Source organism: Streptomyces sp. NPDC037389, assembly GCF_040636475.1.
In the GTDB taxonomy this organism is placed as follows: Bacteria; Actinomycetota; Actinomycetes; order Streptomycetales; family Streptomycetaceae; genus Streptomyces; species Streptomyces hesseae.
This window is the reverse complement of record NZ_JBEZUS010000002.1, coordinates 56111-169695: the sequence shown is the minus strand read 5'-3', so window position 1 is coordinate 169695 and position 113585 is coordinate 56111. Positions and strand designations below refer to the sequence as shown.

Below are 113585 nucleotides of genomic sequence, written 5' to 3'. Positions count from 1 at the left end.
CCGTGAACACCGTGCTGGTGGCGCTGGCACAGGTCCCGGTCAACTCCTGGACGTCCAAGTGGCGGCGCACCCGCGTCGCCGCGATGGGCGGAGTGGTCTTCGCCGCGGCCTTCCTGGGCTTCGCGGCGCTGTCCGCCCTGGACGGCGGTGTCGTCCTGGTGTCCGGGCTGATGCTGACCACCGTGCTCTACACCGGAGGCGAGCTGCTCCACAGCCCGTCCTCCGGCGCCCTGTCCACCGATGCCGCGCCGGACGCCCTGCGGGGCCGTTACCTGGCCGTCTACTACCTGTCCTGGTCGGTCGCCAAGGCGGCCGCCCCGGCCCTGTTCACCACCCTGCTGGCCGTCTCCGCGCAACTGACCTGGCTGCTGCTCGCCGGCGGGGTGCTGATCGGCAGCCTCGCCATGCTGCGGCTGGAGCCGCGGCTGCCCGCCCACGCGGTCCGGCCCGCCCCCGAGCCCGGGAACGCGGAGCCGGGGAGCACCGGGCCAAAGGGCGCGGAGCCGGCCGGGGAGCCCGCGGGGACGGCGTCCGGCGCGGCCGCATCGCCCACCCGTCGTACCAGGAGGAGTTGAGTTCCATGCCCACCGAGCCCGGACTGCTGCGGACCCTGCGCGAGGACCTCGACGTCGTCGTCGAGCGCGATCCGTCCATCCGCAACCGCCGGGAGGGCGCACTGCACGCGGCGCTGCCCGCGCTGTGGGCCCACCGGGTCGCCCACCGGCTCCACCGGCGCGGCCTGCGCCTGGCCGCCCGGCTCGTCGCCCACGGCGCACGCCGGCACACCGGGGTGGAGATCCACCCCGGTGCGGTCCTCGGCCGCCGGGTCTTCATCGACCACGGCTGCGGCGTCGTCATCGGCGAGACCGCCGTCATCGGCGACGACGTGACCATCTTCCACCAGGTCACCCTGGGGGCCGTCGGCTGGTGGAACGACAACGACCGCCCCGAGGGCGAGCGCCGCCACCCCGTCGTCGGCGACGGCGTCATCCTCGGCGCCAACGCCACCGTGCTCGGCCCGGTGACCGTCGGCGACGGCGCGCTGATCGGCGCGATGGCCACGGTCACCAAGGACATTCCGGCCGACGCCCGCGTCTACGCGCCCCCCTCCGTGATCCGCACCCCGGGCGGCGAGGTCACCCCGGCCACCGACCCCGTACGCCTGCTCGCCTCGGCCGGCTCCTGGTGAACCGCGCCGCCGACCCCCCACCCACCATGCTTCGAGTAGGAGACCCACCCATGGCCGCTGCCGCCACCGCACATCCCGGCCCCGTCACCACCGGCACCCGCCGCATCGCCGACGGCCTGGAGGACCTCATCGGGGGCACCCCCCTGGTCAGGCTGTACCCGGAGGGCGCGGACCCGTCCGTCGAGGTCCTCGCCAAGCTGGAGTCCGTCAACCCCTTCTCCAGCAGCAAGGACCGGCCCGCGCTGCGTATGATCCTCGGCGCCGAGGAGCGCGGCGACCTCGTCCCGGGCGGCACGGTCGTGGAGTCCACCTCCGGCAACACCGGCATCGCGCTGGCCGCCCTCGCCGCCGCCCGCGGCTACCGCTGCGTCGTCGTCCTGCCCGACAGCGCCACCCCCGAACGCGTGGGCCTGCTGAAGGCGCTGGGCGCCGAGGTCGTGCAGACGCCCAGCGAGGACGGCTTCCCCGGCGCCATCGCCAAGGCCGAGGAGATCCACGCGCAAACGCCCGGCTCCTGGTACTCCCGCCAGCACGAGAACGACGACAACGTCCTGGCCCACTACGAGAGCACCGGCCCGGAGATCTGGGCCGACACCGCCGGGAAGGTGGACGTGCTGATCGCCGGCGTCGGCACCGGCGGCACCATCACCGGCTGCGCCCGCTACCTCAAGGAGCGCAACCCGGACATCGAGGTCGTCGCCGTGGAGCCGGAGGGCTCGCCCGTCCTCTCCCGGGGCTTCGGCGGCCAGCACCGCATCCCCGGCCTCAACGGCGGCTTCGTCGCCCCCACCACCGACGAGTCGCTCATCGACCATGTGCTGACCTGTAGCGACGACGACGCGCTGGCCGCCGCGCGGGCCCTGGCCACCCGGCAGGGCCTCTTCGTCGGCGTCTCCTCCGGCGCCGCCGTGGACGCCGCCGCCCGGCTGGCCCGGCTCCCCAAGTACGCGGGGAAGACCATCGTCACCGTGCTGCCCGACACCGGCGAGCGCTACGTCAGCCTCTGGAACGAGTCCTGAAAGCCCCCCCGTCCGCCCATCACGAGGTGACCGTATGACCGCCCTGGTCCTGCACCGCGGATCGTTCCGCGCCAACCCCTACGAGCGCTGGATGGAGGGCTACGACGCGGACGTCGTCGTCCTCGCCTCCAGCGAACAACTCGACGTGCACGGTGAGGAACTGCCGACCGCCGCGCCCTTCGCCCACGCCGAGGCGCTGCCCGGCTACGACACCAGCCCCCGCGTCGCCGAACGGGCCGCCGAGCTCATCGAGCGGTACGGCGTGACCGACATCGTCGCCTGCCAGGAGAACGACCTGGAGCGCGCCGCCCGGCTGCGCGTGCGCTACGGCCTGCCCGGCCCGCGCCCCGAGGACGTCGTGCCCTACCGCGACAAGTGGGAGATGAAGCGCGCCGCCGTCCGCGCCGGCATCCCCGTCGCCGGCCACGCGCTCCTGACCGCCCCCCAGGACCTCACGGACTTCGTCGCCGCCCACGGCCTGCCCGTGGTGGTCAAGCCCCGGCGCGGCGCCGGCTCCATCGACCTGGCCGTGCTGCGCACGGAGGCAGCGGTCGCCGACTGGCTCGCCGGGGACCACCTCGCCGCACCGGACGAGGAGCCCTCCTGGCTGGTGGAGGCGTTCGTCGAGGGCGGGATGTGCCACATCGACGGCGTGGTCCTCGACGGCCGGGTCGTCACCATGTGGCCCTCGCGCTACACCTACGTCCTGGCCGACTACACCGACCGCGAGGGGCGCATGGACATCGCCCTGGACGCCGACGACCCGCTGCGCCACCGGCTGATGGCCTTCGGCGAGCGGCTGCTGAAGGAGTTCGGCGGCAGCGACCACTTCGCCTTCCACATCGAGGTGTTCCACACCCCGGACGACGAGCTGGTGCTGTGCGAGGCCGCCTGCCGCGCCGGCGGCGCGGGCGTCCGGGACGTCCACCGCGCGATGTTCGGCTTCGACCCCGCCGAGCCGCCCGTACGCCGCCAGCTGGGGCTCCCGTTCGGGTACGAGGGGGGCGGGCGGCCGGAGCGCATCGGCGGTCAGCTGCTCTTCACGCGGCGGCCCGGCACGGTCCACCGGATGCCCGATCCGGAGGGAATGCCCGAAGGGGTGGTCAAGCACCAGTACTTCGCGGCGCCGGGGGACCGGATGGAGGAGGCCTGGCACTCCGGGGACTTCCTGGCCGCCTTCGTGGTGGCGGGCGTGGACCGCGCGGAGTGCGAAGCGCGGATCCGGGCGCTGGAGGAGTGGTTCCTCGCGGGGCTCGACATCCGCTGAGCGGGCGGGACGCGGGCAGGACGCGGCCGGGCGACGGGACCGGGCGGCGGGACCGGGCGGCGGGACCGGGCGACGGCCGGCCGGGGCCGCGCGGCGGCTCAGGCCGACCGGACGACGGCCAGCGGCCGGTCCGTGCGCGCGGCGGCCGCGTCGGCCAGCCGGCTGTAGGCGAAGGCGGCGGAGACCAGCGTCATGTGGTGGTGCCAGCCGGGGAAGGACCGGCCCTCGAAGTCCCGCAGCCCGAAGTCGTCCTCCAGGATCCGCAGGGCGCCGGCCGTACGGGCGTGGTGCCCGGTGAGGGCGATGAGCTCCTCGGCGGAGTGCCGGGTGAGGTTGGTGATCCACACGGGTTCGTCGGCCTGCCGGCCGGGGACCCGGCGCGCGAACGCCCGGAAGACCGGGGGCGTCGCGTCCGTGCCCGTCCGGGTGCCGGGCCGCTCCGGCAGCCGGACCAGCGTGTTGAGCAGCCGCCGGGGCTGTCCGCCCGGGACCGGGCCGGGGGTGCCCAGGAGGGCGGGGACCTCGCCGAAGCCGTCGCCCTGGTAGACCAGCCTCCGCACCGGGACGGGCGTGTCGTGGTCCTCGCCGCGCGAGCGGCCGCCGGGCAGCACGGCCAGGGAGGCGGGCACGGCGACGACGAAGTCGCAGCCGGTGCGGCCGAGTCCGCGGATCAGCGAGCCCGCCTCCGTGCAGGAGGTCATGTCGGCGACGACGGGCAGCGGAGTGGCGGTGGTCCGGGAGTGCAGCGTGTGGACCAGGTCGAGCACCTGCGCCGAAGCGGGGCGGTCGCCCACGCTGGACTCGGGTATGCGGGCCCGCTCGCGCAGGGTGTCGTCGTCGGTCCAGCGGGAGGGCAGCAGGATCCGCCAGCCGAGCGGCACCGGCTCGGTCTCGGTGGACAGGAAGATCCCCACGCCCACCTGGCAGTTGACCGTGCGGCCCGAGGCCGGGTCGAAGCGGCGGTGGACGCCCACCGAGCTCTCGCCCCGCTTGGGCATGACCACCGTGCCGATCGTCCAGGCCCGGGGGACCGCCCGCCGCAGGGTCCAGTGCGCGAGCGAGCGCAGGGCCGGGCCCCAGTCCCACGGGCTGGCGTTGACGAACTGGTGCAGCGACTGCGAGGCGGTGGGCGAGGCGGAGACGGCGGCCGCCAGGCGGCGGACCGTCTTCTTGCCCGGGGTGGAGAGCAGCCCCTCCAGATAGGCGTGGGCCCAGCGCCGCTGGTCGGCGCGGGGCAGGTAGCCGAAGACCTCTTCGGCGAAGGAGACGAGTGGAGCGGTGCCCGGGGTGAACGGGCGGGTCGAATGGTGCACAGCCATCGCACGGTCCCTTCTGACGCGGACGGTATGGCGCCGGCCGCGAACGAAAGAATAGAGAACGATCGCTTTGTTTTCAAAACCCCCGGGCATGTGACCTTGGAAACCCATGGAGGGTGCCGACCCTGTCGATCATGGCCGTAAGGTGATTGAACGCCGGTCGCCCACCGGCAAGTTGAAGCCGTCGTTCCGCCATGGCGCGGTCCCATGGCCTATGGCAGTGAACGTCTGGAGGGATCATGGCCATGCAGGAGCGCGCCGTACGGACCCGTTCGGCGCTCGTCCGGGCCGCGGCCCGCGCCTTCGACCGCAACGGCTACGAGGGCACGTCCCTGTCCCAGATCCGCGCGGCGGCCGAGATGTCCATGGGGGCGCTGACCTTCCACTTCGCCACCAAGGGCGAACTCGCCGACGCCGTGCTGGACGAGGGGTGGCTCCTGACGGAGGCCCGGGTGCGCGATGCCCTGACGCCGGACGGCGACCCGGTGGACGGCCTGGTGGCGCTCACCCTGGCGCTCGCCGCGCTGATGGAGGAGGAGCCGCTGGTCCGCTCGGCGGCCCGGCTCACCCGGGAGCGCGCCGGGGGCCGGGCCTGGACCTCCGCGTGGCTGCCGGCCGTGCACGAGCTGATCGAGCGCGCCCGGTCGGCCGGCGCGCTGCCCCCGGTGGCGCGCCCCGAGGTGGTCGCCGACCTGGTCAGCCATCTGATCGTGGGCGCGGAGGCGCAGATACGGGCCTCCGCCGCCGACGCCGGGCGCCCGGCGGTGGACGTCGGCGGGCAGCTCGCCCGGATCTGGGACCTGGTGCTCCTCCCGGTCCGCGGCTGACCGGCGGGGCCGCGCGTCCGCAGCCCACGAGTGCCGGTGCGGCCCCGTCAGGGGCGCGGGGAACTGCGCGATCGGCCACCGACGGCCCGCAGTCGACGCGCGGCCCCGGGGGTCCGGGCGAAGCGCGGCACTCCCTCTGCGGGCGCGTCGTGGCGTGTCGCGCAGTTCCCCGCGCCCCTGACGGGGCGCCGTGGTGGCCGCGTGACGAAGATCCGCCGGACACGGCCTAGCCCTGGCCTAGCCCGCCGGCGCCAGGTGCCGCCGGTACCAGGGCGCCGCCGCCTCCAGCCGGGCGAGGACGCCCGGCCCCGGCGGGCAGCCGGCCGCCCGCCACACCTCCGCGCTCGCGTACCAGTGGTCGCGGGCGAGCAGGGCGAACTGACGCTCACTCATCCGTCCGGGGTTGCCGCGCAGGCTCTCCAGGCAGCGCGCCCACGGCCAGTCGGCCCCGGCGCGCGGCAGTACGGCGTGCTCGGCGAGCGCGTCCATCAGGTCGCCGTTGCGCACCGGGTCCGGGTGGCTGGCGTGGTGGACGCCCGCCGGCACGGCGCGCGGGCCGCACGCCAGCTCCGCGACGAGCCGCGCCAGATCGGTGACGTCCACGGCCGACAGCAGGCCGCGCCCGCCGTCCCAGCGCGCGGGCACCCGGCGCAGCAGCTCGGCCAGGGCCGGCACCACCCAGCGGTCGCCCGCGCCCAGCACCAGCCCCGGGCGCAGGACCGCGGCCCCGCACTCGAGCATCGGGGCCTCGCCCGCCAGGCGGGTGCGGCTCGCGGGCGAGGCGGGCGCGGGCCGGATCGCGTCGACGTCCGGCCCGGTGTGCGGCCCGGGGCCGTAGACGGCGGCGGTCGACAGGGCGACGACGCGGGGCACCGCCGCCCGGCGGGCCTCGGCGGCCAGCGCGACGGCGCCCCGGTGGTTGACCGCCTCGCACAGGCTCTCGTCCGAGGAGACGCAGGAGGCCAGGTGGAGCAGGGCGTCGGCCCCCTCGCACAGTCCCCGCAGCGAGCCGGGGTCGGTCAGGTCGCCGGGAACCCACTCCACGAGCGGGTCGCCGTCCGGGCGGGGGTGGCGCGTCAGCGCGCGTACGCGCACGCCCCGTCGGCCGAGTTCGCGCAGCGCGGCGGAGCCGATGAACCCCGTGGCGCCGGTGAGGGCTATCAGCGGCCCGCTCACCGGCGGCCCTTCCCGGCCGGGCCCGGGACGGTGACCAGCCGTGCGCGGGTCTCCGGCGTGGCGACGCCGGGCAGCAGGTAGCGCCACAGCAGGGCCACTCGCTCGGGCAGGTCGGCGCGGTTGGTGGAGACCTGGGAGAAGAGCTGGGTGCCGGTGTAGCAGCTCACCAGGACCCAGGCCAGCTCCCGTTCGTCCACGTCGGGGAGGAGCTCGCCCTCGTCCCGGGCGGCGACCAGCTCCTCGTGGAAGCGGGCGGCCCAGTCCTGGTAGGCGGTGTCGTCCCGGACGCCGAACTCGCCCTGCTCGACGGCGAGCCGGACGCCGGCGCGCAGCAGCACATTGGTCTGGAGCTCGGTCGCCAGGTGGAGGGTGATGTCGATCAGGTGCTGGAGGCCGGCCTCGCCCTCGGGCATCACGATGCCCTCGCCCTGCTCGTTCATGACCGCCCGGGCGAGGTCCTCCTTGGACTTGAAGTGGAAGTACATCGCGCCCTGGGTGGCGTCCGCCCGCTTGATGATCTTGCTGACGCTGGCGCCGCTGAACCCGAACTCGTCGAAGACCTCCGCGGCCGCGTGAAGGATGGCGGCGCGGGTCCTCACCGCGCGGTCCTGCCTGGGCCTCGCCATGAGGTAACCACCTGTCATCTATCGACAAACAAAACGAACACCCTTTATCTTACGGCTCCAGCGTCAGAAACAGAGCAGCAGCGTCAGAGCGTCCGGGAAGTCGGTCATGCACCATCTCGTTCAGCAAGCACCCGTTTCGATCACCACCACCGTCATGCCGCACGGCCTCGGCACCTGTGTGCCCCGGCAGTACGTCCACAAGGCGGCCCTGGCCGAGGTCCTCCTCACCGGCTGGGAGCGCGTCGCCGACGACACCTTCACGATCGGCGCCCAGTGGCCGCGGACCCACGGCTTCTACACCCCGGTCGACGGCCACTACGACCCGCTCCTCTTCGCCGAGACCGTACGGCAGGCCATCCCCCTGCTGTCCCACCTGGCTTATGACACCCCGTTCGGCCACCACCTGATCTGGGACCACTTCCGCTACGAGCTCCACCCGGCCGCGACGGCCGTGGCCGCCACCCCCGCCGAGCTGGAGCTGCGGATCGCGTGCAGTGACGTCAAGCGCCGTCAGGGCCGGCTCTCCGCCCTGGTGATGGACGTCACCGCGCTGCGCGACGGCGTCCCGCTGGGCACCGCCCGGGCCCGTTTCACCAGCCACGCCCCGGCCGTCTACCGACGGCTGCGCGGCGAGTACGGCGACCCCTCCGTCGTCTCCCGGGCCGTACCGCTGGCCCCGCCCCTGGCCCCGGGGCGCGTCGGCCGCGACCGCTTCCACGACGTGGTCCTCTCGCCCACCGACGCCGACGGCCTCTGGCAGCTGCGCGTGGACCCCAGCCACCCGGTGCTCTTCGACCACCCGGTCGACCACGCCCCCGGCATGCTGCTGCTCGAAGCCGCCCGCCAGGCCGCGCTCGCCGCCACGGGCCCCGACCACGGGGCCGTCCTGGGCCTTACGTCCGTCTTCAGCCAGTACGTGGAGTTCGACAGCCCCTGCTGGATAGAGGCGACCGTCCTCCCCGAGGAGGACGGCTCCCTCACCCGCACCCGGGTCACGGCACGCCAGAACGACCGCGAGGCGTTCTCCGCGGTCGTCATCAGCACGGCCGGAGCCTGAGGAACGGTCCCGTACGGGCGGGCGCGAACCGCCCGTACGGGACCGGGCCCGTGGCGCGGTCAGCCCGCGGGCACCGCCTCGGGGACCGCGCCGCCCCGGGTGCGCAGGCCCGCGGCGTAGCGGCGCAGCAGCAGGGCCGCGGTCGTGGCGAGGCCCGCCAGCAGCCCGAGCCAGAGGCCGAGGGTGCGCAGGTCCGCCGCGTATCCGAGGAGGAGCGAGGCGGGCAGCCCGACGAGCCAGTAGCCGACGAGCGTCGCGCGGAAGCCGCCCTTGGTGTCGTCCAGACCCCGCAGCAGGCCGACGCCGATGTTCTGCGCGCAGTCGAAGAACTGGAGGACGGCGACGACCGCGAGCAGTCCGGTGGCGATGGACAGGGCGTCGCCGTCCCCCGCCGCGCCGGAGTCGAGGAACGGGCGCAGGACCGGGCCGGGGAATGCCAGGTAGCAGAGGCCGACGACCGTCATGACGGCGGCGGCGCAGGCCAGCGCGGTGTTCTTCAGGCGCCGCGCCGCGGCGAGGTCCCCCAGGGCCAGTTCACGGCTGACATTGATCGAGGCGGCGTGGGAGAGCCCCACGGCCACCTGGAAGACGATGTAGACGAGCTGGTTGACGGCCGTGTGGGCGGCGAGCGCGGCACTGCCGAAGGAACCGGCCATCAGCGCGGTCAGCGAGAAGAACCCCGCCTCCGAGCCGTAGGTGGCCGCGATCGGCACGCCCAGCCCGATCAGCCGCCGCACGGTGGCACGGTCGGCGCTCAGCAGAGAGAGGCTCAGGCGCGGGCCGAGCACCGGGTCCCGGCGCGTCGAGGCGTACAGGGCCAGGAAGGACAGCAGGTACACCAGTGACGTCGCCACGCCGATGCCGGTCAGGCCCAGCCGGGGCAGACCCCAGGTGCCGTGGACGAACACCCAGTTGAGGCCCGCGTTGACGGCCACGGACGCCAGGGTGATCCGCAGCAGCGCCTGCGGCCGGCGCATGCCGACGGTGAACTGGCGCACCGCCTGGAACCACAGGCACGGCAGCAGCCCCGGCGCGAGGGCCACCAGCATCGAACGGGCCCGGTGGGCGACGTCCGCGTCCTGGCCCAGCAGGGACAGGCACTGGCCGATGGCGACCATGAGGACGGCCCCGGCGACGCCGGCGAGCGTCGCCACCGCGAGCCCGGCCCGGGCGACGGCGGTCACCTCGTCGTCCGGCCCCGGGGAGCCGGGCTCCTCGGGGGATCCGGGCTTTCCCGGGGACGCCTCGGCGCGCGCGGCCGCCGCGGCGACCCGGTTGCCGACGGAGGTCACCAGGCCCACGCCCATGGTGCGCAACTGGTTGAAGACGACGACGGCCAGGCCGCCCGCCGCCAGTTCCCCGGTGCCGAGCAGGCCCATCATCACGGTGTCGGTCGTGGTGAGCGCGACCTGGGCGAGCTGGGTGAGGACGAGCGGGACGGCGAGGACGGCCAGGGCCCGGCCGTCGCGCAGCAGCCGGAGCGGGGCGGCGGGCATCGCGGGCATCAGCGACCGCGCAGGGTGGCGAGGAGGTCGCCGATCTCGCGTTCCACGACCGGGTCGAGGAGGTCGCGGGCGGCCATCCAGTCGTCGTCGAAGACGGTGTCCAGGTACTTCTCGCCGCCGTCGTTGATCAGCGCGACCATTGTGCTGCCCGGTGGCAGCGAGGGCAGCAGCCGTAGCGCCTCGTGGACGACGCCGCCGGCGGAGCCGCCGATGAGCAGGCCGGTGCGGGCCACCGCGCGGCAGGTGGCGAACGCCTCGACGTCACCGACCTTGACGCCCTCGTCGATGAGCGAGAAGTCGACCAGCGCGCCGATCCCGGCGCCCTCGGGCGTGCCGGTGCCCGACTGGTAGTAGTCGTGCGCGGGCCCGCCGAAGGCGACGGACCCCTTGGGCTCCACCCCGACCGTCCGCACCTCCGGGACGAGCCGGCGCAGCTCGCGGGCGGTGCCGCACAGGGCCCCGCCGGTGCCGACGGCGGCGACGAGGACGTCCACGCGGCCGTCGAGGGCGTCGTGGAGCTCATGGGCGACGGCCGCGTAACCGACGCCGTTGCTGGGGTTGTTGTGCTGCTCGGTGAAGATCGTGTTGTCCTGCCCCCGGGCGAGGCTTTCGGCGAGCTCCTCCCGGGCGGCGGTGGCCAGGTCGTCCGTGCCGTCGTCGGTGACGTACACGAGCTCGGTGCCCAGCGCGCGCATCGCGCGCAGCTTGTCGGCGCAGGCGTGGTTGTCGACGACGGCGGTGAAGGCGTAGCCGCGCTCGGCGGCCATGACGGCCAGTCCGAGGCCGGTGTTGCCGGAGGTCGACTCGACGATACGGCCGCCCGGGCGCAGTTCGCCACGGGCCTCGGCGTCCAGCACCATCCGGCGGGCCATCCGGATCTTGGCGGTGCCCATGGGGTTGAACATCTCCAGCTTCAGTAGCAGCCGGCTGCCGTCTCCGGTGCGGCAGAGCTCCAGGAGCGGGGTGTGGCCGATGAGTTCGGAGACACGGGTGACCACGGCGGGCCGGGCGGGCGCGGCGGACGGGGGAACCGGCGCGGGGCGGGCGGTGAGTGCCGCGTTCATGGGATCAGGGGCTCCTGTGTGGTGAGGGGCTTCACGGGGGTGAGGGTCAGGAGTGGCGGTCCAGGCGCCAGCGCGGCCGCCCCGTCAGACGGTCGAGGACGACCTTGGGGGGCAGTGGGAGGTCGTGGAAGGGGGATTCGTTGGAGTCCATCTGATAGCCGGCCGTATTGGGGTAGACCAGCAGATCGCCCTCCCGGGGCCGGGCGGGCAGCGGCACCTTGCGCCAGGTGACCATGTCGGACTCCAGGCACGTCGCGCCGCCCACGCAGGCCGCGACGACGGCGGGGCCCTCGGCGGGACCGGACGCCGTGAGGAGCACGGGATCCGGCAGGTATTCGCTGTCGAACCACTGTTCCGACAGGCTGAGGCTGCTGCCGTCCACGGTCAGGACGGCGTAGCCGTCCCGTTCCTTGACGCCCTGGACCCGGAAGACGGTCGAGCCCGCCCGGTCCAGCAGGGCGCGGCCCGGCTCCAGCATCAGGGTGACGCCCGCGGCCCGGAGCAGCCGGGCGAGGCTGGTGGAGTGCCCCTCGGGGGTGGTGGCCAGGACGGCCCGCAGGACGTCCGCGCCGGCCAGCGGGGAGTGGTACGGGTAGAAGTCGCCCGCCGTGAACGACTTGCCCCCGTGGTAGTGCTCGGGCCGCTGCTCGGCGAGGAAGCCGTGCCAGTCGTCGGCTGCGGCGTAGTCGACGGCGAAGCCGCCGCCGATGCTGATCCGGTCGGCGCGCAGGCCCATGGCCCGTGCCGCCCGGCACTCGTCGACGAGCCGGCCGGTCAGGTCGGCGCGGGGCCGCAGGGCGTACCCGGACAGATGGAAGCTGAAGCCCTCCATGCTCACGGCCGGGCCGGCCGCCGCGCAGCGGCGCAGGGCGGCGGCCGTCTCCTCGTCGTCGAGCCCGAAGCGGCTGTGCGGCTGGTCCGGCGGCAGCCGGCGCAGCAGCACCCGCGCCGGGCGGGCCGTCCCGCCGGTCAGCGCCAGGATCCGGTCCAGCTCGGCGGGGGAGTCGACGGCGATCAGCGCGCCCTGGAGCACGGCGACGCGCAGCAACTGCTCGTGCTTGGCGGGGCCGGTGACCGTGATGTCCTCGCCGCGCACACCGTGGGCGAGGGCCTCGCGCAGCTCACCGGCGGAGGCGACGTCCACGCCCGCGCCCGTCGCCGCGCAGCGCTCGATCCACACGGCCGCCTTGTTGGCCTTCTTCGCGTAGTACACCCGGCCCGCCACGCCTGCCTCGGCGAGGGCGGCGCGGAAGGCGGCGAGGTTGGTGTCGAAGCGGTCGGGGAGCAGGAAGTGGAACGGCCCGTCGAAGGCGTAGGAGAGCTCTTGCAGCAGCCCGCTCGTGAGGACCGCCGAGGCCCGGGCGTCCGGGTGGGCGGGCAGCGGCGGGGCGGCGGCCGTGCCGGTGGTCGTCACTGCCACAGCGGCACCCGCGTTCCCAGGCCCTGGGTGAGGGCGAGTTGGGCGAAGCGGTGGCCGAGCGCGATGTCGGTGACGACCAGACCGCTGTTATAGGCGAAGATCCGCTGGTCCGGTGCGGTGCGCCCGGGGGCGTCCCCGGCGAGGACGGCGGGGAACTCGGCGTCGACGGCTGGCAGTTCGCCATCGGCACCGGCCATGTCGGTGCCGGTGACGCGCATCTGGGCCTCGCTGGTGGCCACGACGCGGTCGGCCTCGTGCAGCGTGGACGGTGCCAGGCCGTGGCCGACGAGGACGGCCAGCGCGCCGGGCCGCAGCCAGGACGCCTCCACGGCGGCGGGGGTGTGGGGCCCGGCGGTGGCGACGACGACGTCGGCGGCCCCGGCGGCCTCCCGAAGATCGGTGACGATCTCCACGTCCCGGCCGGGGAAGTGGGCGCGCAACTGGCGGCGGACGGCGGTGATCCCGTCGGGGTGGGTGCCGTGGAGCATCAGCCGCTCCAGGTCCGGCAGCGCCGTCAGCAGGAACGGCAGGGCCAGCCGGCCCTGGGTGCCGGTGCCGATGACCAGCGCGGCGCGCGCCCCGGGCGGCGCGCACTCGCGGGCCAGCAGCGCGGAGACGGCGGGGGTGCGCAGGGCGCCGATCCGGCCGCAGTCCATCATCGCCAGGGGCAGCCCGGTGACGTCGTCGTAGAGGGTGAGGGTGGTGTAGTAGTGCTGCTCGTCGCGGGGGCTGTGCAGGCCGTGCTTGTACGAGGTCTTGACGGCGACGACGTCGCGGGAGCCGTCGCGGCCGAGCATCGCGTACGCGACGGAGTGGCCGTCGCCGGGCTTGACGGTGAGCTTGCGGGGGTTGTCGGAGCGGCCGGCGGCCAGGGTGCGGTAGGCGTTCTCCACGGTGGCGAGGACGTCGGCGGGGGCGATGTCGATGCCCGCCACGTCGCTGGTGGACAGGACGGTCAGGGTCCTGTCGTCGCGTATTCGGGCGGAGTCGTGGCCCCGGTCGGCGGGGGCGGTGTCTGTCATGGGGGTCCCTTCGTGTCCGTACGGGGTCGGGCCGGGTCGGGCCTGGTCAGGCGGCGTGGGCTTCGAGGGCGGCCTGTCCGTAGCCGTGCTCGGCGGCCTCGGCGGCGGGGCGGGTGCGGCGGCCGGGGACGCGGACCGAGGCGCGCTTGAGCCAGCGGTCGGTCCCGTCGTAGCGGGCGGTGAAGGGCACCCGGCCGTGGACGACGAGGTCGTTGTCGACGACGAGGACGTCGCCGGGGGAGAGGCTCACGGCCACGGAGACGCGGGCGAGTTCCTCCTCCAGCCGCCGGTAGGCGGCCCGGTACTCGGGGCCGGCGTCCGCCAGTGGGGTGTAGGCCGGGTCGAAGCGCAGGGTGAGGCCGTCCGGGGAGCGCCACAGGGCGGGGACGCGCGGCGGCTCCCCGGCGAAGCCCTGGGCCTCGGAGTAGGCGTCGTCGGGCAGGATCGGCAGCGCGGGGCGGGTCAGCTCCTCGACGGTGGCGTCGTCGAGGCGCACCCGGCGGACGCTGGCCGCGGTGGTGGCGATGGCGTCGTGGTTGCGCATGCAGGTGAGCATCAGCAGATGGGCGCGGCCGGGGTGGAAGGCGTCCTCGGTGTGCGGGCTGAGGAGCACGCTGCTGCTGGCGCCGGTCTGCTCCCGCTCGTGCCCGGGGGCCGGGACGATGTTGTGGACGAAGCGGCCCTCCTGCTGGCCCTCCCAGGCGATGGGGTCGCCCATGACGGTGGCCAGCAGGAGCAGGGCTATGTCGTGGTGGGCGCCGGAGTCGCCGGCGGTGCGCCAGCTTCCCGGCGTGTCGCCGATGCGGGCGTCGTCGACGCGCAGGCCGCGCAGGACGAACAGGCCGGCGTCGGTGTCCACGGGCCGGCACTGCCGCCGGACGGCGGGGCCGAGGGCGGCGGCGGACTCCCGGACTCGCCGCAGGAGTCCGGGGGAGGTGGCGGAGGTGCCGAAGGAGGTGAGGATCTCCTCGGCGGCGCGGTGCAGTTCATCGACCGAGGCGTCGTCGAGCAGGCGGACGGGGGCGTGGACGGGTGCGGTTCCCGTGCTCATGGCGCGATCTTCCGTTCCGTAGCGGGGTGTGCAGTCCGAAGGGGCGACGCGGGCATACGGGCATGGCACGGCGGCGGGCCGCGCTGCGGGCAGGGGTGGGGAGGTGGCGGAGGGGGTGTGGCCGCCGGCCCGTGGCGTCGGGGGCTGGCCAGAAACGTACCGCTAGAAGTTAGGTAAGGCAAACCTAACTCACGGGTTACCCGCTTGGTCCGTTTTCGGGCGATGGGCCCGTAAATCAAGGGGGTTGGCTGGCGCCCTGGCCGGAATCCATGCATAGGTCAGCCGGGTTTGCGGCGACGGTCGCAGTTAGGGTAGGCAAGCCTAAGTAGCTCGGAAGTGACCCCCATCTGCCGGATCGAGGACGACGTGGACTTCACCAGGCGCCAGATGCTGCTGGCCGGAGCCGCCATAGGCTCGGCCGCACTGCTCACCGCCTGCCAGGGTGGCGGCGGTACGGCCCCCTCGAACACCGGAAACCAGCCGCGCCCCGGAGGCACCCTGCGCGTCGGCGCGCTGGGCCGGACGTCCGCCATCACCCGCGATCCGCACGGCAATCAGGGCAACGAGAGCGACTATCTCGTCATCGCCCTCGTGTACGACACGCTCACCGCCCCCGGCGCGAAGGCCAACACGGCCGGGCGCCTCGCCGCCTCCTGGACCCCCTCCGACGATCTGAGGACCTGGCGCTTCACCCTCGCCAAGGGGGCCGTCTTCCACGACGGCACGCCCGTCACCGCCGACGACGTCGTCTGGTCCCTGCGCCGGCTCCGCAACACCCCCGCCGGCGCCGCCCGGCTGCCCGGCATCAAGGCCGACGACATCACGGCCGACGGCAAGGACACCGTCGTCCTCGTCTCCGACTACGCCAACGCCGAACTCCCGCTGCTCACCCGGCTCTCCACCTTCGTCCTCAAGAAGGACACCGCCGACAAGGACCTGCCCAAGGCGCCCGGCACCGGACCGTTCAAGCTCGACTGGTACCGCAACGGCAACGCCCGCCTCGTGCGCAACGACCACTGGCACGGCGGGAAGGTCCTCCTCGACGCCATCGAAGTCACCATGTTCGAAAGCCCCCAGGCCATGGCCAACGCCCTGCTGGCGGGCCAGATCGACCTCGCCTCCAACGCCGGCGCCGTCGCCGGCCGCACGGCCGCCGCCCGCAAGGACGTCCAGGTCATCCGCCGGCCCCAGGACATGGCCATGCCCATCGTCATGCGCACCTCCGAGGGCAGCCCCTTCGCCGACCCGAGGGTCCGCGAGGCGTTCAAGCTCGTCGTGGACCGCCCGGCCATGGTCAAACAGGTGCTCTCCGGCTACGGCACCGTCGCCAACGACATCCTCGGCACCGCCGACCCCGCCTACGCCAAGGACATCCCCCGGCGCGCCCGCGACCTGGACAAGGCCAAGCGGCTCCTGAAGGAGGCGAACTTCGACCTCGGGAAGACCTACGACCTCGTCACCACCGAGGACATCGCCGGCCTCGCCGAGTCCGCCACCCTCTTCGCCGCCCAGGCCCGCGAGGCCGGGATCAAGGTCGATGTCGTCAAACAGGAGTCCGGCACCTTCTACGACAGGACCTGGCTCAAGGGCGACTTCTACACCAACTACTGGGGCACCAACGACTCCGTCGTCTTCTTCGCCTCCAAGACCCTCGTCACCGGCGCCGGACAGAACGAGGCGAACTTCTCCGACAAGGACTTCGACGCCTCCTACCGCGACGTCCTCGGCACCAAGGACACCGCCGAGCGCGCCCGCAAGCTGCGCGAGCTCCAGCGGATCGAGCACGAACGCTCCGGCTATCTGCTGTGGGGCATGGCCGACGGCATCGACCTGGCCGCCGCCAAGGTCCGCGGCCTGCCCACGCTCCCGGGCTACGGGCGCGTCCAGCTCGAGAACGCCTGGCTCGCCCGGTGACCTCCGGCACAGCGCGGGCCGCCACGCTCCTGGGCCGGCGACTCCTGCTGCTCGTCGCCCTCCTCGCCGTCGTCTTCGCGGCGATCGAACTACTGCCGGGCGACGCCGCCTCCGCCACCTCCGACCGAGGCGAGGGCGCCGCCGGCGTCGCGGCGCGACGGCACCTGCTGGGCCTGGACCGGCCCCTCCCCGAACGCTTCTGGGACTGGATCACCGCCCTGCCCGCCGGCGACCTCGGCACCTCCGCGCGCGGACAGCACGTCACCGACCTGCTCGCCGCGCCCTTCCCCAACACCCTGCTGCTGGGCGGCACCGCGTTCGTCCTCACGGTCCTGCTGTCGCTGGCCCTCGGCTGCTGGGCCGCCGCCCGGCCCGGCGGACCCGTCGACCGGATCGTCGACGTCACCGCCACCGCCGCCTTCGCCCTCCCCGAATTCGTCGTCTCCGTCTGCCTGTTGCTCGTGCTCTCGCTGTGGACCGGCTGGCTCCCCGCCGCCACCCTCACCGGCGCCGACGGCGGCCCCGCCGACTGGACGATGCTCGTCATGCCCGTCCTCGCCCTCGCCCTGCCCCAGACCGGCTGGAACACCCGAGTCGTCCGCGCCGCCCTCGCCGACCAGGCCGCGACCCCCCATGTGGAGGCCGCCGTCCTCGACGGGCTGCCCGCCCACCGGGTGCTGCTGCGCCACGCGCTCCCGGGCGCCCTGCCCGCCGTCGCCACCGGCTTCGCCACCTCCACCGGCATGCTGCTCGGCGGGGCCGTCGTCGTCGAGACCCTCTTCAACTACCCGGGCATCGGCACCGTCCTGGCCGGAGCCGTCGCCGACCGCGACACGCCCGTCATCGCCGGGGTCGTCGCCTGCGCCGCGGCCGTCATCACCGTGGTGCTCCTCCTCGCCGACGTCGTCCGCGCCCGCACGGTAGGAGCCCACCCATGAGCGCCCTCGTCCTCTTCGGCCGGGGCCGGCGCGGCCTGTGCGCAGCCGCCCCCGCCGTGGGCATCGTCGTCGGCCTGCTGGCGCTGACCGGCCCGCTGCTGGCCCCGCACCCCCTCGACACCCCCGTCACCGCCCCCTACGCCGGACCCGGCGACGGCGCGGTCCTCGGCGGGGACCAACTCGGCCGGGACGTCCTCAGCCGGCTGCTGCACGGCGGCGACGCGCTGATCGCCGGCGCGCTCGTGGTGGCCGTGGTCGTCACCTGCCTGGCGTCCGTCCTGGGCTGCGTCGCCGTGCTCGCCCCTCGGCTGGGCAGGCTCATCGAACGCACCGCGGACCTGGTCATCCTCGTGCCGCCGGTGCTGGGCTTCATGCTCCTCGCGCTCGCCTGGCCCGGCGGCCGGCGCCTGGCCGTCACGGCAGCCGCCGTCATCCTGGGCACCCCCTACGCCGTACGCGTCGTCGCCGCGGCGGCCGCGCCCCTGGCCGGCGCCGGATTCGTCGAGGCCGCCGTCGCGGGCGGCGAACGGCTGTGGCGCGTCGCGCTCCGCGAGATCCTGCCCAATCTGCGCGCCACGGTCCTGGCCCTGTTCGGGCTGCGGTTCGTCGAGGCGGTCTATGTCATCTCGATGGCGGGCTTCCTCCAGCTGGGGCCGCAGCCACCCGAGGCCGACTGGGCCCTGATGATCCGGGAGAACGCCCCCGGCATCCTCCTCAACCCCTGGTCGGTGGTGGCCCCCGCCGCCGCGATCGCCGCCCTGGCCATCGCCACCAACCTCGCCGCGAACACCCTCGCCCCACGGACGCGCGGTGGCGCGGCACCGCGGGGAGGCGATGCACGATGACGACGACGCCTCGACGCGGGGCGGGCCACGGCGACCCCGCCCCGGAGCGCACCGGGCTCGTCCGCGACGTCGCCGAGTCCACTCCGGGCGCCGCGGATTCCGCCGCGGTCGCGACTGGTTCGGCTCCGGATGCCCGGGGCGCCGTCGGCTCCGTCCCGGCCTCCACGGATTCCGCCCCGGACGGCGCCGAATCCGCCGCGGACACCGCGGACGGTACGGCCCCCGGCCCGGGCGCCGGCGACGCCCCGGTCGTCGCCGACGTCGCCGGACTCGAAGTCCGCATCCCCGACGGCCCCGTACTGCTCGCCCCCGCCGGGCTCACGCTGCGCCGGGGGCGGATCACCGTCCTGACCGGGCCCTCCGGTTCCGGCAAGACGACGCTGCTCCGCGCCGTACTCGGTGACCTGCCCCCAGGAGCGCGCGTGACCCGGGGGAGCGTACGTGTCCTGGGCCAGGACGTGTTCGCCCTGACGCCAGCGCGGCTGCGCGAACTGCGGCGTCACCGCCTCGCGTTCGTCGGCCAGGACCCCGGCTCCGGGCTCAACCCCCGGATGCGGGTCCGCGACCTCGTCGCCGAGCTCGCCACCGGCGCGAGCCCGGCCGACGTGAGGAAACTGCTGGCGGAATGCCGGCTGTCCGTCGACGACGGGCTTCCCGACCGCCGGCCCGCCGCCCTCTCCGGCGGCCAGCAGCGCCGCGTCGCCCTCGCCCGTGCCCTGGCCCGTACCCCCGACGTCCTGCTCCTGGACGAACCCACCGCGGGGCTCGACCCCGCGCTCCGCGACGAGATCGCCGACCTCCTGCGACACGTCGCCACCGACCGCCACATCGCCGTCGCCCTCGCCTGCCACGACCCCGAACTCGCCGCACGCTGCGCCGACGACGTCGTCGACCTCGGCACGAACACGCTGGGGGCCGCGCCCCCGCGCGGGCCGGTGCGCCGGCCCGCGCCCCAGGCCGCGCCCGGGTCCGGCGGCCCGCTGCCCACGCCTCCGCCCCGGCCCGGCGGCGAGCCTTCCGCACCCCGCACCGGCCTCGTCGCCCGCGGCGTCCGCGTGACCTTCGCCGCCCCCGCCCCCGTGCCCACCCCCACACGCGGCAGCGCGACAACGCACCGACACGCTCTGGACGGCGTGGACTTCGCTGTCGCACCCGGCACCGTCGCCGCCATCGTCGGCCCCTCCGGGTCCGGCAAGACCACCCTGCTGCGGGTCCTCGCCGGCCTGCGGCCCGCCGACGACGGCGAGCTCACCCTCGACGGCGCGCCGTTGCCCACCCGTGTCCGCGCGCGCGGTCGCGACGAGCGGCGCCGGATCCAGCTCGTGCCGCAGAACCCGCTCGGGGCCCTCAACCCCGCCCGTACCATCGGTGCTTCGCTCGCCCGCCCGTTGCGGTTGCACCGGATCGTCCCCCGCGAAAAGACCGCGGAGCGCGTGGCCGAGCTCCTGCGGGACGTCGGCCTGCCGCCCGAGTACGCGCGCCGTCACCCCCACGAGCTCTCCGGCGGGCAGCGTCAGCGCGCCTCCATCGCCCGTGCCCTGGCCCCGCGCCCCGACGTGCTGCTCTGCGACGAGGTCACCTCGGCCCTGGACCCCGCCACGGCCGTCGCGGTCATGGAGTTGCTCGCCCGGCTCAGGGCCGAGCGCGGGCTGGCCCTCGCCCTCGTCAGCCACGAGCCGCACCTCGTCGCCGCGTACGCCGACACCGTCCTCTTCCTGGCGGAAGGCCGCGTCGCGCCGCCGGATTGACAGACGGTAACCGGGAGGGGAGTCTAGCCCGCACTGATCAGTTACTGACTGGTCGGTCAGTAGGAAAAGGCCCCCCTTCACACCCTTTTTGGAGTACTTGTGGCACAGGTGCGAGAACGAGGCGCGCGGTACGGAAAGGCGCTCGCGGCGCTCGGCGCGGCCTCGGTGCTGACGGCCGGCGCGGCCGTAGTGGCCGGCCCCGCGGCGGCGGCCGCCCCGGCCGGTCAGGCCGACAGTGCGCGCTATGTCGCGCTCGGCGACTCGTACACCTCGGGCCCCGGCATACCCGAGCAGACCGGCGGGGACTGCGCGCGCTCCAGCGTCAACTACCCCTCGCTGACCGCCGCCAAGCTGGGCCAGAAGTCCTTCAAGGACGTCAGCTGCAGCGGTGCGAAGACCGACGACATGTGGAACACCCAGGCGGGCTCGGCCGGGCCCCAGCTGGACGCCCTCGGCAAGCAGACCCGCCTCGTGACCGTCGGCATCGGCGGCAACGACATCGGCTTCGGGACCATCATCGGCAGCTGCGCCGTGCTGTCCGCGACCGACCCCACCGGCGCCCCGTGCAAGAAGCAGTACACCGCCGCCGACGGCTCCGACGTGCTCGCCCAGCGGATCAACGACGCCGCACCGAAGATCGCCAAGGTACTGAAGGCCGTTCACGAGCGCGCCCCGTACGCCAGGGTCGCGCTCGTCGGCTACCCGTCGATCATGCCGGACAACGGTACGAGCTGCTTCCCGTCCGTGCCGATCGCCGCCGGTGACGCCCCCTACCTGCGGGACACCGAGAAGCGTCTGAACACGATGCTCCAGCAGCAGGCGCGCGCGGCGCACGTCCGCTACGTCGACACCTACGGCACGACCGTCGGCCACGACGTGTGCACCCCGGCGGCGGACCGCTGGGTCGAGGGCGTCCAGCCCGAGAGCCCGGCCGCGCCGTTCCACCCCAACGCCAAGGGCGAGGCGGCCATGGCCGGCGCGGTGTACGCGGGGGTCCGCGGCTGAGCGGGCTTGCCGAAGTGCGGTGCGGGTACGCGTCCTGAAGGGGCGCGGGGAACCGCGCGACCAGCCTCCACCGGCCCGCAGGCGACGCGCTCCACTTCCCGCGGAGCGCTTGGCCGGCCTTCGGGGGCGCGGTCGGTAGGGTCACGCACGCCGGTGGCACGCCGTACGCGCCCGGCCGCGCGCCCTGACACCGGGCGCTCCGACCGGACTCCGTCGCACCGGACGTCGTACCGCGCGCCGTCGTACCGGGCTCCACAGCGCCCGGCGGCCACCCCCGGCGCCGCGACGACCGCGCCCGTAACCGCACCCGCACCCGCCTGACGGCACATCACGGGCCGGGTTCGGCCGGGGTCCAGCCCCGGCCGGGCCCGCTCCCGCGGCCGTGCCCGGCCGGGGCGAGTGCCCTGTCGGCGGGCGGGCTCCGCGAGTAGGCTCCGGGGCCCGTTCGTCCGTCACGGAGGCACTCATGGCCCTCGCCAGACCGAACCCCCGCCGGAGCCTGCCCGTCCTCGCGGCCACGGCCGCCCTCGTCGCCGGGGCGCTGGCGGCGCCCGCCGCGGCCGCCGGGCCCGCCGGCGAGGCCACCCGCACCCCCGCCAAGTCCCCCGTGGCCGTCGGCTACGGCGGTGCCGTGGCCAGCGTCGACGCCGACGCCTCCGCCGCGGGCGTGGAGGTGCTGCGCAAGGGCGGCAACGCCGTGGACGCGGCGGTGGCCACGGCCGCCGCCCTCGGCGTCACCGAGCCCTACTCCGCCGGCATCGGCGGAGGCGGCTATTTCGTCTACTACGACGCCAAGTCCCGCAAGGTCTCCACCATCGACGGCCGCGAGCGCGCCCCGCTCAGCGCGACCAAGGACCTCTTCATCGAGAAGGGCGGCCCGCTGCCCTTCGCCGACGCCGTCACCAGCGGCCTGAGCGTCGGCGCCCCCGGCACCCCCGCCACCTGGGACACGGCCCTGCGCTCCTGGGGAAGCCGTAGCCTCGGCCAGGTCCTGGCGCCCGCCCGGCGGCTGGCCCGCGACGGCTTCACCGTCGACGAGACCTTCCACAAGCAGACCGCCGACAACTACGACCGCTTCAAGGACTTCCCCGCCACCGCCAAGATCTTCCTGCCCGGCGGCAAGCCCCCGGCCGTCGGCTCGACGCTGCGCAACCCCGACCTCGCCCGCACCTACGGCCTGCTGTCCGACCAGGGCGTGGCCGCCCTCTACCGGGGCGCGCTGGGCCGGGACCTGGTCCGGACCGTGCGCAAGCCGCCCGTCGACCCGGCCTCCGGACGCGTCGCCCGGCCCGGCGATCTGACGGAGCGGGACCTCCGCGCGTACGGCGTGCGCAAGCAGGACCCCACCCACACCTCCTACCGAGGCCTGGACGTCTACAGCATCGCCCCCTCCTCCTCCGGCGGGACGACCGTCGGCGAGGCCCTCAACATCCTGGAGAACTCCGAGCTGAAACGGCTGGACCAGCAGGCCTATCTCCACCGCTACATCGAGGCCAGCCGGATCGCCTTCGCCGACCGCAACCGCTGGGTCGGCGACCCAGCCTTCGAGTCCGTGCCTGTCCAGGGTCTGCTCTCCCAGCGCTTCGCCGACTCGCGCGCCTGCCTGATCAAGGACGACGCCGTGCTCACCAGCCCGCTGGCGCCCGGCGACCCGCGCCGCCCGGGCTCGCGCTGCGCGACGGGCGGCCGGGCCGCCCCCACCCCGTACGAGGGGGAGAACACCTCCCATCTGACGGTCGCCGACAAGTGGGGCAACGTCGTCGCGTACACCCTGACGCTGGAGCAGACCGGCGGCAGCGGCATCACCGTGCCGGGGCGCGGCTTCCTGCTGAACAACGAGCTGACCGACTTCTCCTTCACCCCCGTCAGCCCGGGCGTCCACGACCCCAACCTGCCCGGCCCGGGCAAGCGCCCGCGCTCGTCCCTGTCGCCCACGATCGTCCTGGAACACGGCAGGCCCGCCTTCGCCCTCGGTTCGCCCGGCGGCGCCACCATCATCACGACCGTGCTCCAGACGCTCCTCAACCACGTGGACCGCGGCATGCCGCTGGGCGACGCCATCGCCGCGCCCCGCGCCAGTCAGCGCAACACGGCGGCCACCGAGCTGGAGCCGGGGCTGTGGAGCAGCCCGCTGCGCGGCCGGCTGGAGGCCAAGGGCCATGTGTTCAAGCTCAATCCGGAGATCGGCGCGGCCACCGGCGTCCAGCGGCTGCCCGACGGGCGCTGGCTGGCCGCGGCCGAGAAGAGCCGGCGCGGGGGCGGCTCGGCGATGGTGGTGAGGCCCGGGGGGAAGCCGCCGGTGCGCTGACGGCCCCTCCGCGCGCGGGGGCCGCGCGTTCCCGCGCCGGAACGGGGCGGATTGGGGCGGCCGCCGCCGGGCCACGATCACTGATGTCATGAGTGGGCGGCGGCGGTTGACACGGGTCCTGGCGGTACTGATCGGCGCGTTCGCGGTGTGGCTGTCGGCAGCCGGCACCGCGGACGCGGCCCCGGCGGAACGAACATCGGCGAAAGAGGCTCCGACCTGCCGGGTCGGCGCCTATCTCAGCGACCTCTACGACCTGGACCCCGCCAAGAACGCCTTCTCGGCGCGCCTGACGGTCTGGAGCGTCTGCCCGAAGCGCGAGCTGGACCCGCTGCCCGACGTGGCGTTCAGCAATTCCAGTGACGCCGAGAAGAGCGAGCCCTCGGTGACGCGGGAAGCCGGCATGTTCCGGGACCTGGTGCGGATCCAGGGCGTCTTCCGGCAGGACTGGGACCTGCGCGCGTTCCCCTACGACCGGCACCGGATCACGATCAACATCACGTCCCGCAAGACGATCGACAAGTTCCGCTTCACCCCCGACAACGAGGACTCGGGCGCGAACGAGGGGCTCGCCCCCAACGGCTGGAAGCTCACCGGATTCCATCTGGCCTCGGTCGAGCAGCACTTCCCGACGAACTTCGGCGACGTCACGCTCCCCCGGGGGAAGGGCAGCACCCGCAGCAGGCTGGTCGTCGAGATGGGCCTGGCGCGTGACGACCCCACGGCCTTCTGGCGGCTGACCGGGCCGCTCTACCTCATGGTGCTCCTCGCCACCGCCGCCTTCCTGCTGCCCACGCACGGCAATGAGCTGGGCATGGCCGAGCGGCTGGACTCGATGCAGAGCCGGCTGGCCCTGCTGGGCGGCGGACTCTTCGTGGTGATGCTGAACCTCCAGCAGGTGAGCACGGTCGTCACGAGCACGGTCGGGCTGACGCTCATCGACGGGCTGCATCTGCTGACGCTCGTCTATGTGCTGCTGGCGGTGCTGGCCACCGTGCTGTCCTGGCGCTGGACGGTCCGGGGCGGCGACCCGGCGCGGGCGGAGCGGATCCACCACCGCTGCGCCTGGATCGGGCTCGCCACGTACGCCCTCGTCGCCGCCGCGCTGGTGGTGTACGCCGCCGGTCTGGCGTAGGCCGGCGACCGGTACGGGTCAGCGGCCCAGCAGCGCGAGGATGTTGTCCGTGGTGTCCGTCTCGGCCAGGCGCGGGAGGACCTTCTCGACGGAGAGGCGGTGCACCTCGGGGTCCGGGTCGGTGACGGCGTCCGTCGCGACGGTCACGTGGTAGCCGTGCTCGTGGGCCGCGCGGGCGGTGGACTCGACGCCCGCGCCCGTCGCGATGCCCGCCAGCACGACCTGGGTGACGCCCCTGCGGCGCAGCTGGAGGTCCAGGTCGGTGGCGTGGAAGGCGCCCCAGGTGTGCTTGGTGACCACGATGTCGGTGTGCTGGCGGCCGAGCTCCGGCACCGGCTCGGCGAAGTCGGCCGGGGGCAGGCCGGAGCGCGGCGGGGCCTCGGAGCGCCCGGGCGCGGCGCCGACGACACGTACCAGGACGACCGGCAGCCCGCGCTCGCGGAAGGCGGCGGCGAGGCGGGCGCCGCGCTCGACGACGGCGTCGGCCGGGGGAGCGGGGTGGGTGGTGGGCAGGGCGACGATGCCCTTCTGGAGGTCGACGAGGACGAGGGCGGTCGCCGGGTCGAGGGTGGTGGCTGTCATGCGGCCACCCTAAGAGAAAGACAGGTAAACTTGCAAGGATGCCTTTCTGAAATGCGTGGACACGGGACATGCGCGATGGTCTTGCCACGGGGAGTGACGGGACCTACGGTCGCATGCACACGCGGATCTTTCGCGTACGCAGCCTGTTCGAAGCCCCGGCTGAGGAGCAGCTCATGGCCAACGTTGTCCGTGCGGCACTGGTCCAGGCGACCTGGACCGGCGATACCGAGTCGATGATCGCCAAGCACGAGGAGCACGCCCGCGCCGCCGCCGCGCAGGGCGCCAAGGTGATCGGTTTTCAGGAAGTCTTCAACGCCCCCTACTTCTGCCAGGTGCAGGAGAGCGAGCACTACCGCTGGGCCGAGCCGGTCCCGGACGGCCCGACCGTCCGCCGGATGAGCGACCTCGCCCGCGAGACCGGCATGGTGATCGTCGTGCCGGTCTTCGAGGCCGAGCGGTCCGGTTTCTACTACAACACCGCCGCCGTCATCGACGCCGACGGCACGTATCTCGGCAAGTACCGCAAGCACCACATCCCCCAGCTCAAGGGGTTCTGGGAGAAGTACTACTTCCGGCCCGGCAATCTCGGCTGGCCCGTCTTCGACACGGCCGTCGGCCGGATCGGCGTCTACATCTGCTACGACCGGCACTTCCCCGAGGGCTGGCGCGCCCTGGGCCTCGCGGGCGCGCAGCTCGTCTACAACCCCTCGGCCACCTCACGGGGCCTGTCCTCCCACCTGTGGCGGCTGGAACAGCCCGCGGCCGCCGTCGCCAACGAGTACTTCGTCGCCGCGATCAACCGCGTGGGCCAGGAGGAGTACGGGGACAACGACTTCTACGGCACCTCCTACTTCGTCGACCCGCGCGGGCAGTTCGTCGGCGAGCCGGCCAGCGACACCAAGGAGGAACTGCTCGTCCGCGACCTCGACTTCGACGTGATCGACGAGGTGCGCCGGCAGTGGGCGTTCTACCGGGACCGCCGCCCCGACGCCTACGACGGGCTGGTGCGGCCATGAGCCCCGCCGCCCCGCTCCACGACCGGCACCGGGCCGTGATGCCCTCCTGGCTCGCCCTCTACTACAGCGAGCCGCTGGAGCTCACCCACGGCGAGGGCCGGCACGTCTGGGACGCCTCCGGAAAGCGGTACCTCGACTTCTTCGGCGGCATCCTCACCACGATGACCGCCCACGCCCTCCCCGAGGTCACCAAGGCCGTCGGCGAGCAGGCCGGCCGCATCCTCCACACCTCCACCCTCTACCTCGACCGGCACATGGTCGAGCTCGCCGAGCGCGTCGCGAGCCTGTCCGGCATCCCCGACGCCCGGGTCTTCTTCACCACCTCCGGCACCGAGGCCAACGACGCCGCGCTCCTGCTGGCCACCACCTACCGCGGGTCCAACCAGATCCTGGCGATGCGCAACAGCTACCACGGCCGTTCCTTCTCCACGGTCGGCATCACCGGGAACACCAGCTGGTCGCCCACCAGCCTCTCGCCCCTCCAGACGCTCTACGTGCACGGCGGCGTCCGCGGCCGCGGGCCGTACGCCCACCTGAGCGACGGGCAGTTCATTGAGGCGTGCGTGGCGGACCTGGAGGACGTGCTGGGCCAGGCGCACGGCACCGTCGCCGCGCTGATCGCCGAGCCCGTCCAGGGCGTCGGCGGCTTCACAGCGCCGCCCGACGGGCTCTACGCCGCCTTCCGCGAGGTCCTCAAGCGGCACGGCATCCTGTGGATCACCGACGAGGTGCAGACCGGCTGGGGCCGCACCGGCGACCACTTCTGGGGCTGGCAGGCCCACGCCGCGAGCGGCCCGCCCGACCTGCTCACCTTCGCCAAGGGCATCGGCAACGGCATGTCCATCGGCGGCGTCGTCGCCCGCGCCGACGTCATGAACTGCCTCGGCGCCAACTCCATCTCCACCTTCGGCGGCAGCCCCGTCACCATGGCCGCCGGCCTCGCCAACCTCACCTATCTGATCGAGCACGACCTCCAGGGCAACGCCCGCCGCGTCGGCGGCCTCCTCCTGGAGCGGCTGCGCGCCATCGGCGCGGGCCTGCCGATCGTCCACGAGGTGCGCGGGCGAGGGCTGATGGCCGGCGTCGAGCTCGTCGGACGCGACGGCTCACCGTCCCCGAACGCCGCCGCCCGCACCCTCGAACACGCCCGGGAGCGGGGCCTGCTGATCGGCAAGGGCGGCCGCGAGGGCAACGTCCTGCGCATCGCCCCGCCCATGACGCTCACCGTCGCGGAGGCCGAGGAGGGCGCCGCGATCCTCGAAGAGGCGCTGAGGCGCGCCCAGCAGGACCTCGCCGCCGAGGAGGGCCCATGACCACCACGCTCATCAGCGGCGGACTCGTCGTCACCGCCGCCGACGAGATCGCCGCGGACGTCCTGATCGAGGACGGCAAGGTCGCCGCGCTGGCCGCCCCGGACAGCGCGTACGCCGGGCGCTGGAGCGCCGACCGCGTCATCGACGCCACGGGGAAGTACGTCATCCCCGGCGGCGTCGACGCCCACACCCACTTCGAGCTGCCCTTCGGCGGCACCGCGGCCTCGGACACCTTCGAGACCGGCACCCGGGCCGCCGCCTGGGGCGGTACGACGACGGTCGTCGACTTCGCCGTCCAGTCGCGGGGGCAGTCCCTGCGCGCCGGACTGGACACCTGGCACGCCAAGGCCGACGGCCGGTGCGCCGTCGACTACGCCTTCCACATGATCCTCTCCGATGTGCACGAGAGCTCGCTCAAGGAGATGGACCTGCTGGTGGGGGAGGGCGTGACGTCCTTCAAGCTGTTCATGGCCTACCCGGGCGTCTTCTACAGCGACGACGGGCAGATCCTGCGCGCGATGCAGCGGGCCGCCGGTAACGGCGGGCTGATCATGATGCACGCCGAGAACGGCATCGCCATCGACGTCCTCGTCGAACAGGCCCTGGCGGCGGGGAGGACCGACCCCCGCTACCACGGAGAGGTCCGCAGGACCCTCCTGGAGGCCGAGGCCACCCACCGCGCCATCCAGCTCGCCCGGGTCGCCGGCAGCCCCCTCTACGTCGTGCACGTCTCGGCCGAGGAGGCCGTCGCCGAGCTGGCACAGGCCCGCGACAAGGGCCTCCCGGTCTTCGGCGAGACCTGCCCGCAGTACCTCTTCCTCTCCACCGACAACCTCGCCGAACCGGGCTTCGAGGGCGCCAAGTACGTCTGCTCCACACCCCTGCGGCCGCGCGAGCACCAGGCCGCGCTCTGGCGCGGGCTGCGCACCGACGACCTCCAGGTCGTCTCCACCGACCACTGCCCCTTCTGCTTCTCCGGCCAGAAGGAGCTGGGCCGGGGCGACTTCTCGAAGATCCCCAACGGGCTGCCCGGCGTGGAGAACCGCATGGACCTCCTCCACCAGGCCGTCGTCGACGGCCATATCTCCCGTCGCCGCTGGATCGAGATCGCCTGCGCCGCGCCCGCCCGGATGTTCGGTCTCGCCCCGCACAAGGGCACCATCGCCCCCGGCGGTGACGCCGACATCGTCATCTACGACCCCCACGCGCGGCAGACGCTCTCCGCGTCCACCCACCACATGAACGTCGACTACTCGGCCTACGAGGGCAAACAGATCACCGGGCAGGTGGAGACGGTCCTCTCGCGCGGCGAAACCGTCATCGAGAAAAGGCGGTTCACAGGACGGGCGGGCCACGGACGCCACGTCCCCCGCACCACCTGCCAGTACCTCAGCTAAGGAGCACCCCGCACGTGGACTTCGGCCTCGTCCTCCAGACCGACCCGCCCGCCACCGCCGTCGTGGACCTCATGAGACGCGCCGAGGGCGCGGGCTTCCGCTACGGCTGGACGTTCGACTCCGCCGTGCTGTGGCAGGAGCCCTTCGTCATCTACAGCCGCATCCTGGAACACACCGAGCGCCTGGTCGTCGGCCCCATGGTCACCAACCCCTCCACCCGCACCCCCGAGGTGACCGCCTCCACCTTCGCCACCCTCAACGACATGTACGGCAACCGCACCGTCTGCGGCATCGGCCGGGGCGACTCCGCGATGCGGGTGGCCGGGCGCAAGCCCAACACCCTCGCCACGCTCGGCGAGGCGATGCGCGTCATCCGCGATCTGGCGGAGGGCCGCGAGGCCGACGTCGGCGACGGGAAGACACTGCGGATCCCCTGGATCCGCGACGGCCGGCTGCCCGTGTGGATGGCCGCCTACGGCCCCAAGGCCCTGGCCCTGGCGGGCCGCGAGGCCGACGGCTTCATCCTCCAGCTCGCCGACCCCTTCCTCACCGAATGGATGATCAAGGCCGTACGCGCCGCAGCCGCCGACGCGGGCCGCGACCCGTCCTCCGTCACCATCTGCGTCGCCGCCCCCGCCTACGTCGGCGACGACCTCGACCACGCCCGCGACCAGTGCCGCTGGTTCGGCGGCATGGTCGGCAACCACGTAGCCGACCTCGTCACCCGCTACGGCACCCACTCCGGCGCCGTCCCCGACGCCCTCACCGACTACATCGAGCGCCGCTCCGGCTACGACTACAGCCACCACGGCCGGGCCGGGAACCCTTCGACGGACTTCGTCCCCGACGAGATCGTCGACCGCTTCTGCGTCCTGGGCCCGGTGGCCGCCCACCGCGAACGCCTGGAGCACCTGAGGGAGCTGGGCGTGGACCAGTTCGCGGTGTACGCGATGCACGACGCGAAGGAGGCGACGATCGAGGCGTACGGGGAGCATGTGATCCCGGCGCTGGGGTGAGCCGGCCCCGGTCCCACCCTTTCACCGTTTCCCCGGAGGGGCTGATTTCAGCCCCTCCGGCGTTTGAGGAGCGGGGTCCGGGGCGGAGCCCCGGGAAACGGTGAAAGGGCGGGGCCGGGGCACAACTCCCTACGGGACCCGCGCGGTCCACTCGGGCGTACTGAACTTGGTCGCGGCCAACTCCTCCGCCCGAGCCATCTCCTCCGGAGTGACGGCACCGTCGACGAGCCCGTACCGCCCCCGGAACGAGGCCACCATCCGCTCGATGACGGCCTCCCGGGGCAACCCGGTCTGACGCCGCAGCGGATCCACCCGCTTCTTCGCGGACTTCGTCCCCTTGTCGGAAAGCTTCTCCTTGCCGATGCGCAGCACATCGAGCATCTTGTCCGCATCGATGTCGTACGCCATCGTCACGTGGTGCAGCACCGCCCCGCCGCCGGACACCACCCGCTTCTGCGCGGCTCCCGCGATCTTGCCCGCCTCGGTGGCGATGTCGTTGAGGGGCTGGTACCAGGCCTTGACGCCCATGCCCTCCAGCGCACCCAGGACCCAGTCGTCGAGGTAGGCGTAGCTGTCGGCGAAAGAGAGCCCCTGCACAAGGGCATCGGGCACGCACAGCGAGTACGTGATCGTGTTGCCGGGTTCGATGAACATGGCGCCACCGCCCGAGATCCGCCGCACCACCGTCATCCCGTGACGCTCCGCCCCCTCCGGGTCGACCTCGTTCCGCAGCGACTGGAAGCTGCCGATGACCACGGCCGGGGACGCCCACTCCCAAACCCGCAGTGTCGGAGGCCGCCGCCCGGCGGCGACCTCCATCGTCAGCACCTCGTCCAGCGCCATGTGCAGGGCCGGGGACTGCGGCCCGTCGTGGACGAGCTGCCAGTCGTAGTGATGCCAGTCCGTGGCCTGCGCCAGCGCCCGCCGCACCGCCACGCCCACCGCCTCGGAGGAGAAGCCGAACATCACCGTGCCCTCGGGCAGCGCCGCGTCGATGCGGGCGGCGAGCTCCGGGGCGGGGGTGTCGGCCGGCGCGCCCTCCAGGGCGCGGTTGATGTCGAGCAGCGCCTCGTCGGGCTCCAGGAAGAAGTCCCCGGCCACCCGGACGTCGCGCAGCGAGCCGTCCTCGACCTCCAGGTCCACGACGACGAGTTTTCCGCCCGGAACCTTGTATTCGCCGTGCACGGCCGCGTCCTTCCGCTCGTTCCCTCCGGTCGGCCACCCGGCCGACGGCGGAATCAACCGTAACTCTTGCGTGCCCGTCCACCGTCTGCCTTGCTGGGACGCATGTTCCCGTCGTTCACCACCCGACCCACCCTCCAGGGCACCTTCGGCATGGTGTCCTCCACCCACTGGCTGGCCTCCCAGTCCGCGATGGCGGTCCTGGAGAGCGGCGGCAACGCCTTCGACGCCGCCGTGGCCGCCGGGTTCGTGCTGCACGTCGTCGAGCCGCACCTCAACGGCCCGGCCGGGGAGGTGCCCGCACTGCTCGCCCCCGCCGGGGGACCGGTGCGGGTGCTGTGCGGCCAGGGCCCGGCCCCCGCCGGGGCGAGCGTGGCGCACTACACCTCGCTCGGCCTGGAGCTCGTGCCCGGCACCGGCCCCCTGGCGGCGGCCGTGCCCGGCGCCTTCGACGCCTGGATGCTGCTGTTGCGCGACTACGGCACCAAGCCCCTGCGCGACGTGCTCCAGTACGCCATCGGCTACGCCGAGCACGGCCACGCACCCGTCGAACGGGTCGGGGCGACCGTGGCCACCGTCAGGGAACTGTTCGAGACCGAGCCGGAGTGGGCGTCCTCCGCCGCCCTCTATCTGCCCGGCGGCAGACCCCCGGCCCCCGGCGTCCTCTTCCGCAACCCCGACCTCGCCGCCACCTGGCGCCGCCTCCTGGCCGAGGCGGAGGCCGCCGGGCCCGGCCGCGAAACGCGGATCGACGCCGCCCGCCGGGTGTGGCGCGAGGGTTTCGTCGCCGAGGCGCTCGTCCAAACCGCCGCCCGCCCCACCCTGGACACCTCCGGGGAACGCCACGCGGGCACCCTCACCGGCGACGACCTCGCCCGCCACCACGCCTCCTACGAGGACCCCGTCACCCACGACTGGCAGGGCTGGACCGTCTGCAAGGCCGGCCCCTGGTCCCAGGGCCCCGTCCTCCTCCAGCAACTGGCCCTGCTGCCCGAGCGGCCGCCCGCGTACGGGACGCCCGACTACGTCCACACCCTCATCGAGGGGAGCAAGCTCGCCATGGCCGACCGCGAGGCCTGGTACGGCGATGCCACCGGCGACATACCGCTCGACGCGCTGCTGTCGGACGCGTACAACGCCGGGCGCCGGAAGCTGATCGGCGCCACCGCCTCGTACGAGCTGCGCCCCGGCAGCCCCCAGGGACGCGCCCCGCGCCTGGCCCGGGTCCCCGTCCCCGGGGGCCCGGCGGCCGTCGCGGGCGGCGGGGAGCCCACCGTCGCCGCCGACGGCGCCACCTCCGGGGACACCTGCCACCTCGACGTCGTCGACCGCTGGGGCAACATGATCTCCGCGACGCCCAGCGGCGGCTGGCTCCAGTCCAACCCCGTCGTGCCCGGGCTCGGCTTCCCCCTCGGCACCCGGCTCCAGATGGCCTGGCTGGAGGAGGGCCTGCCGAACAGCCTCACACCCGGCCGCCGGCCGCGCACGACCCTCACCCCCTCCCTGGCCCTGCGCGGCGGGGAGCCCGTCCTGGCCTTCGGCACCCCCGGCGGTGACCAGCAGGACCAGTGGCAGCTCCACTTCTTCCTCGCCGTCGCGCTGCGCCCCGAGGTACGCGGCGGGCCGGACCTCCAGGGCGCCATCGACGCACCCAACTGGCACCAGGAGGGTTTCCCCGGTTCCTTCCACCCGCGTACGGTCCGCCCCGGCGCCGTCACCGTCGAATCGCGGCTCGGTGAGAAGACGATCTCCGAGCTGCGTCGCCGGGGGCACGCGGTGACGGTCGGCGGGCCGTGGTCGGAGGGGCGGCTGTGCGCGGTGGCACGCGACCCGGAGACGGGCGTGCTGTCGGCGGCGGCCAATCCGCGCGGGATGCAGGGGTACGCGGTGGGACGGTGAGAGGCCCATGGGGCGGCGGTGACCAGGCGTTCACCGGAACGTCATCGTGAGGCCATCGCCACACCACCGGTAGTCGACCCCACGTGGTTCGATATTCATATGGTTCAGACGATCGAAAAGTCCCTCGCCGCATTCCTCGAGGGCGACCTCAGCGAGGTCGAGGAGGCGGTCCGCAAGGCGGCCGCGACCGAGATCCTGCCGCGCTTCCGGCAGCTCGCCGCGGACGAGATCGTGGAGAAGAACGGCCCGCACGACCTCGTCACCGTCGCCGACCGGCTCGCCGAGGAACAGCTCACCCACGCCCTCACCGCCCTGCTGCCCGGCTCGGTGGTGGTCGGCGAGGAAGCCGTGCACGCCGACCCGTCCGTGCTCGACGCCCTCGGCGGGGACGCCCCTGTGTGGATCGTCGACCCGGTCGACGGCACCCGCCAGTTCGTCCACGGCGACCCCGGCTTCGCCACCCTCGTCTGCCTCGCCCACCGCGGCGAGCTGCTGGCCTCCTGGACGTACGCCCCCGCCCTCGACGAGCTGGCCGTCGCCCGGCGCGGCGGGGGAGCGGTGCTCAACGGCGTACCGCTGCGCTGCGGTTCCCCGGAGCCCGGCCGCGACCTGACCGTCGCGATCTCGCACTACGACTTCACCACCGACGAGGAGAAGCGCGTCCTCGGGACGCTGCTCACCGACGGCGTCGCCCCCCGCCCCTGCGGCTCGGCGGGGCTGGAGTACCTGGCCGTGGCCCGGGGCACCCTGGATTCGCTGGCTTTCTCGTGGGAGAACCCCTGGGATCACGCGGCCGGTCTGCTGCTGGTCGCCGAGGCGGGCGGGGCGAGCGCCACCGTCGCGGACGAGCCCTTCCGGATCACCGGTGGCAACGCCCTTCCCTTCAGCGCCGCGCGGGACGAGAAGACGCTGCGGCATATCCTGGGTCTGCTGGCGTCCGCCGGCTGATCGACAGGCTGTTCTGATCGACAGGCTGTTCTGGTTACAGGACATGAGGGGAGCCCCGGTGGCCACCATGCTCGACGCCGTCGTCGTGGGGGCGGGGCCCAACGGGCTGACCGCCGCCGTGGAACTCGCCCGGCGCGGTCTCGCCGTCGAGGTCTTCGAAGCCGCCGACGCCATCGGGGGCGGTACCCGCACCGAGGAGCTGACCCTCCCGGGCTTCCGGCACGACCCCTGCTCCGCCGTCCACCCCCTCGCGGTCCGCTCGCCCGCCTTCGCCGACATGCCCCTGGACCTCCACGGCCTGGAGTGGATCCACCCCGAGCTGCCGCTCGCGCACCCTTTCCCCGACGGGACGGCCGCCGTGCTCTCCCGGAGGGTCGGCGAGACCGCCGCCTCGCTCGGCCCGCGCGACGCGGGCCGCTACCGCCGGCTCGTCGCGCCCTTCCACGGCCGCTGGGACACCGTGGCCGCCGACTTCCTGCGCACCCAGTGGGACGGGCTGCCCCGCGACCCGGTCACCTACGCCCGCTTCGGGCTGGTCGCCGCGCAGTCCGCCGGACTGCTGGCCAGGACCCGCTTCCACGACGAGAAGGCCCGCGGCCTTTTCGCGGGGCTCGCCGCCCACGGCATCGCCCCGCTCAGCGGCTTCGGCACCGGCGGCATGGCCCTGCTCTTCGCGCTCGCCGCCCACGAGTGCGGCTGGCCCGTACCGCGCGGCGGCTCGCAGTCCATCGCCGACGCCCTCGGCTCGTACCTGCGCGAGCTGGGCGGCGTCATCCACACCGGCTTCGAGGTCAAGCACCTCGACGACCTGCCGCCCGCCCGGGCGTTCGTCTTCGACACCTCGCCGACCGCGCTCGCCCGGATCGCGGGACTCGGCGACGCCTACCGGAACTTCCGCTACGGACCCAGCGTCTTCAAGATCGACTACGCGCTGGACGGGCCCGTGCCCTGGACGGCCGAGGCCGCCCGCCGGGCCGGGACCGTCCATGTCGGCCCCACCTTCGGGGAGATCGGGGAGGCGCTGCGGGCCGCCGTCGAGGGCGACGACCCCTCCGTCCCCTTCCTGATCACCGCCCAGCCCAGCATCGTCGACCCCACCCGCGCACCCGAGGGCAAGCACACCTTCTGGGTCTACGGGCATGTGCCGAACGGCTGGGAGGGCGACGCCACCGAGGTGATTGAGCGTCAGATCGAACGCTTCGCCCCCGGCTTCCGCGATCGCGTCCTCGCCCGTGCCACGGCCGGGCCGCCCGAGCTCGCGGCGCGCAACGCCAACTACGTCGGCGGCGACATCGCCACGGGCTCGGTCGCGGGCCTGCGGCTCCTGCTGCGCCCCAGGCTCGCGCGCGTCCCCTACGCCACCGCGCACCCGGCCGTCTTCCTGTGCTCCTCGGCCACCCCGCCGGGCCCGGGCGTGCACGGCATGTCCGGCCACCACGCGGCCCGGGCGGTCTGGCGCAGGCTCTTCGCGTAAGGGGGCCGGCCGGCACCGCCGCCTCGGCGTGGGTTACGCCGCCTGACCCAGGTCGGCCAGCACCCCGGCGCGCAGCGCCGCGGGCTCCACGCCGAGGCGCCGGAAGTAGTCCGCCGTCGTCTCGTCGTCGCAGCCGAGCACGCCCAGCAGGACGTGTTCGAGGCCGATGTGATTGCTCTTCAGTGTCCGCGCCTCGCGCAGAGAGCCCTCCAGTGCCCTCTTGGCGCGGGGCGCGAAGGGGATGTGGCCGACGTTTCCGGCGGGGTTGCGGCCCAGCCCGAACAGCCGCCGTCCCTCCGGTTCGGGTGCCGGCGACGGCGCGTCCAGCGCGCCGGGCCCGAATGCCCGCTCCGCCTGGTCGCGCACCGCGTCGAGATCGATGCCGAAGGCGCGCAGCGCCTCCGCGTCGTCCTCGTCGAAGTGGCCGTCCGGGACCGTCGGCACCGACTCCGAGTCGAAGGCGGCAAGGCAGCCCTCGGCGGTGATGTCGAAGCGGGCCAGGGTGGTGCCGACCGGCGCCCCCGCGTGGCCGGCGATCGCCATCAGCAGATGTTCCGTGCCGATCCGCGCGTGCCCCAGCGCGCGCGCCTCTTCCTGAGCCTCGACGACCGCGAATCGCGCGTCCTTGGTGAACCGTTCGAACATGTTCGTCTACCTCCTGGCGTGCTTCTTGTGGACCGCCTGCCTGCTGACCCCGAGGGCGCCGCCGATCTCCTCCCAGGACCAGCCCTGCCGGCGGGCGCTGTCGATCTGAAGGGCTTCCAGCCGCTCGACCAGCCGCCGCAGCGCGGCGACGGCGCGCAGCCCCACTCGGGGGTCCGGGCTCATCGCGGCTTGGGTGGTGCCCACCGCGTCGTTGGATTCCGTCGCTTCGGTTCCGGCCATGCTGTCAACCTAGGATGACATGACGCCGGTGTCAACCATCATTGACAAACCGGGGATCGGTCCCCGGTGACCTTGATGTCGGATTTCCGCGAGCACCGGGCCCTCGGAAGATCGACCCTGGAGGCATGCACACCGACTTCGACCGCTGCGTACGGGCCGTCCGGTCCAAGGACGCGCGCTTCGACGGCTGGTTCTTCACCGCCGTGCTCACCACACGCATCTACTGCCGTCCCAGCTGCCCCGTCGTTCCGCCGAAGGAACGGAACATGTCCTTCTACCCCAGCGCGGCCGCCGCCCAGCAGGCCGGCTTCCGGGCCTGCAAACGCTGCCGTCCCGACGCCGTCCCCGGATCGCCGCAGTGGAACGAACGCGCCGACCTCGTCGCCCGCGCCATGCGCCTCATCGCCGACGGCACGGTCGACCGCGAAGGCGTCGGCGGCCTCGCCGCCCGCCTCGGCTACAGCACCCGCCAGATCGAACGCCGGCTGTTCGCCGAGCTCGGCGCCGGACCCCTCGCCCTCGCCCGGGCCCAGCGCGCCCAGACCGCCCGCATCCTGATGGAGACCAGCGACCTGCCCATGGCCGACGTCGCCTTCGCCGCCGGCTTCTCCGCCCTGCGCACCTTCAACGAGACCGTCCGCGAGGTCTTCGCGCTCACCCCCACCGACCTGCGCGCCCGCGCCGCGCGCGGCAGGGGCCCGGCCACCCCCGGCACCCTGGCGCTGCGGCTGCCCTTCCGGGCGCCCCTGTGCCCCGACAACCTCTTCGGGCTGCTCGCCGCCACCGCCGTCCCCGGTGTGGAGGAGTGGCGCGACGGCGCGTACCACCGCACCCTGCGCCTCCCCTACGGGCAGGGCACGGTCGCGCTCGCCCCCGAGCCCGGCCATATCGACTGCCGGCTCGCCCTCACCGACCTGCGCGACCTGGCGGGCGCCATCAGCCGCTGCCGCGGGCTGCTCGACCTCGACGCCGACCCGGAGGCCGTCGACGAACGGCTGCGCGCCGACCCCGCGCTCGCGCCCCTCGTCACCGCCGCCCCCGGCCGCCGCGTCCCGCGCACGGTGGACGCCGACGAGCTCGCCGTACGGGCCGTGCTGGGCCAGCAGGTGTCGACCGCCGCCGCCCGCACCCTCGCCGCACGGCTCGTCGCCGCGCACGGCGAACCCGTGACCCCGCCCGAAGACGGCCCCGGCGCGGGCCTCACCCACCTCTTCCCGTCCGCCGAGGCGCTCGCCGCCCTCGACCCCGCCGCCCTGGCCATGCCCGCGGGCCGCCGGGCCACCCTCGTCCGCACCGTCCAGGCGCTCGCCGACGGCGAACTCGCCCTCGGCGCCGGCAGCGACCGGGAGCACGCCCGCGCGCGGCTCGCCACGCTGCCGGGCATCGGGCCCTGGACGGCGGAGATCATCGCGATGCGCGCCCTCGGCGACCCCGACGCCTTCCCCGCCACCGACCTCGGGGTGCGGCGCGCGGCCGCCCGGACCGGACTGCCCGCGACCCCGGCCGCCCTGACCCGGCACGCCGTGGCCTGGCGGCCGTGGCGCGCGTACGCCGTGCAGTACCTGTGGTCGGCCGACGACCACGCCGCCACCCGCATGCCCGCCTGACGCCCGCTCCGTTAGGAGACCTCCCATGACCCGCGTCCGCACCCACGTCCACACCGTCGTCGGCAGCCCCTACGGCCCCCTCACGCTCGTCGCCACCGACGGAGTCCTGTCCGGCCTCTATATGACCGACCAGCGCCACCGCCCTCCCCAGGAGACCTTCGGCGACCGCGCGACCGAACCCCTCGACCCCGACGGGCCGTTCCCCGAGGCGATCTGCCAACTGACCGCCTACTTCGCGGGCCGACGCACCGGATTCGACCTTCCGCTGCACCTGGAGGGCACCCCCTTCCAGCGCCGCGTCTGGGAGGAGCTGCGGCGGATCCCGTACGGGCGGACCGTCTCCTACGGCGAGCTCGCCGAGCGCCTAGGCGCCCCGGGCTCCGCCCGGGCCGTCGGCCTCGCCAACGGCAGGAACCCCGTGGGCATCATCGTCCCCTGCCATCGCGTCGTAGGCGCCAGTGGCGATCTGACCGGCTACGGCGGCGGCCTGGAGCGCAAGCGGCGGCTGCTGGCGCACGAGAGCGGTCCGGAGCGGCTGTTCTGAGCGGTCCGCCGGGATCGCGGTCCGGTCGCCGCGGGCCGGTGGGGGCCGGTCGTGCCCACGCGGCGGCAGCCGCATATCGACACTGCCCCGCGCCCCTTACGGGGCGCCCAGCCGCTCCAGCAGCGCGGGAAGCGCGCTCCCGATCGGCTCGCGCACGATCTCGTCGGCGCGGTCGTCGTACGGCGTGGGCTCGGCGTTGACGATGATCAACCGGGCGCCGTGGTCGGCCGCGAGACCGGCGAGGGAGGCGGCGGGGTGCACCGTGAGGCTCGTACCGACCGCGATGAACACCTCGCAGGCCTTGGCGACGGCCACCGCCTCGCCCAGCACCATCGGGTCCAGGCCCTCGCCGAACATCACCGTCGCCGACTTCAGGATGCCGCCGCACGTCTCGCACGCCGGGTCCGGGTCCCCGGCCGCCACCCGCTCCAGCGCCTCCGCCATGCCGGAACGCGCGTGGCACCGGGTGCACTCCACTGCCCGTGCCGTGCCGTGGAGTTCGAGGACCTTGCGCTCCGGCATGCCCGCCAGCTGGTGCAGCCCGTCGACGTTCTGGGTGATGACGCGCACGGGGGTGCCGGACCGCTCCAGACGGACCACGGCCTCGTGCGCGGCGTTCGGCCGGGCGCGCAGTGTCGGCGCGTCCCGGCGCATCCGCCAGGACCGGCGGCGGATCTCGGGGTCCGCCATGTAGTACGCGTACGTGACGAGCTTCTCGGCCTCAGGGTCCCGCCGCCACAGGCCGTTGGGGCCCCGGTAGTCGGGGATGCCGGAGTCGGTGGAGATCCCGGCGCCGCTGAGGATCGCCACGAGAGGTCGTCTGTCCGTCATGCCGCGAGCGTACGTGCGCTCCTGCGCGTCGGCACGCGTATTTCCCGGCGCCGGGTTCCCGTCGCGTCAGGACGGACCGCTCCCGCCGCGTCCCTCCTCGTCCCGGTCCCGGGTGCTGTCCGCGAGCCGGCGCAGCCGGGGGTGGCGCACCGGCCCGTGCTCGGTGACGGCCTCGCCGACCATCGTCCGCAGGGCGTCCCGGAGCCCGTGGAGGGCGTGGTGCCGCGCGGGTCCGGCGCCCGGGTCCGTGCGCAGTTCGGACACCAGCGACCAGCACACGGCCAGCATCACCAGCACGAAGGGCAGCGCGACCAGGATCGTCGCCGACTGGAGGGACTTCAGCCCGCCCGCCACCAGCAGCACCGCCGCCACCGAGGCCATCAGCACGCCCCACACCACCACCAGCCAGGTGCGCGGATGGAGGGCTCCCCGGCTGGACAGCGAGCCCATCACCAGCGACGCGGAGTCCGCGCTGGTGATGAAGTACGTCATCACCAGCGCCATCGCGATCCACGAGGTGAGCGTGGCCAGCGGCAGGGTGTCCAGCAGGGCGAACAGGGAGGACTCCGCGCCCTCCTTGACCGTGCCCGCCATGTCCGCGGCCCCGGTAAGGTCCAGGCGCAGCGCGCTGCCGCCCATCACGCAGAACCACACCACCGTCGCCCCGCTGGGCACCAGCAGCACCCCGATGAGGAACTCGCGTACCGTCCGGCCGTGGGAGATCCGGGCGATGAACGTGCCGACGAACGGTGCCCACGACAGCCACCACGCCCAGTAGAAGATCGTCCACGCGCCCAGCCACTGGGAGTCGGTGAAGGCGCCGGTACGGGTGGCGAGCGTGAGCAGGTCGTTGAGATATCCGCCCGCGGCGGCCGGGATCGTGTTGAGGACGAAGACGGTCGGCCCGAGGAGGAAGACGAAGAGCATCAGGACGGCGGCCAGCGCGATGTTGAGCGTGCTGAGCCACTTGACGCCCTTGTGGAGCCCGGAGAAGGCGGAGAGCACGAAGGCCGCCGACAGCGCCGCGATGATGACGAGTTCGAGGCCCGTGGTGTCCTTCACCCCGGCCGTGATGTTCAGCCCCTTGGACACCTGGAGGGCGCCCAGACCCAGGCTGGTCGCCGTGCCGAAGACCGTGGCGAAGACCGCGAGGAGGTCGACGACCCGCCCCGGCCAGCCGTCCGCCCGCTCCTGGCCGAGCAGGGGGACGAACACCGAACTGAGCCGGTTCCCCCGGCCCTTGCGGAACCCCGCGTAGGCGAGCGCGAGCCCGGCCGTGCCGTAGATGGCCCACGGGTGGAGCGTCCAGTGGAAGAACGAGTACTCCAGGGCCGTACGCGCGGCGGCGGGGGAGCCCGCCGTCACCCCGCTGCCCGGGGGCGGGGAGACGAAGTGCTGGAGCGGCTCGCCGACGCCGTAGAACATCAGCCCGATGCCCATGCCGGCGCTGAACATCATGGCGATCCAGGCCAGGTTGCCGAACTCCGGCGCCGAGTCGTCCGCGCCCAGCCGGATCCGGCCGTACCGGCTGAAGGCGATCACCACGCACAGCACGAGGAAGACGTCGGCCGAGATCACGAACAGCCAGGCGAAGTTGGACAGCACCCAGCCCAGGGCCGAGGCCGAGACCCGGTCGAAGGACTTCCCGGCCAGCGCGGCCCAGGCCACCACCGCCAGGACCGCGGCCATGCCGATGACGACGAGGGGCGGGTCCGGGGCCTCCGTGCGCTCCGTGTACTCGGTGCTCATGACGCCCCACTATGGCCGGGAATAGCCCGATCGGTCGTGCGGGCGCGCCGCCCGGGCCGGGGGGAGTGCGGCAGTTCCCCCGTGAGCGTGTGCGACGCGCGTGAGCCCCCTGCCCCCTACGAGGGCCATGCGGGGTCGGCGTCGCACCGGGCCTGCATCCGTACGCCCTGCTGCCGCGCCCCCGGCGCCCTGTTCATGCGATGTCAGGATGAAAAGAGAAATAAGCCATCCATCCGCCGAACTGGGGGAGCCTCCATGCTGCCCGAAACGCGATCCTGGTCCTCTCGCCGGCCCGGCCTCGTGGGCAAGGTACCCCGGCATCTGGCGGTCATCCTCGACGGCAACCGCCGCTGGGCGGAACGGCACAGCCTCCCCCTGGCCGACGCCTACCAGGCCGGGGCCGATCGGGTGCGCGAGCTGCTGTGCTGGTGCGACGAGCTGAGGATTTCCTACGTCACGGTGTGGGCGCTGTCCCAGGACAACCTCTACCGGGAGCCCAAGGTGGTCGACCAGATCGTGGAGGCCATCACGGCGGGACTGCGCGGCATGGCCGCGGAGGCCCGCTGGCCCATCAGGGTCGTCGGGTCCCTCGATCACCTCCCGCACCAGGAGCAGGCGGTGGCGCTCCGGGCCGTGGAGCGGGATTCCGCCACCGCGCCGGGAACGCGGCTGACGGTGGCCGTCGCGTACGACGGGCGGCGGGAAATCGTCGCCGCGACTCAGGCGCTCATCTGCGCCTACATCGAGGGCTCGATGGCCGGGGAGCTCACTGAACAGCGGCTGGCGGACTTCCTGTCCACCGCGGGACAGCCGGATGTCGATCTTTTGATCCGGACGTCAGGGGAGAGCCGGCTGTCCGGATTCATGCCGTGGCAGACAGCGTATGCGGAGTTCTACTTCACGCCTGTCTACTGGCCGGATTTCGACCATCGTCATTTCGGTGAGGCAATCGATGCCTATGCGGACAGGGATCGGCGGCGTGGGTTGTGAGGTCTTGCCGCGACGGCCGGCGCAAAGGCGCTTGAACGATGCGGGGGCGCGCGGGCCCAGCCATTGATCTTGGTGGTCCGCCATGGATGCGCTCCGCGCCCCAGTGCGCGCTCGGACGTGACCGCCCGTCGTTTGTGAGGCGCACGGTGAGGGCAGCAAAGAATCATGCGCCAAGCCGGTCAACGGAGTTCGGATTCTGGTCGGAAGGGGAGACGCGTGGGCAAGTCCCTACTATTTTCCGAATCGTTTGAGAGCGATCAACTGGCCCTGAAGGAATATCAGATTCCCCAATACGACATCACATTTCCCGTCGTGCTCAACCCTCATCACGAGTACGCGGAAAAAACCGCCGTCCACTGGGCACACGAGTATGGTCTGGACCGCACGCCGGCGGCTGTCCAGCGCCTGACCGACATGCAGTGCGGCATGTTCTCCGTGCTCTGGTGCCCGCGCTCGGACCGCGAGGGAGCGGTCATCCTGGCGAAATGGATCATTTGGCTGTTCCTCTGGGACGACACCTTCGACGACGGCCCACTCGGCCGCGACCCGGCCGCGTTCGCCGACGCCCTCGCCCAGGTCGAGCGCGCCGTCCCGGACGACCCCGGACGCCTCGACGACACCCTCACCTTCCCGCTGGCCCGGGCGCTGGCGGATCTCTGGCGCGACTTCCACGCCTGCGCCCCCGACAACGTGCGACGTCGCTTCCCGGTGTCATTCCGGATGTACCTGCGAGCCATGGCCGCCGAGACGCGGAACCGGGCCGCCGAAGCCGTCCCCGACCTGGACGCGTATTTGCGGCTGCGCCGGGTGTGCGGGGCGACGCGCTCTTCCATCGACATGATCGAAGGGCTCCAGGGAGTGGACGTCCCCGACATGTTGCGGCACGGCCTCTACGGTGAACTGCGCGCTTTCGCCAGCGAACTGTGGCTGTGGTCCAACGACACCTTCACCGTCCGTAAGGATCTGCACTACCGAAATCCCCACAATCTGGTCCTCGTGCTGCGTGAGACCCGGGGCCTGTCGTTGCAGGACGCCGCGGACCAGGCGGGACACATGGTCGAGCAGCGACTGCGGGACTTCGGGAGAGTCGCGGAACGCCTGCGGGAGCTGGTGGACCTGCCGGAGGACCCGCACTCCCGGGCCAAGGAGCCTGTGCTGGGCGGCGTGCGGATGCTGGAGGAAAGCATCTCCGGATATTTCCGCTGGCAGGAGACCACTCTCCGCTACCGGCGCACCTCCGGTTTTCTCACCCCCTGAACCGTCAGTGCCGACAACCGCCGACCTCGAGTGGATGGAGATGGGTCATGCGTGTGCGCAACTACAAGTCCAATTTCTCGGCGATCGCGGCGAACGAGAATCATCTGGAATCCCTCCCGTATCCCACGGGGTGGTTCTGCGTGGGATTCTCCAAGGAATGGCGGCCGGGGGACGTCCGTACCTGCCGCTTCATGGGAGCCGATGTGGTGGTGTTCCGGACCCGTTCCGGCGCACTGCGGGCGACCCACCCGTACTGCCCGCACCTCGGCGCTCACCTGGGGGCCGGAAGCACTGTCGAGGGCGAACACCTTGTATGCCCGTTCCACCGGTTCGCCTTCACGGCGGACGGGAAATGCGCACGTACTCCCTACGGGACGCCGCCGAAATTGTCCCTCGGACTCCTGCCGTCGTGCGAGAAGCAGGGAATCGTATGGCTCTGGTATTCCCCGGACGGTACGTCGCCGACCTGGGAACTCCCTGACTTCCCTGACTACTCGACCCCCTGCACGTTCCGGACCATAGACTTGGCGGGCCAGCCGCAGGATGTACTGGAGAACCTTGTCGATTACGGTCACCTGCGCCAACTCCACGGTCTTCATTACGTCGACGTGGTGTCCGAGCCCAAGAGCGAGGGCCCTTTCTACTCCCTGACGTTCCGCTTCGGCCGTGATCTCCTGCGCTACCCCATGCAGCAGGAGGCCACGTGCCGGCTCATGGGTGTGGGCGGCGCGCTCGTCACCTTCGAGTTCGCGCGCCTGAAGATGCGCGCGGCGGCGTGGGTGCTGGCCACTCCGATCGCACCGGCGCGCATGCGCTTCTGGTCGGCGGCGTACGTCGCGACCGATCCGGTCCCCTACCTGCCCGCGCCGCTCCACCGCTCTCTCGAGCGGGCCCTGAGCGTCGGCATGAACTGGTGGACCGTGCACGACGTGGAAGTCGACCTGCCCATCTGGCACCACAAGAAGTATGTGCGCCATCCCAAGCTGAACGACGCCGACGGCCCCATCGGCTCCTTCCGGCACTGGGCGCGCCAGTTCTACCCCCAGGAGATTCCCGCCGGCTCCTGACCCCGGTAGGGTCGCCGCGGCGCGACGACCCGTACGGCCTCCGGGCCGGGGAAGCGAGGACGGCACGGTGGCGGAACCGACACGCGTACTGATCGCCACGGACAAGTTCAAGGGATCGCTGACCGCCGTGGAGGTGGCCCGGCACGTGGCCGCCGGGCTGCGGCGGGTGGTGCCGGGGGTGGTGCCCGTGGCGCTGCCGGTCGCGGACGGCGGTGACGGGACCGTCGCCGCAGCCCTGTCGGCCGGCTTCGGGCGCCGTGAGGCGACGGTGACCGGGCCCGTGGGGCGGCCGGTCGGGGCCGCGTACGCGCTGAGCGGTGACGGCGGCACGGCGGTGGTCGAGATGGCCGAGGCGTCCGGGCTGCGGCTGCTGCCGCCCGGACGCCTCGCGCCGCTCACCGCGACCACGTACGGCACGGGCGAGCTGCTGCGGGCCGTGCTCGACGCGGGGGCGCGCGACATCGTGCTCGGGGTCGGCGGGAGTGCCACCACCGACGGCGGGGCGGGCATGCTCGCCGCGCTCGGGGCGCGCTTCCTGGACGCGGCCGGGCGTCCCCTCGGCCCCGGGGGCGGCGCCCTCGCCGCCCTCGACCGCGTCGACCTGTCCGGGCTGGACCCCCGCCTGGCCGGGACCCGGATCGTGCTGGCGAGCGACGTCGACAACCCGCTCACGGGCCCGCGCGGGGCGGCGGCGGTGTACGGGCCCCAGAAGGGGGCGGGCGCGGCGGACGTCGCCGCGCTGGACGCGGGCCTCGCCCGCTACGCGCGGCTGCTGGACGGCGGCCGCCTCGCGGACGCCCCCGGCGCCGGGGCGGCCGGCGGCCTCGGCTACGGCGCCCTGGCCGGGCTGGGGGCGGCCTTCCGGCCCGGCATCGAGGTGATGCTCGACGTGCTGGGGTTCCGCGCGGCGGTGGCGGAAGCGGACCTCGTCATCACGGGGGAGGGCTCGCTCGACGAGCAGACGCTGCACGGCAAGGCGCCGGTGGGGGTGGCGCGGGCGGCGGCCGGGACGCCTGTGGTGGCCGTCTGCGGGCGGCTCGGCCTGGATGCCGCCGCCCTCGCCGGCGTGGGAATCCGGCGGGCGTATGCCCTCACCGACCTGGAGCCCGACCTGGAGCGGTGCGTGGCCCATGCCGGGCCCTTGCTGGAGCGCCTCGCGGTCCGTATCGCGCGCGACTGCCTGTGACACCACCTCCCTGATGTACGTCGAGGGGCCCCGAGCCGAAAGCTCGGGGCCCCTCGACGTACATCAGGGAGGTACTACTACTGCGGCTGCGCCGCCTCCCGCGCCTCGCGCCGGTTGTCGCGGAAGGTGTTCACCCTGCGCGCCGTCGCGAAGAGCGGGATCACCGCGCCCAGGACCACCTGGAGCGCGCAGCCCGTCTGGAGGAGGAGCTCGCCGCCGGGCGCGTCGAACGCCCACGCGGCCAGCAGGCCCATGCTGAGCACGATCCAGCTGAGCATGGCCACCGCCAGCGGCCCGCGCGGCTTGGGGTACTCGACCCGGCTGACCATCAGCCACGCCACGCCCATGATCGCGAGCAGCGTCGGGACGAAGGGCAGCTCCAGCAGCACGATCGAGACCACCGTGAGCGCCCCGAAGGGGCTCGGCATGCCCTGGAAGATGCCGTCCCGCATCGGCACACAGGAGAAGCGCGCCAGGCGCAGGACGACGGCGAGCAGCACCACGATCGCGGCGACCGCCGAGACGCGCTGGTGGGCGTCGTCGGCGACCATGCCCCAGACGACCACGAAGTACGCGGGCGCCAGGCCGAAGCTGATCAGGTCGGACAGGTTGTCCAGCTCCGCGCCCATCGCCGAGCTGCGCAGCTTGCGCGCCACGAGCCCGTCGAAGAGGTCGAAGACGGACGCCAGCAGCATCAGTATCACGGCCGTGGCCGCGCTGTGGCGGGCCATTCCGCCGTCCTCGTTCCCCGTGAGGTGGGGGATGAGGACGCCGGTGGTGGTGAAGTAGACCGCCATGAAGCCGCAGATCGCGTTGCCCAGGGTGAGGGTGTCCGCTATCGACAGCCGGGTGGACAGCGGCATGGGGTCCGTGTCCTCGGTCTCCGCCTCGGGAACCCAGGCGGCCTGTGTGTCCGGATCAATCACGGTCAAGACGTGTCACCCCTGCCGTGGTGGCCTGGCCGACCTCGACCGCGATCTCGACGCCCTCGGGGAGGTAGATGTCGACTCGCGAACCGAAGCGGATCAGGCCGATCCGATCGCCTTGCTCCACCTTGGTGTCGGCCCCCACGTAGGGGACGATGCGGCGGGCGACGGCACCGGCGATCTGGACCATCTCGATGTCACCGAGCTCCGTGTCGAAGTGCCAGACGACACGCTCGTTGTTCTCGCTCTCCTTGTTGAAGGCCGGCACGAATCCACCCGGGATGTGCTCGACCGACGTCACCGTGCCGGCCAGCGGCGCGCGGTTGACGTGGACGTTGAGCGGGCTCATGAAGATCGCGACGCGGGTTCGTCCGTCCTTCCAGGGCATGATGCTCTGCACCACGCCGTCGGCCGGGGAGATCACCCGGCCCTGGCCGATCTCACGATCGGGGTCGCGGAAGAACCACAGCATGCCGGCCGCGAGAGCGGTGGTGGGTACGGCCAGCGCAGCCCAGCGTCCGGAGCGGCGGGCCTTGGTGAGGCTGACGGCCGCCGTGGCGACGGTCGGCAGGAGCCACGGCGATGCTCCGCGCGCGAGGCGAACACCGCGGAGGCTGTCGCGAGGTGCAGAGGAAGAGCTGTGGGGCATGGGTGACCTTCGTAGCGGAGGGTGCCGCATAACGATCGGGGGACGGCGGCTTTCCGGGGATGCTATCGGTTGCGGGCGGCAACTGGCTAAGCGCCAAGGCCAGTCGATGGCCGAACCGCGACTACAGGGTGTGATCTTCTTCTCTGCACCATCACCGCCATCTCACCGTAAATGGGACTTAATCCCCGGTCAACCCCCGTCTCGGCCCTGAATCCGGTACTCCTCCAGCAGCCGGCGCCCGATGATCATTTTCTGGATCTCGGCCGTGCCTTCGCCTATCAGGAGCATCGGGGCCTCGCGGTAGAGCCGCTCGATCTCGTACTCCTTGGAGAAGCCGTAGCCGCCGTGGATGCGGAACGCGTCCTCGACGACCTCCTTGCAGTACTCCGAGGCCAGATACTTCGCCATGCCGGCCTCGAGGTCGTTGCGCTGCCCCGAATCCTTCTTCCGGGCCGCATTGACCATCATCGCATGGGCCGCTTCGACCTTTGTCCCCATTTCGGCAAGCTTGAACTGAATTGCCTGATGCTGTGCGATGGGTTTTCCAAAGGTGTGACGTTGCTGTGCGTAGGAGACACCCAGTTCGAACGCACGCTGTGCGACGCCGCAGCCACGGGCCGCCACATTGACCCGGCCGACCTCGACGCCGTCCATCATCTGGTAGAAGCCGCGGCCGGTGGCGCCGCCCAGCACCCGGTCCGCCGGGAGGCGCAGCCCGTCCATGATCAGCTCGGTGGTGTCGACCCCCTTGTAGCCCATCTTCTCGATCTTGCCGGGGATGGTCAGCCCCGGCTTGACCTGACCGAAGCCGGGCTCCTTCTCGATCAGGAAGGTGGTCATCGACCTGTGCGGGGCCGTCCCCTCGGGATGCCCCTCGTCCGTCCGGACCAGCACGGCCACCAGCGTCGACGAGCCGCCGTTGGTCAGCCACATCTTCTGGCCGGTCAGGACGTAGTCGTCGCCGTCGCGCACCGCCTTGGACGTGATCGCCGACACATCCGAGCCCAGGCCCGGCTCCGACATCGAGAACGCGCCCCGCACCTCGCCCGTCGCCATACGCGGCAGGAAGTGGTCCTTCTGTTCCTGGGTGCCGTGCTGCTTGAGCATGTAGGCGACGATGAAATGCGTATTGATGATCCCCGACACACTCATCCAGCCCCGGGCGATCTCCTCGACGCACAGGGCATATGTGAGAAGGGACTCACCCAGCCCCCCGTACTCCTCCGGGATCATCAGCCCGAAAAGCCCGAGTTCCTTGAGGCCCTCCACGATGCGGGTGGGGTACTCGTCGCGGTGCTCCAGCTCGGTCGCGACCGGAATGATCTCCTTGTCGACGAATTCCCGGACCGTGGCGAGAATCTCCCGCTGGACGTCCGTCAGCCCTTCGGTGCGCGCCAGACGGCCCATCTCACTTCTCCCGGATGATCGGCTCGGGGCGGCCGGGCTGCTCCCCGCCGCGCTTGTCGGTGTACTCGGCGGTGGGCACCATCACCTTGCGCCGGAAGACGCAGACCACGGTGCCGTCCTGCTTGTAGCCGATCGTCTCGACATGGACGATCCCGCGGTCGCTCTTCGACCTCGACGGGGTCTTGTCCAGCACCCTGGTCTCGCCGTAGAGGGTGTCGCCGTGGAAGGTCGGCGCGATGTGCCGGAGCGACTCGATCTCCAGATTGGCGATCGCCTTGCCCGAGACGTCGGGTACCGACATGCCCAGCAGCAGGGAGTAGACGTAATTGCCCACCACCACGTTCTTCCCGAAGTCCGTGGTCTCCCCGGCGTAATGGGCGTCCAGGTGCAGCGGGTGGTGGTTCATGGTCAGCAGGCAGAAGAGGTGGTCGTCGTATTCCGTGACCGTTTTCCCGGGCCAGTGCTTGTAGACGTCACCGACCGTGAATTCCTCATAGGTGCGGCCGAACTGCATCGCTCATGCCTCCGGGATCTCGAACACCGAGGTGCGGACCATCCCGGCGGCGCGGCCCTTGCCGGCGACGACGAGCGCCATCTTCCGGCTCGCCTCGTCGATCATCTCGTCGCCGAGCATCGCCGAGCCCTTCTTGCCGCCCGCCTCGGACGTGCACCAGTCGTAGGCGTCCAGGATCAGCTCGGCGTGGTCGTAGTCCTCCTGGGAGGGGGAGAAGACCTCGTTGGCGGCGTCCACCTGGCCGGGGTGGAGCACCCACTTGCCGTCGAAGCCCAGGGCGGCCGCGCGGCCGGCGACCTCGCGGAAGCCGTCCACGTTCTTGATCTGGAGGTAGGGGCCGTCGATCGCCTGGAGGTCGTTGGCACGGGCCGCCATCAGGATGCGCATCAGGATGTAGTGGTAGGCGTCCGCCGGGTAGCCGGGCGGCTGCTCGCCGACCACGAGCGACTTCATGTTGATGGACGCCATGAAGTCCGCCGGCCCGAAGACGATCGTCTCCAGGCGGGGCGAGGCGGCCGCGATCGCGTCCACGTTCACCAGGCCCTTGGCGTTCTCGATCTGCGCCTCGATGCCGATGCGCCCGGTCTCGAAGCCCATGGTCTTCTCGATCTGGGTGAGCAGCAGGTCCAGGGCCACGATCTGCTGGGCGTCCTGCACCTTGGGCAGCATGATGCAGTCCAGGTTGGGCCCCGCCCCCTCGACGACCGTGATCACGTCGCGGTACGTCCAGTGGGTGGTCCAGTCGTTGACCCGCACGACCCGGGTCTTGCCCGTCCAGTCGCCCTTGTTCAGCGCGTCGACGACCGTGTGCCGGGCGCCCTCCTTGGCCAGCGGGGCGCAGGCGTCCTCCAGGTCCAGGAAGACCTGGTCGACGGGGAGGCCCTGGGCCTTCTCCAGGAAGCGCGGGTTGCTGCCGGGGACGGCGAGGCAGGAGCGGCGCGGGCGGAGACGGTTGCCGGGGGCGGGGGTGGTGCCGGTCATGCGGTGACCTCCAGTGGGTCGAGGCTGTTCGCTTTGCGGATCTCGTCGACGATACGGCCGATGATCTCCGTGATGCCGAAGTCCTTGGGGGTGAAGACGGCCGCGACACCGGCCGCCTTGAGGGCGGTGGCGTCCGCGGACGGGATGATGCCACCGACGATCACGGGTATGTCGTCCGACCCCGCGTCGCGCAGCCGGGCCAGCACGTCGGGGACGAGCTCGGTGTGCGAGCCAGAGAGGATCGACAGGCCCACGCAGTGGACGTCCTCGGCGACGGCCGCCGAGACGATCTGTTCCGGGGTGAGCCGGATGCCCTGGTAGACCACCTCGAAGCCCGCGTCGCGGGCCCGTACGGCGATCTGCTCGGCGCCGTTGGAGTGGCCGTCCAGGCCGGGCTTGCCGACCAGCAGCCGCAGCTTGCCGGTGCCCAGTTCGCCGGCCGTGCGGGCGGCCTTCTCGCGGACGGCCGCGAGCGGGCTGCCCGCCTCGGCGGCCACGGCCAGCGGGGCGCCGCCGACGCCCGTCGGGGCGCGGAACTCGCCGAAGACGTCCCGCAGGGCCCAGGACCACTCGCCGGTGGTGGCGCCCGCCCGGACGCACTCCAGGGTGGCGGCCATCAGGTTCTCCGAGCCGGCCGCGGCCTTCTTCAGCGCCGAGAGGGCCTCCTGGGCGCGGACCTCGTCGCGGTCGTCGCGCCAGGTGTGGAGGGCGGCGACCACACGGGCCTCGTTGGCCGGGTCGACGGTCATGATGGCGGTGTCGAGATCGGCGGTGAGGGGGCTGGGCTCGGTCGCCTCGTAGCAGTTGACCCCGACGATCTTCTCCTCGCCGGACTCGATCCGGGCCCGCCGCTCGGCGTGCGAGGAGACCAGCCGCGCCTTGAGGTAGCCGGACTCCACGGCGGCCATCGCCCCGCCCATCGCCTGGATCCGCTCGATCTCGGCCAGGCACTCGGTGACGAGCCCGTCGACCTTGGCCTCGATCACATGCGAGCCGGCGAAGATGTCCTCGTACTCCAGCAGATCGCTCTCGTGGGCGAGGACCTGCTGGATGCGCAGCGACCACTGCTGGTCCCAGGGGCGGGGCAGGCCCAGCGCCTCGTTCCAGGCGGGCAGCTGCACGGCGCGGGCGCGGGCGTCCTTGGAGAGGGTGACGGCGAGCATCTCCAGCACGATGCGCTGGACGTTGTTCTCCGGCTGGGCCTCGGTCAGCCCCAGGGAGTTGACCTGGACGCCGTAGCGGAAGCGGCGCTGCTTGGGGTTCTCGATGCCGTAGCGCTCCCGGGTGACGCGGTCCCAGATGCGGCCGAAGGCCCGCATCTTGCACATCTCCTCGACGAAGCGGACGCCCGCGTTGACGAAGAAGGAGATGCGGGCGACGACGTCGCCGAAGCGCTCGGCCGGCACCTGGCCGGAGTCCCGGACCGCGTCCAGGACGGCGATGGCCGTGGACATCGCGTAGGCGATCTCCTGGACCGGGGTGGCCCCCGCCTCCTGGAGGTGGTAGCTGCATATGTTGATCGGGTTCCACTTGGGGATGCGGCCCACCGTATAGGCGATCATGTCGGTGGTGAGCCGCAGGGAGGGCCCGGGCGGGAAGACGTGCGTCCCGCGCGAGAGGTACTCCTTGACGATGTCGTTCTGCGTCGTCCCCTGGAGCTCGGCGATGTCGGCACCCTGCTCCTCCGCGACCACCTGGTACAGGGCCAGCAGCCACATGGCGGTGGCGTTGATGGTCATGGAGGTGTTCATCCGCTCCAGCGGGATGTCCTTCAGCAGCCGCCGCATGTCGCCGAGGTGGGCGATGGGGACCCCGACCCGCCCCACCTCGCCGCGGGCGAGGACGTGGTCGGGGTTGTAGCCGGTCTGCGTCGGGAGGTCGAACGCGACCGAGAGGCCGGTCTGGCCCTTGGCGAGGTTGCGCCGGTAGAGCTCGTTGGACGCCTCGGCCGTGGAGTGCCCGGCGTACGTCCGCATCAGCCACGGACGATCCTTCAGACGATCGGTCATATAACGCAGCCGTCTCTTCTAGACGTTACGGAAGAGGTTGATCGCGTCCAGGTGCCGCTCGCGCAGCTCGTGGTCGCGCACGCCCATGCCCTCCTCCGGGGCGAGGCACAGCACGCCGACCTTGCCCTGGTGGAGGTTGCGGTGGACGTCGTACGCCGCCTGGCCGGTCTCGGCCAGGGTGTAGGTCTTGGACAGGGTGGGGTGGATCTTCCCCTTGGCGATCAGGCGGTTGGCCTCCCACGCCTCGCGGTAGTTGGCGAAGTGCGAGCCGACGATCCGCTTCAGCGACATCCACAGGTAGCGGTTGTCGTACTGGTGGTTGAAGCCGGAGGTGGAGGCGCAGGTGACGATGGTGCCGCCCTTGCGCGTGACGTAGACCGACGCGCCGAAGGTCTCCCGGCCGGGGTGCTCGAAGACGATGTCCACGTCCTCGCCGCCGGTGAGTTCGCGGATGCGCTTGCCGAACCGCTTCCACTCGCGCGGGTCCTGCTCGTGCTCGTCCTTCCAGAAGCGGTAGCCCTCGGCGCTGCGGTCGATGACCGCCTCGGCGCCCATCCGCCGGCAGATCTCGGCCTTCTGCTCGCTGGAGACGACACAGATGGGGTTGGCGCCGCCGGCGAGCGCGAACTGGGTGGCGTACGAGCCGAGTCCGCCGCTCGCGCCCCAGATCAGGACGTTGTCGCCCTGCTTCATCCCGGCGCCGTTGCGGGAGACCAGCTGACGGTAGGCCGTGGAGTTGACCAGCCCGGGGGCCGCCGCCTCCTCCCAGCTCAGGTGGTCCGGCTTGGGCATCAGCTGGTTGGACTTCACCAGGGCGATCTCGGCCAGCCCGCCGAAGTTGGTCTCGAAGCCCCAGATGCGCTGTTCCGGGTCGAGCATGGTGTCGTTGTGCCCGTCGGCGGACTCCAGCTCCACGGAGAGGCAGTGGGCGACGACCTCGTCGCCGGGCCGCCAGGCGTTGACGCCGGGCCCGGTGCGCAGCACGACGCCGGCGAGGTCGGAGCCGATGACGTGGTACGGCAGGTCGTGCCGCTTGCCGAGGGGGGAGAGCTTTCCGTAGCGCTCCAGGAAGGCGAAGGTGGACACGGGCTCGAAGATCGAGGTCCACACCGAGTTGTAGTTCACGGAGCTGGCCATGACGGCCACCAGGGCCTCGCCGGGCCCGAGTTCGGGAACGGGGACCGTATCGAGGTGGAGCGACTTGCGGGGGTCCTTCTCCCGGGTGGGGAGCCCGGCGAACATGTCCGCCTCGTCCTTGTGCACGGTCATCGCGCGGTACGACTCGGGCAGGGGGAGCGCGGCGAAGTCCTCGGCGCGGCTGTCGGGCGCGAGGATCGCGTCCAGGATCTGGTTCACGGTTTGCCTCCGGCGAAGCACGTCGTGGGAACGGGCTTGAGGGAACGTCGGGGGTGGAGCACTGCGGGTGGAGCGAGGGGGCGGTGCCGTCGGTCCGGCGGGTGGTGCTCCCGCGCGGGTGGCGCGGAGAAAAGCGATGCCTGGTGACGCAGGCGTCCGGGCGCGCAGCCCGACAGGGTCTGCGGGGACAGCCGGCACACGACGGTGGTCTTCGCGCCGGCCGCCCGGACACCGACAACGTATGGCACCGCGTGCCACTCGACAAGACACTGCGTGCCAACAATTTCTCTCAGATGTCATCCGGAGGGCACGGATGAGCAACAATGGCCACCCCAAAGGGGTGGCCATTGTGGTGAGTTGTCGGGATTTTTCCTATGTCTTCTTGAGTGCCTTCTCGATCGCGCGCATGACCTCGTCCAGCGGCGCGTCCGTCCGGGCCACCGTCACCAGCACCTCGCCCTCGGTCCGCGCCGAGGCGGCCGGGGTCTCCTCCTGGGCGGCCCGGCCGGCGCCGATGCCCGTGCCGAACGTCTCCCGCACGATGGCGAAGGCGTGGTCGAGCTGGACCTCCAGATCGCCCTGGGCGCCCCCGCGCAGCCAGCGGCGCAGTACGTGGTTGTGCGCGGTGACCACCGCCGAGGCGGCGACCTCCGCCAGCAGCGGGTCGTCGTCCCCGGCGTGGTGCGCCGCCTCGTCGAAGTGGCCCAGCAGATAGCGGGTGAACAGCCGCTCGTAGCGGGCCACCGAGGCGATCTCGCGCTCGCGCAGCGCGGGTACCTCACGGGTCAGCCGGTAGCGCTCGACGGAGACGGCGGGGGAGGCCGCGTACATCCGCATCACCTCCTTGATCCCCCGGCAGACGGTGTCCAGCGGGTTCTCGTGCGGTGGTGCGGCGTCCAGCACGCCGGCGGCACGGACGAGCGTGTCGTCGTGGTCGGGGAAGATCGCCTCTTCCTTGGAGCGGAAATGGCGGAAGAACGTGCGCCGGGCCACCCCGGCCGTGGCCGCGATCTCGTCGACGGTCGTCCCCTCGTAGCCCTTGGACGCGAACAACTCCATCGCCGCCGCGGCCAGTTTGCGGCGCATGGTGAGCCGCTGGGCGGCGGCGCGGCGGGCGCCGGGGCTCCCGGCGCCGGTCTCTCGGTGGCCCTTGGCGGCCTTCGGGCCCGGGGCTCCTCCTGACTCGATGGTGGCCCCGCGCGGTACGCGGGCGGACTTGGCGGGCTGGGACATGTGGGGAACGTAACACGCGTCCGTATGGGTGTGGCGGGACGGACCTCCCCCGGCTACCGCCGGGAGGTGCCCCCAGGGTTCGAGCAGTCCGCCCCACCCCGCCCCCTCACCGGGCACCGGCCGGTCAGGCCTTCGCGTACTCGCGGAAGCCGCGACCGGTCTTGCGACCCAGGCAGCCCGCCGCCACCAGGTGCTCCAGCAGCGGCGCCGGCGCCAGCCCCGGATCCCGGAACTCGCGGTGCAGCACCTTCTCGATGGCCAGGGAGACGTCCAGGCCCACGACGTCGAGGAGTTCGAACGGACCCATCGGATAGCCGCCGCCGAGCCGCATCGCCGCGTCGATCTCGTCCAGCGAGGCGTAGTGCTCCTGGACCATCTTGACCGCGTTGTTCAGATACGGGAACAGCAGGGCGTTGACGATGAAGCCGGCCCGGTCCCCGCAGTCCACCGGGTGCTTGCGGACCCGGGCGCACACCGCGCGGACCGTGGCGTGGACGTCGTCGGCGGTCAGCACCGTCCGCACCACCTCGACCAGCTTCATCGCCGGCGCCGGGTTGAAGAAGTGCATCCCGATGACGTCCTGCGGACGCGAGGTGGCACGGGCACAGGCGACGACCGGCAGCGAGGAGGTGGTGGTGGCCAGCACCGCGCCCGGCTTCACGACCTTGTCCAGCGCGCCGAACAGCTCCCGCTTGACGTCCAGGTCCTCCGCCACCGCCTCCACGGCCAGGTCCACCTCGGCCAGCGCGTCCAGCGAGCCCGCCGGGGTCACGGCCGCGAGCGCGGCGTCCCGCTCCCCGGCCGTCATCCGCCCCTTCGTCACCGCGCGCGCCAGCGACTTCGCGATCCGGGCCTTGGCCGCCTCCGCCTTCTCGGGCGTCCGCGCCACCAGCACCACCGGCAGGCCCGCCTTGGCGAAGACCTCGGCGATGCCGCTCGCCATCGTCCCCGAGCCCACCACACCGACGCGGTCCACCGCGCGCCCCCCGCCGGCCCGGGCGGCGGGCGGGGCGGGGGTGAGCGCGTCCGGCACGACGGCCGAGGAGCCCGGGGCCTCGTAGGTGTAGAAGCCGCGCCCCGCCTTGCGGCCGGTCAGCCCGGCCGCCGCCAGCTGCCCCAGGACCGGCGCGGGCGCGTGCAGCCGGTCCTGCGAGGCGGCGTACATCGCCTCCAGGACCGTACGGGCCGTGTCCACGCCGATCAGGTCCAGCAGCGCGAGCGGCCCCATCGGCAGCCCGCAGCCCAGCCGCATCGCCGCGTCGATGTCCTCGCGGGTGGCGTAGCGCGCCTCGTACATCGCGGCGGCCTGGTTGAGATAGCCGAACAGCAGCCCGTCGGCGACGAATCCGGGCCGGTCGCCCACCGCGACCGGCTCCTTGCCCAGCTCATGGGCCAGATCCGTGACGGCGGTCACGGCGGTGGGGTCGGTGAGCACCGAGGAGACGATCTCCACCAGCCGCATCGCCGGCGCCGGGTTGAAGAAGTGGAGGCCCAGGACCCGCTCCGGGCGCGCCGAGTCGGCGGCCAGCCGGGTCACCGACAGGGCGTTGGTGCCGGTCGCCAGGATCGTGGTGGGGCGCACGACCGCGTCGAGGGCGGTGAACACCTCGTGCTTGAGGTCGTAGTCCTCCGGCACGACCTCGATCACCAGATCGGCGTCGGCGGCCGCGGCCGGGTCGGTGGCGGTCCGGAAGCGGCCGAGCGCGGCCCGGCGCTCGGCCTCGGTGATCCGGCCGCGCTCCACGGCACGGGCGGTGGCGGCCTCCAGCGCCGCGCCGGCCCGCAGGGCGGCCGCGTCACTGACGTCGACGCCGACGACCTCGCGGCCGGCCAGCGTGAGCACTTCGGCGATGCCGGTACCCATCGTGCCGAGCCCGATCACGGCGACGGTCCTGAGAGACTTCGGGCTGAGGTTCGGGCTGAGTTTCGGGCTGAGGGAGGACGGCTCAGAGGTGGACGTACGGTCCATCGCGAGACTCCAGAGGGTGTTCCCCTGCGCGAGGGGAGCGGACGGCGGTCGGCGGCCGCGCACGGGGCGGCGGCCCGGGCTTCCACGAACGGACGAAGGGAGGTCCGCGGAAGGCAGTGGTAAGACCGGCGGGCCCTGTCCCCGGGCCGCGCCGTACTCGGGAAAACCGAACCGACGTCAACGCTGTGGCGGCTGCGTCACCAGGCGCCAGAGCGGGGGGTACTGCTCTTGCCGGGAGATTAACTCACGGGTAACCAAGAGCGCCAGGGGTCGCACGCGCGACTTACGATGTGGCCCAGGCCACTCGGGGAGGAGAGCGGGACATGGACGAAGAGCTCCGCGCGCTGCTGCGCAGGGTCCGGGCCGAACTGGTCTCCCCGGCCGAATTCACGGCCTACGAACGGCTGCTCGCGCTCGTGAAGGCGGACGACGACGCCGCGCGCGACGAACTCGCCGAGGTCCTGGTGGCCCCCGAACGCCCCCTGTGGGCCCGGGAGATCGCCGCCTTCGCCCTCGGCGTCAAGGGCGACCGCCGCGCCTTCGAGACGCTCGTCCTCCTCCTCAACTACCGCGAGCCCGTGCGCTGCGCCACCGCCGCCCACGCCCTCGCCCGGCTGCGCGACCCCCGCACCGCCCGCGCCGCCGCCGCCCTCGTCACCAACCCCCTGCGCACCGCCTACGCCCTCCACCCCGTCCGGCTGCTCACCGAACTGCGCGCCCCCGAGTCCGTACCCGCGCTGCTCACCACCCTGGAGCGGCTGCTGGCGGCCCGCGACCACTGCTGGCCGATCGCCCGCGCCTGCGTCGAGGGCCTGGGCACCCTCGGCGACCGCCGGGCCGAGGCCACGCTCGTCACCGCCCGCGAACACGAACGGCTGCGCCCGGCCGCCGTCGCCGCCCTGTCCCGGCTGACCGGGCGCGGCGGCGGGGCTCAGGGGGCCCGGACCGGGTCCAGTACGTAGCGGACCTCCGGCACGGCCGTCCCGGCGTAGTCGTCCGACCGTTCGGCGCCGTCGGGCCGGCAGCCGGCGCGCTCGTAGAAACGACGGGCGCGCGCGTTGTCCTTCGCGACCCACAGCACCATGCGCGTGCCCTCGCGCCCCGCGAGCTCCCGCAGTCCCGCCAGCGCAGCGGTCCACAGTGCCCGGCCGATGCCGGTGCCGATCAGGCCGGGGCGGATGTAGAGCGCGTACAACTCGCCCGAGCCGGGCGGCTGGCCGGCGTCGCGGCAATACCCGAAGCAGACCCAGCCGACGACGGCTCCCGCCGTCTCGGCCACCGCGTTCACCGCCGGTTCGCTCCCCGAGGTCGGCCGCTCGCGGTGCGCCGCCGCGTTCGCCACCGGGTCCATCGCGTCCAGATACGCCCGCGGGACGATCCCCGCGTACGCCGTCCGCCAGCCGCTCACCCGGATCTCCGCCACCGCGTCCGTGTCGGCGACGGTCATCGTCCGTATGGTCACCATGTGCGGAGGTTAGTGCGGGCCGCCGTCGGACGGCCCCGGATTTTGGGTGGTCGCGCCGAGGTGATTGGCTTTGCGCGCACCCGCGGTAAGCGGCAAGACAGCACTTCTTTCAACGTCCCGGAGGACTAGCCATGGGTCAGGTCGAGGCCACGACGGAGCGGATCATCGCGGCAGGCGCGGAGGACGTGTTCGACGCCCTCGCCGACTACAGCGGCACGCGCGCCAAGCTGCTGCCCGAGCACTTCAGCGAATACGAGGTGCGCGAGGGCGGCGACGGCAAGGGCACGCTCGTGCACTGGAAGCTCCAGGCCACCAGCAAGCGGGTGCGCGACTGCCTCCTGGAGGTCGACGAGCCCACCGACGGACAGCTCGTGGAGAAGGACCGCAACTCCTCCATGGTCACCACCTGGACCGTCACCCCCGCCGGCGAGGGCAGCTCCAAGGTCGTCGTCACCACCACCTGGCAGGGCGCCGGCGGCATCGGCGGCTTCTTCGAGCGCGCCTTCGCCCCCAAGGGCCTCGGCCGTATCTACGACGCCGTGCTCGCCCGTCTCGCCGCCGAGGTGGAGGGCGGGCCCAGCGCGGCTTGACGCGCGGGCCGAACGGGACCGCCCGGACCGGACCGGTCCGGGCTCACCGGTTCGAGTGGTTTTCCCGGCCCGGCCACGCTGTGCCCAAACCGCCTCCGACCGGCAGAAAGTGCCGTGCCGGGCGCTCCCCGACAAATCGTCGCGCTTGCTGGCCGTTGTCGCGTAATGCGAGAAATGGGCGGCAACGCAGGCGCGACGACGGGAGTAGTTACGTGGGCGGGTCCACCTTCGAGGCCACCTTGGAGAAGAGCGACAGGACGCTCACCCTGCCCCCCTCGCCACCGGCCCCGGCCGATCCGCTCCCCGGGGCCGGGCGGGCCCGGGTGCGGCTCGTCTTCGCCGGCCTGATGCTCACGCTGCTGCTCGCGGCGCTGGACCAGACCGTCGTCGCCACCGCCCTGCCGAGGATCGCCGGAGAGCTCCACGGCCTCGACCGGATGTCCTGGGCGGTCACGGCCTATCTGCTGACCTCCACGATCGCCCTTCCGCTCCACGGCAAGCTGGGCGATCTCCTGGGCCGCAAGACCGTCTTCCTCTTCGCGATCGCCCTCTTCGTGACCGGCTCCGCCCTCGCCGGCTGGTCGCACACCATGGACCAGCTCATCGCCTTCCGCGCGATCCAGGGCGTGGGCGCCGGCGGGCTGGTGATCGGCGTCCAGGCCGTCGTCGCCGACCTCGTCCCGCCCCGGGAACGCGGCCGCTACATGGGCGTCATCAGCGCCGCCTACGGACTCGCCTCGGTCGCCGGCCCCCTGCTCGGCGGCTTCTTCACCGACCGGGCCTCCTGGCGCTGGTGCTTCTACGTCAACGTCCCCTTCGGGCTGATCACCCTCGCCGTCGTCGCCGGCGCCCTCCGGCTGCCCCGGCCCGTGCGCCGGGCCCGTTTCGACGTCCTGGGGGCGCTGCTGCTGACGGCCTGCTCGACCTGCGTCGTGCTGCTCACCACCTGGGGCGGCACCACCTACGCCTGGTCCTCCCGGACCGTCCTCGGCCTGGCCGCCGGCGCGCTCGGCACCGCCCTGCTCTTCGTCATGGTCGAGCACTTCGCCGCCGAACCCATCATCCCTCCGCACCTCTTCCGGGACTCCGTCTTCACCGTCACCGCGCTCGTCGGCGCGGTAACCGGGGTGGCCCTCTTCGGCGCGGCCGGTTATCTGCCCACGTTTCTCCAGATGGTCGACGGCGTGGGGGCCACCGAGTCCGGGCTGCTGATGCTGCCCATGATGGGCGGCATCGTCGTCGCCTCGCTCGTCGCCGGCCACCTCATCAGCCGAACGGGCCACTACAAGCTCCTGCCCATCCTCGGCGGCGCGCTCTCCGCCGAGGGCATGTACCTGCTCTCCCACCTGGACGTCCAGACCGGCCGGCTGGTCTACAGCCTCTGGATGGCCATCCTCGGCGTCGGCATCGGCCTCGCCCTCCCCGTCCTCGTCCTGGCCGTGCAGAACTCCACGCACCCCGCCGACCTCGGCACCGCCACGGGCGCCCACAACTACTTCCGGCAGATCGGCGGCTCGGTCGGCGCGGCCGTCTTCGGCACCCTCTTCGCCCGCCGCCTGGAGCACGCGCTCGCCGCCGAACTGCCGCCCCGCACCGGGCTCCCGGCCCCGGACGCCCTCACCCCCCAGCTGGTGCACGCCCTGCCCGCCCCGCTGCGCGACGGCTACATCCGGGCCTACGCCGACGCCATGCCGTGGATCTTCCTCTACCTCGTACCGGTGCTCATCGTGGGCTTTTTGCTCGCCTTCCTGCTGAAAGAGAAACCACTGGTGTCCCACAACGCAGCCGAAGCCGCCATCCCCTCCGCGCGCACCGTCCTCCCCCCGGCCGAGCCCCCGCACTTCGTCGCGGGCATCCCGGTGACCGGCGCCGTCCAGCACCACGACGGCACCACCGTGCCGCGCGCCGCGCTCACCCTCATCGACATCCAGGGCCGCCAGATCGGCCGCGGCGCCAGCGGGGAGGACGGCCGGTACGCGCTGAGCACGCCCGGCACCGGCAGCTACGTACTGATCGCCGCCGCCGGCGGCCACCAGCCGCAGGCCGTCACCGTGACGGTCGGGGAGCGGCCCGTCGAGCTCGACGTCGTCCTCGGCGGCGCCGGACGGCTGGCCGGCACCGTCTCCACCGCCGACGGCACCCCGGTGCGCGAGGCGCTCGTCACCCTGACCAATGTCCACGGCGAGGTCGTCGCCTCCACCCGGACCGGACCCGACGGCGGCTACGTCATCGACGAACTCGTCGCCGGCGAGTACACCCTCGCGTGCAGCGCCCCCGCCTTCCGGCCCGCCGCCCTGCCCGTGAGCGTCCAGTCCGCCCGGGAGACCCGCCAGGACATCGAACTCGCGGGCGGCGCCGTCCTGCGCGGCACCGTACGGGCCAGCGGCGGCCGGCCCGTCGAGGACGCCCGCGTCACCCTGCTGGACGCCGCGGGCAACGTCGTGGACTCCGCCATCACCGGCGCCGACGGCACCTTCCGCTTCGTGGACCTCTCCGCGGGCGAGTACACGGTCGTCGCCGCCGGCTACCCGCCCGTCGCCACCGTCCTCCAGGTCGCGGGCGGCGGCCGCACCGAACGGGACCTCCAGCTGGGGCACGCCGACTGACGGCACCGGGCCGCGCCGGACCGTACAGGCACCGGAAACGACGGATTGAGCACACCGGTTCAGGGGAAGGCGCACCCCCGGCGGGGGTGAACACGCCCCGGCGCACGACCTCTTCACCGAATACCGCCCACCCGGTCCTCCCGGGGCCTACCGTGGAGGACGGTGGCGAAGATCTGGCGTACGTGTACGAAGGAGCAACCGCCCATGGAGCCTGGCACGCCGGAGTCCGCCCCCGCGTGGCGACGGCCCGTTCCCGGGCGGATCCCGCTCGCCGTGGCCGTGGTCGGCGCCGCGGGGCTGGTGACCCACTGGAGCTCGGGAGCGAGCCGGTTGTTCGGGCACGGCAAGGAGGAGGCCCTGAGCCGCCCCGCCGGGGACCTCATGCCCATATGCGGCGCGTTCTCCGGGCTGCCCGGCCACCCCAGCTCCGGCCGGGCCCGCTGCGACGTCCCCGGGCGCGGCCGGATCGACGTGCTCTGGTGGGCCTACCCCCTGATCGACTGCGGCACCGCACGGCTCCTCGTGCTCGCGGCCGAGGACGAGCCGGGCGGGGCGGGCCCGGATCGTACGCGGGATGGCCGCGCCGGCCGTGAACTGACCGCGCCAGGATTCGCCCCGCACACCGCCTTCCCCGACGCCGGTGAGCTCGCCCGGCGCCTCCCCGACATCCTGCCCGCCATGGGGCCCGCGACGAGCGGACGCATCGTCTCCCAGGTACTGGAACTGGGCTATCCCGTCCTGGAGTTCAACCGGCTCCACCAGGTGCCCGTCACCCCGGACTGGGGCGTGCCCCGGCGCGCCGAGCGCCGGTCCGGACACGCCCGGGCGGCGCGGGCGGCCACGGCGGGGGAGCCCGGCAGAGCCACGGCCGACGCGCCCGCCGCCGGTTCAGCCGGTCTGGACGCCGTTTCCTTACCCGACCTCGAACACGCCGCCGTGCGCGAGCGGTTGGAGTTCCTCAACGAGGTCAGCGGCAGCATCGGTACTTCCCTGGACCTGGAGCGCACCATCCGCGAGGTCACCAGCGCGGCCGTACCGCGCTTCACGGACTTCGCCGGGACGCACCTGCGCGCCGCCGTCCTCGCGGGCGAGGGCTTCCCCGACGGGCCGCCCGACGTCACCACCGTCTGGCACCGCGTCTGGGTCGAGCACAACGACGAGCCGGGCCGCTGGGACGACACCGTGCCCGTCGGCGAGGCCATCGCCTTCCCCGAGCACACCCCGTTCTTCCGGTGCATGGTCACCGGCGAGCCCGTGCTGATCCCCCGGATCGGCGAGGAGCTCGGCGACCGGATCTCCGCCCAGTTCGAGAAGCGGGACCTGCGGCCCCTCATCAACGAGCGCTCCCTGCTCGTGGTGCCCCTCAAGGCCCGGAACGTCGTCCTCGGCTTCATGGTGCTCCTGCGCCGCGCCGACCGCTCGCCCTTCGACGACATGGACCGCACCACCGGCGCCGAACTCGCCGCCCGTGCCGGGCTCGTCCTCGACAACGCCCGGATGTACACCCACCAGGAGAACGTCGCCGACACCCTCCAGGACAGCATGCTGCCGCAGCTCACCCCGCGCATGCCGGGCTGCGACACCGCCACCCGCTATCTGCCCGGCACCCGCCTGGGCCGGGTCGGCGGCGACTGGTTCGACAGCATCAAGCTCCCCGGCTCCCGCACCGCCCTCGTCGTCGGCGACGTCATGGGCCACGGCCTCCACTCCGCCGCCATGATGGGCCAGCTGCGCACCGCCGTGCAGACCATGGCGGCCCTCGACCTGCCGCCCGGGCAGCTGCTGCGCCGCCTCGACGACCTCGCCCAGCGGCTCGGCGAGCACTATCTGGCCACCTGTCTGTACGCGGTCTACGACCCCATCCGCTCCGAGCTGACCATAGGCAACGCAGGGCACATCCCGCCGGTGCTCGTCCGGGCCGAGGACGGGCGCAGCCGGCTGCTGGAACTGCCCACCGGAGCGCCCATCGGCGTGGGCGGGGTGCCCTTCGAGACGGCGACGGTCCGGGTGGCCCCCGGGGACCGGCTGGTGCTGTGCACCGACGGTCTGGTGGAGGTGCGCGGCCAGGACATCGGCGCGGGCCTGGCCGCGCTGTGCGAGTCCGCCGCCCATCCCGCCGCGTCCATGGACGACGCCTGCGACACCATCATCCGCGCCCTCAACACCCATGGCGGCCGCGACGACGACGTGGCCCTGCTCATGGCCCGCCTCAACGGCATCCCGCCCGCCCACGTGGCCGAGTGGGAGCTGGCGCCCGAGCCCCACGAGGTGCCCCGCGCCCGGCGGCTGGTGCGTGAACAGCTCGCCGCCTGGGGGCTGGACGAGGCGGTGGCGACGGCGGAGACCCTGGCCGGCGAGGTCGTCGGCAATGCCGTCCGGCACGCCCGCACCTGCCGGGTGGGGCTGCGCCTGGTGCGGACGGACGTGCTGCTGTGCGAGGTCACGGACGACGACCACACGCTCCCGGCCCTGCTGAGCATCGGAGAGGAGGACGAATACGGGCGCGGGTTGCGGGTAGTGAGTGCTCTGGCGCACGAATGGGGCGCCAGTCACTCGGGACGGGGGAAGACGGTGTGGTTCGAGCAGCCGCTGGTGCGCCCATGAGTGTGACGGAACGTTACTTGAACGCGTGGGAGGGCTACTGGTGCGCCTCCTCCGGGGTGCCGGGCGAGGCGATCTGGGACTCCGAGCCGGAGACCGCGGCCGAGGCGCATCCGGCGCTGCTCGCGCTCCCCGCGGAACTCCCGCTGCCCGTCGTCGACCTGGGCTGCGGCAACGGCACCCGGACCCGCTGGCTGGCCGGGCACTTTCCGCGCGCGATCGGCGTCGACCTGTCCCGGGCGGCGGTGGAGCACGCCCGCCGCGCGGACCCGGAGGGGCTCGCCGCGTACGAGCGGCTGGACCTGGTGGACACGGCGGCGGTCCGGGCGCTCCACGAGCGGCTGGGCGACAGCCATGTGTATCTGCGGGCGGTCATCCACCAGAGCGACTCCGAGGACCGGCCGGCCGTCGCGGCGGCGGTCGCGGAGCTCGTCGGCGCGCGGGGCCGGGCCTTCGTGGTGGAGCTCGAACCGGCCGCCAAGGACGTCATCGAGGAGGCGGCCGGGGCCTCCGGCGGCTCCGGTGGCACCGGCGGCACGGCGGAGAAGTTCCGGCGCGTCTTCGAGCACGACCTGCGGCCGGCCGCCGCGTCCGGCGGCGAGGTGGCCGGGCTGCTGCGCGGGGCGGGGCTCGCGATCCGCGCCGAGGGGGCGACGGAGCTGGCCATGACCGGCTTCCACACGGACGGCAGGCGGATCCTGCTGCCGGCCCACTGGTTCGTGGTGAGCCGCGCTGGATCACCGGCCGAGGGAGACGGCTGAGCACGGCCGGGGGAGACGGCTGAGCAGCCTGGGCCGCCTGTGCCGGTACGCGGGAGCGGAGTTATCCACAGGCCTGGCCGGGGTGTTCACGGACGCGTAACGTGACGAGGCATGAAGATCCTGATCTCGGTGGGCACGGCGGGGGCCACCGGCGTCCGGGTGAACGGGGCGCGGGCGGGCGAGGGCCTGCCGGATTCACCGGTCGGCGGCGCATACGGTGTGCTGATAGTGCCGGTGGCCGGTGACGATCGTCATGGACGAGGCAATCCGCCGCTCCAGGGCGTCACGGCCGTCGGGCCGGTCGCGGTGGAGGAGCGGTAATGGCTGCTGAGGAGACGCGCGGGGGCGACGGGGAGCCGGGGCCGGGGGCCGGGCCGCCGGGCGCGAGAATCGACGGGCGGGCGCTGGACGAGGCGGTCCGCTTCACCTCGGACCTCATCCGTATCGACACCACCAACCGGGGCGGCGGCGACTGCCGGGAGCGGCCGGCCGCCGAGTACGTCGCCCAGCGGCTGGCCGAAGTGGGCATCGAGCCGGTGCTGCTGGAGAAGGATCCCGGCCGCACCAATGTGGTCGCGCGTGTGCCCGGCCGCGACCCGGGCGCGGAGGCCCTGCTGGTCCACGGCCATCTGGACGTGGTCCCGGCGGAGCCCGCCGACTGGACCGTGCACCCCTTCTCGGGGGATATCCGGGACGGGGTGGTGTGGGGCCGGGGCGCCATAGACATGAAGAACATGGACGCGATGGTCCTGGCCGTCGTCCGCGCCTGGGCCCGGGCCGGGGTGCGCCCGCCGCGGGACATCGTGCTGGCCTTCACCGCCGACGAGGAGGACAGCGGCGTGCCCGGCGCGGGCTTCCTCGCCGATGAGCACGCCGTGCTCTTCGAGGGCTGCACGACCGGGATCAGCGAGTCCGGCGGGTACACCTTCCACGCGGACGGGGGGCTGCGGCTGTATCCGGTGGGCGCGGGGGAGCGCGGCTCCGCCTGGCTGAAGCTGACCGCGCGGGGCACCGCCGGGCACGGCTCGAAGATCAACCGCCGGAACGCCGTCGTCAATCTGTCCGCGGCGATCACCCGGATCGGGGAGTACCGCTGGCCGGTGCGGCTCACGCCGACGGTCCGGGCCGCGCTGCGGGAGATCGCGGCCGTGCACGGCATCAGTGTCGACATGGACGCCCCCGGCTTCGACCTGGACGAGCTGCTGGGCAAGCTCGGCAAGGCGGCCGCCCTGGTGGCCGCGACGGTCCGCAACAGCGCCAACCCGACCATGCTGGACGCCGGTTACAAAATCAACGTCATCCCGGGGATCGCCATCGGCTTCGTCGACGGGCGGACCGTGCCGGGCGGCGACGAGGAGTTCCGCGCCACCATGGACCGGCTCACCGGACCGGACGTGGAGTGGGAGCTCCACCACGGGGAGGTCTCCCTGCAAGCGCCGGTGGACTCCCCGGTGTTCGAGAGGATGCGCGCGGCGATCGAGACGTTCGACCCGGAGGGGCGTGTGGTCCCCTTCTGTATGTCGGGCGGCACGGACGCCAAGCAGTTCTCCCGGCTGGGCATCGTCGGCTATGGCTTCTCCCCGGTCCGGCTGCCGGCCGGCTTCGACTACCAGGCGATGTTCCACGGCGTGGACGAGCGGGTGCCCGTCGAGGCACTGCACTTCGGCGTCCGGGTACTCGACCAGTTTTTGATGAGCACAGCTTGATGAGTACAGCCTGATGAGCACAGCTCGATGAGCACGGTCCGATGAGCGGTTTTCTTGAGGAGGCGTAGCAATCATGGTGTCCACGGCGCCCTACGGAGCCTGGCGGTCCCCGATCGACGCCGCGCTCGCCGCGGCGCACGACGGCCGGCCGGAGTTCGTGGGCACGGTCGGTGACGAAGTGTGGTGGGTGACCTCCTGCCCGGCGGAGGGCGGCCGGTCGACCCTGGTGCGCCGGCGCACCGGCGGTGAGGAGGGCTCGGCCCTGGCCGCGCCGTGGAACGTCCGCAGCCGGGTCATGGAGTACGGCGGCCGCCCCTGGGCGGCCGTGCCCCGGGAGACCGGGGGGCCGCTGGTGGTCTTCGTCCACTTCGCCGACCAGCGGCTGTACGCGTGGGAGCCGGACGGTCCGGCGGGTGCGGAGCCCCGGCCGCTGACCCCGCTGTCGGCGGTGGGCGGCGGGCTGCGCTGGGCGGATCCGGTGCTGCTGCCGGAGCGCGGCGAAGCGTGGTGCGTGCTGGAGGAGTTCACCGGGGAGGGGCCGGACCGGTTGCGGCGGCTGATAGCCGCCGTGCCGCTGGACGGCTCGGCCGCCGGGGACCGCGCGGCGGTGCGCGAGCTCACCGGTGACGACAGTCGTTTCGTCACCGGGCCCCGGCTCTCCCCGGACGGCCGGCGGGCGGCGTGGCTGGCCTGGGACCATCCGCGGATGCCCTGGGAGGGCACGGAGCTGAAGGTCGCCGAGGTCACGGAGGCCGCGGGCGGCGCCCTGCTGACGGGCGCGCGGACCGTGCTGGGCGGCGCGGCGGAGGCCGTCGCCCAGGTGGAGTGGGCGTACGACGGGTCGCTGCTGGCGATGACCGACCGTACGGGGTGGTGGAATCCGTACCGGGTGGATCCGGAGACGGGGGAGGGCGTCAATCTCTGCCCGCGCGAGGAGGAGTTCGCGGGGGCGCTGTGGCGGGCCGGGCTGAGCTGGTTCGTCCCGCTGGCCGGAGGGCTGGTGGCCGTCGTCCACGGCCGGGGCGCCCAGCGTCTGGGGATCCTCGACCCCGAGACCGGGGAGCTGGTGGACGCCGCCGGGCCGTGGACGGAGTGGGCCGCGACCCTGGCGGCCGACGGCTCGCGGGTCGTGGGGGTCGCCGCCAGTCCGCGCAGCGGCTACGAGGTGGTGGAGCTCGACATCCGTACGGGCAGGGCCCGCGCGATCGGCGCCCGGCACCGGGACGTCGTGGATCCGGCCTACTACCCGGAGCCCCTCATCCGTACCTTCACCGGGCCGGACGGGCGGGACGTCCACGCCCATGTCTATCCGCCGCACAGCCCCGACCACACGGCCCCCGCCGATCAGGCGCCGCCGTATGTGGTGTGGGCGCACGGCGGGCCCACCGGGCGGGCGCCGCTGGTGCTCGACCTGGAGATCGCCTACTTCACCTCGCGGGGCATAGGCGTCGTCCAGGTCAACTACGGCGGGTCCACCGGCTACGGGCGGGCCTACCGCGACCGGATCAAGGAGCAGTGGGGCGTGGTGGACGTGGAGGACTGCGCGGCAGTCGCGGAGGCGCTGGCCGAGGAGGGCGGCGCCGACCGGGCCCGGCTGGCGATACGCGGCGGCAGCGCGGGTGGTTGGACGACGGCCGCCTCGCTGGTGGCCACGGACCTCTACGCCTGCGGGGCCGTCTGCTTCCCGGTGCTGGATCTGCCGGCCATGGCGGCGGGTGGCACCCATGACCTGGAGTCGCACTATCCGGAGTATCTGGTCGGCCCGCTCGCCGAGGTCCCCGACCGCTACCGGGAGCGCTCGCCGATATCCCGGGCCGACCGGCTCACCGCGGCCTTTCTGCTGATCCAGGGCAAGGAGGACGCGGTCTGCCCGCCCGTGCAGGGCGAGCGGTTCCTGGCGGCGGTCGAGGGCCGGGGCGTGCCGCACGCGTACCTCGCGTTCGAGGGGGAGGGCCACGGCCTCCGTGAGCAGCGCAACATCGTGCGCGCGCTGGAGGCGGAACTCTCCCTCTACGCCCAGACCTTCGGGATGGAGGTGCCGGGCATACCCGTCCTGGAGCTCGTCAAGTGACGGCCCCGGGGTGAGCCGCGTCGCTACGTCGCTACGCCGCCCGGACCGGCCGGGCGGCGGCGGGTCGGCGCGGCGCGGGGACCACGACGGGTGAGCCGTCGCCGGGGGCGGCGAGGATGTCGGACTCGACCCCGTACAGCTCGCGGACGAGGGCGGCGTCCACGACCTCGCGGGAGGGGCCGTGGGCGACGACGCGCCCGTCCCGCATGGCCACGATCACATCGGCGTAGCGGGCGGCGCTCGCCAGGTCGTGGAGGACCATCATGACCGTGCGGCCCGCTGCGGCGACCTCGCGGACGAGTTCCAGGACGTCGACGGCGTGCCCCAGGTCGAGGGCGCTCGTCGGCTCGTCCAGCAGGACGACGGGCGTCTCCTGGGCGAGGACCATGGCCAGCCAGCACCGCTGACGCTGGCCGCCGGAGAGCTGGTCGAGCCGGCGCCCGGCCAGGGCGGCGGTTCCGGTGGCCTCCAGCGCCTCCTCGACGGCCCGCTCGTCCTCGCGCGACCACTGGCGGAAGAGTCCCTGGTGGGGGTGGCGGCCGTAGCGGACGAGCCCGGCGACGGTCACGGCCTCGGGCGCCTGCGGCGACTGGGGGAGCAGCGCGATGCGGTGCGCCGCCTTGCGGGGGTTGAGCCCCCAGATGTCGGCATCGCCGATCCGGACCGTGCCGGATTCCGGCTGGTGGAGCCGGGCGATGGAGCGCAACAGGGTGGACTTGCCACAGCCGTTGGGCCCCACGACGGCGACGACCTGCCCCTCGGGGACGGTCAGGTCCACGCCGTGCACGACCGGGTGGCCGGGGTATCCGGCGGTGAGCTGTTCGACGACGAGTCGCATGAGGTTAGCCTAACCTAATGGCTGGTATCCGTTTCCCCGGGGTTTTTCCATGCCCCCTTGGGTTTTGACGGGGTGCCCGATTATCCGGTCGCACGCCAATTCCCCCCAGGTGGGGATGTTGTGTAAGGTAAGGCTTACCTTAATTCGAGTGGAATGGGGGAAATCGCTGTGGAGCAGTCCGCACTGGCCGGCCGGATCGCGCTGGTCACCGGCGCCGGGCAGGGCATAGGCGAGGCCGTGACCCGTGCCCTGGTCGCCCAGGGAGCGCGGGTCGCGGCCGTCGACGCGACGCGGGACGGCATCAAGGCGCTCGAGGTGGAATACGGCACCGAAAAGGTGACCCACTACACCGCCGACGTCTCCGACAGTCGGGCCGTCGAGGCCGTCTTCGAGGAAGTGGAGCGCACCGCCGGGCCGCTCGACATCCTCGTCAATGTCGCGGGAGTGCTGCGGACTTCGCCCGTCGTCGAGATCACCGACGAGGACTGGCAGCGCACCTTCGACGTCAACTCCACCGGTGTCTTCAACACCTCCCGCGCCGCCGCCCGCCGGATGGGCGAGCGCCGCTCCGGGTGCATCGTCACCGTCGGCTCCAACGCCGCCGGAGTGCCGCGCACCAGCATGGCCGCGTACGCCGCCTCCAAGGCCGCCGCCACCATGTTCACCAAGTGCCTCGGGCTGGAGCTGGCCCGCAGCGGGGTCCGCTGCAACGTCGTCTCGCCCGGTTCCACGGACACCGCGATGCAGCGCTCCCTGTGGGTCGACGACGAGCCGCCCGCCCGCGTCATCGACGGCGACCCCGGGTCGTACCGCGTCGGCATCCCCCTCGGCCGGATCGCCGAGCCCTCCGACATCGCCGACGCCGTCCTCTTCCTGGTCTCCGACCGCGCCCGGCACATCACGATGCACGACCTCTACGTGGACGGCGGCGCGACGCTGCGCGCGTAGCGGTTTGTGCCCACCGGGCCGCACCTGCCCCCTGCATCGCCCCCCCGCATCGCCCCCCCGCATCGCCCCCACCCGGCCGTCGCCACCCAAAAACGCGGCGGCGCCCCCTCTTCACAACCCCACACCCGGTGCGACCCACCGGGGGAACGGAGCAGCAGGTGACCACGGTTCACCCCGTCGCCGACCGGCCGAGCGCGAGCGGGCCCGATGCCCGCCCGGACGGGCGGCCCGCGGACCCGACAGTCACCGTCGGCGCCGCCACCTCGCTGCTCGACGCCTACGAACCCGGCCGCGCCCGGTTCTTCGCCTCTCCCACCCGCACCCTGCTCGCCCACGGCACCCGCGCCGAGGTCCCGCACGGCCCGGCGCCGCTGCACCGGCGGGTCACCGAGACCCTCGATGCCGAGCTCCGCGCGGGCAACCCCGCGCCCGTCGTCGTCGGGGCCGTGCCCTTCGACCACACCGCCCCCGCCGCGCTCGCCGTGCCGGAGGCCGTCCGCTGGGCGCCGCCGCTCGCCGAGGACCCGCTCGTCGCCCTGCCCGCAGCCGCCCCCGCCGCGGCCGCCTGGGACATCCGGCCCGTACCCGAGCCCGAGGCGTACGGCAGAGCCGTCGCCGAGGCCGTACGGCGCATGAAGCGCGGCGACTTCAGCAAGGTCGTCCTCGCCCGCACCCTCGAACTGCGCTCCTCGCGCGACCTCGACCTGCCCGCGCTGCTCCAGCGCCTCGCCCGCCGCGACCCCTCCGGCTACACCTTCGCCGTCCCCTCCGGCCCCGGCCGCACCCTGCTCGGCGCCAGCCCCGAACTCCTCGTCTCCCGGCGCGGCGGCCGCCTCGTGGCCAACCCCCTCGCCGGCTCCACCCCCCGCAGCGCCGACCTCGCCGAGGACGTGCGCCGCGCGGCCGCGCTGCTGGAGTCGGAGAAGGACCTCCACGAGCACGCCGTCGTCGTCGACGCCGTCCGCGAGGCCCTCGCCCCCTACTGCCGCACCCTCGACGTGCCCGCGCGCCCCACCCTGGTGCGCACCGCCGCCATGTGGCACCTGTCCACCACCGTCGTCGGCGAGCCGGCCGACCCCGCCGTCTCCGCCCTGGAGCTGGCCTGCGCCCTCCACCCGACGCCCGCCGTGTGCGGCACCCCCACCGACACCGCCCGCCGGGTCATCGGGGAGCTCGAGCCCTTCGACCGGGGCGCCTACACCGGCATGGTGGGATGGGGCGACGCGAGCGGTGACGGCGAATGGGTCGTCACCATCCGTTGCGCCGAGGCCGAGGAGCGCACGCTGCGCCTGTTCGCGGGCGCGGGCGTCGTCGAGCAGTCCTCGCCGGAGGCGGAGACCGCCGAGACCGGCGCCAAGTTCCAGACGTTCCTTCAGGCAGTGGGGGTTGACCAGTGAATCCGGTGACATCGGTGACATCGGTGACGGACATCGACGACGCGCCCGGCTATCCGGCCGGGTTCGCCGAGCGCTACCGGGCCAAGGGCTACTGGCGTGGCGAAACGTTCGGCCAGATGCTGCGCGAGCGGGCCGGGAAGCACCCGGACCGGGTCGCGATCGTCGACCCGGCCGGCGAGGGACGCCGCTGGACCTACGGCGAACTCGACCTGCGCGCCGACCGGCTGGCCGCCGGCCTGCTCGCCCGGGGCATCGGCAAGGGCGACCGCGTGGTCCTCCAACTGCCGAACGTCGCCGAGTTCTTCGAGGTCGTCTTCGCCCTCTTCCGCATCGGCGCCCTGCCCGTCTTCGCCCTCCCGGCGCACCGCGAGACCGAGATCCGCCACTTCTGCGCCTTCACCGAGGCGGCCGCCTACGTCATCGCCGACGTCGCCGAGGGCTACGACTACCGCGGGCTCGCCACCAAGGTGCGGGCCGAAGTCCCCACCCTGAAGCACGTCTTCGTCGTCGGCGACCCCGGCGAGCACACCGCCCTCGCCGACGTCCCGGCCGAGCCGGTCGCCGTGGACGACGCGCCCCGACCCCACGAGCTGGCCTTCCTCCAGCTCTCCGGCGGCTCCACCGGCGTGCCCAAGCTCATCCCGCGCACCCACGACGACTACATCTACTCGCTGTGGGGCTCCAACGAGATCTGCGGCGTCGACGAGCACAGCGTCTTCCTCTGCGCGCTGCCCGCCGCCCACAACTTCCCCCTCAGCTCGCCCGGCACCCTCGGTGCCCTGTACGCCGGCGCCCGGGTCGTCCTCGCCCCGCGCCCCAGCCCCGACGTGGCCTTCCCGCTCATCGAGGCCGAGGGCGTCACCCTCACCGGCCTCGTCCCGCCGCTGGCCCTGGTGTGGACCGAGGCGGCCGCGGGCACCCCGCACGACCTCTCCAGCCTGGAGGTGCTGCTCGTCGGCGGCGCAAAGTTCAGCGAGGAGGCCGCCCGGCGCGTCGGCCCCGCCCTCGGCTGCACCCTCCAGCAGGTCTTCGGCATGGCGGAGGGCCTGGTGAACTACACCCGGCTCGACGACCCCGAGGAGACGATCGTCACCACCCAGGGCCGCCCCATCTCGCCCGACGACGAGATCCGCGTCGTGGACGACGAGGACAACGACCTGCCCGCGGGCGCCACCGGACACCTCCTCACCCGCGGCCCGTACACCATCCGCGGCTATTGGAGGGCCCCCGAGCACAACGCCGCCTCCTTCACGGCCGACGGCTTCTACCGCACCGGCGATGTCGTACGGCTCACGGAGACGGGCCACCTCGTCGTCGAGGGCCGGGCCAAGGACCAGATCAACCGGGGCGGCGAGAAGGTCGCGGCCGAGGAGATCGAGAACCACATCCTCGCCCACCCGTCCGTCCACGACGCCGCCGTCGTCTCCATGCCCGACGACTACCTCGGCGAGCGCACCTGCGCCTACGTCGTCCTGCGCGAGGACGCCGAACCGGTGAAGTCCCTCGCCATCAAGAAGTTCGTGCGCGAGCGCGGGCTCGCCGCCTTCAAGGTGCCCGACCGCGTCGAGTTCGTCGACGCGTTCCCGCAGACCGGCATCGGCAAGGTCTCCAAGAAGGACCTCCGCGCCGCCATCGCCGCACGGCTGCGCGACACGGCCGCCGCCCGCGGCTGAGCACCGGCCACCCCGCACGCATCCCGGAACCACGAAAGGCCCCCACCACCATGGCGCTCCCCGCCATCGCCCCCTATCCCATGCCCACCGCCGCGGACCTCCCCGCGAACAAGGTCGCCTGGACGGTCGACCCCGGCCGCGCCGTGCTGCTCGTGCACGACCTCCAGAACTACTTCCTCGACGCCTTCGAGACCGGCGCCTCGCCCGTCACCGAGCTGCTCGCCAACATCGCGCGGCTGAAGAAGGAGTGCGCCCGCCTCGGCGTCCCCGTCGTCTACTCCGCCCAGCCCGGCGGCCAGAGCGCCGCCGAGCGCGGCCTCCAGCAGGACTTCTGGGGCCCGGGCCTGCCCGACGACGAACGCGCCAAGGCCATCGCCGACGCCGTCGCCCCCGACGCGGGCGACACCGTGCTCACCAAGTGGAAGTACAGCGCCTTCGTCCGCACCGACCTCGCCGAGCGGATGGCGGAGCAGGGCCGCGACCAGCTGATCGTCGTCGGCGTCTACGCCCACATCGGTGTCATGATGAGCGCGTGCGACGCCTGGATGCGCGACATCCAGCCCTTCCTCGTCGCCGACGCCGTCGCCGACTTCTCCGCCGGCGACCACGCCATGGCACTGCGCTGGGCGGCCGCCAAGTGCGCGGTCGTCACCACCACCGACCGCGTCTTCGAAGGACAGTGAGCACCGTGGCCCTGACCCTGGAACAGATCCGAGCCGACGTCGCCGACGTGCTGGGCGAGGACCCGGCCGACATCCCCGACGACGAGAACCTCGTGGACTACGGGCTCGACTCCGTCCGCATCATGACCCTCGTCGAGCGCTGGCGGCGCGACCACGGCACCGAGGTCACCTTCGTCGACCTCGCGGAGAAGCCGGCCATCGAGGAGTGGGCACCCCTGCTGGGGGCTACGGCATGACCATCACCGCACTCGAGCGGCCCGTCAGCGGCAGCGGCCCCGACCGGCGCGTCGCGCCGGAAGGGCTGCCGCTGACGGCCGCTCAGTCGGCCATGTGGCACGCCCAGTCCCTCGACCCGGGCAGCCCGGCGCTCAACACCGCCGAGTACCTGGACATCCACGGCGACGTGGACCCGGAGCTCTTCGCCGAGGCCCTGTACCGCGTCGCCCACGAGGCGGACACCCTGGGCGTACGGATCGCCGACACGCCCGCCGGGCCCCGGCAACTGCCCGTCGACGTCCCGCCGCCCGGCCACGGCTTCCCCCTCCACACCGCCGACCTCCGCGCCGAACGCGACCCCATGGGCGCCGCCCACGCCTGGATGCGCGCCGACCTGGCCGTCCCCTTCGACCTCGCGCGCGGCCCCCTCTTCGCCCACGGCCTGCTGCGCGTCGGCGAGCGGCGCTGGCTGTGGTCCCAGCGCGTCCACCACGCCGTCCTCGACGGTTACGGTCACTCCCTCCTCGCCCGCCGCACCGCCGACGTCTACACCGCCCTCGCCGCGGGCACCGGCCCCGGCCCCGGCCCCTTCGGACGGCTCGCCGCGCTCGTCGAGGAGGACGCCGCCTACCGCGGCTCCGCCGCCCACGACCGCGACCGCGAGCACTGGCTCCGCGACGCCGCCGACGGCGGCCCCACGCTCGCGGGACGTACCGCGCCCCACTCCAGGACCTCCCTGCGCAGCACCGCCCACCTGGGCACCGAGGAGACCGCCCGGCTGCGCGAACTCGCCGCGTCCGTCCGCGCCACCTGGCCCGACGTCCTCTTCGCCGCCCAGGCCCTCTACCTCTCCCGGGCCACCGGCAGCGAGCGCGTCACCCTCGGACTGCCCATGATGGGCCGCATGGGATCCGTCGCCCTGCGCATCCCCGGCATGGTCATGAACGTCCTGCCGCTGCGCTTCACCGTCACCCCCGACACCACCTTCGCCGAGCTCGCCCACCAGGCCGACCTCGGCATCCGCGCCGCCCGCCGCCACCAGCGCCACCGCCCCGCCGAACCGGTCCGCGCCCCCCAGGTCAATGTGATGCCCTTCGACTACGGGCTCACCTTCGCCGGCGCCCCCTCCACCGCCCACAACCTCTCCGGCGGCCCCGTCGAGGACCTGACCGTCAGCGTCTACGACCGCGCCGACGGCACCGGCCTGCGCGTCGACCACGACGCCAACCCGGCGCTGTACGACGCGCGGGAACTCGCCGCCCACCAGCGCCGCTTCGTCGACCTCCTCGCCCGCCTCGCCGACGGCGACCCGCACCGGCCGCTCGCCGGGCTCGGCATCGCCACGGACGAGGAGCGCGCCCGCGTGCTGACGGAGTTCAACGACACGGCCGTCGCCCTGCCGCCGACCACCCTCATCGGCCCGGTCGAGGCCCGCGCCGCCCGTACCCCCGGCGCCCCCGCCCTCGTCCAGGGCGCCCTGACCCTGACGTACGGCGAGCTCAACGCCCGGGCCGGCCGGCTCGCCCGGCACCTCGCCGGCCTCGGCGTACGGCCCGGGACACGGGCAGCCGTAGCGCTCGGAGCCTCCGCCCCCTCCGTCCGTGAGGCCGAGGCCGTGCTCGCCGTCCTCAAGGCGGGCGGCGCGCTCACCGCGCCGGACGACCCCGCCGCCGTGTGCGTCGTGACCGACTCGCGTCACGCGTCGCCCGGCACGGACACGGTCCTCGTCGTCCTGGACGACCCCGAGGTGACGGCCGCCGTGGCAGCGCACCCGCCCGTCGACCCCGGCCGCGCGCTCACCCCGCAGCACCCGGCCCGCGTCACCGGCGGAACCGTCGTCCCGCACGCCACGATCGACGGCCGGCTGCGCTGGCTGAGCGACCGCTGCGGGCTGACGTCCGGCGACCGCGTGCTGCGCCACGCCCCGGCCGGCTCGGAGGACTCGCTGCTGGAGCTCCTCTGGCCGCTGAGGGAAGGTGCCACCGTGGTCCTGCCCGAGGCGGGGGAGACCCTCGCCCGTACGATCCGCGAACAGGACGTCACGACGGTCCGCTGCGACAGCTCGCTCCTCACGGACATCGCGGCCGGCGCCGGTTCGCTGCGGCGGGTCGTCTGCGAGGGCGGCGCACCGTCCCGCGCGGCCGTCGACGCCTTCCACCGGGCCCTCCCGGGCGTGGCGCTGCACCTGGTGTACGGGACGGGGGAGGCGGCCGGCGCCGCCCACCACCGCTGCGAGCCGGGCGGGACCGGGCCCGTCCCCCTCGGGCGGCCCGCGTGGAACACCCGGTTGTACGTGCTCGACGCGGCCCTCCAGCCGTGTCCGCCCGGTGTCACCGGCGAGCTGTACGTGGCCGCGGACCGGCCGGCCGACGGCCGCGGCGAACGCCTCGTCGGCGACCCCTTCGGCCCGCCCGGCGGCCGGATGCACCGCACGGGCCACCCGGCCCGCTGGACGGCGGACGGCCACCTCGAGCGCCCCGCCACCACGACTCCGGCCTCGGCGGATGCCGCCGCCGAGGCCGGTCCGACCGCACCCGCGAAGGCGCCGTGATCCGCCCCCGGGAGCTCGGCCGCGACCCGCTGCCCGGGCCCTGGCGCCCGGGCGGCGGGCCGGACGTCTGGCTGCTGAGGATCACCGACGGCTCGTCATGGCCGGTCGGCGAACTCGACGAGGAGGAACGGGCCCGGGCGGCCGGCTTCCTGCGCCCCCTGCACCGAGAGCGGTTCATCGCCTCGCACGTGGGGTTGCGCCGCCTCCTGGGGGCGTACCTGGGCCTCCCGCCGGAGCGGGTCGCCCTGACACGCGAGCCGTGCCCCGGCTGCGGCGGCCCGCACGGCCGCCCGGCCGTCGCGGGCGCGTCGGCGCCGCCGTTGCACTTCAACCTGTCCCACGCGGGGGAGCTGGCCCTCTTCGCCTTCGCCGGCACGCCGGTCGGCGCGGACGTCGAGGAGGAGCAGTCCGCGGCGGTCGTCGCCGACGTCTCCCGGATGCTCCACCCGTCGGAGACGGCCGAACTCGACGCCCTCCCGGAGCCGGAACGCCCCGCGGCGTTCGCCCGCTGCTGGACGCGGAAGGAGGCGTACCTCAAAGGGACGGGGACGGGGCTGGCGGAGAGCCCGGCCGTTTCGTATGTGGGGACGGGGGCGTCGCCGGCTGCCCCGGCGGGGTGGACGCTGACCGATGTCGAGGCCGACCCGGGCCACGCGGCCGCCATCGCGGTGGCGGAGAGGTGAGGAGGCCCCAGTCCCGCCCTTTCACCGGTTCCGAGGGGGCTGCGCCCCCTCGCACCCCCGCCGGGCCGGACAGATCCAGCCCGTCCGGCGTTTGAGGACCGGGGGTCCGGGGGGCGGAGCCCCCAGGAAACGGGAAGGGGCTGGACTGGGGCAACTCCCCCCTGGGCAGCATTCGCACATGACCACCACCCTCCGTACGTCGACGCCCCGACTGACAACCCCCCGGCTGACACTGCGCCGTTGGCGCGAGGACGACGTCGAGCCCATGGCGGCCGTCAACGCCGACCCGGAAGTGATGCGCTGGATCGGCGGCGGCTCGGTCCGCGACCGGGCGGAGACCGCGGCCGGGATCGCCGCGTGGGAGCGGGAGTGGGAGGAACGCGGCGTGGGGCTGTTCGCCGTTGAGGACCGGGAGAGCGGCCGGTTCGTCGGCTTCGCGGGGCTGTCGGTGCCCATGTTCCTGCCGGAGATCCTGCCTGCCGTGGAGATCGGCTGGCGGTTCGGGAAGGACTTCTGGGGACGCGGGCTCGCCACGGAGGCGGCACGCGCCGTGCTGGACTTCGCGCTGCGCGACCGCGGCCTGGCCCGCGTGGTGAGCGTGCACACCGTCGGCAACGACGCCTCCGAGGGCGTCATGCGCAAGCTCGGCATGCGCGTCGAGCGCCGGACCACCCATCCGGCCCATGGCGTGCCCCTGTGTGTGCACGTCCTGGAGGCGCGCTCCTAGCGTCCAGGGGCGGCCGTGTCACGCGTTCGGCCGCCCCGCACGTGCCCCGGCCCGGCGGAGCGGCCAGCGTGGACGGCGGCGGCAACACGCCGTCCGCCTGGTCCGTGTCGTCCCGTCCGCGCCGAAGGAGGCCCCTCTTGGCCGTCGACCCGCCCGTATCCGCCCACGCCGCGGGCCGGCTCCACGCGGCGGGGCTGGGCCTCCAGGGGCAGGTGCCGGGGATCCTCATGGCGGCCGAGGGCGAGCGGATCGGCGCGATCGCCGCCGGGGACTACCACAGCCTGGCGGTCACCGACGACGGCCGGCTGCTCGTCTCCGGGCTCGACGACTACGCCCAGGTGACCGGGATCTTCGCGGCGGCGCGCGGCGAGCTGGTCGGCGCCGTGGCCGCGGGCGGCTTCCACAGCCTGGCGGTGACCCGCGACGGCCGGCTGCTGGCCGCCGGGAAGGACCAGAACGGCCAGGTCACCGGCGCCCGTGACGCGGCCCGGGGCAAGAAGGTCACCGCCGTGGACGGCGGCGCCGTGCACAGCCTCGCCGTGACCGAGGACGGCGAGCTCCTGGCCGCCGGGCACGACGGCGAGGGACAGGTGTCCGGCGTCCTCACGGCGGCCCGGGGCCACCGGGTCACCGCCGTGGCCGCGGGCGACTTCCACAGCCTCGCGGTGACCGAGGACGGCCGGATCCTGGCCGCCGGCCGGGACGACGACCGGCAGGTCTCCGGGATCCTGGCGGCAGCGGACGGCCGGAAGGTCGTCGCCGTGTCCGCCGCCGCCCTCCAGAGCCTGGCCGTCACCGACGACGGCCTGCTGCTCGCCGCCGGCCGGGACGGGCACCACCAGGTGTCGGGCATCCTGCGCGTCGCCCAGGGCCGCAGGATCGCGGCCGCCGCCGCGGGCCATCTGCACAGCCTGGCGCTGACCCGGGACGGCGAGCTCCTCGGCGCGGGCAAGGACGGCGACGGGCAGGTGTCGGGGATCCTGGAGGCCGTCGGGCACCACCACACCGTGCAGATCGCCGCGGGCGGCTACCACAGCCTCGCCGTCGTCGCCCCCGACGGGCCCCGCGGCCGGGTGATCCGGGCGGAGTTCCACGCCGCCGACACCACCGGGCAGGACGTGACTCTGTGGCTCCTGCGCCGCGAGGACAACCTCGACGTGGCCCTGACGTCACATCAGCCGGCCCAGGACTTCGGCATCCGGGAGGGCGTGCCCGTGACGCTGGAGATCCGGCGGGGCGGGGACGAGGTCCTGGGCGACGGCACCGTCTGTTTCAGCTACGACGAGACCACCCGTACCGTCGGCGTCGACACCCGGGCCAGCCGCTTCCCCTCCCATCTGACCTGCACCGGGCACGGCGCCAACCGCTTCACCTTCGCCTTCACCGGGATTGGATGAGCAACCCACCCGTCACGTCAGCCCCGTGACGCTCCGGTCCCACCCGGCGAGCATCCGCGAGGCCCCCACCGGCAGGTCCCACAGATCCTCCCGGGCCCGGCCCGTCTCCTCCCACGCCGCCCGCACCCGCCGCAGCGGCTCCAGCGGCGGCTCGGCGGACAGCAGGAACGTCGCCCAGTGCATCGGCGCCAGCACCCGCGCCCCCAGGTCCGCGCAGGCGCGCACCGCCTCCTCCGGGTCGGTGTGCACCGGGCCCAGCATCCAGCGCGGGTCGTAGGCGCCGATGGGCAGCAGCGCGACATCGATGTCCGGATAGCGCTCGCCGATCCGCGCGAACCAGTAGCCGTAGCCCGTGTCCCCGGCGAAGTACACCCGGCGGCCGTCGGGCGCGGTCAGCACCCAGCCGCCCCACAGCGACCGGCAGGTGTCGGTGAGGGTGCGTTTGCTCCAGTGGTGGGCCGGGACGAAGTCGAAGCGCACCGGGCCCGCCGGGCCGGGCAGCTCGACCGCCTCCCACCAGTCGAGTTCGGTGACCCGGGTGAACCGGCGGCGACGCGCCCAGCCGGCCAGGCCCGCCGGCAGCAGCAGATGGGTGTCGCGGGGGAGCCGCTTGAGGGTGCGCGCGTCGAGGTGGTCGTAGTGGTTGTGGCTGATGACGACGGCGTCGATCCTCGGCAGGGCCTCCCACGGCACCCCCACCGGCGTCACCCGGGGCGGCGTGCCGAGGATCCGGCGGGACCAGACCGGGTCGGTCAGCACCGTGAGCCCGCCGACGCGCACCACCCAGCTGGCGTGCCCGGCCCAGGTGACGGCGAGCGCGGTGGCGCCGGCGGCCGGCAGCGGACCCGGCTCGACCGGCAGCAGCGGGACCTCGCGCAGCGCCTCGGCGCTCGGCCGCAGCCGGCCCTCACGGGCCAGCCGGGCCATGGCACGCACTCCGGGCAGCGGTGCGGTGAGCCGGTCGGCGAACGTCCGGGGCCAGGAACGGATCTCGCCGAGAGGACGCGGCTCCGCGAGAGGGCGCTCGGTCTGTTCGGTCATCTGGGGCTCCATTCGTGGGGAACCGGAACCTGGCGGTACGGGCGCGGGGCTCGCGCCGTCGCACGCCCCACCGACTGACGGTAGATCAGTCGGCGGCGAGTTCACTGAACGCCGATCCAAAAGTGGACAACGCCTCCACGACATCCGGGTCCGCCAGCGGATCCCGGGCGCCCAGGGCGCGACGCCGCCGGTCGTCGTCGGCCCCGAGGAACGGGGGAGTGGCGATCCGCACCCGCAACGCGTCCGGGGCGTCGCCGAACCGGTGGCCGCCGGGCACCGGATGGCCGAGCGTCGCGCTCAGCCGGTCCTCCAGTTCCACGGAGTCGGTGATGCCACGGGCCGCGAGGGCCGACCTCAGCTCGCCCAGGTCCGCGTACAGGTGCGGGCCCGTCCGCGGGGGCCGGCAGAGCACCCCGGCGGCGTCGAGCCGCACCCGCGCCGCCTCGCCCAGCACCCCGTACAGTCGGGCCGCGGCGGCGGACCGGGCCCGTACGGGCTCCGGTTCGGTCAGCGCCCAGCCCACGGCCGCCGCGACCGGCGGCGGCAGTTCGGCCCGTACCGCCGTCAGCAGCGAGACGGCACGGGCGTACAGGGCCGGGCCCGGACCCCCGGCCGGGAAACGGGCGATCGCCGCCGGCCAGCCGGAGGGGGCGAGCGGGCCCGCGAGGTCGGTGAGGACGACGACCCGGTCCGGGTACATCTCGGCGGGCCCCACGAACACGGTCCCGTGCGGGTCGTGGAGGGTGTCACGCCATGTCTCGTCGCTGACGACCGTCAGCTCCTCGGCCGCCGCGGCCTCGCACACCTCGTGGAGGATCTCCGGCGGGGCGACCGTGCCGGTGGTGTCGTCGGCCACCGACAGCACCAGGAAACGCGGCCGCCCGCCCTCGGCGCGGATCCTGCGCACGGTCTCCAACAGCGCGTAGGGGTCGGGCACGCCACCGCATTCGGCCGGCACCGGCACGTGGTACGCCAGCCGCCCGGCGAGCCGCGCCAGCGGGCTGTACGAGGCCGAGCACGGCCGGGTCAGCAGCACCTCGCCGCCCGCCGAGGCGAACAGCGCCAGCAGCAACGGCTGGGCGCCCGGCGCCGCGAGGACCCGCCCGGGCTCGGTCGGCAAGCCGCGCCGCGCCCAGTAACCGCAGGCGGCCTCCCGCAGCGCCCGTCCGCCGCCGACCGGTTCGGGGCCGGAGCGCCCGGCCGCCCCCGCCAGCCGCTCGGCGAGCTCCGGAAGCACGGGCAGCCCGCGCTCCGGCGGCGGGAGGGCGGGCGGTACCTGCTGCATCCTCACACCTTCGCAGATCACCGGGTGCGTGGCGGCCCGACACGGGCGGCGGGGCGAACAAACCCCCTGGTACCGGATCGTAAGACAGCCCTCTCACCATGCGAGAGAACGGCCTACGGTGGGAACGCCACTTCACGACGTCGCGAAGGGACGGGCCACCATGTCGGAACGACAGAACGTCTACATCCACGGACACCACGAGTCCGTACTGCGCTCCCACGGCCGCCGCCGGGCCGCCGACTCCGCCGCCTACCTGCTGCCTTCACTCCGGTCGCACCACCGGATCCTGGACATAGGCTGCGGCCCCGGCAGCATCACCGCCGACCTGGCCGCCCTGGCGCACCGGGGCCGGGTCACCGGCCTCGACGCCGCCCCCGGCGTCCTGGAGACCGCCCGCGCCGCCGCCCGCGAACGAGGCGTGTCCAACGTGGACTTCGCCGTCGGCGACATCCGCGCCCTGGACTTCCCCGACGGCTCCTTCGACGTCGTCCACGCCCACCAGGTGCTCCAGTACCTCGACGACCCGGTGGCCGCCCTGCGCGAGATGCGCCGCGTGTGCCGCCCCGGCGGGATCGTCGCCGTCCGCGACGTCGTCTACACGGCGATGACCTGGTACCCGCGCGTCCCCGGCCTGGAGGACTGGCAGCGCCTGTACGTGAGCGTCGCCCGCGCCGGCGGCGGCGAACCCGACGCTGGCAGCCGGCTGCTGTCCTGGGCCCGGCGGGCCGGCCTGACCGACACCGCCGCCACGGCGGGCGCCTGGTGCTGCACGGGCGCCGAACAACGCGCCTGGTGGAGCGGCCTGTGGGCCGACCGCACCCTTTCCGACCCGTACGCCCGCCACGCCGTCGAGGGCGGCCACACGGACCCGGCGGGCCTCGCGGCGATCGCGGAGGCCTGGCACGAGTGGGGGCGTCACGAGGACGCGTGGTTCTCGGTGCTCCACGGCGAACTGCTCTGCCGGGTCAACTAGCCTGCTTTTCATGAACATTCTGGGGACTTCGCTAAGGGTGTGCGTAAGCGATCTGGAAGCGGCGATCGCGGTGTACGAACGGCTGACCGGAGCCGAGGCACAGCGCTTCCGGCGCGGCGGGGTCTCGGTCGCGGCCGTCGGCTGCTTCTTCCTGATGAGCGGACCGGAGGCCGAACTCTCCGTCCTGCGCAACATCACGGCCACGCTGGCCGTCACGGACGTCGACGAGGCCCTCGCCGATCTGCTCGCGGTGGGCGCGCAGATCATCGCGGGCCCCGTGCGGACGCCCATCGGCAGCAACCTGGTGGCCCGTCACCCGGACGGATCGGTGTTCGAGTACGTCGATCGCCGGGCGGGTTGAGCGCAACGCCGGACGGGCTGAATCAGCCCGTCCGGCGCTTGAGGCCCGGGGGCCCGGGGGCGCCGGGCCAGGGGAAAGTCTCCCCCTCACCGAGGTCCTCGACCTCGACACCGGCATCGCGGATCGCCCGCGCCCCCGCCCCATCCCCCCGCGCCTCCAGAACCCGCGCCTCCAGCAACCGGAACCGCCCCCGCGTCCGCGCGGCGGGATGGACCCCGGCCAGCACCGCCGCCGCGTCCTCCGCCCGTCCGGCCGCCAGCAGCGCCTCGATCGCCTCCCGCGCGAGCGCCGTCCGCGCGGCCCGGGACGCTCCCGCCTCATGGGCCTCCGTCACCGCCCGTGCGTAGCGGTCGGCGGCCCGCTCCGGATGCCCGCGTTCCACGTCCGCCGCCGCGAGCGCGCGCCGTGCCGGCCAGCCCATGCCCTGCCGGAGCGCGTGCTCCCAGCTGCGGACGGCCTGCGAGCGGTCGCCGGCGTGCCACTGGGCGACGCCCAGGTGGTACGAGGCGCGCGGGTCCGGCTCGGAGGTCTCCAACAGCTCCCGCCAGGCGGGGGAGACCAGGGAGGGGCCGGGCTCCGGCCCCTCCTCACCCAGCGAGCCGGTGCGCAGCAGCGCCCGCCAGGGCCGCTGTTCGGCCCCGCCCACGTCCCCGTCCGCCGGCACGGGGAACGGCGTCCCCGGCAGCTCCAGCCGCCCCCGCTCGACCTCGAGCGCCCCCCACCCGGAGCCGGTGGCCAGCGTCTCCTTGGGCTCGTGGTCGGCGTACGGGCGCCACGCCTCGTACGCGGCGTCCACCGCGGCGCGTGGCAGCGCCGCCTCCAGCCGTGCGGCGGTCTCGGCCCGCGCCGCCGCCCAGTCCGCGCCGTGGACGGCGGCGGGGTCTGCGGCCAGCGGCCCGTACGCCTCCAGCCAGGCGAACTCCCCGCCCGCCTCCAGGGGGACGTGCTCCAGCTGGGTCGGCGCGAGGCCCGCCTGGATCTCGGCGTAGCCGCCCGTGCCGGGCTCGGTGAGCCACTCCTGCCGGCGCCGTCCGGCCCCGTCCGCGCCCCACAGGAAGAGCTTGCGGCCGGTGAGGGCGTCGGTCGAGGTCTGGACGAGCCCGTGGCCGTCCCCGTCGAGCGCGGCGATCCAGCGGCGTTCGCCGTCGGGGAGGTCGTAGAAGTAGTCGGCGTGACGGGTGCCGTCCGCTGGGTACGTCCGGTCGGCGCCGTCCCAGTGGGGGACGGGCACCCGGCGCAGGGAGGCGCGGTCGTAGCCGAAGTGCCAGGCCCTCTCGGCCGGGGCGAGGACCCGGGTGCGCGGGCCCTCGGGCACGGCGGTGTTGGACCACCAGTAGACGGGCGCGGCGCGGTGGTGCGGATTGCGGACGCGCACACCGGCGTAGAGGAAGTCGGAGCCGTCCGGCAGCCACAGGTCGACCTGGAAGGGCAGGTCGCGCAGCCGCTCCCACTCCCACAGCCGCAGCATGTCGCCGCCGTCGGGCGCGGGCACGCGGGCCGCGTGGAGCGGGGCGACGGAGAGGGTGCCGTGGCCGGTCGCGCCGATGTTCCATTCGATGCCGCCGGAGAACCAGGCGCCGTTCAGGGCGAAGCCGGCGGGCTGGAGGACGGGGTTGGAGTAGAGGAGCGAGCTGCCCGTCGGCTTGTGGACGAGGGAGTGCACCCGGCCGCCGAGCCCCGGCAGGACCGTGGCGCGCAGCCGGTCGTTCTCGATGACGATCGCGTCGAGGTCGGTGGGGATCCGGGTGCGGGTGTAGTCGTCGCGGCGGCGTACGGGCAGGAGGGAGCGCAGTGGCGCGTGGCGCATCCGCCGGGCCATGGCGGGCGGCAGGCCCGCCATGGCGACGCGGTCCAGGCGGTGGACGTCGCCGCGGGTGCTCAGCTGCGGCAGCGGGTTCTCCGGGCCGGGGGAGGCCGCGGGCAGGGTCAGCACGGCTCGGCGGATGGTGGTGGCCATGTGTCGGTCTCCCTTTCGCTTCGGGGGCTCGCTTCGGGGTTCTCTCACAGCCACACGGGGGCGTCGGCGCCCCAGCGGCCGGGCCGCCGGGCCCAGTCGCGCGGGGAGCCCGTGAACTCCACGGGCGACAGCGCGTACCGCAGCCGCCCGAGCGGGCCCTCTCCCTCGGCCAGCCAGGGCGCGGGGTCGTGGCCGTCGCCGCCGGGCCCGGGTACGCCGTCGTCGTGGGGCACGTCGCGGGCCAGCCAGGCCGCCGTCTGCGCGAGGGCGAAGCGGGTCAGGCGGGTGCCGCCGGTCTCGCGCTGCTCGGTGACGGCGCGCAGCAGGGCGGCGGCCAGCAGGTAGCCGGTGCCGTGGTCGAGGGCCTGGGCGGGGAGTGCGCCGGGGCCGCCGTCGGGGCCCGGTTCGGTGGCGGCGATGCCGCAGGCGGCCTGGACCAGGCTGTCGAAGCCGCGCCGCTCGCCCCACGGCCCGTAGCTGCCCCAGGCGCTCAGCTGGCCGACGACCAGGCCCGGCCGGCGTTCGGCGAGGGCCTGCGGGGACAGGCCGTGGCGGTCGAGCGCCCCGGGCCGGTAGCCGGTCACGACGACGTCGGCGGCGGCCAGCAACTCCTCGAAGACCGCGCGGTCGGCGGTGCGGGCCAGGTCGAGGACGGTGGAGCGCTTGCCCGCGCCGGTGTCGTCGTGCAGCTCCTGGCTCTCCGGCAGGGAGGGGGAGTCGATACGGAGGACGTCCGCGCCGAGCAGGGCGAGGGTGCGGGTGGCGACCGGGCCCGCGAGGACCCGGGTGAGGTCGAGGACGCGCAGTCCCTCGGCGGGCAGCGCCCCGGAGGGCGTCCCGAGCTCGCGGACGGGGCCCTCGGCGATCCGCTCCAGGGAGAGCAGCGGGCGCCGGGCGACCGCCGAGCCCTGCGGGTGGACGGCCCACTCGTGGGGGGTGCGCACGGCGACGGCCAGCCCGCCGGCCGCGTACACCAGCTCCTCCACCCGCGCGGCCTCCCGGCCCGCCAGCTCGGCGGCGACCCGCTCGACGAGGGGCGCGGCGTCGGCGTCCGGTCCCGGGTCGGGCAGCCCGAGGGCGGCGAGGAGGCGGGCGCGGTGGTGGGGGTAGTTGGCGTGGGTGCGCACCCAGCCGTCGGCGGTGCGCCAGAAGCGGGAGAGCGGGGCGAAGGAGGCCGGGGCGCGGCCGTCGCGGCGTATATGGCGCTCGCTGGCGAACGCCGTCTCGACGGCGCCGTCGTCGACGCGTACGCGCGGCAAAGGCCCGCCGCGCCGGGCGGCGAGCAGTTCGGCGGCGGCCAGCGCGCAGACGGCCACCGTGGCCCGGGCCGTCTCCCGGACGGGGAGCCGGGCGGGGAGCCGGGCGGGGAGGAGTGTCTCCGGGCCGCCGTACTCCACGGCGGCCATGAGGGCGGGATCCCCGCCGAGCAACGCCCAGACGTGGTCCGCCGCTTCGGACGATCGCTTGATCATCCCCCGAGTCTGGCACTGGGTGCCAGGTCTGGGAAGAGGCCCTTTCAGGCGTCCTGCCCAGAGGTGTCCCCTCCCATGGGCGTCCTATGGGCGACACAACCCGTTCGGGTGACATCCGGCGCGGGCCCGGCGCGGCGGCCGCGGAGGTCTAGGGTGGGGTGCACCAACAGTGATCGGCGGGCGACGCCCGGTGAGCGGATCCGGGGCGGGGTTTCGGTGAGTGCCGGTGAGTGAGCGTGAGTGAGCGCACATCCCCGTCCGGGCCGGAGCCGCCGGGGCGGACCTGCCAGTGGTGTCACGGCTCCGGGTACGGGACGCGGGCGCTGGCGTACTGCCCGGGCGCCGACCCCTTCGCCGGCCCGGCCGACACCGTCCACCGCGCGGGGCAGTGCGCCCACTGCCGGGGGTCCGGGACGTACGACTCCGCGCTGGACCCGACCCTGGGCCATCCCGGGGAGGCCGCCGAGGGGACCGCCCCGGAGGAGGGCGGCTGACGCGTCCCCGGAGGGGCGCCCGGTCGGGCCGCGACCCCCGCTCGCGGCGCTCGCGGGCGCGAACCGCTCGTTCCGCTTGATTGCGCGCCGGTGGACGAATCACGGTCCGCGGCGGCGATCGCAGCACCTTTTGCGGCCGCCGGGCGCCCCGCGCGGGACAAAAAATTTCAATTTTGCTCCGTCTCACAGTGCGGTCAATATGTGCTGTCGCACATACCTGTGCTCTTGCACAGTCATGCGAAGTCGCCACAGAATCAGCGACCTGCCCGCAGTACGAGAGGCGCACCCTTCCATGCAAGAAACCGACGGCACTCCCGCACGCCGCTTCGGCCTCCCCACGGCCATCTGCCTGGTCATGGGCAACATCATTGGTGGGGGCATCTTTCTGCTGCCCGCCTCGGTCGCCCCGTTCGGCACCGTCAGCCTGCTGGCCTTCGGTGTGCTCACGATCGGAGCGATCGCCCTCGCCCTCGTCTTCGGGCGGCTCGCCGAGCGCCATCCGCACACCGGCGGACCGTATGTCTATGCGCGCGCGGCGTTCGGCGACTTCGCCGGGTTCCTGTCCGCCTGGTCGTACTGGACGATGACCTGGGTCAGCAACGCCGCTCTCGCCGTCGCCGGCGTCGGCTACTTCCATGTGCTCACCGGCGGTTCGTCCTCGAAGAGCACGGACCTGGTGATCGCCCTGCTGATGCTGTGGCTCCCGGCGCTGGCGAACCTCGCCGGTACCCGCTGGGTGGGCGTGGTGCAGGTGGTCTCCACGGTCCTGAAGTTCGTTCCGCTGTTCTTCGTCGCCGTCGCCGGCCTCTTCTTCTTCGACCCGAAGAACCTCGGCTCCTTCAGCGAGGGCGGCGGCAGCTGGGCCAGCGGCCTGTCCGCCTCGGCGGCGATCCTGCTCTACAGCTACATCGGTGTGGAGTCCGCCGCGATGAGCGCGGGCGAGGTCCGCGACCCGGAGCGCAATGTGGGCCGCGCCAGCGTGTTCGGCACCATCGGCGCCGCCGTGGTCTACCTGCTCGGCACGGTGGCGGTCTTCGGTACGGTCGCGCACGACAAGCTCGCCAAGTCCACGGCGCCGTTCTCCGACGCGGTCGACGCGATGTTCGGCGGCGAGTGGGGCGGCACGCTGATCGCCTTCGCCGCCGTCGTCTCCATCGTGGGCGCGCTCAACGGCTGGACGCTCATGAGCGCCCAGATGCCCTACGCGGCCGCCAAGGACGGTCTGTTCCCGGCGATGTTCGGGAAGAAGCGGCGCGGGGTGCCGACGGCGGGCGTGCTCGCCGCGGCGGTGCTCGCCTCGCTGCTGACGGTCGTCAACTACACGTCGGGCGCGGGCGGGGTCTTCGAGATCCTGGTCCTCGTCACCACCTTCTCGGCGACCGTCCCCTACCTCCTGGCCACCGCCGCGCAGGTGTACTTCCTGCTCAAGGGCGAGCGCGACAAGGTCCACGCGGGCCGGTTCACGCGTGACATGGTCTTCGCCCTCGGCGGGTTCGGCTTCTCCTTCTGGCTGGTGGCCGGTGCCGGATACGCGGCGGTCTACCAGGGCGGGCTGTTCCTCTTCGCCGGCATCCTCGTCTACGCCTGGATGGCGGCCCGCCGCCCGGCGGCGGGCGAGGGCGAGGGCGAGAGCGCGGGCGAGCCCGTGGCGGCGGAGAAGTCCGCCGAGCCGGAGCTGGTCGCGTAAGCAGGACGCAGGACGTACGAGGAAGGGGCGGGCCCGAGGGCCCGCCCCTTCCTCTGTTCGCTCTGCCCGCTCTCAGGCCGTGATGCCGCCGTCCAGGACGAGCTCCGTGCCGACCGTGTAGCCCGCCTCGTCGGAGGCCAGGTGGAGCACCGCGGCGGCGACCTCCTCCGGGCTGCCCGCGCGCCCGGCCGGGACGTCGCGGGCCATCCGCTCGGCCTTGTCGCGGGCCGACTCGCCGGGGCGCGAGGACATCGGGGTGTCGATGGGGCCGGGGCTCACCGCGTTGATCCGCACCCCCTCGCCGATGTGGTCGAGGGCGGCGCTGCGGGTCAGTGCGGAGACCGCGGCCTTGCCGGCGGCGTACGCGCCGAGCCCCGGGAGGCGCTTGTGGGCGCCGAGGTTGGACGAGATGTTGACGATGGCGCCGCCGCCGTTGGCCCGCATGTGCGCGATCTCGTGCTTCATCGACAGCCAGACGCCCGTGACGTTGGTGGTCAGCGCGGTGTGCCAGTCGTCCTCCGGGATGTCGGCGACCTTCGCGGGCGGGGTGAGCACGCCGACGTTGTTCACGGCCACGTCGAGGCCGCCGTACCGCCGCACCGTCCGCTCGACCAGGGCCTCGACGTCGGCCGGGCGGGTCACGTCGGCGGTGACGGCCGTGGCCTCGCCGCCCGCCGCCTCGATGGCGGCGACGGTCTCCTCAAGCGGCTCGGCGCGCCGGCCCGCGACCACGACCCGGGCGCCCTCCCGGGCGAAGGCGAGGGCGACGGCCCGGCCGATGCCGGTCCCGCCACCCGTGACGAGGACGGCCTTACCGGAGAAACGCGTGGTCATGTCGATGACTCCTCGGGATAACAGAAACAAAGATAAAAGAACGATCGGTCTTGAATTTGGGCATAAAAGCGGGCCTGGGGAGCGGGGAGAGCGCTCCTCGCGGCGTCAGTCCAGCAGGGTCAGTACCTGCTCGGCGGCGTCCCGGGGCAGGGTCGGCCCGGTGTCGAGCCGGCCGACCACGCGCAGGCCCTGGAGGAAGACCAGGAGCATCCGGGCGAGCGCCACCGGGTCGCGGTCCCCGGGGAGTTCGCCCTGGGCGGCGGCGCGTATCAGGGCCGAGGTCAGCGCCGTCTCCATGTGGTGCCAGGCCTCCTCGACCCGGCGCGCGGCGGCCGTGTCGCGCGGGCCCAGCTCGACGGCCGTATTGGTCACGAAGCAGCCGCGCCGCGGCGTGTCGCCGGCCGCCTCGTCCGCGAAGCGGCGCACCAGGGCGCGGACGGCCGGCAGGGCCGGGCCCGGCTGGGACAGCTCCGCCACGATGCGCGGGTTCCGCTGCTCGCCGTAGCGCGCCAGGGCCTTGAGGTAGAGGTCGTGCTTGCCGCCGAACGTCGCGTAGAGGCTCGCCCGGGCGATGCCGAGGCGCTCCACGAGGTCCGCCATCGACGTCGCCTCGTAGCCGCGCTCCCAGAACAGCTCAAGGGCCGACTGGAGGGCGGCGTCCGGATCGAATTCCTTGGTCCTGGCCACGTCGTCGATCCTAGGCGTATCGAGAACGACCGGTCAAGAATCAACGGTCGGTCAAGAGTTCGTCCATCCGCGGCCTTATGGGTTGTCAGTGAAATGTCACATTACTATGGTACGGCGCGCATCACCTCGTAGCTGACGCAACATCAACCCCCCTGAGGAGAGCCGGTGTACGCGCTACGCACAGTGCGCAAAGGGCTGTTGGCCGCCGCCCTGGCGGCCGCTCTCGCCCTGCCGACGGCTCAGGCCGCCCAGGCCGGGCCCGCCCGCCCATCCGCCCCGCCCCCCACGTCCGCCTCCGGGACCGCCACCGGTACGGCCCCGGTCCACGACCCCCGCGACGACGTCGACCGGCTCGCCGCCCCGCCCCAGCGGACCACCCGCACCCCCGTCCCCGGCGGCGAGCGCGGCGAACCCGGCCGGATACCCGGCGACCTCGCGCAAAGCAGACCCGGCAACCCCGGCAGACCCACCGCCGGCCCGGCCCTGCGCGGCTCCGTCCCCTGCACCCTCGACGGCATCACCCGGCTCGGACCCGACCAGCTCGCCGACTTCCTCACCGACCCCGCCGTCACCGCGGACGGCTGTCTGCGCGGCCTGATCTGGACCTGGGACGCCCGCCTCGTGCCCGTCCTCTCCCGCGCCCACGTCCAGGCCGTCGCCCGGCGCGCCGCCGAGCTCGCCCCCCGGCACACCGGCGACGACGCGAGCCACCTCCTGGAGCTCTTCACCTACCTCCACGCCGCCGTCTACCACGACTTCTCCCACGACGAGATCGACCTCACCGACCCCGCGACCGTCGACGCCATGCGCCGCGCCACGGACGCGTACGGCACCGCCGACCGCACCTTCGACCCCACCCGGCAGAACGCCGAGACCCTGCGCGAGGCCCTCACCGCCGGCAGTGCGCCCGGCCTGCGCCGGCATCAACTCGGCCTCGTCCCCAAGGTGCTGGCCACCATGGGCCCCGGCCGGACCACCGCCGCCGACCCCGCCTGGGGCGGCGCCGCCCTCGCCGCCCTCACCGTCAACTACCTCGGCGTCTACCCCGGCAACAAGGACACCGCTTTCCACCAGGCCGTGGCCGCCGCCCCCGGCTACCGCGCCGCCTTCCGCGCCTTCTCCGGCCACACCCACCTCAAGGGCACGGCCAACGCCTGGACCGTCCGCGACGCCCTGAGCGAGTACGGGCGCTTCGGCCAGATCGACGGCCTGCGCCCCGCGATCACCGCCGACCTCGGCGCGCTGCTGAAGACCGCCGAGACCGACTTCGGCGACCTCAGCGCTCCCTGGGCCTCCCTCGCCTCCTGGCTCAACACCTATGAGGCGTGCGCGCCCTACAACGTCTGCAAGCCCCAGATAGAGGCCCGGGTCTTCCCGCGCACCTACACCTACGACAAGGGCGGCATCGAGGTCCGCACCGCCCTCGACCAGGCCACCGTCGACCAGCTCTACTACGCCAGCAAGCAGGTCAAGGCCCAGTTCTTCCGGGTGCTCGGCACCGACGTCCCGCTGACCGGCGACCCCAACGCCACCCTCCACATCCACCTCTACGCCTCACGCGCCGACTACGAGGTGCTGCACCCCCTCCTGACCGGCATGGGCACCAACAACGGCGGCGTCTACATCGAACAGGGCGCCACCTTCTACACCTACCAGCGCCGCGTCCCCCAGGACTCCTCTCTCACCCTTGAGGAGCTCTTCCGTCACGAGTACACCCACTACCTCAACGGCCGCTGGGCCGTCCCCGGCATGTTCGGCGAAGGTCCCTGGTACCAGGGCGACCTGACCACCGCCATGGACGAGGGCACCGCCGAGTTCTTCGACGGAGCCACCCGGGACGAGGGCATCAAGGTCCGCAAGTCCCTGGTCAAGGGCATCATCGCCGACACCGCCGGCGGCAAGCCCCGGATGACCGTCGACCGGTTCCTCCACGCCACCTACGACGGCGACGGCTTCCGCTTCTACAACTACGCGGGCACGTTCTTCGAGTTCCTGTGGCGCGAACACCCCGCACTGCTGCGGGAGATGTACGGATACGAGCGCGCCGACGACCCCAAGGGCTTCGACGCCTGGCGCACCCGCATGGGCCGGGACGCCGCGATCCAGCGCGAGTACGACGCCTTCCTCGACGAGCAGATCCGCGACGTCGACCACCTCTACGTCCCCGACACCCACTACACCCCCGTGGGCTCGCTGACCCACGCCGCCGCCGACCGGGTCGGCGCGGCCTTCGCGAGCGCCACCGGGATCACCCCGGACTGCGCCGGGAACGGCGACACCACCGGCAAGCCGCGCTTCACCTGCACGGGCCGGATCACCGCCAACCTCTCGGACTCCGGCAGCCCCGACCGGGTCTTCAGGGACATGTCCGGCACCGTGGACTACTTCATCCTCGGCCGCGCGGCCCCGGCCGCCAACAACCTCGCCGACATGAACTGCTCCTTCGGTTCCGTCGACATCTGGTCCGACGGCACGGCGGGCACCGCCGGCTTCACCTGCGAGGGCCCGCTGCGGCCCTGAGACCCCTTCCGGGTCCGCCGACGCGCCCATGACCTCCGAGGTCGTCGCGGACCCCGCCCCTCCTGGGGCAAGGTGAGGACGGACGGTCTCCCGGACCCGCGCACTCGGGTCCGGGAGACCGTTGCGTCACGGCCTGGCCACGACCCGCGCGGCTCCGCGGGAACGCCCGCGTGCCGACGGGCCGTTCGCGCCGTCCTGATCGTGGGGCGGAAGAACGAAGCCGACCTCCGCGCCGCCGCCGTCCGCCGTGGCGGCGAAGACCGTTCCGGCGTCCGCCGTGACGATGTCGTGCACGATGGCCAGACCCAGGCCGGAGCCGGGCGTGGCCTGGGTGCGGGGGCCGCGGTAGAAGCGGTCGAAGACGGCGTGCTCCTCGCCGGGCGCGATGCCCGGGCCCCGGTCCCGTACGGCCAGCCTGCCCCCGCCGACGCGCACGGCGACCGGCGTGCCCTCGGGGCTGAACCTCACCGCGTTGCTCAGCAGGTTGTCGACGCACCGCTGGAGGGCGCGCGGCCGGGCGCGCACCGGCACCGGGGGGTTCGCGTCGTCCTCGACGACGAGGACGACCCGCCCGGTCCGCAGGCGGCAGCGCCGCGCGCTGTCCTCCGCGACCACGGCCAGGTCGACGGCCTCGGGCTCCTCGTCCGTGTGGCGGTCGGTGGCCAGCTCGACGAGCTCGCGCACCAGGTCGTCGAGGGCCGTGGTCTCGGTGACCAGGGTGGTGAGGATCTGCTCCTCGTCCTCGGGGGCGAGCCTGCCGCGCGCCCGTTGGAGCAGCTCGGCGCTCCCGCGCACCGAGGTGAGCGGCGTCCGCAGCTCGTGGCTGGCGTCCTGGACCAGCCGCTGCTGCTGGGCGCGGGAGCGGCGCAGCGCGGCGAGCATGTGCTCGAAGCTGCGCGTCAGCCGGCCGATCTCGTCCGATCCGGCGGGCGGCAGCGGTGTGGCGAGGTCCCGCGTGGTGGTGATGCGCGCGGTGGCGTCGGCCAGCCGGCGGACCGGCCGCAGGATCCGCCCCAGGACGAGCCAGCCGAGGAGCGCCGCGAGGCCGATGGCGGCCGCGGTCGTCCAGGAGATCCGCCACAGGAACCGGCCGTCGACGCGCGCGGCGCCCTCGTAGCTCTGGCCGACCATGACCGCCCCGCCTCCGGGCAGGGGCCTGGTCAGGGTGCCGTACTCGGTACCGGAGACGACGACGTCCGCGCGGCTCGTCCCCGGACAGGACGATGTCGCGTACGTGCTCGGGGTGGCGGGAGGCGTACACCGGCATCAGGTAGGTGCCGTAGGACAGCCCGTACAGGCTGAGCTTCTCCACTCCGAGGCGGTCGCGGATCGCGTCGATGTCGTCGGCGGTGGCCGCCGAGGTGTAACCGGCGATCTTGGGGCCGAGGTTCTTCGCACACCGCTCGACCGCCGCCCGCTGCTGGGTTCGTGTGCCGAAGCGGTACTCGGCGTCCGTGACACCGCACGGGACCGGCTCCGAGGCCCCGGTGCCGCGCGGGTCGACGAGCAGCAGGTCGTGGTCCTTCAGCAGGCCCTCCAGGCCCCCGGCGAACGCCTCGGCCTTTTCGATGGCGGTCTCGCCGGGGCCGCCCGGGTTGACGGCGACGGTGCCCTTGGCGGGACCGAGCGCACTGTGGCGTACGACCGCGTAACTCACCCCGACCTCGCCGAGCTCCGGCTTCCCCGCGACGAGCGGACGGTCCAGCCGGCCGCAGTCGACCTGGTGCCCGTCCACGGCCGGGCACCAGCCGGATGTCGGCGCGGCCGCCCGGCCGCCCTCGGGTGCGGAGGCGGTGGCGGCCGCCGTCGGCAGCACCGAGGCCAGCACCGCCGTCGTGCTCACCGCCAGACCCACGCGCCGGGCCGTGCTCTTGTACGTCATCGCCCTCTCCTCTGTATCGGGTGCGGGCACAACGTTGCCGGGCGTATTTCGCGGCCACGGCAGAGCGACGGCAAAAGCGTGTAAGAACCGAGCGTGTAAGAACCGAGAGTGCGAGAAGCAAGGGTGTGAGAACCGTCAGCCCAGGTCGAAGACGTTGCGCAGGCCCAGCCGGTGCCGGAGCTCGTCCTGCCGCCGGAGCGGCTCCAGCTCCGGCGCCCGGTAGAGGGGGATGACGGAGCAGCGCTCGGCGCGGGAGCCGGTCTCGTCGAGGAGGGCGTTGACGGCGGTGCGCGCGGCGGTGTTGGCGCCCTCCATGGTGGCCAGGTCGATGTCGACGGCCACGTAGTCCCCGGCGAGGAAGAGATTGGGGATGGCGGTGCGGGCCTCCGGGCGGTCGTACCAGGTGCCGGTGGGGTGGATGAAGAGCTGTTCGTCGTTGTTCGCGTGGGTGCCGTCCAGCTCCACGGCCGGGTCCAGGAACCACGAGTGGAGCGTCGCGTCGCGCAGCACCGTGCGCCCGGTGTCGTTGAGCCCGGCCTTCATCTGGGCCCAGACCTCGCGGGCGACCTCCTCGCGGGTACAGCGCTTGGCGGGCTTGCCGTAGAGGATGCCGGGCCGCTCCCATTCGGAGACGTCCACGGAGAGGCAGTCCGCGACCGTGCCGTCCCCGTAGTCGGCCCGGAAGTCCCGGCCGCGCCAGTACTGGGCCTGGCTGACGGATGTGATCGACCAGGGCGTGTCGATGTGGTTGATGTGGCCGTGGACGATCGGGGTGGGTTCGGTGAGATAGAACTGGATGCCCGTCATCCAGTCCGTCTTGAGCCTGTCGCAGTGCGCCAGCCGGGGGTCGGCCGCCCGGACGCTCTCGTTCCAGGTCAGCCGGGCGTGCTCGACCGGCATCGCGGAGACGAAGTGGTCGGCGGTCACCGCCTGCCGGGCGCCGCTCGCGTCCTCGACCAGGGCCTCGGTGATCCGCCCGCCCTCCAGCCGCAGGTCCCGCACGGACCGGCCGGTGTGGAACACGACGCCCAGCGAGCGCAGATGGGCGATCCACGGGTCGATCCACGCCTCGTTGGTGGGTGCGTCGAGGACCCGGTCGGGCTCGCCGTCGGCGCCCCGGCCCAGCGCGTTGTAGAGGAAGGCCTCGACGCAGGTCGCGACGGTCCGGGTGCTGGCGATCTCGGCCTTGGTCGCGACGATGTTGCGGGTGATGCCGATGGCCAGCAGCTGCCGGTAGTCGGCCGACATCCGCGCGGCCCCGGTGAACTCCAGCCACGGGACGCGCTCCCAGGACTCCAGCCGGCGGCGCTCGCTGCTGGTGAACCAGACCAGCAGCCGGTTCGCGAAATACGCGATCTCATGCGCTCGCAGCCGGGACAACGTCTCGCAGTAGGCCGTCAGCGCGCGCAGCAGCGCGTCCGGGGTGAGGACCGGGGGGAGGGTGCCGACGGTGGCGAAGGGGATGCGGATGTCCTCACGGCCGCCCGTGCGCGCCAGCATGACCTCGCTGGAGGGCACGAGGTTGTCGTGGCAGCCGTTCTTGTTGCCCTTGAACGGGATGCGGCGCAGGGTGTCGGGGAGATTGCGGTAGAAGCCCGGGATGAAACGGAAGCCGTGCTCGCCGGGCAGGGGCTTGCGCCCGCCCTTCGCACTGTCGGGCACGTCCATGCTGCGCGCCTTGCCGCCGAGCGCGGACTTGCGCTCGTAGACCGTTACTTCGAAGCCGCGCTCGGCCAGTTCATGGGCGGCCGTGAGCCCGGCGACACCGCCCCCGAGGACGGCGACGCGCCGCCCCGCGCTCCCCCTGCGGACGGTTCCGTCGGTCGGCCGGGGCGCGGCGTGGGCCGTCCCGGTGAGCGCCGCCGTCGCCGTGACGGCCGCCGCGCCGCCGATGAACCCTCTGCGTGTGCGATTGCGTGCGTGTTCCGCCATGCCACAGCCCCCTGCCACCCCGGTAACGTGTCATGTCCGGCGCAGGAGCATAAGAGAGTCCCTCGGGTCCCGGAAGGGTGCCGCCGACGCGTCCGTGCCATCCGCCGCACATTGGCGTGAAAGCGCTGCCGCCTCGTGGGACGCTGGTGGGACGACGAGGACGAAGGGATGTGCGATGGCAGTCGAACCGCTCTCGCAGAAGGACGTGGAGGTTCGCCTCCAGGAGCTCCCCGGCTGGTCCACGGACGGTGACCGGATCACCCGCCGCTACTCCTTCGACGGGCACTTCCAGGCGGCGGCGATGGTCGTTCACATCGCCCAGATCCAGGAGGAGTTGAACCACCACTCCGATCTGACGCTCGGCTACAACACCGTGACCGTCGCGGTCAACACCCACAGCGTGGGCGGCAAGGTCACCGGACTGGACGTGGAGCTGGCCCGCAGGATCGAGGCGGTCGCCCCGGGGCACGGGGCGCGCTGACGACCGGTCCCGCGGGGCTCGCGCGCCCCGCGGGACCGGACGGACGGGTCAGCTCCAGTCGAACTCGTCCGGGTTGGGGCCGAGCCGGGTGCCGGTGTCGAGGCCGGAGATCGCCGCGAGGTCGTCGGCGTCCAGTTCAAAGCCGAAGACGTCGAAGTTCTCCTGGATGCGGGACGGCGTCACCGACTTCGGGATGGCGACGTTGCCCACCTGGAGGTGCCAGCGCAGCACGACCTGGGCGGCCGACTTGCCGTGCTTGGCGCCGATCCGGGCGAGGACCGGCTCCTCCAGCAGGCCACGGCCCTGGCCCAGCGGGGACCAGGCCTCGGTGGCGATGCCGTGGCGCGCGTGGACGGCACGCAGCTCGGTCTGCGGGAAGTTGGGGTGCAGCTCGACCTGGTTGACGGCCGGGACCAGCGAGGTCTCGGCGATGACGCGCTCCAGCTGGGGCGCGTGGAAGTTGGACACGCCGACCGCCTTGGCGCGGCCGCTCTCGGCGATCTCCGCGAAGGCGCGCCAGATCGTCACATAGTCCTCGCGCATGGCCCGGGGCCAGTGGATGAGGTAGAGGTCGACGTAGTCGAGGCCCAGCTTGGCCAGGGAGGCGTCGAACTCCCGCAGCACGCTGTCGCGCGTCCACGTCTCGTTCGCGCTGTTCCACAGCTTGGTGGTGACGAACAGCTCGTCACGGGCGATGCCGGAGGTGGCGAGCGCCTTGCCGGTGCCCGTCTCGTTCTCGTAGATGGCGGCGGTGTCGATGCTGCGGTACCCCGCTTCGAGGGCGGTCGAGACGGCGGCGGTCGCCTCGTCGTCGGCGACCTGCCACACGCCGAAGCCCAGCTGGGGCATCTCGACGCCGTTGTTCAGGGTGATGGTGGGGACCTTGCTCACAGCAGTCGATCCTTACGTTCGCGAATGCACTTGCTCCAGGGTCAACCGGAACGTCGTCGGCCGCATTCCCGCTCCCGCCATCAAGGGGACGTCATCAACGCGTCGAGGGGGGAGCGGATCGAGGCGTCAGGGGGAGTAGAGCGCCTCCACCTCGCCGGCGTAGGTCTTCTCTATGGCCTTGCGCCGCAGCTTGCGGGTCGGTGTCAGCAGCCCCTGCTCCTCGGTGAAGAGGCCGGGCAGGATCCGGAAGGCGCGGATGGACTCGGCCTGGGAGACGAGGGTGTTGGCGGCCACCACGGCCCGCCGGATCTCGGCCTCCAGCTCGGGATCGTGCACCAGTTCGGCCAGGGTGGTGGGCCGGGGCGGCTCCCGCATGGCCAGCCAGTGCGCCACCCCCTCCCGGTCCAGGGTGACGAGCGCGCCGACGTACGGGCGGTCGTTGCCGACCACGACGCACTGGGCGACCAGCGGGTGGGCGCGCACCCGCTCCTCCAGGGCGAGGGGCGAGACGCTCTTGCCCCCGGAGGTCACCAGGATCTCCTTCTTCCGTCCGGTGATCGTCAGATAGCCGTCCTCGTCCAGCGCCCCCAGGTCGCCGGTGGCCAGCCAGCCGTCCCGGAGTACGGAGACGGTGGCGCGCTCGTCCCCCAGATAGCCCGCGAACACCTGCTCGCCGCGGAGCAGCACCTCGCCGTCGTCGGCTATCCGCACGCTCGTGCCGGGCACGGGCCGGCCCACGGTCCCGAATCGGGCCCGCTCGGGTGGGTTGGCGACGGCGGCGCCGGTGGTCTCCGTCAGCCCGTACCCCTCCAGCACGGTCATCCCGGCCCCGGCGAAGAACAGCCCCAGGCGCCGCTCCAGCGCCGAGCCGCCCGACATCGCGTACCGCACCCGGCCGCCGAGCTGCTCGCGCAGCCTGGAGTAGACGAGCCTGTCGAAGACCTGGTGCTGGACGCGCAGCGCGGTGCCGGGACCCGGCCCGGTGCCGAAGGCCCGGGCCTCCACCGCCCGCGCGTAGCGCACCGCGACGTCGACGGCCTTCTCGAACGGCCCGCTCCGGCCCTCCCGCTCGGCGGCGCGCCGGGCGGCGGCGAAGAGGCTCTCGAAGACATAGGGCACGGCGAGCACGAACGTCGGGCGGAAGGCCCGGAGGTCGGGCAGGAGGGCGGCGGCGGTCAGCCGGGGCTGATGGCCCAGCCTGACCCGGCCGCGGACCGCGGCGACCTGCGCCATACGGCCGAAGACATGGGCGAGGGGGAGGAAGAGGAGGGTGGACGCCTGCTCGCCGGGGCGGGAGCGGAAGACCCGTTCGTAGCGGCGGAGGACGTTGTCGCTCTCGGCCATGAAATTGCCGTGGGTGAGCACACAGCCCCGGGGGCGGCCGGTGGAGCCCGAGGTGTAGACGACCGTCGCGGGGGAGCGGGGGGTGAGCGCCATCCGGTGCCGGTGGACGACCTCGTCGCGGATACGGGCCCCGGCCTCGGTGAGCTCGTCGACCGCGCCCGCGTCGAGCTGCCAGAGGCGGGTGAGCCGGGGGAGGCGGTCGATGACGGAGCCGATGGTCATCGCGTGGTCCTCGTGCTCGACGACGCAGGCGGTGACCTCCGCGTCGTACAGCATCCCGAGGACCTGGTCGGGGGAGGAGGTGGGATACACCGGCACGGGCTGGGCACCGACGCTCCACAGCGCGAAGTCGAACAGCGTCCACTCGTAGCGGGTGCGGGACATGACGGCCACCCGGTCGCCGAACCGGACGCCCTGGGCGAGCAGGCCCTTGGCCAGCGCCAGCACCTCGTCCCGGAAGGCGGCCGCGGTCACGTCCCGCCACGCGCCGCCCTCGGCCCGGCTCAGCGCCACCCGGTCCGGATCCTCGGCGGCATGGTCGAAGACGACGTCCGCCAGCCCTCCGACAGGGGGCGCCGTCACCAGGGACGGCACGGTGAACTCGCGCAACCTCTCGCTCCTCGCGGACGTGGCACAGTCCTCGCGGACGTGGCACAGCGCCGTGACCGTACCCGGTCCCGTACCGGCATGAACCATTCCGGAGCGGTTCCGGTCACCCGGAGTGCAGCCGGTCGTCAGCGGTTCCGGTCACCCCGAGTGCAGCCGGTCGCCCGCCGCCAGGATCGCGTCCGCGAGGGCCTCCGCGCTGTCGCGCACCGGCCCGTCCCGCCGGGCGCCCGCGCCGTGCAGCAGGACGATGTCCATCGCGCCGAGATCCGGCAGCCCGGCGCCGGCCGGGAGACGGACGAGCCCCGGCGGGATCATCCCCTGGGCGTGGGCCATCACCCCGAGCCCGGCCCGGGTGGCGGCCACCAGACCGTTGAGACTGCCGCTGGTGCAGGTCACCCGCCAGGCTCGACCGTGCCGCTCCAGCACCTCCAGGGCCCGGGCGCGGGTCACCGCCGGGGGCGGGAGGAGCACCAGCGGCAGTGGGCGGCGCGGGTCGGGGCGGGTGCCCTCGGCGCCGATCCACACGAGCCGGTCGCGCCAGACCAGCCGGCCGGGAGGCTCGTCGGGGTCCGGGCCGGTGCCGGGCCCGTCGGCCCCGGGGCCCGCCGGCATGGGCTCGTCGGCCGGGTGCCGTTTGGCCAGGACGAGATCGAGACGCCCGGCCGCGAGCCGCTTCATCAGATGCCCGGACAGATCCACGGTCAGCTCCAGGTCCACCTCGGGATGGTGGCGCCGGAAACCCTCCAGGAGCTCGGGCAGCCGGGTCAGCACGAAGTCCTCCGACGCCCCGAAGCGCAGCCGCCCCCGGGGCCGCGCCCCCGCGAACCAGTGCGCGGCGCGCTCGTGGGCCTCCAGGATCGTCCGGGCGAAACCGAGCATCGCCTCGCCGTCCTCGGTGAGCCGCACGCTGTGGGTGTCCCGGGAGAACAGCTGCCGCCCGGCGGCGTCCTCCAGCCGGCGCACCTGCTGGCTGACCGTCGACTGCCGCACCCCCAGCCGCTGCGCGGCCTGGGTGAAGCTCAGGGTCTGGGCAACGGCCAGGAACGTACGCAACTGCGCGGGATCGAACATGGCATCTGAGCTTATCGGCATTCGTGATAACAGTCAGAGTGGTGTACGGGGTTCCCGATGGGCATGGGGCGGGACAGGGTGGACGCATGCGCCGTCTTCTCTCCCGCCTCCCCGTCGACCCCTATATAGCCGCGCTGCTGGGCACGGTGCTGCTCGCGATGCTCCTGCCGGTGCGCGGCCCGGCCGCGACCTTCGCCGGCGAGGCCTCCACGGGCGCTGTGGCGCTGCTGTTCTTCCTCTACGGCGCCAAGCTCTCCACCCGTGAGGCGATGGACGGGCTGCGCCACTGGCGGCTGCACCTGACGGTCCTCGCCTGTACGTTCCTGGCCTTCCCGCTGCTGGGCCTCGCCGCCCGGGGACTCGTCCCGCACGTCCTGCCCCCGGAGCTCTACACCGGGCTGCTCTTCCTGTGCCTGACACCTTCCACCGTCCAGTCCTCGATCGCCTTCACCTCGCTGGCGCGCGGCAATGTGGCGGCGGCGATCTGCGCGGGCACCTTCTCCAGCCTCGCCGGCATCGTCCTCACACCGCTGCTGGCGGCCCTGCTGCTGGGCGGCAGCGGCGCCGGGGTCTCACTGGACTCGCTGCTGTCGGTGGTGCTGCGCCTGCTGGTGCCCTTCCTGGCCGGGCAGCTGCTGCGCCGCTGGATCGGCGGCTTCCTGACCCGGCACCGCCAGGTGCTGGGGCTGGTCGACCGGGGCTCCATCCTCCTCGTGGTCTATGTGGCCTTCAGCGCGGGCATGGTGCGTGGCGTCTGGCAGCAGGTGTCGCCGTGGCGGCTGGTGGTGCTGGTGGGCGTCGAGGCCGTCCTGCTGGCCGTGATGCTGATCCTCACCACCTTCGGCTCGCGGGGGCTCGGCTTCGGCCGCGAGGACCGGATCGCCATCACCTTCGCCGGCTCGAAGAAGAGCCTCGCGAGCGGGCTGCCGATGGCCACCGTCCTCTTCGGCGTCCAGGCGAGCCTGGCCGTCCTGCCGCTGATGCTCTTCCACCAGCTTCAGCTGATGGTGGGCGCGGTGCTGGCGAAGCGGTTCGCCCGCCGGCCGGTTGCCCATCCGGCGGAACCGGCGCTCACCCGGTCGCCGGGGTCGGCGGGGTCGGCGGGGTCGGCGACCGAATCGGCCACCGCGCGGGGCGGGGCCTGAGCGTTCCGCTGCGGGCCGGTGGGGGCTGGTCGCGCAGTTCCCCGCGCCCCTTACGGGGCGCGGTCGATCCGGTCCAGCGGCAGCCATAGCACCGCGTCCCGGTGGCCGACCGGAGCGTTGCGGCCGCGTACGGCCGCCAGCTCTCCGTCGGTCAGGGCCCTGCGGTAGACCCGGACCTCGTCCAGATCACCCGTCAGGAACGCGCGGGCGTCCGGCTTCTGCCCCAGGTGCACCCCGAACGTCGAGTTGCGGCTCACCGATCCCGGGACGTCCGGCACCGATACCGACACGCCGTCCACGGTGAGGGCCAGCAGGCCGCTCGCCCGCCGCAGGGCCGCGTGGTGCCAGCGCCCGTCGCCGTACGCGCCCGTCGACCGCACCGTCGCCGTACGGGACGGGCCCGGGCCGGGCGGCAGCGCCGTCACCTGGCCGACGATCCGGCCGGTGCCGGGCTCCCCGCGCAGCGCCACCTGGGGTGCCCCGCCGACCCCGCCCATCCACAGCAGGGGTTGCTCGCCCTTGACCGCCGCCGCCCGGTAGCGGAACCACAGGGTCGCCGTGAAGTCCCGGGTGCCCAGGGGCAGTGCGGTCCGGTAGGGCAGGCGCACGGCGGAGTCCGTCCCGTCGAAGCCCAGCCCGCCCCCGAACCGGCCCCCCACCGGACGGGCGCCCCCGAGGACGTACGCGCCGGTGCCGCCGGGTGCCCGGTCCGGTGTCGTCGGGTCCGGGCCGCGCCGGGGGCCGAGCCACTCCTCGGTGAACCGCGCGAAGCGGATCTCCTGGTGTGCGTCGGCCTTGCCCGCCTCGTAGAGCAGACCGGTCGTGTCCTGCCCGATGACCGTCATGTCGGAGTAGCCGGACCAGTCGGAGGTGACCCGCCGCCCCCGTTCGGCGCTCTCCCAGGTGCGTCCCTCGTCGTAGGAGGAGCGGATGGTCATCGTGCGGCGGCGGTCGGGGTCGGCCGGTGCCGAGAACAGCCAGCGCCCGGGCCGCAGCGGGATCACCGCCCCCTGCACCATGGGGGAGTAGAGGTCGGGCAGGGGCCGGAACGGCGCGTCGAAGCTCTCCCCGCCGTCCCCGCTCACGGCGTCGTCCCGGTTGCCCGGCTCCGTGCCGTCCTGCTCGCGCCCGCCGGCGTAGACCGCGCCGTCGCTCCGCTCGGCGAGCGTCAGCTCGGAGGGCTTCTGACGGTACGTCCGGTCGGCCGCGACGGGGTAGGTGTCGACCGCCCCCAGCCGCCAGTGGGCCCCGCCGTCGTCGCTGAGGGCGAGCGCCGCGTGGTTGGCGGAGGTACGCGTGCCGTCGTGGCTCTCCGCGTTGAGGCCGATGACCAGCCGCCCTTCGTGGGGACCGTGGCCGAGCTGGACGCCGTGCCCGGGGCCGGTGGCGTACCAGGAGTTCCAGCCGGGGGGCCGGATCTCCTCGGTGAGGTCGCGCGGCCACGACCAGCCGGCGCCGTCGTCGTCGCTGTACTGGAGGTGGGGGGTGCGGTCGCAGGGCACATCGCAGTTCGCGGCGTCCTCACGGCCCTCGTTGTAGGTGGTGGCCAGGACGATCCGGCCGGTCCGGCGGTCCACGACCGGGGCGGGGTTGCCATGGGTGTCGCCCAGGCCCGGGTCGACGATCTGGAGCGGCCCCCAGCTGCGGCCCCCGTCGGTGGACCGTTTGAGCACGAGATCGATGTCGGTGGCGTCACCGCAGTTGTCCTTTCTCCCTTCGGCGAAGGCGAGGAGGGTGCCACGGGTGGTGGTGACGATGGCCGGGATGCGGTAGCAGGCGTAGCCGGGGTCCTGGTCGGCCCGGAAGAGAACCCGCTCGTCGAACCCGGCTCGCCCCGGGCCGACCGGATCCTCCGTCGCCCCGGCCGCCCCGGGCCCCAGGGCGAGAGCGAGCAACGCGCCGGAGAGGACGAACACGGCAGCGGCACGGAAGCGGAATCGGAAAGGGGAGCGGAAACGGAAAGGGGAGGGGGAGGCGGCCGGGGCGGTCGCCGGGGGTCTGTCGCCGGGGGAGGAAGGATGCGCCGCCATGGCCCGTCCCTTTCGCGTCAAGGCCGTCGAGGCCCCACGTGTCCGGTGGGTCAACGTACGGGGCGGGCCTTCCTCTCACAAGGACCGGACGGCATATACGCTCACACGGGTCGCAGAATCACCTTGCCGCGATTGGCGCGCGATTCGATGATCCCGAAAGCCTTCGCCACGTCCTCCAGGGGCAGCACGGAGTCCACCCGGGGCCGGATCCGCCCCGCCGCGAACAGCTCCCACAGCTCCCGCCGCCATCGCTCCATCAGCTCGGGCCGTCCACGGGCTATGAGGGCCATCTGGAAGCCGATGGCCGATTTCGCCCCCACCAGCAGGTCGTACGCCTCGATCGTCCCGCCGCCCGAGCTGTAGGCTACGATCCGGCCGCCCGGCGCGAGGGCGGCGATGGCGGGGGAGAGCAGCTCGCCGCCGACCGCGTCCAGCACGATGTCCACCGGGTCGCCCCAGGACTCGTCCCCGTACGTCACCACCTCGTCCGCGCCCAGCGACCGCGCGAACTCCGCCTTGTCGGCCGAGCTCACCGCCGCGACCACCCGGCCGGCCCCGCGCGCCTTGGCGATCTGCACCGCCAGGTGCCCGGAGCCCCCGGCCGCCGCCGTCACCAGCACCGACTCGCCGGCCGCCGGCCGCGCCGCCTCGTACGCCCCCAGGGCGACCAGCCCGCACCGCACCAGCGCGACGGCATCGGCCGCGCTCGCGCCCTCGGGGACGGACGAGAGCATCGCCGCATGGACGAGGGCGAAATCGGCGAAGGCGTCGGTGAAGCACAGCCCCGTCACCCGGTCGCCGACGGCGAAGCCGGTCACCCCCGCGCCGACGGCCGCGATCTCCCCGGCCACCTCGCCGCCCGGGCCCGTCGGCAGCGGCAGCCCGCCCTCGCGGACCTTGCGGACGACGGGCAGTGTGAGGCCGATCGCCTCGGTGCGCACCAGCACCTCGCCGGGCCCCGGGACGGGCACGGCCATCTCCTCGACCCGCAGGACCTCGGGGCCACCGGTCTCGGCATACCGGACACGTCGCATGACGCACCTCCGCACAGTCAGGCCGGGGAATTCATTGGAACCCCCAACGTTGGTGGTCCCTACGTTACACGACTTCATTGGGAAGTCCAACGGTTTCGGTTAGGCTCGTCCCATGGCAGACATGGCAGACGCGGCAGGCACGGCAGGCGACGAGCCCGCCCTCCCCCGTATCCAGGCCCTCCCCAGCTGGCTGCTCAACCGCGCCTCGGCGCGCGGCCGCCGCCTCGTGGCCGAGGCGCTCGCCCAGGACGGCATGCGCATGCCGCACCACGCCGTGCTCTCCGCCGTCGCCGACCTCGGCCCCGTCGCCCAGGCCGAGCTCGGCCGCACCACCGGCTTCGACCCCAAGGACATGGTCGGCATCCTCAACGACCTCCAGGCCCAAGAGCTGATCACCCGGGCCCCCGACCCCGCCGACCGCCGGAAGAACGCCATCGCGCTCACCCCCGCCGGCCGCCGTCGGCTCGCCCGCCTCACCAGACTCGGCGACGAGGCGAACGAGGCCCTTCTCGCCGCCCTCACCCCCGCCGAGCGCGAGCTCTTCCTGGCCCTCCTCTCCCGCGTCGTGGCGGACACCCCGCCGGGCTCCCCGCCGGACGTCGGCTGAGGCAGCGGCTGAGGCAGCGGATGAGGCGCCGGCTGAACTTCCCGCCAAAGCCCGGGCGCCGACGCCCCGGATCTGGTGGGATGTCACCCGCAAGTGGGGCGACGGTGGGAAGTCAGAGGCGTGGCGACGGCCCGTCCGGGCCGACCACCCGTTACACAGGGCTGGAGAACATATACAAGTGGGCCGAGGCGAGACGAGGTGTCAGGTGAATCTCCAGCAGCTGCACTACACCTCCACCGCCACCACGGCCCCCGACGGCTCCGGCTTCCGCTTCACCGCCGCCAGCCCCGAACTGCCCATCACCCTGCTGGGGGAGGCGGAGCAGCTCATCGGCTACGAACCGCCCCACGACGCCCCCGACTGCCCCTCCACCGAGGAACTCGCCGACTTCCCCGTGGCGTTCAGCCACAACCGTCTCTCCGACGGCAGCCGGCTGCTCTGCCGCACCGTACGCACCGGCCCCGGGCGCGGCGGCCGGCACGGCAATTTCCACGCCCACGCCGTGCGGCTGCCCGAGGGCGCCCGGCTACCCGGCGGCCTGCTGCCCATCGAGGCCTGGGAGTCCCCCTCCTGGTCCGACCGCACCCCCGAGGGCGGCTCCCCCGAGCCGCTGGCCGGCTTCGTCCCCGCCCGGCGCATCGACAAACAAGGGCTGCTCGACTTCGTCCGCGCCCGCGCCGACCGCCTCGAACCCTTCCTCGCCGACGTCCGGACCCTCTTCCGCACCCCCGACGCCCAGCAGCTCCTCGTCATCGAGCGGGACAGCGCCGCCACGGCGTACTGGGTCGCCGTCGCCAGCGCCGTGCTGCCGCGCGACCTCGCCGACCGGCTCACCTTCACCACCTACACCCGGCACCCCATGCTCGCCCGGCAGCAGATCGTCTGCGCCTTCCCCGACGCCGACTTCGACCACGTCTCCGCCTCCGCCCAGCACCGCTACCGTGTCCACGACTGCACCGGCGGCCCCTCCAGCCCCGCTCGCGCGGAGCGGGACCTGTGGGCGTCCGTCGCGGCCCGGATCTGGCTGGCGGGCCAGCCCGCGCTGTTCGCCGAGGCCACGCGCCGTACGGGCGTCCCCCTGGGCCTCGGGGGCGGGCGCGGCCCCGGCGACGAGTCCGACCGGCTCGCCGCCCTCGCGGCCCGCGAGGGCATCCCCCTCGACTCGCACGGCCGTACGGCCGCCGCCCGCTGGGCCCGTGGCCACGCGCCCGGCGACAGCCTCGACACCGCCCTGCGGGCCCGGCTGCTCGCCACCCTCGCCGCCGGGGGCACCGACCGCACGCCCGAGGAGTGGACGGTCCTCGCCTCCCTCACCGAGGAGTTCTCCGCGCCCTCCTGCCGGTCGGCCACCGCCCCCCTCAGACGCGACCTGCGGTCGGAGCTGGCACGAGCGGCCGACTCGCCCGACACCCCCCTCGTCCGCTTCCTCACGCTCCTGCGCCTCGCCGAGGCCCTGCGCGTCGAGCACGAGGCCGTCCTGCCCGTGCTCACCGCCCGGCTGACCGCCGCCCTGCTCGACGAGACCTCCCCGGACCGCAAGGTCGTACGGGCCGCCCTCGACACCCACCCCCGGCTGCGCACCGCCGTGCTCGACTCCCTCGACCACACCGCCGCCACCGACGACCCCCGCCCCATCACCCGCCTCCTCGCCGCCGAGCTCCCCCGCGCCGACCTCGCCGGGCGCCCCCACCTCCGGATGGCCGCCGCCATGCCGATGTGCGCCCTGCGGCGGTCCGAGCGCGCAGCGGGCGGCGGCACCGCCCACGACGGCGGGCCCGAGGACGGCCCGCCGGGCGGGTACGAGGCCGACGACCCCACCAGCCAGTACGCCGACTACGAGGACCGCCCGGCCCTGCTGCACGCCCTGGTGAAGACCGCCGGGCCCGAGCACCAGGGCACGCCGTCCGTCCTGCGCACGGCCTACCGCCTGGTCTGGGGCGACGAACCGCTCGGCACCCTGGAGGCCGTCGTCCTGCTGGAGGGCATCGCACCGGGCGCCGTCCACGCTGCGGGCCTGGACGGGCCCTTCGTCCGGGCGGCGCTCACCGGCACCCCCGACGACCCCGTGGCGCCGCGCCTGGCCAAGACCCTCCTCAAGAGCGTCCTCGGCGACGGCACCGAGCTCCCGCCGCGCGAGCACGCCGCCCTGCTCCTCCTCGAACAGGCCGGGGACCTGATCGGCGGCGCCGCCCTGCCCGGCTGCGCCGCGCGCGTGGTGAGCCTGCGCCGGCAGGCCGAGCCGCTCGAGGCCGGCATCGAGGAACGGCTCGGCGACGTCCTCGCGCGCCACCTGCTGTGCATGGACCCGCCCCCGGCCCCCGGCGAGCTGCCCGACCTCGTCCTCGCCGAGGACGAGTACCTGCTGTACGCCTACGCCCGCGAGGCCCAGGGCGACGAGGTGCGCGACCTGCTGCGCCGCACCCCCACCTACGCCGCCGTCTGCTTCGTCGCCTGGCACACCGCCCCCGACGTCAGCCCGGTCTGGGACGAGATCCGCGCCGAGCTGCTCAACTCGGTGCTGCGGCCCGAGGTGCGCAGGATGTCCACCGAGGACGTCGAGGAGATCCGCCGCTGTCTGCGGCAGGTCGGCGGCCCGTGGGCGGAGATGTTCCACGAGTGGGACCGCTTCGGGGTGCTCGGCAGACTCAGCGGCCGCTGGCGGGCCCGCCCGCCCCGCGCCTAGCGGGAACGAACGCCGCCCGAAGCGGACGGCCCTCCGATAACCCTCACAGCGCCACGCGCTGCTCCCCGGCGTAGATGTTCATCGACGAGCCCCGCAGGAACCCGATCAGCGTCATCCCCGTCTCGGCCGCCAGGTCCACGGCGAGCGACGACGGCGCCGAGACCGCCGCCAGGACCGGTATCCCGGCCATGACGGCCTTTTGCGCCAGCTCGAAGGATGCGCGCCCGGAGACCATCAGCACGTTCCCGGCCAGTGGCAGCAGCCCCTGGCGCAGCGCGGCACCCACGAGCTTGTCGACGGCGTTGTGCCGGCCCACGTCCTCGCGGACGTCCAGGAGATCGCCGTCGGGCGAGAAGAGGGCCGCCGCGTGCAGCCCGCCGGTGCGGTCGAAGACGCGCTGGGTCTCGCGCAACCGGTCGGGGAGCGCGAAGAGCAGTTCCGGCGCGAGCCGCAGCGGCGCCGGGCCGTCGGTGACCGGCCAGCGGGCGGTGGTGCGCACCGCGTCCAGGCTGGCCTTGCCGCACAGGCCGCAGGAGGAGGTGGTGTAGACGTTGCGTTCGAGGGCGATGTCGGGGACGGGGACGCCGGGGGCCAGCCGGACGTCCACGACGTTGTAGGTGTTGCCGCCGTCGGCGGTCGCCCCGGCGCAGTAGACGATGTTCGCCAGCTCGTCCGCACGGCCCAGGACGCCCTCGCTGACGAGGAAGCCGGCGGCGAGGTCGAAGTCGTCGCCCGGGGTGCGCATGGTGATGGCCAGCGGTTTGCCGTTCAGCCGGATCTCCAGCGGCTCCTCCGCCACCAGGGTGTCCGGGCGGGTGTTCACGGCCCCGTCGCGGACCCGTACCACGCGGCGGCGTGCGGTCACCCGTCCCAAATCGATCAGCCCCCACGGTCGGATACGGCGATGTCAACAGTCCCGGGCAACGCTCTCACGCGTCGCCGGGCGCCGACCTGCCGACCCCCTGCCGGTCGGGCCGCAGCGCGAACGCCCGGTCCGCCGATTCCAGCACCGTGCGCTCCACGGCGTGGATCAGGAGCGTACGGTGCCGCTCCAGCGGCGTCCGCCGGCCCTCGGGGGCCAGCAGCCGCAGGTCGTCGAGGGCGGCCATGAGACGGCGGGTGACCTGTGGGCTGCGGGTGGCGCAGCCGCGGATCTCGGCGAAGCCGAGGTCGACGAGGTCCGTCCACCCCGGCAGGTCCCGCACCAGCCGCACCCGGCCCCGGCGGTCGCGGTGGTGCAGTGCCCCCAGCGGCCGCACGGCGACGGCGGCCAGGAACTGGGTGATCCGGTCCAGGCAGGCGACGGCGGTCGTCGGGTCGTTGACGGCGGGGGACAGGGCCCGCTGGGCGATGTCCGACAGCTGCCGCAGCCCGAACCCCAGGTCCTGGTGAAACGTGCGCTCCACCCCGACCGACACCGTGTACCGCAGCGCCCGCGCGGGCGGCGGCGCACCCCCGTGCACGGTCAGCAGCGGCGTCCCGGGCACCACGAAGTCCCCGATGCGCGGGATCAGCCGCAGCACCACCCCGTGCCGCCGTGCCACCCGCACCAGCCGCGCGATGTGCACGTCCCGCAGCACCCCCGCCCGTCCCCGGTGCACCACCTCACCCCCGGCCGCCGGCAGCTCCGGCGGCCCGGCCTCCGCCACCGCGTGCCTGTCGACCACCCGGAACGACTCCCGGGTGATCCGGTCGATGACATGGCTCACCCGCATCAGCCGCAGCGTGGAGTTCACATAGGCGACGAACAGCGCCAGGCTCAGCAGCACCAGCAGCCCGCACACCGAGGCGGAGATCACCGGCACCGTGGTGATCGTCCGGGGATCGTCATTCGACTCGTACGCCGCCTGCACCAGCAGCGAGAACAGGAACGTCGCCAGGAACACCGTGAACGTGCACTTGGTGATCCGGCTGCGGACATACAGCCGCACGACGCGGGGCGTCATCTGGCCACTGGCCATCTGGAGGGCGACCAGCGAGATCGAGAAGACCACACCGATGAAGGTGAGCATCGCCGAGCCCACCGTCGTGATGATCGTCTTCAGGTCGTCGGCGACCGCGATCAGCGAGGCGATGTCGTCGTACGCCTGCTGTTCCCGCAGGGCGTCGACGAGCAGCCTGTCCAGCTCCAGCACACCCATGCCGAGCAGGACGGCCCCCACCAGCCCCGCGGTCGGGGCGAACCAGAAGGTGTCCCGCAGATGCTCCCGCAACGGCGACAACGGCCGCGGCGAGCGCCGGGAAGCGCCACCGGGCGCGGGGAAGCGGGGAGGGTGTCCCGGATTGCCCATGTACGGACCCTATGCTCCGGACGAAATCCCTGGTGAAAGGCACTCCGAAACCTTGATAGAGTTATCCATGTCGCCGCGGGGAACGCCCCGCAGAGACAAACACCTGGTCCGGGTGGCGGAATGGCAGACGCGCTAGCTTGAGGTGCTAGTGCCCTTTATCGGGCGTGGGGGTTCAAGTCCCCCCTCGGACACCAGCAGAGACCCCAGTTGACCTGGGGTTTTTCTGTTTTCCTGGATCGGTTGACGCGTCGGCGCGACCAGTGCGTGACCAGTAGGATTCGGGACTTCTCGTGACCGGCGGCGTGACTGTCCACGGGACCAGACCGGACGAGGGGCCTGCATCAGGCAGTCTGTTCCATGAGGCTGGCGACCCTTGGATCAGTGACGTGACCCATGAGCCCGACGACCCGAGGATCAGCAAGGCCGATCCGGCTGGTGCTTGAGGCGGCCAGCTTCTTGGCCCCCTCCTTGCGACGCCTGCCGTAGTGAGTGAGGGTGTAGCCCGCCGAGTGGTGCCTTGCGTTCGCGCTCGCCTCCACGGGGTTCTCCTTCTCGTACCGCTGGCGCTCATGCAGCCACCACAGGACGTTCAGCAGGGTCTGATCCACGTAGATGATCGCGTCGGCCTCACCATCCTTGGTCAGCTTCCGCGATCGGTACGAGTTGCCCTCTTCGATCACGACATACCTGAGCTTGATCGAACTCTCGTTCCAGTTGATGAGCGGCCACATCCACCCCAAAGTCTCGCTGCGACGGTTTGAAGTCGCCGCATACGAGGTTGGGGCGGTTGAGATCGTCCACCATCGCGAACGAAGCCATTGACGGCGCGTCTCCCGGGCCCTCGGGGTGCCTCTTTCCGGCCGTGTACGGGTATGAAGATTCCCTACTTCGAAAATTCCCGGGAGTATTTCACGTCGACACGGGCATGAGAGGCACTTGAGGTGGGGAAGCTTGCGGCAGTTTCGCCGGGGATCCTGGGCCGGCGAGCCAGTCGAGGGCTGCAAAACGACCACAGGTTGGTGACCTCGGCCACAGATCGACCCATGGGTGTCACCAAGCCGCCCGGGTCACACCTACGTTATTTGTGAGGCGGTCCTATATAACTAATCAAGGCATGAGAAAGCCCCCTCTTCAAGGAGGGGTCTGTTGATGGGTTCGGACTACTTGGCCTTCTCGTGGACCTCTCAGATGTCGACTTGTCCAGGGAGATAGGTCTGCTGCCACTCCACGGAAGTCATTCGCAGGGCTTCTTCAGCAAGGGCCTGGGCCGACGCGGTCTTGAGCTTCGAGATGCTGCTGTCGATCCAGGGTCCAACGTTCTTGTACCCCTGCTCGCGATACTCGACAGCCTGGATAAGGCACTCAAGCTTGTCGGCGTCGTGCGCGCAAACCACTTCCAGCGAGTCGCCGTTTTCATACTCGCTTACGATGCGTTGCGCAGCAGCCCGGACGGCGGGGTGTGCCGCGGAAACTTGGTCTGCGGTGACCTTCTCGTTCGACGCCGCATCGAGGTACCGCCGGCCGATGTGCGGGATGTCCCCTACCCGAGTCTCCTGCGTGTCGTGCCACAGGCCCAGGAGGGCCGTCTTCGCCGGGTCGGCCCCTTCCATCATGGCCAGGACCGAGCCGATGAGGGCGACCCGGAAGCTGTGTTCGGCGATGGTCTCCGGGTCCTTGACTCCGGCGATCCACCACCCGCTCCTCTTGGCCCGCTTCAGCATGCCCATCTCCAGCAGGAAGCCTGCGGTGCCCTTGGCGTGCTCGGTCTCGTCGGCCATGTGGTGCCCTCCGGTTCGTCAGTTGCCGTATTCGCGTAGACGGTATGTCACGGCTCCGAGCTCCTGTCGAGATCTTGCCGAAACACCACCACCGTCAAGGATGCGTTCGGTGCGCTCGTGTAGGCCGGCGGCGAGCGTTGGCGCGGCCTGCGGCAGCCAAGGACAGGCCGTAAAGAGTGCCCACAGCGAGTGCGCGTATAGCTCGACGTATGTTGGGGCTTCATCAAGCCCTTGAACGAGGAGACGCAGAAGTGTCAGAGGGTCCCAGTCGGTCAGCCTGCGATCAAGCATGAAGCCATCGTCCGTCTGCGGTCCGTGGGCAGCGCCAAGCCAGTAAGCCCAGTAGTTCAAGTTCGCAGCCTCGGCTGCGTCGTCGTCCACTAGGGAACGGTCGATGAAGTCGAGTAGCGGCTGTTGGTCGCCCTGTCGAGCGAGGGCGGCGGCGATGGAGCGGGCCTCCGCCCAGTGCTGGGACCACCCTCGGACAGCCAGCACGCCACGCCGACTGTGCAGGGCGTGAGATGTCCAGGCAGGGGCGTCAAGGCTGCGGTCGTACGAGGTGAGATAGAGCGCCTGACGGCGTAGTAGTGGGGCACTGTCTCCCGCTCTGTGCGCGGCCTCGGCGGTGTCGCGAAGCTGGGCGAACAGGACGGCTCTCTCTCGGACAGGTAGTCGAGGGGCTGCTGGAACCGCACCGCGACGGGTGGGCAAAGGCCTGCTTCCGATTAACGGCGGAGGCGTTCCGTTTACTGCCCAAGCGATCATGTGGGCGGTTGTGCGGGTGTGGACCCATTCCGCGAGGGGATGTCGGTCAGCGCGCTGAGGCGGGTCCAGGGCCGCGCCGACGATGCGGTCAGCGTCCATCGCAGCTCGAAGGAGCCGGGCGACGTCCCGGTCTGCTCCGAGAACCGGTAAGCGCCGTTTCAGGTCCAGAAAGGCCCCGGCCCTCATATTGGCAAGTGGCCGGACACCATCGCCCACGACATGCGAGAGCTGGGAACCGCCCTGGGCCTGCACCCGGCCCGGGAAACGCTCCAGGACGCCGGACCCCGGCTACTTCTGGGTAAAAGGACCAGCAGGCCCATGCTCAACCTCGACGGGACACACCTGCGCGTGCATGTCCCCCCCTGTTCATGCCGACTGGCGGAAGGTCGTCGAGGACAGCGG

General features: G+C 73.3%; 96 protein-coding genes, 1 tRNA gene and 2 pseudogenes (2 of these 99 running past the window's edge). 54 read left to right on the top strand and 45 right to left on the bottom strand.

Features of this window, described 5'->3' with window-relative positions; translation table 11 throughout:
- The 4 genes in view from AB0E98_RS04305 to AB0E98_RS04290 are tightly spaced (at most 50 nt apart) and all read left to right on the top strand, a layout consistent with a single transcriptional unit that may run on beyond the window.
- Positions 1–575, top strand: the 3' end of a protein-coding gene (locus AB0E98_RS04305) for an MFS transporter (RefSeq protein WP_361698436.1). The gene continues 799 nt to the left of window position 1, outside the view; the window shows 575 of its 1374 coding nt (coding positions 800–1374); its start codon lies off the left edge, out of view; it ends in the stop codon at positions 573–575.
- Positions 576–580: 5 nt separating this feature from the next.
- Complete coding sequence (gene epsC, locus AB0E98_RS04300; RefSeq protein WP_361698434.1) at positions 581–1189, top strand: serine O-acetyltransferase EpsC; 609 nt, start codon at positions 581–583, stop codon at positions 1187–1189.
- 50 nt (positions 1190–1239) lie between these two features.
- Positions 1240–2208 (top strand): cysteine synthase family protein, encoded by a 969-nt coding sequence (locus tag AB0E98_RS04295; RefSeq protein ID WP_361698432.1) that lies wholly within the window; start codon positions 1240–1242, stop codon positions 2206–2208.
- Between the two features lie 34 nt (positions 2209–2242).
- Positions 2243–3475: a NikS protein gene (locus AB0E98_RS04290; protein ID WP_361698430.1), complete on the top strand. Its 1233-nt coding sequence runs from the start codon at positions 2243–2245 to the stop codon at positions 3473–3475.
- 98 nt (positions 3476–3573) lie between these two features.
- On the opposite strand, the gene AB0E98_RS04285 is transcribed toward AB0E98_RS04290, so the two are convergent.
- A complete protein-coding gene (locus AB0E98_RS04285) occupies positions 3574–4794 on the bottom strand; it encodes a transposase (RefSeq protein ID WP_361698428.1) in 1221 nt (406 codons plus the stop codon).
- A 236-nt stretch (positions 4795–5030) separates the two neighbouring features.
- On the opposite strand from AB0E98_RS04285, the gene AB0E98_RS04280 reads away from it, so the two are divergent.
- Complete coding sequence (locus AB0E98_RS04280) at positions 5031–5618, top strand: TetR family transcriptional regulator (protein ID WP_361698426.1); 588 nt, start codon at positions 5031–5033, stop codon at positions 5616–5618.
- A gap of 237 nt (positions 5619–5855) precedes the next feature.
- Here AB0E98_RS04280 and AB0E98_RS04275 read toward each other — a convergent pair whose 3' ends face one another.
- Both AB0E98_RS04275 and AB0E98_RS04270 read right to left on the bottom strand, forming a co-directional pair.
- The gene (locus AB0E98_RS04275; RefSeq protein WP_361698424.1) at positions 5856–6794 is read right to left on the bottom strand and encodes an NAD(P)-dependent oxidoreductase; all 939 of its coding nucleotides are present in this window, start codon (positions 6792–6794) and stop codon (positions 5856–5858) included.
- Positions 6791–7420: a ScbR family autoregulator-binding transcription factor gene (locus AB0E98_RS04270; RefSeq protein WP_361698422.1), complete on the bottom strand. Its 630-nt coding sequence runs from the start codon at positions 7418–7420 to the stop codon at positions 6791–6793. The genes AB0E98_RS04275 and AB0E98_RS04270 overlap by 4 nt, the downstream gene beginning before the upstream one ends.
- A 106-nt stretch (positions 7421–7526) precedes the next feature.
- Between AB0E98_RS04270 and AB0E98_RS04265 the strand changes: the two genes are divergently transcribed.
- Positions 7527–8477: a ScbA/BarX family gamma-butyrolactone biosynthesis protein gene (locus AB0E98_RS04265; protein WP_361698420.1), complete on the top strand. Its 951-nt coding sequence runs from the start codon at positions 7527–7529 to the stop codon at positions 8475–8477.
- 59 nt (positions 8478–8536) lie between these two features.
- Here the strand turns inward: AB0E98_RS04265 and AB0E98_RS04260 are convergent, their stop codons facing one another.
- The 5 genes from AB0E98_RS04260 to AB0E98_RS04240 are packed head-to-tail and all read right to left on the bottom strand — an operon-like array spanning position 8537 to position 14539.
- Complete coding sequence (locus AB0E98_RS04260) at positions 8537–9973, bottom strand: MATE family efflux transporter (RefSeq protein ID WP_361699325.1); 1437 nt, start codon at positions 9971–9973, stop codon at positions 8537–8539.
- Positions 9974–9981: 8 nt separating this feature from the next.
- Positions 9982–11046 (bottom strand): cysteine synthase family protein, encoded by a 1065-nt coding sequence (locus AB0E98_RS04255; RefSeq protein WP_361698418.1) that lies wholly within the window; start codon positions 11044–11046, stop codon positions 9982–9984.
- A gap of 46 nt (positions 11047–11092) precedes the next feature.
- The gene (locus AB0E98_RS04250; RefSeq protein ID WP_361699323.1) at positions 11093–12460 is read right to left on the bottom strand and encodes a Y4yA family PLP-dependent enzyme; all 1368 of its coding nucleotides are present in this window, start codon (positions 12458–12460) and stop codon (positions 11093–11095) included.
- The gene (locus AB0E98_RS04245; protein WP_361698416.1) at positions 12457–13488 is read right to left on the bottom strand and encodes an ornithine cyclodeaminase family protein; all 1032 of its coding nucleotides are present in this window, start codon (positions 13486–13488) and stop codon (positions 12457–12459) included. Before AB0E98_RS04245 ends, AB0E98_RS04250 begins: the two co-directional genes overlap by 4 nt.
- Before the next feature lie 46 nt (positions 13489–13534).
- On the bottom strand, positions 13535–14539 hold the full coding sequence (locus tag AB0E98_RS04240) for a TauD/TfdA family dioxygenase (protein ID WP_361698414.1): 1005 nt from the start codon (positions 14537–14539) through the stop codon (positions 13535–13537).
- Between the two features lie 387 nt (positions 14540–14926).
- On the opposite strand from AB0E98_RS04240, the gene AB0E98_RS04235 reads away from it, so the two are divergent.
- The 7 genes from AB0E98_RS04235 (at position 14927) to AB0E98_RS04205 (ending at position 24429) form a co-directional block, all read left to right on the top strand.
- On the top strand, positions 14927–16453 hold the full coding sequence (locus tag AB0E98_RS04235) for an ABC transporter substrate-binding protein (protein WP_361699321.1): 1527 nt from the start codon (positions 14927–14929) through the stop codon (positions 16451–16453).
- Positions 16450–17391 carry an ABC transporter permease gene (locus AB0E98_RS04230; protein WP_361698412.1) on the top strand — a complete coding sequence of 314 codons (942 nt, stop codon included), beginning with the start codon at positions 16450–16452 and terminating at the stop codon, positions 17389–17391. The genes AB0E98_RS04235 and AB0E98_RS04230 overlap by 4 nt, the downstream gene beginning before the upstream one ends.
- The gene (locus AB0E98_RS04225) at positions 17388–18236 is read left to right on the top strand and encodes an ABC transporter permease subunit (protein ID WP_361698410.1); all 849 of its coding nucleotides are present in this window, start codon (positions 17388–17390) and stop codon (positions 18234–18236) included. The genes AB0E98_RS04230 and AB0E98_RS04225 overlap by 4 nt, the downstream gene beginning before the upstream one ends.
- The gene (locus AB0E98_RS04220) at positions 18233–19984 is read left to right on the top strand and encodes an ATP-binding cassette domain-containing protein (protein ID WP_361698408.1); all 1752 of its coding nucleotides are present in this window, start codon (positions 18233–18235) and stop codon (positions 19982–19984) included. Before AB0E98_RS04225 ends, AB0E98_RS04220 begins: the two co-directional genes overlap by 4 nt.
- A 99-nt stretch (positions 19985–20083) precedes the next feature.
- Positions 20084–20989: an SGNH/GDSL hydrolase family protein gene (locus tag AB0E98_RS04215; RefSeq protein WP_361698406.1), complete on the top strand. Its 906-nt coding sequence runs from the start codon at positions 20084–20086 to the stop codon at positions 20987–20989.
- A 466-nt stretch (positions 20990–21455) separates the two neighbouring features.
- Entirely contained in the window at positions 21456–23297 is a 1842-nt protein-coding gene (gene ggt, locus AB0E98_RS04210) for a gamma-glutamyltransferase (RefSeq protein WP_361698404.1), read from the top strand.
- A gap of 88 nt (positions 23298–23385) precedes the next feature.
- Positions 23386–24429: a hypothetical protein gene (locus AB0E98_RS04205; protein WP_361698402.1), complete on the top strand. Its 1044-nt coding sequence runs from the start codon at positions 23386–23388 to the stop codon at positions 24427–24429.
- A gap of 18 nt (positions 24430–24447) precedes the next feature.
- Here AB0E98_RS04205 and AB0E98_RS04200 read toward each other — a convergent pair whose 3' ends face one another.
- Positions 24448–25011 carry an isochorismatase family protein gene (locus AB0E98_RS04200; RefSeq protein ID WP_361698400.1) on the bottom strand — a complete coding sequence of 188 codons (564 nt, stop codon included), beginning with the start codon at positions 25009–25011 and terminating at the stop codon, positions 24448–24450.
- Positions 25012–25184: 173 nt separating this feature from the next.
- Here AB0E98_RS04200 and AB0E98_RS04195 point away from each other — a divergent pair, with 173 nt between their 5' ends.
- The 4 genes from AB0E98_RS04195 to AB0E98_RS04180 are packed head-to-tail and all read left to right on the top strand — an operon-like array spanning position 25185 to position 29753.
- Positions 25185–26027, top strand: a complete 843-nt coding sequence (locus tag AB0E98_RS04195; RefSeq protein ID WP_361698398.1) for a nitrilase-related carbon-nitrogen hydrolase — start codon at positions 25185–25187, stop codon at positions 26025–26027.
- Entirely contained in the window at positions 26024–27340 is a 1317-nt protein-coding gene (locus AB0E98_RS04190; RefSeq protein ID WP_361698396.1) for an aspartate aminotransferase family protein, read from the top strand. The genes AB0E98_RS04195 and AB0E98_RS04190 overlap by 4 nt, the downstream gene beginning before the upstream one ends.
- On the top strand, positions 27337–28737 hold the full coding sequence (hydA, locus tag AB0E98_RS04185) for a dihydropyrimidinase (RefSeq protein WP_361698394.1): 1401 nt from the start codon (positions 27337–27339) through the stop codon (positions 28735–28737). The genes AB0E98_RS04190 and hydA overlap by 4 nt, the downstream gene beginning before the upstream one ends.
- A gap of 14 nt (positions 28738–28751) precedes the next feature.
- On the top strand, positions 28752–29753 hold the full coding sequence (locus AB0E98_RS04180; RefSeq protein ID WP_361698392.1) for a TIGR03842 family LLM class F420-dependent oxidoreductase: 1002 nt from the start codon (positions 28752–28754) through the stop codon (positions 29751–29753).
- A gap of 129 nt (positions 29754–29882) precedes the next feature.
- Here the strand turns inward: AB0E98_RS04180 and AB0E98_RS04175 are convergent, their stop codons facing one another.
- Positions 29883–30938 (bottom strand): biotin/lipoate A/B protein ligase family protein, encoded by a 1056-nt coding sequence (locus AB0E98_RS04175; RefSeq protein WP_361698390.1) that lies wholly within the window; start codon positions 30936–30938, stop codon positions 29883–29885.
- A gap of 102 nt (positions 30939–31040) precedes the next feature.
- Here AB0E98_RS04175 and AB0E98_RS04170 point away from each other — a divergent pair, with 102 nt between their 5' ends.
- The 3 genes from AB0E98_RS04170 to AB0E98_RS04160 all read left to right on the top strand — a co-directional run bounded on the left by AB0E98_RS04170 (position 31041) and on the right by AB0E98_RS04160 (position 35256).
- The gene (locus AB0E98_RS04170; RefSeq protein WP_361698388.1) at positions 31041–32834 is read left to right on the top strand and encodes a gamma-glutamyltransferase; all 1794 of its coding nucleotides are present in this window, start codon (positions 31041–31043) and stop codon (positions 32832–32834) included.
- Positions 32835–32933: 99 nt separating this feature from the next.
- The gene (locus AB0E98_RS04165) at positions 32934–33782 is read left to right on the top strand and encodes an inositol monophosphatase family protein (RefSeq protein WP_361698386.1); all 849 of its coding nucleotides are present in this window, start codon (positions 32934–32936) and stop codon (positions 33780–33782) included.
- Between the two features lie 67 nt (positions 33783–33849).
- Positions 33850–35256, top strand: coding sequence for an NAD(P)/FAD-dependent oxidoreductase (locus AB0E98_RS04160; RefSeq protein ID WP_361699320.1), 1407 nt, complete (start codon positions 33850–33852; stop codon positions 35254–35256).
- Between the two features lie 33 nt (positions 35257–35289).
- Here AB0E98_RS04160 and AB0E98_RS04155 read toward each other — a convergent pair whose 3' ends face one another.
- The 3 genes and pseudogenes from AB0E98_RS04155 to AB0E98_RS04145 form a co-directional block, all read right to left on the bottom strand.
- Positions 35290–35700 carry a Clp protease N-terminal domain-containing protein gene (locus AB0E98_RS04155; protein ID WP_361699318.1) on the bottom strand — a complete coding sequence of 137 codons (411 nt, stop codon included), beginning with the start codon at positions 35698–35700 and terminating at the stop codon, positions 35290–35292.
- Positions 35701–35745: 45 nt separating this feature from the next.
- Positions 35746–35901, bottom strand: a pseudogene (locus AB0E98_RS04150) (Clp protease N-terminal domain-containing protein); the annotation flags it as partial.
- A gap of 6 nt (positions 35902–35907) precedes the next feature.
- Positions 35908–36141: a hypothetical protein gene (locus AB0E98_RS04145; protein ID WP_361699386.1), complete on the bottom strand. Its 234-nt coding sequence runs from the start codon at positions 36139–36141 to the stop codon at positions 35908–35910.
- 125 nt (positions 36142–36266) lie between these two features.
- Between AB0E98_RS04145 and AB0E98_RS04140 the strand changes: the two genes are divergently transcribed.
- Positions 36267–37748, top strand: a complete 1482-nt coding sequence (locus tag AB0E98_RS04140; RefSeq protein ID WP_361698384.1) for an AlkA N-terminal domain-containing protein — start codon at positions 36267–36269, stop codon at positions 37746–37748.
- Between the two features lie 25 nt (positions 37749–37773).
- A complete protein-coding gene (locus tag AB0E98_RS04135) occupies positions 37774–38292 on the top strand; it encodes a methylated-DNA--[protein]-cysteine S-methyltransferase (RefSeq protein WP_361698382.1) in 519 nt (172 codons plus the stop codon).
- Positions 38293–38388: 96 nt separating this feature from the next.
- Here AB0E98_RS04135 and AB0E98_RS04130 read toward each other — a convergent pair whose 3' ends face one another.
- Positions 38389–39123, bottom strand: a complete 735-nt coding sequence (locus AB0E98_RS04130; RefSeq protein WP_361698380.1) for a Sir2 family NAD-dependent protein deacetylase — start codon at positions 39121–39123, stop codon at positions 38389–38391.
- A gap of 66 nt (positions 39124–39189) precedes the next feature.
- Positions 39190–40872: a BCCT family transporter gene (locus tag AB0E98_RS04125; protein WP_361698378.1), complete on the bottom strand. Its 1683-nt coding sequence runs from the start codon at positions 40870–40872 to the stop codon at positions 39190–39192.
- A 255-nt stretch (positions 40873–41127) separates the two neighbouring features.
- On the opposite strand from AB0E98_RS04125, the gene uppS reads away from it, so the two are divergent.
- From uppS to AB0E98_RS04105, 4 genes are all read left to right on the top strand, one after another.
- Positions 41128–41862, top strand: a complete 735-nt coding sequence (uppS, locus tag AB0E98_RS04120; RefSeq protein ID WP_361698376.1) for a polyprenyl diphosphate synthase — start codon at positions 41128–41130, stop codon at positions 41860–41862.
- A 312-nt stretch (positions 41863–42174) separates the two neighbouring features.
- Entirely contained in the window at positions 42175–43119 is a 945-nt protein-coding gene (locus AB0E98_RS04115) for a terpene synthase family protein (RefSeq protein ID WP_361698374.1), read from the top strand.
- A 47-nt stretch (positions 43120–43166) separates the two neighbouring features.
- On the top strand, positions 43167–44186 hold the full coding sequence (locus AB0E98_RS04110) for a Rieske 2Fe-2S domain-containing protein (RefSeq protein WP_361698372.1): 1020 nt from the start codon (positions 43167–43169) through the stop codon (positions 44184–44186).
- Positions 44187–44253: 67 nt separating this feature from the next.
- The gene (locus tag AB0E98_RS04105) at positions 44254–45372 is read left to right on the top strand and encodes a glycerate kinase (RefSeq protein WP_361698370.1); all 1119 of its coding nucleotides are present in this window, start codon (positions 44254–44256) and stop codon (positions 45370–45372) included.
- Positions 45373–45449: 77 nt separating this feature from the next.
- Here AB0E98_RS04105 and pssA read toward each other — a convergent pair whose 3' ends face one another.
- The 9 genes from pssA to AB0E98_RS04060 form a co-directional block, all read right to left on the bottom strand.
- On the bottom strand, positions 45450–46304 hold the full coding sequence (pssA, locus tag AB0E98_RS04100; RefSeq protein WP_311609209.1) for a CDP-diacylglycerol--serine O-phosphatidyltransferase: 855 nt from the start codon (positions 46302–46304) through the stop codon (positions 45450–45452).
- Complete coding sequence (locus AB0E98_RS04095; RefSeq protein ID WP_311609211.1) at positions 46291–46947, bottom strand: phosphatidylserine decarboxylase; 657 nt, start codon at positions 46945–46947, stop codon at positions 46291–46293. Before AB0E98_RS04095 ends, pssA begins: the two co-directional genes overlap by 14 nt.
- 189 nt (positions 46948–47136) lie before the next feature.
- A complete protein-coding gene (locus AB0E98_RS04090) occupies positions 47137–48354 on the bottom strand; it encodes an acyl-CoA dehydrogenase family protein (RefSeq protein WP_361698367.1) in 1218 nt (405 codons plus the stop codon).
- Position 48355: 1 nt separating this feature from the next.
- Positions 48356–48868 carry a MaoC family dehydratase gene (locus AB0E98_RS04085; protein WP_361698365.1) on the bottom strand — a complete coding sequence of 171 codons (513 nt, stop codon included), beginning with the start codon at positions 48866–48868 and terminating at the stop codon, positions 48356–48358.
- 3 nt (positions 48869–48871) lie between these two features.
- Complete coding sequence (locus tag AB0E98_RS04080) at positions 48872–49849, bottom strand: CoA ester lyase (protein WP_311609231.1); 978 nt, start codon at positions 49847–49849, stop codon at positions 48872–48874.
- The gene (locus AB0E98_RS04075; protein WP_361698363.1) at positions 49846–51858 is read right to left on the bottom strand and encodes a protein meaA; all 2013 of its coding nucleotides are present in this window, start codon (positions 51856–51858) and stop codon (positions 49846–49848) included. The genes AB0E98_RS04080 and AB0E98_RS04075 overlap by 4 nt, the downstream gene beginning before the upstream one ends.
- A gap of 18 nt (positions 51859–51876) precedes the next feature.
- Positions 51877–53214 (bottom strand): crotonyl-CoA carboxylase/reductase, encoded by a 1338-nt coding sequence (gene ccrA, locus AB0E98_RS04070; protein ID WP_361698361.1) that lies wholly within the window; start codon positions 53212–53214, stop codon positions 51877–51879.
- Positions 53215–53586: 372 nt separating this feature from the next.
- A complete protein-coding gene (locus tag AB0E98_RS04065) occupies positions 53587–54447 on the bottom strand; it encodes a TetR family transcriptional regulator (protein ID WP_361698359.1) in 861 nt (286 codons plus the stop codon).
- Between the two features lie 124 nt (positions 54448–54571).
- Positions 54572–56416, bottom strand: a complete 1845-nt coding sequence (locus AB0E98_RS04060; RefSeq protein WP_361698357.1) for a 3-hydroxybutyryl-CoA dehydrogenase — start codon at positions 56414–56416, stop codon at positions 54572–54574.
- 323 nt (positions 56417–56739) lie between these two features.
- On the opposite strand from AB0E98_RS04060, the gene AB0E98_RS04055 reads away from it, so the two are divergent.
- The gene (locus tag AB0E98_RS04055) at positions 56740–57378 is read left to right on the top strand and encodes a HEAT repeat domain-containing protein (protein WP_361698355.1); all 639 of its coding nucleotides are present in this window, start codon (positions 56740–56742) and stop codon (positions 57376–57378) included.
- Here the strand turns inward: AB0E98_RS04055 and AB0E98_RS04050 are convergent.
- Positions 57348–57881, bottom strand: coding sequence for a GNAT family N-acetyltransferase (locus AB0E98_RS04050; RefSeq protein ID WP_361698353.1), 534 nt, complete (start codon positions 57879–57881; stop codon positions 57348–57350). The genes AB0E98_RS04055 and AB0E98_RS04050 overlap by 31 nt on opposite strands.
- Before the next feature lie 131 nt (positions 57882–58012).
- Between AB0E98_RS04050 and AB0E98_RS04045 the strand changes: the two genes are divergently transcribed.
- The 7 genes from AB0E98_RS04045 to AB0E98_RS04015 all read left to right on the top strand — a co-directional run bounded on the left by AB0E98_RS04045 (position 58013) and on the right by AB0E98_RS04015 (position 68216).
- Positions 58013–58471 (top strand): SRPBCC family protein, encoded by a 459-nt coding sequence (locus tag AB0E98_RS04045; protein WP_361698351.1) that lies wholly within the window; start codon positions 58013–58015, stop codon positions 58469–58471.
- A 266-nt stretch (positions 58472–58737) separates the two neighbouring features.
- The gene (locus AB0E98_RS04040; RefSeq protein ID WP_361699316.1) at positions 58738–61077 is read left to right on the top strand and encodes an MFS transporter; all 2340 of its coding nucleotides are present in this window, start codon (positions 58738–58740) and stop codon (positions 61075–61077) included.
- Between the two features lie 204 nt (positions 61078–61281).
- Complete coding sequence (locus AB0E98_RS04035) at positions 61282–63681, top strand: SpoIIE family protein phosphatase (RefSeq protein WP_361698349.1); 2400 nt, start codon at positions 61282–61284, stop codon at positions 63679–63681.
- On the top strand, positions 63678–64439 hold the full coding sequence (locus AB0E98_RS04030; protein WP_361698347.1) for a class I SAM-dependent methyltransferase: 762 nt from the start codon (positions 63678–63680) through the stop codon (positions 64437–64439). The genes AB0E98_RS04035 and AB0E98_RS04030 overlap by 4 nt, the downstream gene beginning before the upstream one ends.
- 111 nt (positions 64440–64550) lie before the next feature.
- Positions 64551–64760, top strand: coding sequence for a hypothetical protein (locus AB0E98_RS04025; protein ID WP_361698345.1), 210 nt, complete (start codon positions 64551–64553; stop codon positions 64758–64760).
- Positions 64760–66145: a M20/M25/M40 family metallo-hydrolase gene (locus AB0E98_RS04020; protein WP_361698343.1), complete on the top strand. Its 1386-nt coding sequence runs from the start codon at positions 64760–64762 to the stop codon at positions 66143–66145. Before AB0E98_RS04025 ends, AB0E98_RS04020 begins: the two co-directional genes overlap by 1 nt.
- A 73-nt stretch (positions 66146–66218) precedes the next feature.
- A complete protein-coding gene (locus tag AB0E98_RS04015; RefSeq protein ID WP_361698341.1) occupies positions 66219–68216 on the top strand; it encodes an LpqB family beta-propeller domain-containing protein in 1998 nt (665 codons plus the stop codon).
- Positions 68217–68247: 31 nt separating this feature from the next.
- Here the strand turns inward: AB0E98_RS04015 and AB0E98_RS04010 are convergent, their stop codons facing one another.
- Positions 68248–69054 (bottom strand): ABC transporter ATP-binding protein, encoded by an 807-nt coding sequence (locus AB0E98_RS04010; protein WP_361698339.1) that lies wholly within the window; start codon positions 69052–69054, stop codon positions 68248–68250.
- Positions 69055–69207: 153 nt separating this feature from the next.
- On the opposite strand from AB0E98_RS04010, the gene AB0E98_RS04005 reads away from it, so the two are divergent.
- The 9 genes from AB0E98_RS04005 (at position 69208) to AB0E98_RS03965 (ending at position 79329) form a co-directional block, all read left to right on the top strand.
- The gene (locus AB0E98_RS04005; RefSeq protein WP_361698337.1) at positions 69208–70002 is read left to right on the top strand and encodes a 2,3-dihydro-2,3-dihydroxybenzoate dehydrogenase; all 795 of its coding nucleotides are present in this window, start codon (positions 69208–69210) and stop codon (positions 70000–70002) included.
- A 266-nt stretch (positions 70003–70268) separates the two neighbouring features.
- The gene (dhbC, locus tag AB0E98_RS04000; protein ID WP_361699314.1) at positions 70269–71399 is read left to right on the top strand and encodes an isochorismate synthase DhbC; all 1131 of its coding nucleotides are present in this window, start codon (positions 70269–70271) and stop codon (positions 71397–71399) included.
- Positions 71400–71413: 14 nt separating this feature from the next.
- The gene (locus tag AB0E98_RS03995) at positions 71414–73072 is read left to right on the top strand and encodes a (2,3-dihydroxybenzoyl)adenylate synthase (RefSeq protein WP_361698335.1); all 1659 of its coding nucleotides are present in this window, start codon (positions 71414–71416) and stop codon (positions 73070–73072) included.
- 50 nt (positions 73073–73122) lie between these two features.
- On the top strand, positions 73123–73755 hold the full coding sequence (locus tag AB0E98_RS03990) for an isochorismatase family protein (protein WP_361698333.1): 633 nt from the start codon (positions 73123–73125) through the stop codon (positions 73753–73755).
- A gap of 5 nt (positions 73756–73760) precedes the next feature.
- The gene (locus tag AB0E98_RS03985; protein ID WP_361698331.1) at positions 73761–73991 is read left to right on the top strand and encodes a phosphopantetheine-binding protein; all 231 of its coding nucleotides are present in this window, start codon (positions 73761–73763) and stop codon (positions 73989–73991) included.
- A complete protein-coding gene (locus tag AB0E98_RS03980) occupies positions 73988–76522 on the top strand; it encodes a condensation domain-containing protein (protein WP_361698329.1) in 2535 nt (844 codons plus the stop codon). Before AB0E98_RS03985 ends, AB0E98_RS03980 begins: the two co-directional genes overlap by 4 nt.
- Positions 76519–77205, top strand: a complete 687-nt coding sequence (locus tag AB0E98_RS03975) for a 4'-phosphopantetheinyl transferase superfamily protein (RefSeq protein WP_361698327.1) — start codon at positions 76519–76521, stop codon at positions 77203–77205. Before AB0E98_RS03980 ends, AB0E98_RS03975 begins: the two co-directional genes overlap by 4 nt.
- Positions 77206–77383: 178 nt before the next feature.
- Positions 77384–77932 carry a GNAT family N-acetyltransferase gene (locus AB0E98_RS03970; RefSeq protein ID WP_361698325.1) on the top strand — a complete coding sequence of 183 codons (549 nt, stop codon included), beginning with the start codon at positions 77384–77386 and terminating at the stop codon, positions 77930–77932.
- Between the two features lie 137 nt (positions 77933–78069).
- Positions 78070–79329 carry a hypothetical protein gene (locus AB0E98_RS03965; RefSeq protein WP_361698323.1) on the top strand — a complete coding sequence of 420 codons (1260 nt, stop codon included), beginning with the start codon at positions 78070–78072 and terminating at the stop codon, positions 79327–79329.
- Positions 79330–79341: 12 nt separating this feature from the next.
- Here AB0E98_RS03965 and AB0E98_RS03960 read toward each other — a convergent pair whose 3' ends face one another.
- Positions 79342–80370: an MBL fold metallo-hydrolase gene (locus AB0E98_RS03960; RefSeq protein WP_361698321.1), complete on the bottom strand. Its 1029-nt coding sequence runs from the start codon at positions 80368–80370 to the stop codon at positions 79342–79344.
- 85 nt (positions 80371–80455) lie between these two features.
- Positions 80456–81655: an aminotransferase class I/II-fold pyridoxal phosphate-dependent enzyme gene (locus AB0E98_RS03955; RefSeq protein ID WP_361698319.1), complete on the bottom strand. Its 1200-nt coding sequence runs from the start codon at positions 81653–81655 to the stop codon at positions 80456–80458.
- Positions 81656–81815: 160 nt separating this feature from the next.
- Between AB0E98_RS03955 and AB0E98_RS03950 the strand changes: the two genes are divergently transcribed.
- Together AB0E98_RS03950 and AB0E98_RS03945 are read left to right on the top strand one after the other, a co-directional pair.
- Positions 81816–82628: a class I SAM-dependent methyltransferase gene (locus AB0E98_RS03950; RefSeq protein WP_361698317.1), complete on the top strand. Its 813-nt coding sequence runs from the start codon at positions 81816–81818 to the stop codon at positions 82626–82628.
- Positions 82629–82638: 10 nt separating this feature from the next.
- The gene (locus tag AB0E98_RS03945; protein ID WP_311609270.1) at positions 82639–82989 is read left to right on the top strand and encodes a VOC family protein; all 351 of its coding nucleotides are present in this window, start codon (positions 82639–82641) and stop codon (positions 82987–82989) included.
- 22 nt (positions 82990–83011) lie between these two features.
- On the opposite strand, the gene AB0E98_RS03940 is transcribed toward AB0E98_RS03945, so the two are convergent.
- Complete coding sequence (locus AB0E98_RS03940) at positions 83012–84946, bottom strand: DUF5107 domain-containing protein (RefSeq protein ID WP_361698315.1); 1935 nt, start codon at positions 84944–84946, stop codon at positions 83012–83014.
- 44 nt (positions 84947–84990) lie between these two features.
- Positions 84991–86418, bottom strand: coding sequence for a CoA transferase (locus AB0E98_RS03935; RefSeq protein ID WP_361698313.1), 1428 nt, complete (start codon positions 86416–86418; stop codon positions 84991–84993).
- 236 nt (positions 86419–86654) lie between these two features.
- Here AB0E98_RS03935 and AB0E98_RS03930 point away from each other — a divergent pair, with 236 nt between their 5' ends.
- Positions 86655–86912 carry a hypothetical protein gene (locus AB0E98_RS03930; protein WP_361698311.1) on the top strand — a complete coding sequence of 86 codons (258 nt, stop codon included), beginning with the start codon at positions 86655–86657 and terminating at the stop codon, positions 86910–86912.
- Positions 86913–87204: 292 nt separating this feature from the next.
- Entirely contained in the window at positions 87205–88599 is a 1395-nt protein-coding gene (locus AB0E98_RS03925) for an amino acid permease (RefSeq protein ID WP_361698309.1), read from the top strand.
- A gap of 72 nt (positions 88600–88671) precedes the next feature.
- Here the strand turns inward: AB0E98_RS03925 and AB0E98_RS03920 are convergent, their stop codons facing one another.
- On the bottom strand, positions 88672–89433 hold the full coding sequence (locus AB0E98_RS03920) for a glucose 1-dehydrogenase (RefSeq protein WP_361698307.1): 762 nt from the start codon (positions 89431–89433) through the stop codon (positions 88672–88674).
- Between the two features lie 105 nt (positions 89434–89538).
- Positions 89539–90120, bottom strand: coding sequence for a helix-turn-helix domain-containing protein (locus tag AB0E98_RS03915; RefSeq protein ID WP_361698305.1), 582 nt, complete (start codon positions 90118–90120; stop codon positions 89539–89541).
- A gap of 165 nt (positions 90121–90285) precedes the next feature.
- Between AB0E98_RS03915 and AB0E98_RS03910 the strand changes: the two genes are divergently transcribed.
- The gene (locus AB0E98_RS03910; protein WP_361698303.1) at positions 90286–92640 is read left to right on the top strand and encodes a collagenase; all 2355 of its coding nucleotides are present in this window, start codon (positions 90286–90288) and stop codon (positions 92638–92640) included.
- A gap of 126 nt (positions 92641–92766) precedes the next feature.
- On the opposite strand, the gene AB0E98_RS03905 is transcribed toward AB0E98_RS03910, so the two are convergent.
- From AB0E98_RS03905 to AB0E98_RS03895, 3 genes and pseudogenes are all read right to left on the bottom strand, one after another.
- Positions 92767–93771 carry a HAMP domain-containing sensor histidine kinase gene (locus AB0E98_RS03905; protein WP_361698301.1) on the bottom strand — a complete coding sequence of 335 codons (1005 nt, stop codon included), beginning with the start codon at positions 93769–93771 and terminating at the stop codon, positions 92767–92769.
- A 91-nt stretch (positions 93772–93862) separates the two neighbouring features.
- A pseudogene (locus tag AB0E98_RS03900) lies at positions 93863–94522 on the bottom strand (alpha/beta fold hydrolase); the annotation flags it as partial.
- Between the two features lie 135 nt (positions 94523–94657).
- The gene (locus AB0E98_RS03895) at positions 94658–96454 is read right to left on the bottom strand and encodes an FAD-dependent oxidoreductase (RefSeq protein WP_361698299.1); all 1797 of its coding nucleotides are present in this window, start codon (positions 96452–96454) and stop codon (positions 94658–94660) included.
- Between the two features lie 175 nt (positions 96455–96629).
- On the opposite strand from AB0E98_RS03895, the gene AB0E98_RS03890 reads away from it, so the two are divergent.
- The gene (locus AB0E98_RS03890; RefSeq protein WP_361698297.1) at positions 96630–96935 is read left to right on the top strand and encodes a 4a-hydroxytetrahydrobiopterin dehydratase; all 306 of its coding nucleotides are present in this window, start codon (positions 96630–96632) and stop codon (positions 96933–96935) included.
- 48 nt (positions 96936–96983) lie between these two features.
- Here AB0E98_RS03890 and AB0E98_RS03885 read toward each other — a convergent pair whose 3' ends face one another.
- The 3 genes from AB0E98_RS03885 to AB0E98_RS03875 all read right to left on the bottom strand — a co-directional run bounded on the left by AB0E98_RS03885 (position 96984) and on the right by AB0E98_RS03875 (position 100850).
- The gene (locus AB0E98_RS03885) at positions 96984–97826 is read right to left on the bottom strand and encodes an aldo/keto reductase (protein ID WP_361698295.1); all 843 of its coding nucleotides are present in this window, start codon (positions 97824–97826) and stop codon (positions 96984–96986) included.
- A gap of 126 nt (positions 97827–97952) precedes the next feature.
- On the bottom strand, positions 97953–99779 hold the full coding sequence (locus tag AB0E98_RS03880; RefSeq protein WP_361698293.1) for an AMP-dependent synthetase/ligase: 1827 nt from the start codon (positions 99777–99779) through the stop codon (positions 97953–97955).
- 138 nt (positions 99780–99917) lie between these two features.
- Complete coding sequence (locus tag AB0E98_RS03875) at positions 99918–100850, bottom strand: LysR family transcriptional regulator (protein WP_361698291.1); 933 nt, start codon at positions 100848–100850, stop codon at positions 99918–99920.
- Between the two features lie 86 nt (positions 100851–100936).
- Here AB0E98_RS03875 and AB0E98_RS03870 point away from each other — a divergent pair, with 86 nt between their 5' ends.
- Positions 100937–101995 carry a bile acid:sodium symporter family protein gene (locus tag AB0E98_RS03870; RefSeq protein WP_361698289.1) on the top strand — a complete coding sequence of 353 codons (1059 nt, stop codon included), beginning with the start codon at positions 100937–100939 and terminating at the stop codon, positions 101993–101995.
- Positions 101996–102045: 50 nt separating this feature from the next.
- On the opposite strand, the gene AB0E98_RS03865 is transcribed toward AB0E98_RS03870, so the two are convergent.
- Together AB0E98_RS03865 and AB0E98_RS03860 are read right to left on the bottom strand one after the other, a co-directional pair.
- Entirely contained in the window at positions 102046–103875 is a 1830-nt protein-coding gene (locus AB0E98_RS03865; RefSeq protein WP_361699312.1) for a sialidase family protein, read from the bottom strand.
- Positions 103876–104126: 251 nt separating this feature from the next.
- A complete protein-coding gene (locus AB0E98_RS03860; RefSeq protein WP_361698287.1) occupies positions 104127–105059 on the bottom strand; it encodes a zinc-binding dehydrogenase in 933 nt (310 codons plus the stop codon).
- A gap of 112 nt (positions 105060–105171) precedes the next feature.
- On the opposite strand from AB0E98_RS03860, the gene AB0E98_RS03855 reads away from it, so the two are divergent.
- Together AB0E98_RS03855 and AB0E98_RS03850 are read left to right on the top strand one after the other, a co-directional pair.
- Positions 105172–105666: a MarR family winged helix-turn-helix transcriptional regulator gene (locus AB0E98_RS03855; protein WP_361698285.1), complete on the top strand. Its 495-nt coding sequence runs from the start codon at positions 105172–105174 to the stop codon at positions 105664–105666.
- A gap of 205 nt (positions 105667–105871) precedes the next feature.
- Positions 105872–108349, top strand: coding sequence for a GTPase-associated protein 1-related protein (locus AB0E98_RS03850; protein ID WP_361698283.1), 2478 nt, complete (start codon positions 105872–105874; stop codon positions 108347–108349).
- A 43-nt stretch (positions 108350–108392) separates the two neighbouring features.
- Here the strand turns inward: AB0E98_RS03850 and fdhD are convergent, their stop codons facing one another.
- Both fdhD and AB0E98_RS03840 read right to left on the bottom strand, forming a co-directional pair.
- Positions 108393–109223 (bottom strand): formate dehydrogenase accessory sulfurtransferase FdhD, encoded by an 831-nt coding sequence (gene fdhD / locus AB0E98_RS03845; RefSeq protein ID WP_361698281.1) that lies wholly within the window; start codon positions 109221–109223, stop codon positions 108393–108395.
- A gap of 55 nt (positions 109224–109278) precedes the next feature.
- Positions 109279–110640 (bottom strand): DUF2254 domain-containing protein, encoded by a 1362-nt coding sequence (locus tag AB0E98_RS03840; RefSeq protein ID WP_361698279.1) that lies wholly within the window; start codon positions 110638–110640, stop codon positions 109279–109281.
- 106 nt (positions 110641–110746) lie between these two features.
- Here AB0E98_RS03840 and AB0E98_RS03835 point away from each other — a divergent pair.
- Positions 110747–110834: transfer RNA gene (locus AB0E98_RS03835), tRNA-Leu, on the top strand.
- Positions 110835–110981: 147 nt separating this feature from the next.
- Here the strand turns inward: AB0E98_RS03835 and AB0E98_RS03830 are convergent.
- The 3 genes from AB0E98_RS03830 to AB0E98_RS03820 form a co-directional block, all read right to left on the bottom strand.
- Positions 110982–111371 (bottom strand): hypothetical protein, encoded by a 390-nt coding sequence (locus AB0E98_RS03830; protein ID WP_361698277.1) that lies wholly within the window; start codon positions 111369–111371, stop codon positions 110982–110984.
- A gap of 453 nt (positions 111372–111824) precedes the next feature.
- The gene (locus tag AB0E98_RS03825; protein ID WP_361698275.1) at positions 111825–112418 is read right to left on the bottom strand and encodes an HD domain-containing protein; all 594 of its coding nucleotides are present in this window, start codon (positions 112416–112418) and stop codon (positions 111825–111827) included.
- 18 nt (positions 112419–112436) lie between these two features.
- Complete coding sequence (locus AB0E98_RS03820; protein ID WP_361698273.1) at positions 112437–112913, bottom strand: hypothetical protein; 477 nt, start codon at positions 112911–112913, stop codon at positions 112437–112439.
- A gap of 622 nt (positions 112914–113535) precedes the next feature.
- Here AB0E98_RS03820 and AB0E98_RS03815 point away from each other — a divergent pair.
- Positions 113536–113585, top strand: partial view of a hypothetical protein gene (locus tag AB0E98_RS03815; RefSeq protein ID WP_361698271.1) — the start only. Its footprint extends 301 nt past the window's final position; 50 of the gene's 351 nt are visible here — the first part of the coding sequence; it begins with the start codon at positions 113536–113538; its stop codon lies off the right edge, out of view.

Excerpts from the sequence above, each read along its gene's own strand:
- epsC (WP_361698434.1), top strand. The coding sequence starts at position 581 with ATGCCCACCGAGCCCGGACTGCTGCGGACCCTGCGCGAGGACCTCGAC.
- AB0E98_RS04295 (WP_361698432.1), top strand. The coding sequence starts at position 1,240 with ATGGCCGCTGCCGCCACCGCACATCCCGGCCCCGTCACCACCGGCACC.
- AB0E98_RS04290 (WP_361698430.1), top strand. The coding sequence starts at position 2,243 with ATGACCGCCCTGGTCCTGCACCGCGGATCGTTCCGCGCCAACCCCTAC.
- AB0E98_RS04285 (WP_361698428.1), bottom strand. The coding sequence starts at position 4,794 with ATGGCTGTGCACCATTCGACCCGCCCGTTCACCCCGGGCACCGCTCCA.
- AB0E98_RS04280 (WP_361698426.1), top strand. The coding sequence starts at position 5,031 with ATGGCCATGCAGGAGCGCGCCGTACGGACCCGTTCGGCGCTCGTCCGG.
- AB0E98_RS04270 (WP_361698422.1), bottom strand. The coding sequence starts at position 7,420 with ATGGCGAGGCCCAGGCAGGACCGCGCGGTGAGGACCCGCGCCGCCATC.
- AB0E98_RS04265 (WP_361698420.1), top strand. The coding sequence starts at position 7,527 with ATGCACCATCTCGTTCAGCAAGCACCCGTTTCGATCACCACCACCGTC.
- AB0E98_RS04260 (WP_361699325.1), bottom strand. The coding sequence starts at position 9,973 with ATGCCCGCCGCCCCGCTCCGGCTGCTGCGCGACGGCCGGGCCCTGGCC.
- AB0E98_RS04255 (WP_361698418.1), bottom strand. The coding sequence starts at position 11,046 with ATGAACGCGGCACTCACCGCCCGCCCCGCGCCGGTTCCCCCGTCCGCC.
- AB0E98_RS04245 (WP_361698416.1), bottom strand. The coding sequence starts at position 13,488 with ATGACAGACACCGCCCCCGCCGACCGGGGCCACGACTCCGCCCGAATA.
- AB0E98_RS04240 (WP_361698414.1), bottom strand. The coding sequence starts at position 14,539 with ATGAGCACGGGAACCGCACCCGTCCACGCCCCCGTCCGCCTGCTCGAC.
- AB0E98_RS04235 (WP_361699321.1), top strand. The coding sequence starts at position 14,927 with ATGCTGCTGGCCGGAGCCGCCATAGGCTCGGCCGCACTGCTCACCGCC.
- AB0E98_RS04225 (WP_361698410.1), top strand. The coding sequence starts at position 17,388 with ATGAGCGCCCTCGTCCTCTTCGGCCGGGGCCGGCGCGGCCTGTGCGCA.
- AB0E98_RS04220 (WP_361698408.1), top strand. The coding sequence starts at position 18,233 with ATGACGACGACGCCTCGACGCGGGGCGGGCCACGGCGACCCCGCCCCG.
- ggt (WP_361698404.1), top strand. The coding sequence starts at position 21,456 with ATGGCCCTCGCCAGACCGAACCCCCGCCGGAGCCTGCCCGTCCTCGCG.
- AB0E98_RS04205 (WP_361698402.1), top strand. The coding sequence starts at position 23,386 with ATGAGTGGGCGGCGGCGGTTGACACGGGTCCTGGCGGTACTGATCGGC.
- AB0E98_RS04200 (WP_361698400.1), bottom strand. The coding sequence starts at position 25,011 with ATGACAGCCACCACCCTCGACCCGGCGACCGCCCTCGTCCTCGTCGAC.
- AB0E98_RS04195 (WP_361698398.1), top strand. The coding sequence starts at position 25,185 with ATGGCCAACGTTGTCCGTGCGGCACTGGTCCAGGCGACCTGGACCGGC.
- AB0E98_RS04190 (WP_361698396.1), top strand. The coding sequence starts at position 26,024 with ATGAGCCCCGCCGCCCCGCTCCACGACCGGCACCGGGCCGTGATGCCC.
- hydA (WP_361698394.1), top strand. The coding sequence starts at position 27,337 with ATGACCACCACGCTCATCAGCGGCGGACTCGTCGTCACCGCCGCCGAC.
- AB0E98_RS04170 (WP_361698388.1), top strand. The coding sequence starts at position 31,041 with ATGTTCCCGTCGTTCACCACCCGACCCACCCTCCAGGGCACCTTCGGC.
- AB0E98_RS04165 (WP_361698386.1), top strand. The coding sequence starts at position 32,934 with ATGGTTCAGACGATCGAAAAGTCCCTCGCCGCATTCCTCGAGGGCGAC.
- AB0E98_RS04160 (WP_361699320.1), top strand. The coding sequence starts at position 33,850 with ATGCTCGACGCCGTCGTCGTGGGGGCGGGGCCCAACGGGCTGACCGCC.
- AB0E98_RS04145 (WP_361699386.1), bottom strand. The coding sequence starts at position 36,141 with ATGGCCGGAACCGAAGCGACGGAATCCAACGACGCGGTGGGCACCACC.
- AB0E98_RS04140 (WP_361698384.1), top strand. The coding sequence starts at position 36,267 with ATGCACACCGACTTCGACCGCTGCGTACGGGCCGTCCGGTCCAAGGAC.
- AB0E98_RS04135 (WP_361698382.1), top strand. The coding sequence starts at position 37,774 with ATGACCCGCGTCCGCACCCACGTCCACACCGTCGTCGGCAGCCCCTAC.
- AB0E98_RS04130 (WP_361698380.1), bottom strand. The coding sequence starts at position 39,123 with ATGACGGACAGACGACCTCTCGTGGCGATCCTCAGCGGCGCCGGGATC.
- AB0E98_RS04125 (WP_361698378.1), bottom strand. The coding sequence starts at position 40,872 with ATGAGCACCGAGTACACGGAGCGCACGGAGGCCCCGGACCCGCCCCTC.
- uppS (WP_361698376.1), top strand. The coding sequence starts at position 41,128 with ATGCTGCCCGAAACGCGATCCTGGTCCTCTCGCCGGCCCGGCCTCGTG.
- AB0E98_RS04110 (WP_361698372.1), top strand. The coding sequence starts at position 43,167 with ATGCGTGTGCGCAACTACAAGTCCAATTTCTCGGCGATCGCGGCGAAC.
- AB0E98_RS04095 (WP_311609211.1), bottom strand. The coding sequence starts at position 46,947 with ATGCCCCACAGCTCTTCCTCTGCACCTCGCGACAGCCTCCGCGGTGTT.
- AB0E98_RS04090 (WP_361698367.1), bottom strand. The coding sequence starts at position 48,354 with ATGGGCCGTCTGGCGCGCACCGAAGGGCTGACGGACGTCCAGCGGGAG.
- AB0E98_RS04085 (WP_361698365.1), bottom strand. The coding sequence starts at position 48,868 with ATGCAGTTCGGCCGCACCTATGAGGAATTCACGGTCGGTGACGTCTAC.
- AB0E98_RS04080 (WP_311609231.1), bottom strand. The coding sequence starts at position 49,849 with ATGACCGGCACCACCCCCGCCCCCGGCAACCGTCTCCGCCCGCGCCGC.
- AB0E98_RS04075 (WP_361698363.1), bottom strand. The coding sequence starts at position 51,858 with ATGACCGATCGTCTGAAGGATCGTCCGTGGCTGATGCGGACGTACGCC.
- AB0E98_RS04065 (WP_361698359.1), bottom strand. The coding sequence starts at position 54,447 with ATGTCCCAGCCCGCCAAGTCCGCCCGCGTACCGCGCGGGGCCACCATC.
- AB0E98_RS04060 (WP_361698357.1), bottom strand. The coding sequence starts at position 56,416 with ATGGACCGTACGTCCACCTCTGAGCCGTCCTCCCTCAGCCCGAAACTC.
- AB0E98_RS04055 (WP_361698355.1), top strand. The coding sequence starts at position 56,740 with ATGGACGAAGAGCTCCGCGCGCTGCTGCGCAGGGTCCGGGCCGAACTG.
- AB0E98_RS04050 (WP_361698353.1), bottom strand. The coding sequence starts at position 57,881 with ATGGTGACCATACGGACGATGACCGTCGCCGACACGGACGCGGTGGCG.
- AB0E98_RS04045 (WP_361698351.1), top strand. The coding sequence starts at position 58,013 with ATGGGTCAGGTCGAGGCCACGACGGAGCGGATCATCGCGGCAGGCGCG.
- AB0E98_RS04035 (WP_361698349.1), top strand. The coding sequence starts at position 61,282 with ATGGAGCCTGGCACGCCGGAGTCCGCCCCCGCGTGGCGACGGCCCGTT.
- AB0E98_RS04030 (WP_361698347.1), top strand. The coding sequence starts at position 63,678 with ATGAGTGTGACGGAACGTTACTTGAACGCGTGGGAGGGCTACTGGTGC.
- AB0E98_RS04025 (WP_361698345.1), top strand. The coding sequence starts at position 64,551 with ATGAAGATCCTGATCTCGGTGGGCACGGCGGGGGCCACCGGCGTCCGG.
- AB0E98_RS04020 (WP_361698343.1), top strand. The coding sequence starts at position 64,760 with ATGGCTGCTGAGGAGACGCGCGGGGGCGACGGGGAGCCGGGGCCGGGG.
- AB0E98_RS04015 (WP_361698341.1), top strand. The coding sequence starts at position 66,219 with ATGGTGTCCACGGCGCCCTACGGAGCCTGGCGGTCCCCGATCGACGCC.
- AB0E98_RS04010 (WP_361698339.1), bottom strand. The coding sequence starts at position 69,054 with ATGCGACTCGTCGTCGAACAGCTCACCGCCGGATACCCCGGCCACCCG.
- AB0E98_RS04005 (WP_361698337.1), top strand. The coding sequence starts at position 69,208 with ATGGGGGAAATCGCTGTGGAGCAGTCCGCACTGGCCGGCCGGATCGCG.
- AB0E98_RS03990 (WP_361698333.1), top strand. The coding sequence starts at position 73,123 with ATGGCGCTCCCCGCCATCGCCCCCTATCCCATGCCCACCGCCGCGGAC.
- AB0E98_RS03980 (WP_361698329.1), top strand. The coding sequence starts at position 73,988 with ATGACCATCACCGCACTCGAGCGGCCCGTCAGCGGCAGCGGCCCCGAC.
- AB0E98_RS03970 (WP_361698325.1), top strand. The coding sequence starts at position 77,384 with ATGACCACCACCCTCCGTACGTCGACGCCCCGACTGACAACCCCCCGG.
- AB0E98_RS03960 (WP_361698321.1), bottom strand. The coding sequence starts at position 80,370 with ATGACCGAACAGACCGAGCGCCCTCTCGCGGAGCCGCGTCCTCTCGGC.
- AB0E98_RS03955 (WP_361698319.1), bottom strand. The coding sequence starts at position 81,655 with ATGCAGCAGGTACCGCCCGCCCTCCCGCCGCCGGAGCGCGGGCTGCCC.
- AB0E98_RS03950 (WP_361698317.1), top strand. The coding sequence starts at position 81,816 with ATGTCGGAACGACAGAACGTCTACATCCACGGACACCACGAGTCCGTA.
- AB0E98_RS03945 (WP_311609270.1), top strand. The coding sequence starts at position 82,639 with ATGAACATTCTGGGGACTTCGCTAAGGGTGTGCGTAAGCGATCTGGAA.
- AB0E98_RS03940 (WP_361698315.1), bottom strand. The coding sequence starts at position 84,946 with ATGGCCACCACCATCCGCCGAGCCGTGCTGACCCTGCCCGCGGCCTCC.
- AB0E98_RS03935 (WP_361698313.1), bottom strand. The coding sequence starts at position 86,418 with ATGATCAAGCGATCGTCCGAAGCGGCGGACCACGTCTGGGCGTTGCTC.
- AB0E98_RS03925 (WP_361698309.1), top strand. The coding sequence starts at position 87,205 with ATGCAAGAAACCGACGGCACTCCCGCACGCCGCTTCGGCCTCCCCACG.
- AB0E98_RS03920 (WP_361698307.1), bottom strand. The coding sequence starts at position 89,433 with ATGACCACGCGTTTCTCCGGTAAGGCCGTCCTCGTCACGGGTGGCGGG.
- AB0E98_RS03905 (WP_361698301.1), bottom strand. The coding sequence starts at position 93,771 with ATGGTCGGCCAGAGCTACGAGGGCGCCGCGCGCGTCGACGGCCGGTTC.
- AB0E98_RS03895 (WP_361698299.1), bottom strand. The coding sequence starts at position 96,454 with ATGGCGGAACACGCACGCAATCGCACACGCAGAGGGTTCATCGGCGGC.
- AB0E98_RS03890 (WP_361698297.1), top strand. The coding sequence starts at position 96,630 with ATGGCAGTCGAACCGCTCTCGCAGAAGGACGTGGAGGTTCGCCTCCAG.
- AB0E98_RS03875 (WP_361698291.1), bottom strand. The coding sequence starts at position 100,850 with ATGTTCGATCCCGCGCAGTTGCGTACGTTCCTGGCCGTTGCCCAGACC.
- AB0E98_RS03870 (WP_361698289.1), top strand. The coding sequence starts at position 100,937 with ATGCGCCGTCTTCTCTCCCGCCTCCCCGTCGACCCCTATATAGCCGCG.
- AB0E98_RS03860 (WP_361698287.1), bottom strand. The coding sequence starts at position 105,059 with ATGCGACGTGTCCGGTATGCCGAGACCGGTGGCCCCGAGGTCCTGCGG.
- AB0E98_RS03855 (WP_361698285.1), top strand. The coding sequence starts at position 105,172 with ATGGCAGACATGGCAGACGCGGCAGGCACGGCAGGCGACGAGCCCGCC.
- AB0E98_RS03840 (WP_361698279.1), bottom strand. The coding sequence starts at position 110,640 with ATGGGCAATCCGGGACACCCTCCCCGCTTCCCCGCGCCCGGTGGCGCT.
- AB0E98_RS03830 (WP_361698277.1), bottom strand. The coding sequence starts at position 111,371 with ATGTGGCCGCTCATCAACTGGAACGAGAGTTCGATCAAGCTCAGGTAT.
- AB0E98_RS03825 (WP_361698275.1), bottom strand. The coding sequence starts at position 112,418 with ATGGCCGACGAGACCGAGCACGCCAAGGGCACCGCAGGCTTCCTGCTG.